The sequence below is a fragment of the Acinetobacter sp. V91_7 genome (assembly GCF_031799075.1).
Lineage (GTDB): Bacteria > Pseudomonadota > Gammaproteobacteria > Pseudomonadales > Moraxellaceae > Acinetobacter > Acinetobacter calcoaceticus.
On sequence record NZ_JAVQNT010000040.1, the window covers coordinates 1 to 115,343 of the forward strand.

The window sequence follows — 115,343 nt, forward strand, 5'->3', positions numbered from 1 at the left end:
GAGCAACGGATTGAAAATCCGTGTGTCCCCAGTTCGATCCTGGGTCTCGCCACCATATTCGAAAAAGCCTCATACATAACGTATGAGGCTTTTTTCATGCCTATTGTTTTATCTGAACAAATCATTTTCTTACTTGTGGGTAAAATGAGATTTATCCACAAGCACTGTCACTTATCCCCAAGTTCTGATTATTTTTCTTATTATGTCAAAGCTATAACAAGTAAGGGCCTAATCATGTGAACTATCGCTAATTAGACGTTTCCCTAAACATACCGCTTCTACTTCGTCATAGCCGAGCTGTTCATAAAAATTCAGTACATTTAGGTTATCTTTACGCACCAATAATTGTAGTTTTGGGCAGCCCCGAGCAATCAGTCGCTTTTCAAGCTGCTGAACGAGCGCTGTAGCTATTCCTAAGCGTTGTTGGTGGGGGTGAACAGCCAAATAATTAATCCAGCCTCTATGGCCGTCGTAGCCGCCCATAAGCGTGCCAATGAGTTGCTCATCTTTAATAGCAACCAAAAATAAATCATCTTGTTGTGAGACTTTTCTGAAAATATCGGTTTCAGGATTATTCCAAGGACGAGTCAGGCCGCAGCTTTCCCATAAAATAACGACATCTTCCAGATCCGCATTTGTAAATTGACGAATAATAAACATATGGATTTCTACTTTTTGTTTTGATGTGCTGAAAAGATAAAATAAAAATTGGGGCTTGAGCAGTATTTTATGAAAAATTTAAACAAATAAAAAAGCACCCTGGTAGGAGTGCTTGAATTAAACCAGTTATTTAAGCTGATTTTGCAACTGGTGCTGCTTGAAGCATTTGACCTGTTTCTTCGAAGTTTGCATGCCAAGACAATGCTTCACGAAGTAAATGAGGCGTATGTCCACCTTTAGCACATGCGCGATCAAAGTAATCATTTAATGCATCACGGTAAAGTGGATGTACACAATTGTCGATAACAACGCGAGCACGTTCACGAGGTGCTAAACCGCGTAAGTCTGCTAAACCTTGCTCTGTCACTAAAATATCAACATCGTGTTCACTGTGGTCAACGTGGCTCACCATTGGCACGATAGAAGAGATATCGCCACCTTTAGCAATTGATTTGGTCACAAAGATCGCCAAGTGAGCATTACGAGCAAAGTCACCTGAACCACCAATACCGTTCATCATTTTAGTACCGCAAACGTGAGTCGAGTTCACGTTACCGTAAATATCAAACTCAAGTGCAGTGTTAATGCCGATAATACCTAAACGGCGAACCAGTTCAGGGTGGTTAGAGATTTCTTGTGGACGAAGTACTAATTTGTCTTTGTAAGCTTCGATATTGCCAAAAACTTTCTCGCCACATTTTGCAGAAAGTGTAATTGAGCTACCAGAAGCAAATTTCATTTTGCCTGCATCAATTAATTCAAAAGTACAGTCTTGTAATACTTCTGAGTACATGATGAGGTCTTCAAAGTCAGAATCTTTTAAGCCTGTTAATACAGCATTGGCAATAGAACCGATACCTGCTTGTAATGGGCCAAGGCTTTTTGGTAAGCGACCTTCAGCAACTTCTTTGTTAAAGAAAGCGATCAGGTGGTTTGCAATGCCTTGAGTTTCATCATCTGGCGGAGTTACTGTTGATGGTGAGTCATGCGTATCGTTAAATACAATACCAACAATCTTTGCCGGATCGATTTGGATTGCTGATGTACCAATGCGCTCATCCACTTTTGTTAATGGAATTGGAGTACGTGTTGGACGATAAGTTGGAATGTAGATGTCGTGCAAACCTTCAAAGCTTTCGCTTAAAGATGTGTTGATTTCAACAATAACTTTCTCGGCAAAAATAGCAAAACTTGCAGAGTTACCAACAGAAGTCGTTGGAATAATGCCGCCATCTTCAGTAATTGCAATTGCTTCAATCACTGCAACATCCGGACGTTTAAGCTGTTGGTTACGCATTTGCTCAACAGTTTCAGACAAATGTTGGTCAATAAACATAACTTCGCCATTGTTAATGGCACGACGTAAGGTATTGTCCACTTGGAATGGCATACGACGAGATAAAACACCTGCTTCCGTGAGTTGTTTGTCTAAGTCGTTACCTAAGCTGGCACCCGTAATTAACGTGATTTTTAACGGATTTTTCTTTGCAAGTTCTACAAGTGCTTGTGGAACAGCTTTAGCTTCACCAGCACGAGTAAAACCACTCATACCTACGGTCATTCCATCTTCGATGAATTGTGCAGCTTGTTCAGCACTGATGACCTTGTCATGAAGAGAAGCTAGGCGAATACGACTTAAAGACATTGGACATCCTCAGAATTGTCAAAACATAGGGGATTTTAGCTATGAAAAATTGAAAAGTGCATAGGTGTTAGGCTAAGGTCTAATTTTGTAAATAAATGGTGGTATAAAATATATTTATAGTTTTTATTTTATTGATTTTTAATTATTTTATTTGTCTTTAAAATGAGGCTTTTAATAACTAACTGGTTAAATTAAAAGCGCTCACTCAAAGTTTGTTTTATTTTTTCTAATGGATTGATCGAGCTATTTTCTTCAGTGCTTGGTTTCGGGGTAGGTAAAGAAATAATAACTTCTAAACCGCCTTGTTCATGGTTATGAATTTGAATTTCACCATGATGAATATCAACAATACGTTTGACAATCGCAAGGCCAAGACCGCTTCCTTGAACTGTTCTTGCCGAGTTTCCTCTAACAAAAGGTTGCATTAACTCTTCTATTTGATCTGCTGGAATACCTTCACCATGATCGGCAACAGTAATTAAAATATGTTCATTTTCAACTTTTGCACTGAGTTCTATCGGTTCGGCACCATAGCGTTTTGCATTGTTAATCAGGTTGGCAATAAGTCGCTTTAAAGAAAGACTACGTGCCGGAATAATTGGCACATCCTGCATCTCGAAGTGAATATCAAGTGGCTTAAACTGGATAACAAGTTCTTGCAAAAGCATATTGATATTGGTGTCTTTCAATTCTTCATCAGAACCATCACGCATATAGGAAATGAACTGATTAAGAATCGCATCCATATCATCTACGTCATAGACCAGACCTTCACGTAAAAACTCATCAGGTAACATTTCCGCCGTTAAGCGAATACGTGTAAGAGGAGTCCTTAGATCATGTGAAATGCCGGCCAGCATAATACGTCGTTCACGCTCAGTTTGGTCAAGCGTATAAACCATGCGGTTAAAGGCTTGATTCACCTGACGAATTTCTAAGGGACCGTGATTGGTATCTAAGTAAGGTGCCGTTCCAGCTTTACTATATTCATTGGCAGCATTTTGCAAACGACGTAAAGGGCGGTTCATCTGCCTAACTAAAATCAGAATAATAATAGCTGAAAGTAATGGAACACCAACGATCCAACCAATTAATAGCTCAGGGCTATAATTGGCATAGGTTTTTAAAGGCTCACGGACCCAGTTCCCGTGCATTTCAGGTGTTTGAATCCAGATGCGTGGGCTAGGCTTAAACTGGAAGTAAACCGTAACATCCTTCGTCCCAATCTCATTTGCCAGTTTTTGTTCGATCTGATTGGTAAAAAACTCAGCAATAACTTTATCGCGGACGCTTGGGTATTCTTTCGGGTTGGTAACGTATTCAATACCAACGCGATTACGTAACCACGTATCAACATCAACTTCGTTGTCACGATGAAAAATTCGTATATCTGGATTGTTAACGAGTTCAAGTTCAACTGCTAAATAACGGGCATGTTGTTGAATTTCAGGTAAATAAAGAGTGCGCCAAAAGAACCATAACGACATAAATAAGCTAAAAAATACCACCAGCAGTACCAGAATGGTGGTACGCATGGCAGCAGAGCGTGGCTTAATTTTGTCGAGAAAACGTTCCCACCGAGTTCGTTTCCGTTCAGAGTAGGTGGCGTAGTCAGTAAAGTTTTGTGGCGCGATTGGTTCTAAACTCACTCTATCTTATCTCAGCTTATTCCGCACCATCTGGAACAAATACATAACCCACGCCCCATACAGTTTGGATATAACGTGCACGTGCAGGATTATCTTCAATTAAACGACGTAGACGAGATACTTGAACGTCAATTGAACGTTCCATTGCACCCCATTCACGACCACGAGCCAAATTCATGAGTTTGTCGCGCGTTAATGGTTCACGTGGGTGTTGTACCAATGCTTTTAATACTGCAAATTCGCCAGTCGTTAAGGTAACGATTTGTCCTTCGCGTGTCAGCGTGCGGGTAGACAAATCTAAAGACCATGGTCCAAAGCTCACAACTTCAACTTGTTGGCTTGGAGCACCTGGAACTTCACGAACTTGGCGACGCAATACAGCACGGATACGGGCTAAAAGTTCATTTGGATTAAATGGTTTTGGTAAGTAATCGTCTGCACCAGCTTCCAGACCTGCAATACGGTCTGAATCGCTACCACGCGCTGTTAACATGATAATAGGCGTATCAATATTTGATTGGCGTAAACGACGGCAAATACTCAAACCATCTTCAACTGGCAACATAAAGTCGAGTACGATAAGTGAAAATAACTCACGTTGTAATAAACGGTCCATTTGCGAAGCATCGTGGGCAGTTTTTACAACAAAGCCTTTATCTTCCAAAAAACGTTGCAAGAGGGTACGTAAACGCACATCGTCATCGACCACTAAAATACGTTCGACACGATCCGTTTCGTTGTGTACGGTTTCAGGATGTTCAGCAGGTACAACTAAACTCATGATGTACTCCCTTTTAAAGTCATAATTTATATATTATTGGGTCGGTCAGGCTTATTGCCAGCAAGCCCTCAGTATAATGCTGATGTTCTCGTTAAGACTATGTATCAATTTGCTCAAAATTACAATTTTCAAGGTGGTTTGAAACCAAAAAACAACATCTTAAGCCCATAATTTAGCAAAGACTGATCTAAAAAAACAAATACTTAAATATTTGATAAATTTTTAATAATTTATTAGTAATAACTAATTGTTTCAAATAAGTTATTTTAGGTAAACTAACTTGGTTGTTATAAAGCTTTTAATTGTTGAAGTAAGCAGATGGTTGGGTTGGTTAAAAGATTGGACGAATAAAACCTTGTTGAATCGCTATGTTTTTAGCTTTTGAGGAATGTATCAATATGATCATTTTCTCATAATTTATAATAAAATTTTGTCACTTTCATGACATAAGGCCTACGTTTATATTTTATAAAGATTAAAAAACAGAGCTCAGACTCAACTTTTTCATACTTGAACTCCTGTTTTTATGTGCTCTAGTAGTCGTAAAAACTATAAATATTCAGAGTCAATACAAAAAAACGTTTTGAATACGCAAACAAGTGTGGATTTTATGGGCTTGGTCTTTATAATCAGTGCTTTTAAACTTTATCCTTGTGGGATCAAACACGATGACTGACTTAGTTCAGCAGTTGGCAAGTGAGCTTGCCGTACGTCCAAACCAAGTAGAAGCTGCCATCCGCTTAATTGATGAAGGTGCCAGTGTTCCATTTATTGCCCGTTACCGTAAAGAAGTAACACAAGGTTTAGATGATACGCAGTTACGCCAATTAGATACTCGTTTAGCGTATTTACGTGATTTATATGAGCGCCGTGAAAAGGTTATTCAGTCATTGCAAGAACAGAATAAATTGAGTGATGACTTGTTGGCGCGGGTGAATGCAGCCGAAACAAAAAATGCTTTAGAAGAAATTTATGCACCGTATCGCCCTAAGCGTACAAGTAAATCTTTTAAAGCAAAAGAAGCAGGTTTAGGACCAATTGCTGAAAAAATTATTGCAGAACAAGTTGACCCGACAGAAGCATTAGCTGGTTTTAGTCACGAAGACTACCCAGATGTTGAAAGTCAGTTAGATGCGATTCAGCACATTCTGATTGATGACTGGGCGCAAAATATTTCACTTACTACAGAATTAAAAACAACTTTTGCAAAAAGTGCGGTTTTAAAAAGTGCGGTTGCATCTGAAGAAAAGAAAGAAGTTGGTAAAAAGTTCCGTGATTACTTTGAATTCTCTGAAGGTCTAAACAAATTACCTTCTCATCGTTTATTGGCGATGTTACGTGGTCGTCAAGAAAACGTATTAGGTTTGAAAGTAGATGGTGAAGATGATGCACCATTGGCGCGTATTGAAACTGAATACAACCTTGAGCAAATTCAACCTCAAGCACGTCAGGATTTCTTAAAGCAAACTGCAAAATTATTCTGGTTAGGTAAGATTCGTCCTCAAATCGAACATTCATTGCTGACAGAAAAACGTCTTACTGCCGAAGCAGAGGCAATGCAGGTATTTGCTGAAAATCTTCGTCATTTATTATTGTCAGCGCCAGCTGGCAGCCGTACGACTTTGGGTGTTGACCCTGGTATTCGTACAGGTGTGAAACTTGCAGTGATCAGCGATGCTGGTGATGTACTTGCTCACAGCACGATTTATCCATTTGCTCCAAAAGAAGACAAAGAAGGCTCAATCGCTGAACTTGCACGCCTATGCCGTGAATATAATGTAGAGCTCATTGCAATTGGTAATGGTACAGCTAGCCGTGAAACAGAAGCTGTTGTTGCTGAAATGATGGCTGCGAATACTGATCTGAATTTAACACGAATCACTGTAAGTGAAGCGGGTGCATCTGTTTACTCTGCAAGTGAACTTGCATCGGCAGAACTTCCAGAACTTGACGTTTCAATTCGTGGTGCAGTTTCTATTGCTCGCCGTTTACAAGATCCACTTGCTGAACTTGTTAAGATTGATCCGAAATCAATCGGTGTGGGCCAATATCAACACGATGTGAACCAGACTGGTTTGGCAAAAACACTTGATGCAGTGGTAGAAGACTGTGTGAATGCTGTAGGCGTTGATGTAAATACCGCTTCACCAGCAATCTTGGCTTATATCGCAGGTTTAAACAAAGCAATTGCTCAACAAATTGTTGAATACCGCAAAGAGCATGGTCGTTTTGACAACCGTCAAGCGTTGAAAAGCGTACCACGTTTAGGTGAGCGTACTTTTGAGCAGGCAGCTGGTTTCTTACGTATTCAAAATGGTTCTGAACCTTTAGATGCTTCTTCAGTTCACCCTGAAAGTTATGGCCTTGTTGAGAAAATTGTTGCAGCAAAAGCAACAACTGTTAAAGACATCATTGGTAATACTGAAATCATTCGCCAAGTAAAAGCTGATGAATTTGTTGATGACAAATTTGGTTTACCAACAATTCAAGACGTTTTAGCTGAACTTGAAAAACCGGGTCGTGACCCACGTCCAGAGTTCCGTACTGCTAAATTCCGTGAAGATATTACTGAAGTTGGTCAATTGACAGAAGGTATGCAACTTGAAGGTGTGATTACTAATGTCACAAACTTTGGTGCCTTTGTTGATATTGGTGTACATCAGGATGGTTTAGTTCATATTTCTGAATTAGCAAATGAATTTGTATCTGATCCGCATAAAGTTGTAAAACCGGGCCAGATTGTACAAGTGCGTGTTATGCAGGTTGATGTTGAACGTAACCGCGTGAACTTAAGTATGCGTGCTGAAGGTTCTACACCTGTTAAAGCGCCGCGTCCACCACGTCGTGAGCAAAATACAGAACAGCATTTTGAGCGTAAACCTCAAGGTAAACGTCCTCAACCGCGTAAAGATCAAGCTGAACGCCCTCAGCGTAGCAAGCAAGATAAACCACAAGAACAAAAGATTGGCGGTTTAGGTGCATTGTTACTACAAGCAGGGATTAAAGGCTCTAAATAAGAGTTTTTAATTGTTAAAAAGGCCTCCAATCGGAGGCTTTTTTTATGGGTTAAAATATATTTTTTAAAAGTTTTTTATGGGGAATTAATAAAAAATCGCAGACATGAACATGAGGTGAATCTTAAGATCAACAAAACGCTGTTAAATACTCAAACAAATATACAACGTTATAGCATAACTCAACTTTAATCATATTCAGTTGTCCGACAACATCAACATTGCCTTGAAGCACTTACTCACTTTCAGGCTGTAATAGTACAACTTTGCTTATTTCTTTTTATTATAAATGGTTGTTTTATGTCGGTTTTAAACCTGAAAAATAGATTTCATTTAAAAGACCTCCTGTCCGGAGTTGTCGTATTCCTCGTGGCATTGCCCCTATGTTTGGGTATCGCTTTAGCCTCAGGTGCTCCCATCATCTCTGGTATTATTGCAGGTATTGTTGGCGGCATTATTGTGGGTCTACTGAGTGGTTCTCACATTAGCGTTGCAGGCCCAGCGGCGGGGCTGACTGCCGTAATTCTTGTACAGTTAGAACAACTAGGCGGCAATTATGCCGCCTTTTTATTATGTATTATTTTTGCTGGTGTCCTTCAAATTCTATTTGGATTATTCAAGTTAGGTTTTTTTGCCAACTTTATTCCAAATAATGTCATTTTGGGTTTACTGGCGGCCATTGGTGTCATCCTTATTGCGACACAATTACCTTATCTGTTCGGACTTTCTGATTTTTCATGGAAACAGGTTTGGACTTCAACGCCAGACGCATTCCTTCAACGTTTTGATGGAGGAGCAGCACTCATTGGTTTGCTCAGTTTATTCTTAATTTTAGCGTGGGATAGCAGCCCACTCAAAAAACTAGCTTTACCTTCTGCTCTGATTGCAGTTGTGTTGGCAGCGGTTTTAAATTTTATTTTGGTGAGTATTGGCTCCCTCTGGGCAGTGCACGTTGATAACCTCATTCAATTGCCGAATATATTGCAAGCGCCCGAAGAAGTATTAATTTTCCCTGATTTTAGCTATTTAGCTGAGCCTATGATTTACACAGGAGCAATTACGCTTGCTGTCGTTGCATCGTTAGAAACATTATTGAATCTGGAAGCGGCAGATAAAATCGACCCTCAAAAACGCTCTTCTCCTCCTAACCGTGAACTCTGGGCACAAGGTACGGGTAACATTATTTCGGGCTTAATTGGTGGAATGCCTGTGACCTCCGTCATTGTACGTAGTTCGGTGAATGCAAATACAGGGGCGCGTAGTAAATGCTCTACCATTATTCATGGCGTATTATTGCTACTGGCAGTTTTGTTCTTCGTGCCATTAATGAACATGATTCCTCTGTCTGCGTTGGCTGCAATCTTAATCGTGACAGGCTTTAAGCTTACTCACCCAAGATTATTTAAACAGCTTTATCAAAAAGGCTGGAAACAGTTTTTACCTTTTATTATTACCTTAGTTGCAATTTTGCTGACTGATCTTTTAATGGGAATTTTAATTGGTCTATTTACCAGCAGTGCTTTTATTCTCTATGGCAATTTTAATAAGGGTATTCGCGTTTATAGAGAGAAGCGTTTACATGGTGTAGTTACTCGTATTGAACTTCCGTCACAAGTAACCTTTCTAAATCGTTCTGCGCTTATTTCTGCATTGGAACATGTACATAAACATCAACAACTCATTATTGATGCAACACAATGTGATTCGATTGATCCTGATATTTATCAGGTTATTCAAGATTATCAAAGTGAAACTGCTATTAAACGTCAGGTAAATCTTAAACTGGTTGGGTTCAAACAACACTATCAAGATGTTGATGATGCTGTACTTGATATTGATATTAGTACAAGGGATTTACAACAAAAACTGAGTCCACAGCAAGTCGTGAATTTGCTTAAAGAAGGTAATGAACGTTTTGTAAGAAATGAACGCCTTCAACGCGATATTTATCGTCAAATCCGAGTTACTGCAGATGAAGGGCAACATCCGATCGCAGCAGTCCTTGGTTGTATGGACTCACGTGCACCCACTGAAATGATTTTTGATGTGGGTATTGGTGATCTGTTTAGCTTACGAATCGCAGGTAATATTGCTGGGCAAAAGGTATTAGGCTCGCTTGAGTTTGCTTGTCAGGCTAAAGGCTCTAAAGTGATTGTAGTCTTAGGGCATACCGATTGCGGTGCGGTGACGAGCGCATGTCAATTACGCTTAGAGCATAAGCAAGTGGCTGATGTGAAGGAAATGCCACATATTCAATATGTGCTTGGGCCGTTAATGCATTCGGTTGATAGTGTATATGACATTATGCAGCCACGTGATCTAAGTAAAGCCTTTATCAATCAGGTGACTGCCATGAATGTTCACTACAACATTCAATACATCATTAACCAGAGTAACGTCTTAAAAGATATGGTTGAGCGAGGTGAGATTGCAGTTGTGGGTGCAATTTATGATGTAAAAACAGGGCATGTTCAGTTTCTTGACTGATAAATTCTTTAATAAAAAAGCGCCTTAAACAAGGCGCTTTTTTATTCATTATGCTATTAACTCAAAATTACCAGTGTTCACCTGGGAAAATTCGTGCATATGCTTTTTGTGCCCAGTTCAGTTTTTCAGTTTTTTCACCTTTTGCAGCATCAGAGCTTGGGAATAAACGGAAACCAATCGACATGAACATATTGTTGATGCCTGGTGCAACAGAATAAGTCATTGAAGCTAAACGGCCCAAGTTGGTTGCCATACGCTTTGGACGTTTCACAATAGCATAAGCAATTAAGTCAGCAGCCTGCTCAGGTGAAAGTGTTGGTACATATTTATAAATTTTGGTTGGTGCAATCATTGGAGTGCGAACCAACGGCATATAGATTGAAGTAATCGCGATTTTATGTGCATGAACTTCGGCTGATAGGCAGCGACTAAATGCATCAAGAGCAGCTTTAGATGCCACATAGGCAGAGAAGCGAGTTGCGTTTGCTAACACACCAATCGAGCTAATATTAATAATTTGCCCATCTTTACGCTGAATCATATGAGGCAAGATATTAAGGACTAAACGTACTGCACCAAAATAATTTAACTGCATTGTGCGTTCAAAGTCATGGAAACGATCGTAAGACTCATGTACGGCACGGCGAATAGAACGACCAGCGTTATTAATTAAAATATCGATGTGATCAACAGTTGCTAAAATTTCTTTAGATACTTGATCAATCGTATCCATATCGTTGAGATCACATGGGAAAATTGATGCCTTACCACCACGACTTTCGATATCTGCTTTCACTTCTTCCAAAGTTTCTTCAGTACGTGCAACTAGTAAGACATGAGCACCCGCATCAGCAAGTTTGTTTGAAATCGTTAATCCGATTCCACTCGAGGCGCCTGTCACTAAAATGACTTTATCTTGTACCTTTTCCTGGAACAGAGCTTCTAATTTTTTATTCACAGCATTTTACCTAAGTAGGGGCAGGGACTATTTATTCCGGTATGTAATTTTTATTTTTTACAACCGTAGGTTCATCCAGATGAACTCATAAATATTGTCACTTATCTTAATAGATGTTTAAAAATTGTCTAGTCAGTAAATATATGAAATTTAACAATTTATTTAGAGTAAAAACTCTAAATTAGTATCTTAATCCAGTAATTGTTTTTAATCCTATCATGAGCAGAAAATAAAAAAGCCTCTGTTTCCAGAGGCTTGTTAGGTAGTTCAAAAGTTATACAGCTGAAAGTGCTTGTTCTAAATCGGCGATTAAGTCATCGATATGCTCAATACCAATCGAAAGACGGACCATATCTTCACTTACGCCAGCAGCTTTAAGTTCTTGTTCGTTGAGCTGGCGATGAGTTGTCGTTGCAGGGTGGCAAGCTAAACTTTTTGCATCGCCAATATTTACGAGACGAGTAAACAGTTGTAGTGCATCGATGAAACGAGTACCACCTTCGCGGCCATCTTGAACACCAAAAGACAAAATTGCAGAAGGCTTACCTTTTACATATTTTTGAGCCAGTTGGTGCTGCGGGTGATCTTTTAGGCCTGCATAATTCACCCATTTTACTTTTGGATGATTTTGCAAATATTCCGCAATTTTTTGCGCATTTTCAGCATGGCGTTCCATCCTTAAATTTAGAGTCTCTAGACCCTGTAAAATTAAGAACACACTTAAAGGGCTAATTGCTGCACCTGTATTGCGTAATGGAGCTACACGTGCGCGGGCAATATAAGCTGCTTCACCTAATGCTTCGACATAATTAACCCCGTGATAACTTGGGTCAGGCGTGTTGAGGACTTTAAAGCGTTCCGGATATTTACCCCAAGGGAATTTACCGCTATCTACAATCGCACCACCAATGCTATTGCCATGACCACCGATATATTTGGTGAGAGAATGGATGACAATATCAGCACCATATTCAAAAGGTTTTAATAAAGCAGGGGTGGCAACGGTATTGTCTACAACGACTGGAACACCATATTCATGGGCAATTTTAGCAATGGCCTCTAGATCAATAATATTTCCGAGTGGGTTGCCAATCGACTCAACAAAAACAAGCTTGGTTTTATCATCAATTAAGTTACGTAAGCTTTCAGGCTTTTGGTAATCAAAAAAACGAACTTCGATACCTTGTTTCGGTAAGGTGTGGGCAAATAAGTTATAGGTTCCACCATACAATGTTGAGACAGAAGCAATATTGTCTCCTACTTCTGTAATGGTCTGAATGGCATAAGTAATTGCGGCCATACCAGAAGCCAATGCTAAAGCACCAATTCCACCTTCAAGCGCGGCAAGACGCTGTTCAAGCACAGAGGTCGTTGGGTTCATAATACGGGTATAAATATTACCTTGAACCTTTAAATCAAAGAGGTCAGCGCCGTGCTGGGTATTATCAAATGCATAAGATGTGGTTTGATAAATAGGGACTGCAACAGCTTTTGTGGTCGCCTCTGGTGAATAGCCTGCATGAATGGCTAAGGTTTCATCTTTATAAGTCATTATTACTTCATCTTCGTGAGTTAAATATTGAGCGAGTCTAGCCTAAAATTCATCTTGAAAATTGCAGAAATTCTGGTTTGTTTTCTAATTTTAGGAATAAAGATAGAAAAATATACGCTGAAACCTTGTATAAATCTTATACATAAACATTTTGCAACTTATTGAAAAAGAAAATTGTTTGATAAATCCGTACGATGGAAATCATAACTTCAAGTCAAAGAGGTTTTCAGCGTATAATACGCGCGATTATTTATCGCTTATTGCGATGTACTGGTTTTTCAATTGAGGAGTCCTGCGTGGCCCAATATATTTATACGATGAACCGAGTGTCTAAGATGGTTCCGCCAAAGCGCGAAATCTTAAAAGACATCTCTTTATCATTTTTCCCGGGTGCCAAAATTGGTGTGCTCGGTTTGAACGGTGCAGGTAAATCTACCTTGCTTCGTATTATGGCTGGCGTAGATAAAGATTTCTCTGGTGAGGCTCGTGCACAACCTGGAATTAAAATCGGCTATTTAGAGCAAGAACCACCGCTAGATCCGACTAAAGACGTTCGTGGTAACGTTGAAGATGGCGTGCGTGAAGCTTTAGATGCATTAGAACGTCTTGATCAAGTTTTTGCAGAATATGCAGATCCAGATGCAGATTTTGATGCACTTGCAAAAGAGCAGGAAAAATTAGAATCAATTATCCATGCTTGGGATGCACATAACCTAAACAACCAGCTTGAAATTGCTGCGGATGCTTTGAATCTTCCAGCTTGGGATGCAGACGTATCATTACTTTCAGGTGGTGAGCGCCGTCGTGTTGCACTTTGCCGTTTATTACTTTCTAAGCCAGATATGTTACTTCTGGACGAACCGACGAACCATTTGGATGCAGAATCTGTAACTTGGTTAGAACGTTTCTTGAAAGATTTCCCCGGCACTATCGTTGCGATTACGCATGACCGTTATTTCTTGGATAACGTGGCTGAGTGGATTCTTGAACTTGACCGTGGTATGGGTATTCCTTATCAAGGTAACTATTCTTCTTGGTTAGAACAAAAGAATGCTCGTTTAGAGCAGGAAAATAAACAAGAAGAATCTTTTGCTAAAGCATTGAAAAAAGAACTTGAATGGGTTCGTTCAAATGCTAAAGGTCAGCAAAAGAAAAACAAAGCGCGTATGGAACGTTTTGAAGAGCTTAACTCTAAAGAATTCCAGCAACGTAATGAAACATCTGAAATCTATATTCCACCTGGCCCACGTTTGGGTAACAAAGTTGTGGAAGTGGAAGGCATCAGTAAGTCATTTGACGGTCGCTTGTTGTACGAAAACTTAACGTTTACCGTACCTCCAACAGCGATTGTTGGTATCGTTGGTCCAAACGGTGCAGGTAAAACGACTTTATTCCGTATGATGACCGGCGAACAGCAACCTGATACAGGTACTGTGACCTTAGGTGAGTCAGTTAAAGTTGCTTATGTTGGTCAGATCCGTGACACTCTAGATAATAATAAAACTGTTTGGGAAGAAGTTTCTGGCGGTTTAGATATCTTAAAAATCGGTGATTACGAAATCGCATCACGTGCTTATATCGGCCGTTTTAACTTTAAAGGTCAAGATCAGCAAAAACGTGTAGGTGAATTGTCTGGTGGTGAGCGTAACCGTTTACAACTTGCGAAGATCTTACAGTTAGGTGCAAACGTAATCTTGCTGGATGAACCATCAAACGACTTGGATATTGAAACTTTACGTGCGCTTGAGGATGCAATTCTTGTATTCCCAGGTACGGTAATGGTGGTATCGCATGATCGTTGGTTCCTTGACCGTATTGCGACACACATCTTGTCATTTGAAAATGAACAGCCAGAATTCTACGCAGGTAACTATGCTGAATATGAAGCATATCGCCAGTCACGTTTAGGTGATGACGCTGTTCAAAAACGTACGAAGTACAAAAAAATTAGCGGTTAATTACTGCTAAATTTAAAAACCAGCCTAAGGGCTGGTTTTTTTTGTTTTATGAGAAAGCGAGTTTACTAAATGCTTCTTGTAGGCAACGTTCAGCATCAGGGTGACCTTGACTTGCTGCTTTTTGTAGCCATTTTTCAGCTTCACGATAATTTTTATCTAATCCAAATTGACCATTTAGATAACCAATACCAAGTTTAAAAGAGGCATCAGAGCTACCTCGTAAAGCTGCTCGTAAGTAACACCACATAGCATTTCGATCATTCGGGGTTACGTCTAACCAGTTTTGCATACGCTCATGATCTTGCTCTGCAAGTTCTTCAAAACGTAAGCCTTGTTCAATTTCATCAACCGCTTGCGAATGCATATCGGGAAGTAAGTGTTCAAAAGCAAACAAGTGATTAAGCCCATGCTTGATTGATTTCATATTCATGATAGTCTCCCTTGTTCCTCAATTTGATTGAATTGACTCACACTTTTAAGCTAGTCCCTTATATTGAAATATTATGTTTTTTTTTGTAAATGTGATATAGCGCATTTGGATGAAAAATAATGAAGTTTTGGCTTACATAAAAGTTACACGTGTTTTTATGCCAGCTGGAATTAGCTTGTTATATTCTCTAAAAAACTAGGTTTTAGAAACTAGAAAATAATCTTTATTTGAGATATTCGTTTTTTATTTTCTTTATAAAATCTTATTAGAATTTATAAATATCAAACAAAAGAAATTTTTTTAAACAAAACCAGCCTAAGGGCTGGTTTTGTTTTAGGAATCTCAGTGCTTTATTTATTAAAGTCACCATGTAAATCTGCCCATATTAAAGAGGGTGCAAAGACAATTACATCAAAGGTCATTGCTAAAGGGTACAAAACCTTGCGAGTAGCACGCTTGAATGGATGTTTCTTAGTTGTTTCAATTTTTTCCTGTAATTCCACCACGTATGGAGTTGCTAGTTTTTGTTGAATATCTTTTAGGTCTTTAGATTCATAAAGCTGGCCTTTGAAAAAAATATTAATATAGGGATATGGGGTATTTTGTTGAGCTTGGAGCATGGCAAAATTCTGTTTAAAACCCAAGTCCTTTAACATATCTTTTTGTTTTTCATTTAGATTTCCCATGCGTGTATTATAGCGAACTTGTATTACTCCGTGAAAATGATTTGGATCATCCATAGTGAGCACAAGTGGAGAGGGGATATTAAGCGTTCTTTCGGTAGCCGGAATGGTTTTAATAATTTTTAGAAACTCTGCGCTACCATCAGTCATTAAATAATTATAGTCTTGACCTATAAATACTAATCCTTGTTCTTGCTGATTTTTAACTGCCTGCCCTAGGGCAATAATTTGATCTGTTTTTAAAGTATTCGTCTGAACTTGTGTTGTTTCATCGGGCAAGGCTGATGATAGCATTGACGTTGCACAGCCAGTTAAGCCAAGGCAAATTGTTAATATAGATGCAGAAAAAAGCTTGTACATAATGATTACTCAATAATAAGTTATTTTTGTCTCGCCTAACGTGAGATAAGTTCTAAATTAAAAGGTGGGGATTCGTGATTGGAGGTTTTGTAATTTTATTACATGCCTAGTGCCTGTTATAGTGGCTTTGTTCAACTTTTTAGCTTAATGGTGCGCTTTTGCCACGTTCCGCAATTTTTATGTCCATCTTGTTTAGTTTGCTCATATTCCAGAGTTTATGGAATGTGGCAGCGGCATTTTGTGCGCATGAAAATCAGGAAAAAGCATTGCATCATTTCGGGCATCATGCGGCTTTGAATGTATATCAATCTTCACATCAAGCTCATACTGAACAGAACGATGCCGGAAACACCTCTCATAAAGCTCCTTTAAATTTGCAAGATCACCATGATCATTTGCCTTCATGTTTTCATGTTGTGATGATTGAAGTTGCAAAACAAGCTGAAGCACCTGTAGTCTATGTGCAGGAACTCTCACAAATTTATCACTGGTCTAATTCTTACCAGTCACCCCATCTTACTGCTTTAAAACCCCCTCCTGTTTTAACCCCGCTATAGGTGGGGTAGCTAAAATAAGCCCACCGCATCTCTTATTTATTGCGGGGCAAAAACATGTCTTCTATTTTTTCAACTCGAGTGAGTTCTACTTATCACTTAGAGAGTAACGTTAAGATAACGTTAAAAAAAGTTTTAACGATTTCAAGCCTGTCTATTGCCATGCTATTGGCTGGGCAAGCAGTGATGGCTCAGTCTGATATTCAACAAGAACGCTATATTCAAAAAGCAGCGTTTACTTTTGAGCAAGCGTTAGAACAGGTACAAAACTATCAAAATCAGCAAGGTGTTTGGCAAGCACAGCAGCAAATGGCTGAGGCTAATTTAAAGCAAAGTCGTTTATGGGCAAATCCAAGTCTTTCCATTGAGCAAACAGGTTTCCAGAGTGATCAAGAAAAAGAACTCGCGATTGGAATCTCTCAGCCTTTAGATATTTTTGGGCAGCGTAAGGCTGCACAAAATTTGGCAAAAGTAGAAATATCAAAAATTGATTTGGCTGAGCAGCGTTATCAAGCTGAACTTGGATTAATCGTTAAATATTTTTGGTCGCAAGTGGCTTTGCTTGAGCTTGAAAAGTCTCTCATTGGCGAGCAGCTATTCGTCAGCCAAGAAAATTTACTAGCATCGGAAAAACGTTATCAGGCAGGCAGTATTGCTCAAGTTGATGTAGACCGAGTGCGTATGTCTCACTTGGAGAATCAGCGTTTATATCAACAAGTCGATTTAAAACTCCAAGTTGCGAAACAGCAATTGGTGAATTTATGGGGTGGTGGTTCAAGTCAGTTTCAGCTATTCCAAAGTCCAAACCAATTATGGGCGCTGGCAGCGAATGTAGAACCAAACCAAGATTCACAAAATAATTTATTGGAGCGCTCTTTCCAGTTAGATTCTCTTGCACAGCAAGCCAATATTAAACAGCTTAAAGCAAAAGCAAGACCACAACCTACCGTAACTTTGGGTGTTAATAACACTCGCTCTCCAGAACAGAGTACAGATAACCAAATTCGTTTAGGTGTGGAAATTCCTTTAAATCTTTTTAATCGCCAGCAATACGGAATCAAGATTGCTCAGGCCAAACAAGAGCTATCTCAACGTCAGCAAAGCTTTTATCGACAGCAAAATCAGGTTGATATTGAAACCCTAATGTCAGAGTTAAAAGGTTTACGTATCCAGTTTAAACAACTGAATGATCAGCAAGTTCCGCTTGCGGCTCAAGTCCAACAAAAAACATTACAAGGTTTCCGTTTGGGTAAGTTCGCCGTTACCGATGTTCAGCAAGCGACCATGCTATTGCAAGACGTGCGCTTACGTAAAGTCGAGCTATTAAAACAGGCTTGGCAAAACTCAATTGAAATTCAAAGTTTGCGTCTCGGTCTAGAGGCGGAACAAATCATGGCGAAAGATGCCTTAATGCAATTGAATCAACGTGCTTGGCAACAAAGCCAATCATTCCCAACTCAGGCAGGAGAATAAAAATGTCGGTAAATTTAAAGAAAAATTCTCAATGGCTTTGGGTGGGAGTGATTGCAGCAGTCACTGCAATATTAATCGGTTTGCTCGTTTTAAATTCAAAAAATAGACCTGCCTCTTCTGAAGCCTCAGAAGAGCATGAGCATGCTGAAGAAGAGGGTGAAGAACATCATGACGAGGGTGAAAAACCATTGATGCTCACTGCTCAACAAATGCAGGAACAAAATTTAAAAATTGAACAGGCTGAATTAGGTGAAGTTGCTCAGCTTCAAACTTATCCAGCCAAACTGGTTGTAAATACTGACCGTCAAGCCCATGTCTCACCAAGTTTTAGTGGTCGTGTCGAAGCAGTCTATGTTGAATTGGGACAACAAGTTAAAAAGGGTCAGGCTCTCGCAAGCTTATTGGTTCCAGATCTAGTCGATCAACAAGCTAATTTGCAAATTGCACAGTCTAATCTTGATTTAACGCGTCAGGACTATGAACGTGAACGTAGCTTATGGTCTCAGGGAATTTCTGCTAAACAAGATTATCAAAGAGTTTATAACGCTTACCAGCAAGCCCAAATTCAAGTTAAAGCAGCTCGCTCGCGCTTAAGTGCATTTGGTGCGGGTTCAGGTTCAGGAGGACGCTACACCTTAACAGCGCCAATTGCAGGCATGGTGAGTAATAAAGATATTGTGGTAGGTGAAAACGTACAGTTAGCAGATCAGCTTTTTATTATTAATCAGCTTGATCAGTTATGGCTGGAGTTTATTTTACCAAGTACCGTGAATATCAATGTGCAGCCAAACCAGCAAATTGAATTTAAATCTTTGCAAACTGGGAATGTATTTACTGCACAGGTTCAAAGCTTAACAACAGAGGCTGATGCTCAAACAGGGCGTTTACAAGTCCGTGCAAAGGTCTTAGCAAATAATAGTGAATTACGTCCAAATCTAATGGTTAACGTTGAGCTAAATTCAGGTTCAACGCAAAAAGTAACACGTGTAAAAGCACAAGCGATCCAACAAGTCGAAGATAAAGACGTTATCTTTACTCCAAAAATGGTCAAAACAGGCTTTGAGTTTGAACCTGTCACGGTACAGTTGGGGCAACGTTCTAAAGATGGTCAGTGGGTCGAAGTTGTAAAAGGTATTAATCCAAGCCAGCGCTATGTTGCAGAAGGCAGCTTCTTGCTGAAATCCGAACTGGAAAAAGGAGAGGCGGAGCATGGACATTAATAAACCCGAACTGCCCAAACCCGAAGGACTATTTGACAGAGTTATTCAGTTTGCCATTCAAAATGCTATTTGGGTCATGCTATTTGTGCTGACGTGGATTGGAGTCGGAATCTGGAGTTATCAAAAGCTTCCTATTGATGCGGTTCCAGACATTACCAATGCTCAGGTGCAGATTAATACCCAAGCAAATGGATATACCGCTTTAGAGGTCGAACAGCGGATTACCTATCCTATTGAAAATGCGATGGCCGGAATTCCTAATCTGGAACAGACTCGCTCTATTTCCCGTTATGGACTTTCCCAAGTCACCATTATTTTTAAAGATGGAACAGATATTTATTGGGCAAGACAACTGATTAACCAGCGTTTACAAGAGGCGGACGGACAACTACCTGAATCAGTTGATCCAGTTATGTCTCCTGTTTCAACAGGATTAGGTGAGATTTACCAATGGGTCGTGAAAGCAAAATCTGGTGCTAAAAAAGCTGATGGTACAGCCTATACAGCCATGGATTTACGCGAAATTCAGGACTGGATTGTGCGTCCTCAATTGCAGCGAGTGAAAGGCGTAGCCGAAATTAACAGTATTGGTGGCTACAATAAAACCTATATTGTTTCTCCTGATTTAAAACGTTTGCAGCAGCTGCAAATTTCAATTAATGAATTTCAAACTGCTTTGCAAGAAAATAATGAAAATCGCGGTGCAGGTTTTATTGAAGAGAATGGCGAGCAGCTCACTGTTCGTGTTCCGGGCATGTTAAGTAATGTTGAGGATATTCAAAACATTACTGTTAGCACCAAAAATGGTTTGCCAATTCGTGTGGCAGATGTGGCGAATGTCTCTATTGGGCATGATTTAAGAACAGGCGCTGCAACTTACAATGGTGAAGAGACTGTTCTTGGCATAGCCATGATGATGATGGGGGAGAACAGCCGTACCGTTGCTCAGGCGGTTGATGCCAAAATTAAGGAAATCCAATCTACCTTACCTAAAGGTGTAGAAATCGAAACGGTTTATGACCGGACGAGTTTGGTAAACAAAGCAATTGCAACAGTACAGAAGAACCTCGTAGAAGGGGCGATTTTGGTTATTGTGATTTTGTTTATTTTCTTGGGAAATTTCCGAGCAGCTTTAATTACTGCCTGTGTTATCCCACTTTCGATGTTATTTACCCTTACGGGAATGGCTGAGCAAAACATTAGTGCCAACCTGATGAGCCTTGGAGCGCTTGATTTCGGGATTATTGTAGATGGTGCGGTTGTTATTGTAGAGAACTGTATTCGACGTCTAGCAGAAGCACAGCATGCTTTACATCGACCACTTACACGCACTGAGCGATTCAAAGAAGTTTTCCTTGCAGCAAAACAGGCCCGACGACCGCTTATTTTTGGGCAAATGATTATTTTAGTGGTCTATTTACCTATTTTTGCCTTATCTGGCGTTGAAGCCAAAATGTTTCATCCAATGGCTATGACCGTGGTTATGGCGTTATTGGGTGCAATGATTCTTTCTGTGACATTTGTACCTGCGGCAGTTGCTCTTTTTGTTACGGGTGAAGTGAAAGAAAAAGAAACACGTTGGATGCTGCTTTTAAAGCAGAAATATCGAGATATTCTCGATCAGGCTTATCAACTTAAGATTGTGGTTCTTAGTTTTGCATTAAGTATTTTAGTGCTCACAGGTGTTTTAGCGACCCAAATGGGCAGTGAATTTGCTCCCCAGTTAAGTGAAGGTGACTTCGCCTTACAGCAAATGCGTTCACCTAGTACAGGGCTCGAGCAGTCTCTTCGAATGCAAGAAAATACCGAAAAGCTCATTTTGAAAAACTTTCCAGAGGTAAAAGCTGTTTTTGCGCGAACAGGGACAGCTGAGGTTGCAACTGACGTGATGCCACCTAATATCTCTGATGCAGTCATTTTACTTAAACCTCATGATCAATGGCCAAACTCTAAAGAAACGCTAGATGAACTACGTTCGCGTATGCAGGCTTTCTTGGCGACATTACCGGGCAATAACAGCGAGTTCTCTCAACCGATTGAGCTGCGTTTTAATGAGCTGATTTCAGGCATTCGTAGCGATATTGGCGTCAAGATTTTTGGCGATGATATGCAAGTGCTTAATGAGCAGGCTCAGACATTGGCCCAAAAGATACAGACGATTTCTGGTGCTACAGCGGTTAAGGTAGAACAAACGAGCGGTTTGCCTGTGCTAAGTATTGAAATTAATCGTCCTTTGGCTGCGCAATATGGATTATCTGCCAAAGCCATTCAAGATATTGTGGCAGCAAGTGTCGGTGGACAAAATGTAGGGCAGATTTTACAAGGCGATAGACGATTCGATTTTGAAATTCGTTTAGAGGATCAGCAACGTACCATTCAAAACTTAGCCCAACTTCCGATTCAATTACCAAATGGTGGTCTAATCCAGCTTCAAGATGTGGCTAAAGTTGAACGTACCTCAGGCTTAAATCAGGTAGGACGTGAAAATGGTAAGCGCCGTGTCATTATTACCGCTAACGTAGAAGGCCGTGATTTAGGATCATTTGTTCAAGAGCTAAGAACAACGCTCGCAAAAGAACAACTACCAGCAGGGTATTGGTTGGAATATGGAGGTCAGTTTGAAAATCTAGCTTCAGCTGCTGCACGAATGAAAATTGTTGTTCCATTGGCGCTTGCTATGATTTTCATTTTATTGATGGCTGTATTCCATAACATTAAAGAAAGTCTGTTGGTGTTTAGCGGCGTTCCGTTTGCTTTGTCGGGTGGCATTATCGCGCTTTGGCTGAGGGATATTCCACTTTCAATGTCGGCGGGTGTCGGTTTTATTGCCTTATCGGGTGTTGCTGTTTTGAATGGTCTGGTGATGCTGAGTTTTATTAAAGAGCTTAGAGAAAAGTTTGATATTCAAACTGCAACTTGGAATGGGGCGATCTTACGCTTAAGACCCGTACTCATGACGGCTTGTGTTGCCTCGCTTGGTTTTATTCCAATGGCTTTGGCAACAGGAACTGGTGCAGAAGTGCAACGACCTTTGGCAACGGTTGTTATTGGTGGCATTATTTCATCTACGATATTAACTTTGGTTTTATTACCAGTTATTTATCGATGGATGAATGAAAGTAAGGCGAAAAGCGCTGAGCATTCATAATGTCATCGATTTGAGATATCTTTTTTGATTACAGAATCTAAGTCAAAAAAGTGTTTGAAAGAGGTAAAAATAATGATGCATTCATTGTTACTTTTACCTCACCATAAAGATAAATAATAAGGAGTCCGCAAAATGGGTGGACATGGTCATGATCATAGTCATGCTGTAGTGACTGAAGGTAATGCTAAAAAATTAACAATTGCCTTAGCTCTTACTACAACGTTTTTAATTGTTGAGGTGATTGCGGGTTTAATCACGCAAAGTTTGGCATTGCTCTCAGATGCGGCGCACATGTTTACAGATGCCGCTGCTTTAGCCATTGCTTTGGTTGCTATTCAAATTTCAAAACGTCCCGCTGATAATAAGCGTACTTTTGGCTATCAGCGCTTTGAAATTTTGGCTGCTTTATTTAATGCGCTCATGCTTTTTGTAGTGGCAGTTTATATTTTATATGAGGCCTATATCCGGTTCTCTAAGCCACCTGAAATCCAAAGCGTGGGTATGCTTATTGTGGCAACGGTTGGCTTAGTAATTAACCTCATTTCAATGAAAATTTTAATGTCGGGCGCTAACTCTAGTCTAAATGTTAAAGGTGCTTATCTAGAGGTCTTAAGCGATGCATTGGGTTCGGTAGGAGTGATCATCGCGGCAATAATGATTTATTTCACCAACTGGTACTGGATTGACACGCTTATTGCCGTACTCATTGGCTTTTGGGTATTACCAAGAACATGGATTTTGCTTAAACAGAGCATTAATATTTTGCTCGAAGGTGTGCCAGAAGAAGTGGATATTGAGAAATTACGTACAGATCTACTTTCTTTAAATGGCGTTGAAAGTATTCATCAACTTAAAGTATGGGCAATTACGTCTAAAAATATTCATTTAACGGTGCATTTATTTGCGCCAGAAGCAGAGCGTACAAGGCTTTATAATGAAGCAGTTGAAATGCTATCTCATGAACATGGGATTGCAGAGGTTACTTTGCAAATTGAAGATGACGAGGAGATTAACTGTCAGCACACTGCCCAGCATGCTCCCCATGAACATGCTGACGAAGCACATTCACATCAGCATTAAACTGATGTGAATAATTGATTAGATTTCCCACTCGTTATTGCAGTCACGGCATTTCCAATGTTTTTGTGACTGCATAAATGCTTGCATAGACAGTTTAAAGTCTGGTAAATCACGCCAGAACATAAAACCTGCCCCTACAGTCACAACAAAAACAACTACTGTTGCAATTTGAAGAGAGCTGCTTGCACCATTGCCAAAAATCCACATAAAAATGCTAATAATAACCAAGAGTAAAAGCATAAAAATTGCAGGAATTAAGATAGCAAGGCTTTTAGGAACTGCTGGTTTTGCGCTGTTAATGCCTTGGCTTACAGGCATAATTTTAACACTTTGACATTGAGGGCAACGGTATTGCATAGGAACTCCACATTTAGTTTGAATCTATTCTAACGGAAATGTCGAAAAAGAAAAAAATTTGTAAGATATAGATGAAGTGCTTTGAGCTAGCAAAAAATTAATTTTGAATAAACAAAGAAATACAAAAAGCAGATGATTTATGCGTACACATAAAAAATAAAATAATATTGTAGAGCATGCTAATCTACAGAAAAATGAAGTGTGATTAGCACTATAAATGAGCTTAAATACTCATAAATAGGATGTGAAATAAATATAAAAAGGAGAGAGGGACTTGGGTCAACAAGATGACAATGAGTCGAAGCCTACAACCACAGCATCGGCTGTAGATACCCCCGATACCGCAAAACAGTCATTATCTCGTCGATTACTGCATAAGACATTGCAACATGCCCAAGATGCGGTCGGGTTCGCTAGTGATACGACACGTAATATTGCAGGGGTCGCGGATGCTGCATTAGATGCGCTCGACCAAGTGACCACTCACACCAGACGTGGAGTTGTCGGAATGACAAATCTGGCAGCAGGTACTGTACGAGATATGGTGTCTGAAACCAGTGAAACTGCACGTCAAGTCGCGTTGATCATGGCACGTACATTTTTGGGGAAGAGTACCTTAACGCTGTATTTACCGGAAATGCTATTAAATAATCAAATTCGTAAGCGCATCGACCGTTCTGAAATTGATGATATTAAAATCAAGTGTGGCAATGATAGTTTCCAAGTCGAGATCGATGGGCATTACCATCGTTTCATGTATCGTTTAAGTTTAGATTTTAAAGTATTGGAATGTCGTATTGGGCAGGAAAAATTTTTGCGCCTACGTCAAATGGATGAGAGCCTCGATGTTCAGATCCGCCATGGGGGGACGTTATCAAACTGGGCTGTGCGCCGTATTGGTCGAGTTGGTTTTGAAGTCGTAAATATGTTACCGATTCCATCACTCATTAATCACTTGATTGGTGATATTCCTGGTATCCAGCGCGATGGTCACCGTATGTGGTTTATTGACCTAGAGCAAGCAGGATTTATTGACTTTATTAATAACCGTTCATGGATGGTTGAAAAGCTTCTGAGTTTAACTGATTTTAGTATTTTACCGGGTTTGAATATTTTGAGAGAAAGCCGAGAGTTGGTCCAGCAATTGGTAGATCAATTTGAAATTAGAGGACTACGGGTACAATCGGGTCGCCTTGAAGTGCAAGTGGGCATTGCGAGCTAATGGGGCATATGAAAAGCTAATCATTGATTGATTTTTCATTTTTAAGGCAAGAAAAAAGCCACTGACATTATGCAGTGGCTTTTTAGAATTTGGCGTCCCTACGGGGATTCGAACCCCGGTTACCGCCGTGAAAGGGCGATGTCCTAGGCCTCTAGACGATAGGGACTTATATGAGGCATACATCTGAAAAAATTACTGGCGTCCCTACGGGGATTCGAACCCCGGTTACCGCCGTGAAAGGGCGATGTCCTAGGCCTCTAGACGATAGGGACGTTTCAGAGGTGGGCGTATATTAGGTCGATTTAATAAAAGTGTCAAATAGTTTTCTGAATAAATATTAAAAAAAGCTATCAAGCGCTTAAAAATAACTCAAATTGTAGAAAATATATACATTTAGCCTTCTTTTTTCTGAAAAGGTTCAATAATTGCCTTTATCACGGAGGGATGTTGTAAATATCCTAAAATCTCATGTGGCTGGTTGGCGAAGGTAAAAATTTTCTGATTAATAATAGGCGGATCAAAGTTAAAAGGAGCCTCAGATAGTGGAAATGCAGTCAGAAAATCATCTTGAGAATAAAAATTAAACCATTCACCGTGAATACAGGGTGGTCTGGCAATTGGGCTCGGGAGCTTACTTTGAATGACGCGAAAAGATAAAGGGGACGCTAAAGTTATAAATCGTTTAACTGAAAATTGATAAGATGGGTCTGAAAATAGCCGATAGGCAATGACTGAGCCGAGAGAGTGCGCAACGACAATATAATCATCATCTTCTCGCATTTTCTTTAAAATTCGCTCATTCACTTCTTGCATAAATTCAGGATTAGATAAGTACATATAAGTTTCAATCAGAAACTGCTGTATCAAACTCTCATGCAATTTTGGAAAGTTGTTTAAAAGAACAACCAATTCTTTGAGTACTCGATCCTTTACGAGCTGAGAAGTCAGATAGAGTCGTTCTGAAAAGCTTTTTTCAGCTTGATCCGTTGATGGCGACAATAAGGGAATAAATGGAGTGTGTTCTTTAGCTGGAGGATTGTTGCGATGTAATTGAATGGGTAAATAATTATTTAAAAAAGACTTAGGTAATAAAGTATTAGGATTTAATTGATTGCTTAATTGATATTTAGTCATCAGATCGCCATAAAATGGCATATGAATATGAAGATCGCGCACGTTAACTTTGCAAGGCATCTGTTTTAGACCGAGCTTAAATACTTTTAACCAATGCTCTTTCAAGCGATGTGCTGTGTAATTCTGTTGATTCATCCCGTGGATAAATATAATTTTCATTCTATACAAGGAATTGTTTTTAATATAAATTTTAATCTACAACGGTATGTTATATAAAACCAGTATGCAGACAAAAAAAAGTGTAGCTTTTTGCTACACTTTCATTGAATAAGAGTGGTTTAGACTTTATTGCGGTAAAAAATAAAATAGCTGACATAACATAAAGCTGTAAAAATAAGGCAGCCTACGAAACCAGCACGCATTTCAGGGTCTGCTGCCATACTTAAACACGTAATAAAGCAGAAAATAAAACCTAAAATTGGGACGATAGGAAATAATGGAGCAGCATATTGTAAGTCTTTAACTGTATGGCCAGATTTGTACCATTGGCGACGGAAATTAAATTGACTTAAACAAATGCTCATCCAGACAATAACCATAGTAAATGCTGCAACACCAAGCAGATTTTTAAAAATAGTCTCTGGGGCAAATTGCTCTGATAACAAGCCTGGAATTGCTCCAAACATTGTTACAACTAAGGCAACAATAGGTGTTCCACTTTTTGAGAGCGTAGCAAATACGCTAGGTAATAATTTTTGTTCTGACAGTGACCACATCATACGTGAAGCGGCATAAAGTCCTGAGTTTGCTGCCGAAAGCAGAGCTGTAATAATTACAAACCGAATAATGTCATCTGCATAGGGAATGCCAATATAATTAAATACGGTAACGAAAGGACTACTACTTACGCTTTCACTGCCTAAACCTGCAAGCTGGAAGGGAAGCAAAGCACTAATAACAATAATGGTTCCGACAAAGAAAATAAGAAGGCGCCAAATCGCAGCGTTAATTGCTTTGGGTACATTCTGAGCCGGATCTTTGGTTTCACCTGCTGCTACGCCAATTAATTCAGTGCCTGAGAAAGCAAAGTTAACAATTAGCATGGTGGTAAAAATAGGAATTAAACCGTGTGGGAACCAGCCTTGAGCTGTAAGATTGCTAAATAGCGGTGCAGTTTGGCTACCATGAAAAGGAATTAAACCAAAAATTGCTAATAGGCCGAGCACAATAAAAGCAATAACGGTAATGACTTTAATAAGAGCTAGCCAAAACTCAGACTCAGCAAAAATGCGGGTTGAACTAATATTTAAACCAAAAATAGTGATTGCAAAAACAATTGTCCAGATCCACATTGAAATATGTGGGAACCATTCCTGCATGAGTAATGCTGCGGCTGTGAATTCAGTTCCAAGCGTTGCAGTCCAGGTCAGCCAGTACATCCAAGAAATCATATAGCCTGTACTAGGACTAATATATTTTTTGGCATAGGCACCAAAAGAGCCAGAAACAGGCATGTGTACAGCAAGCTCTCCTAGGCAAAGCATGACCATATAAGCGATCGCGCCACCAAGAATATAGGCAATAATTGCGCCAATAGCTCCAGTTTGTGAAATGACTTCCCCTGAACCTAAAAATAAACCAGTTCCGATTGCCCCGCCTAGTGATAGCATAACAAGATGGCGAGTATTCATGGCTCTTTTTAAAGGTGCAGTACTGTTCTGATGCTGATGAGCATCTAGTTGATTGTCAGATGGCTGCATATTACACATTGAGAGAATTAAGAAAGACGCTATTTTAGATAAAATAGACAAATGTGCAATCTAGAAAGAGATAAAGAATAAACAGTAAGGTGACGATAGAGTCTTTTAATAATTTTTAAAGCAGAATATGGCGTCCCTACGGGGATTCGAACCCCGGTTACCGCCGTGAAAGGGCGATGTCCTAGGCCTCTAGACGATAGGGACTTGATGAGGCAAACACAAAGGAGCGTGGTGGAGTCAAGCGGGATCGAACCGCTGACCTCTACAATGCCATTGTAGCGCTCTACCAACTGAGCTATGACCCCAGTTTGTGTGAGCGCAATATTAGGTTGAATGCACTCACACGTCAACTAAAAAATGAATTAAACTTCGCTAGTTGCTTCATTTTTCGGCAATTTTAAGCTCTCATTGAGTTTTTCCCAATTTTTAACTTCTTTCTTGCTTGGTCCACCCACAATTTCTAAAGCGCGACGTAAACGAGCGAAAGTTAAATCAGGTCCAAGAGTGACCATTGACTGCATTACAGGTGTTGAGCTGGTTGAACCTGCAATTGCGATAAAGAACGCTGGCATGAAATCGCGTAATTTAATATCCATCTGGTTCGCAAGATCCATTAGGGTTTGGCTAACAGTGTCATTATTCCAAGTAAACTGGCCTTCAAGACGCCAAATTGCAAATTGCAGACTTTGACGAACCTGTTCATAGGTCAATTTTTTACTTTCAAACATTTCAGCGGTAATTTGTGGCATATGGTTAAAATAGAAACCAGCCCAATTTACAGCTTCTGAAAGTAAATTAATACGTGGTTGAATGGCAGCAGCGATATCTTCTAAAGTGCTACGATCACTCTTCCAAGTTAATAAACGGTCTAACAGTTGGCCAGGGGTTAAACCTTTGATCCATTGACCGTTAAGCCAGTTCAATTTTTCAACATCAAAAATTGGTCCGCCGAGTGATACACGTTGAATATCAAAGTTATCCATCATGTCTTGTAGCGTGAACACTTCTTTTTCGTCCGGCATTGACCAACCCATACGGCCTAAATAGTTTAGCAAGGCTTCTGGTAATACACCGATATCGCGGTAGTAGTTAATTGATGTCGGGTTTTTACGTTTAGATAATTTTGATTTATCTGGATTACGCAATAATGGCATGTGGCAGAGCGTTGGCATTTCCCAGCCAAAATATTGGTAAAGCAACTGATGTTTCGGTGCAGATGGAAGCCATTCTTCACCACGCAATACATGAGTGATTTCCATTAAATGGTCATCAACGACATTGGCCAAATGATAAGTTGGTAATCCATCATTTTTAAGAAGAACTTGCATGTCGACTTGCGCCCAAGGAATTTCAACTTCTCCGCGTAATAAGTCATTAAACTTACAAATACCTTCTTCAGGTACTTTCATACGGATGACATGTGGTTCGCCCGCTTCCAAGCGACGTGTCACTTCTTCTTGAGAAAGTTTTAACCCACGACCGTCATATTTTGGTGTTTCACCACGTGCTTGTTGTTCTGCACGCATCTGGTCTAGTTCTTCAGCTGTAGCAAAACAATAAAAAGCATGACCTTTTTCAACAAGTTCTAATGCGTATTGCTTATAAATTCCCATACGTTCAGATTGACGATACGGTGCATGAGGCCCCCCCACATCTGGACCTTCAGACCAATTTAGGCCTAACCAACGCAATGAATCCAAAATCATTTTTTCAGACTCTGGTGTAGAGCGAAGTTGGTCTGTATCTTCAATCCTTAAAATAAATTCTCCGCCATGTTGTTTCGCAAAACACATATTAAATAAGGCGATGTAGGCGGTGCCGACATGAGGAAAACCAGTAGGGGAAGGTGCAATACGAGTACGAACTTTCATAGGTAATAGGTCAAAATAAAAATTGAAACTATTATAACGAAAAAGCCCAGTATTCTGACGTTTTATTTAACATCAGACTGGGCTAAAACTGAAACGAAGAGGGGATGTTTCAGATTTTAAGAAGCATGCGGCTGAAAGATTGCCTGAACAAAACGTGAAAAACGTTCATGCTGAGCAGCGAGAAAATTTTGAGTCGGTGTAACGCGAATAGTATTGAGTACTTTAAGCTCATCATCTGTAGAAGGTAATACAATAGGATTGCGTTTCTGTTGATCTAAAGCTTTTTCAATAAGCGAAGTCTGCTTATCTGCCCCAGTTTTGTTTGGAGTATCTTTAAGTACTGCTGCTGCAGAAAACTGTGATGCCAAACCCAGCACCAAACTTAAGCTTAACGCTTTTCCATAATGAATTTTCATTATTAATCATCCCCTCTGTTCATTACATTTCATCTATTTTTTGAGTTTAACGAAATGTAAAATTACGGTAATGCTACGATTTAAACATAAATCTTAATAAAAAAGTGGAACTGTGTCACACTTTTTACAAAAATTATCTATATTTTGATCTGGTCGACCCAAATGTAGGCCATATGTATCCTTTGCGCTTCATTATTTAACAAATTAATGTGTAGATAAAGTGAAGGCCCTCATTAAGTTGTAAGAATAATTACAAAACTTTTCAAAAATGAAATAACTTAGACATCTTAATCTATATATTTTAAAGAGATTAATAAAAAATATATTAATATAAGTAATTGATTGTAAATTATAAAATTAAAAATATAGTAAAACTAAAACCAATGATGGATTTTGTAAATGAAAAAAATATCAATAATGGCTGTAGCTGTGTATTTGGGAATGGCGGTAACAGCAGCTCAAGCCGCTACCTCTTTTTTAAACGTTTCTTATGATCCGACCCGAGAGTTTTATCAAGAATATAATCAGGCTTTTGGTAAGTTCTGGAAACAACGCACAGGGCAGGATGTTGAATTTAAACAGTCACATGGTGGATCTGGTAAACAAGCTCGGGCGGTGGCTACGGGTTTAGAAGCTGATGTTGTAACGTTAGCGTTAGCTAATGATATTGATGAGATTGTGAAAGCAGGCTTTATCCAGCCGAATTGGCAAAAAGAATTTCCGAATAATTCTGCGCCTTATACTTCTACTGTTGTATTTCTAGTACGAAAAGGCAATCCTAAAAATATACGTGACTGGAATGATCTAACAAAACCAGGTGTTGAAATTATCACCCCTAACCCTAAAACAGGTGGCGCACCTCGTTGGATTTATTTGTCTGCGTGGGGTTATGCCTTAAAACAACCGGGTGGTAATGATGCTAAAGCTCGTGAGTTAGTTAAAAAGCTTTATCACAATGTAAAAGTACTTGATTCGGGAGCACGCGGTTCGCTAACAACATTTGCCGAACGTGGCATTGGTGATGTTTTATTATCTTGGGAAAACGAAGCTTTATTGGCAACGAAAGGACCTGATAAAGACAAATATGAAATTGTTTACCCATCAATTTCAATTTTGGCAGAGCCATCAGTCGCAATTGTAGATAAAACCGTTGATAAAGATGGGAATCGAACTTTAGCAAAAGGCTATTTGAACTTTTTATATTCACCTTTAGGGCAGGAGTTGGCTGCTAAACATTATTTCCGACCACGTAATGCTCAAGTGGCAGCAAAATATGCAGCACAATTCCCAAAAATTAAATTATTTACCATTAATGATGTGTTTGGTGGCTGGGCGAAAGCTCAGAAAACTCACTTTGCTAATGGAGCTGTCTTTGATCAAATTTATGATGGGAAGCAGTAAATAAAATTACCTAAAAACAGTAGTTCAAAAAGAAAATTTAAAAGATAAATATTCATAAAGAAAGCAAGCAAACTTAAAAAGGTTAGCTTGCTTTCTTTTTTTGCTTAAAAAATGCTAACAAAACGGTTTTATCTATGAAAAATTAATATTTTCCTACAAAAAGCAGTTTGGTGTTGGTCATAAACAAGGTGATAATGTGCAGTTACATTTTTACGCAATGATTTAACACCTATGTCGCATATTTCTGTCTTACTTTTTGAGACCGTTGAGAGCTTATTGGCAGATCGCACAACAGGGGTGTATATCGATGCAACCTTCGGAAGAGGCGGGCATACACGTTTATTGCTCTCCAAACTTGATGAAAATGCACGAGTGTATGCATTTGATAAAGACCCTCAAGCATTGGAAGTTGCTGCTGCTTTGGCACAAGAAGATCCAAGATTTACCATCATTCATGCCAGTTTTGCTGATATCAAAGAGAAGATGCAGGAAATTGGCGTGATGAGTGTTGATGGAATTATGGCTGACTTAGGGGTTTCATCTCCTCAACTTGATCAGGCTGAGCGTGGTTTTAGCTTTATGCAAGATGGTCCGTTGGACATGCGAATGGATAATTCTAAGGGTTTAACTGCGGCTGAGTGGTTACTTAAAATTGAAGAAGAACAATTAGCAAATATTATTTATCAATATGGTGAAGAGCGTTATAGTCGACGTATTGCTAAAGCCATTAAACTAGCTGGAAAACTAGAAACGACCGCTCAATTGGCGGAAGTTGTTAAAACCGCTCATCCAAAATGGGAAAAACATAAGCATCCAGCGACACGTGCATTTCAGGCCATTCGAATTGCTATTAATAAAGAGCTAGAAGATATTGAACTGTTTTTGCCGCAAGCTGTAGACTTACTAAAACCAGAAGGACGTTTGTCTGTTATTAGTTTCCATTCTCTTGAAGACCGACTGATTAAGCAGTTTATTCAAAAAGAATCTACGTTAGCAGAAGATTTCGGTTGGGGAATGCCTGAGCAGCGGGTAGATACAAGAAGATTAAAGAAAATTTCACGGGTTCGTGCGAGTGAAGAAGAAGTAAAAGCGAACCCTCGTTCACGTAGTGCATGGCTTCGGGTTGCTGAACGCTTGGAAGAAAAAGGCGCGTAATGAAAAGCAGTGATGAAATCGCAACCACAGAAAACAAAGTGGTGAAAAAAGTTGTTGTGTATACAGTATTGGTGGCGCTTGTTTTTATAAGTGCCATGATGGTGGTATTTCAAGTATTTGAATATCGTCATGATTATAGAGAGCTTAGCTCTTATATGCGTGAACGTGATGATCTCAATGCTGAATGGGGGCGTTTGCTCATTGAGCAACAAACCTTTGGTGCAACAGCACAGATTGGTACGCGTGCTGTAACTCAGCTACGGATGTTTTCTCCACCGGCTGCAGAAACGGTGGTAATTTCTTTACCAATGACCTCAGAGCAAAATAAGTAAGGCCTTGCTGTATGGTAGATAAGCGAACAAAACAAACACGGAAAAAACAGCAGTCTATTTCGGAAAAACCAACTCTTGCATTTGATATGTGGCGGTTTTATCTGCTCTGGGCAGTGGTGCTGCTCTGTTTTGTTGTTTTAATTGCACGTGCATTTTATGTACAAGTAATTAATAAGGATTTTTTACAAAACAAGGCCAATGCCAATATTTTGCGTACTGAGCGTGTGGAAGCCATGCGTGGCGTGATTAGTGATCGCCACGGGGTGCCTTTGGCAATTAGTACACCAATCATGAAAATCGTAATGGATCCACGTGATTATTTCGATACGAAGCACTTATATGATCAAATTACAGAAGAATTAAAGAAAGATCCGAATAATCGTAAATTAAAAAGACAATTACCCGATAAAAATTTGAATCTTGATGAGTTGGCGGATGTTGTTGGTTTAGACCGTGCTGATCTTAAAAAACAGATGAATGCACGACCGCGTTCTCGTTATCTGGTTTTGAAGAAAGAAATACCGCCGCAACAGGCAGACCTCATTACGAAGGGTAACTTTCAAGGGGTATATGCCGAGAAAACGTATAAGCGTTATTATCCTCAACCACAGCCAAATGCCCAGATTATTGGTTTAACCAACAGTGAAGGCCAAGGGATTGAAGGCTTGGAAATGCAGCTCAATAAACAGCTGTCGGGTGTGGATGGTGAGCAAAAAATTATTCGTGATAAGCGCGGAAACCGTCTAAAAGTTTCAGAGGTTATTCGTGAGGGTGAACCGGGCGAAAACATCACTTTAAGTATTGACTCCCGTTTGCAGTACATTATGTACCGTGAATTAACAGCTGCTGGTGTTGCAAATAACGCTCGTTCGGCAACAGCTATTGCTGTAGATGTTAAAACTGGCGAAATTTTGGCAATGACCAGTTGGCCGTCATATAACCCAAATGACAAAAACGGTTTATCTAATAAAGATGCCATGCGTAACCGCGGTGCGATTGATATGTTCGAACCAGGTTCAACCATGAAGCCATTTACTGTTTCTGCGGCACTGGAAACTGGACAATATACGCCAAATACGATTGTAAACACTTCTCCGGGTTCAATGCGTTTAGGTTGGCATACAATTCGTGATACTCATAATTATGGCGCATTAACTGTAAGTGGCGTAATTATCAAGTCTTCAAACGTGGGTTCTGCAAAAATTGCATTGTCGCTTCCAAAGCAAACATTGCCGAGCTTCTTTAATCGCGCTGGCTTTGGTAAACGTTCGGCTGTGAAGTTCCCGGGTGAAAGCTCAGGTTTGGTGCTACCGGCAAGTAAATTAAATTCTTCCCAAATTGGTACCATGGCTTATGGTTATGGTCTAAATGCGACTATTCTCCAGTTGGCGCAAGGCTATGCAATGCTTGCAAATCATGGCGAGAAAATGCCTTTAAGCCTACATAAGTTAGATCAGGCACCTAAAGGTGAACAAGTTCTAGCTCCAAAAATTGCCGATCAGGTTTTGCTTATGCTAGAGCAGGTGACGATGCCTGGTGGTACTGCAAAACAAGCTAATATTCCGGGTTATCGCGTGGGTGGTAAAACTGGTACGGCGCATAAACTTCGTGCAGACCGTAAAGGTTATTCAAATAATGAATACCGTGCTTTATTTGCTGGTGTAGCTCCAATTAGTGACCCGCGTTTAGCAGTTATTGTTGTAGTTGAAAACCCGCAAGGCCGTTATTACGGTGGTTTGGTTGCTGCCCCTGTTTTTGCACGCATTATGCAAGAATCATTGCGCTTAATGAACGTACCGCTTGATAAGCCCCTTGATACTCCAGAAAACCCTATTCGCAGGTAAGCTATGTCTGTTTCTTTTCAAGAAATTAATCCAGTCGAGATTGATGCACAGTGGTCTAAGCAGCCTTTTCATGGCTTTAGTTTAGACAGCCGTAAGGTTGAGTCAGGCCAAATCTTTATCGCCTTGACCAGTTATAGCCAACCTGAAAAAACGCGTATATTTGCTGAGTCAGCTTTAGCCAATGGTGCACTTGCTATCATTAGCGAGACTGAGTTGGGTTTGGAAAATGAGTGGGTATGTCCTGATGTGCGTCAACGTATGGGTGAATGGCAACAGCGTTATTTGCAGCAGATAGATCCAGTTGCACCAGCACGTATTGTTGCAGTGACAGGCACAAATGGTAAAACAACAATTTCACGTCTAATTGCTGAGTTAATTAGTTCGCAACAACAGCAATGTGCAGTGATGGGTACAACAGGTAATGGTATTTTGCCAGACTTAAAGCCATCAACGCATACCACACTTGATGCTTTACAATTACAAAATGCATTACATGACTATGCTAAACAAGGTGCAACTTTTGCGTCTTTGGAAGCAAGCTCACATGGTTTGGAGCAGGGCCGTTTAAATGGTTGTGCTATTGAAATTGCCGTTTATAGCAATTTGAGCCGTGATCATCTGGATTATCATGGCACTTTAGAGGCTTATGCTGAAGCTAAGGCTCTTTTATTCCGCTTCAGCTCTTTAAAAGTGGCTGTTATTAATCGGGATGATGAGTATGCTGCTCTAATGATAAATGCAGCAAAACAAAATCCTGCTCAGCCAAAGATTCTGACGTATTCGCTTACTCAAAATACAGCAGATTATTATATTAGTGACCTAAGTTACAGTTTGGCAGGGGCGACTTTTAATTTAGTCAGCCAGCAAGGTTCTTTTGCTGTTCAAAGTCCATTATTGGGACATTTCAATGTCGAAAACTTGATTGCAGCACTTATTGCTGCTGAGCAAGCAGGTTTTGATTTAGAAGCATTAGTCGCTTTTGTCCCTCAATTGATTGGTGCGCCGGGACGGATGCAGGTCATTCGTGATGGTGAGCGTTTATTTGTTGTGGATTATGCGCATACGCCAGATGCTTTGATTCAGGTGCTTAAAACTCTAAAACGTCATGTATCTAATCAGCTTTGGGCGGTATTCGGATGTGGTGGAGATCGTGACCGTGGGAAACGTCCACTAATGACTCAAGCGGCTTTAGATGGCGCAAATCCGATTATTTTGACTTCAGATAACCCAAGAACTGAAGACCCTGAACAAATTTTTGCTGACATGAAGCAAGGAATCGATTTTTCAGGGCACCGTATGCATGAAATTCATGACCGCCGTGAAGCAATTAAATTTGTTGCACAGCAGGCTCAGGCTGGTGATATTGTTGTTATTGCTGGTAAAGGTCATGAAAACTATCAAGAAATTAATGGTGTGCGTCACTGGTTCGATGATGTTGTTGAAGTTCAATCAGCGATTGCTGCGCAACACCATACTGTAGACGCTGCTTACCCTGCACAATAGGACAAATTATGCATACTTCAACCACCAGTACCGTGCCTTTGGAACCGTGGACAGCTCAGCAATTACAACAGGCAACACAGGGCTACTGGCATAAAGACCAGATCCCTCAAACTGAAATTAAACGTATTTTGACGGACTCACGTCATGCGGAAACTGGGGATGTTTTTTTAGCACTTAAGGGTGAACGTTTTGATGCGCACGACTTTGTAGCTCAGGTTGCAGCGAATGGTTGTCAAATCGCAATTGTTGAACGCCCTTTAGATGTAGATATTGCCCAACTAGTTGTTGCCGACACTCGCTTGGCTCTCGGGCAACTTGGCGCTTATCGCCGTGAGCAAAATACACAACTAAAAGTGATTGCTTTAACAGGTAGTAGCGGTAAAACCACAGCTAAAGAAATGTTGGGAAGTATATTATCGCGCTTAGCACCGACACTAATCACCCGTGGTAATTTAAATAATGACCTTGGTGTACCAATGATGCTGTTAGAGCTTCGCAAGGAACATCAATATGCGGTGATGGAGTTGGGTGCAAGTCATCAGGGTGAAATTGATTATACTTCTAAGTTGGTTCAGCCTCATGTTGCGGGCATTTTAAATATTGGGACAGCTCATTTGGGTGAATTTGGTGGGCGTGAAGGTATTTGCCGCGCTAAATCAGAAATTTATCGTCATATTTTACCAAATGGCGTTGCAATCGTTCCACAACAAGATGACTTTACGGCTGAAATTCATAAAGCTGCGCAAGCACATCGCATTTCTACATTTGGTGTAGGGGGCGACATTTATGCAACAGATATTGATTTATTGCCTCAATCAACAAATTTTACCCTACATACGCCGCAAGGGATGAGTGCCGTTAAACTCCCTTTTGCAGGTGAGCATAATGTGCAAAATGCAACTGCGGCTGTAGCCTTTGCTTTGGCGCTTGGTATTGGACTTGAAGATATTGTTCAAGGCTTAGAGCAAGCTCAGGGTGCTAAAGGTCGTCTAAACTTTATTCAAAAATCTCCTTACTTATTTATTGATGATACTTACAACGCCAATCCAAATTCTATGCGTGCTGCTGCGCAAGTATTGTTGCAGCAACAAGGCATAAAAGTGATGGTAATGGGTGATATTGGTGAGTTGGGAGATAGCAGTTGGCAAGAGCATCATGATTTAGGTCATGATCTCGCTCAGCTTCCTTTAGATCATATTATTGCAGTTGGGCAGTTTGCTTCAGCCGCTCTCGAGGGTGCAGACTCTCATTCCAATAAAGTGAAAGCATTTCAGACACAAGCTGAGGCGCTTCCATTTCTAATCAATCTAATCCAAACACATCAACCCCAGTCCATGAGTTTCCTGTTTAAAGGTTCTCGCTTTACTCATATGGAAACGTTGATGGCTGATTTGATGGAGAAACTTTAAATGCTGTTATGGTTGTTTGAACAACTTGCGGGCTATCACAGTTCGTTTCAGGTCGTTCGTTATTTAACATTACGTTCTTTACTCAGTGTATTAACGTCCCTGACCATTGGTTTGGTCCTCGGACCGATCATGATTCGTAAATTACAAGCGTTAAAATACGGTCAGGCAGTAAGTTCATTTGCTCCTGAAAATCATGCTAAAAAGATGGGTACACCAACGATGGGCGGGATTTTAATTCTGCTTTCAATTGGGATTAGTACTTTACTCTGGGCTGATTTATCTAACCCTTATGTCTGGATTGTGCTTGGTGTAATGGTTGTGTTCGGTGCTGTAGGTTGGGCAGACGACTGGATTAAAATTCGCTATAAAGACAATGCAGGTTTACCTGCACGTAAGAAGTTTTTCTGGACTTCTGTTGCATCCCTTGGTGCTGGTATTGCGTTATATTTAATCGCAACTCAACAGTCCAATGCAGACCATACTGCAAATATGCTGGATTTATTGATTCCTTTCTTTAAGAATCTTTCAATTCCACTCTCAATTGTTCCTTTAGGCTTGGCATTTATTGTATTTACCTATCTGGTGATTAATGGTGCTTCTAATGCAGTTAACTTAACCGATGGTTTAGATGGCTTGGCGATCATGCCTGTTGTAATGGTGGCTACGGGCTTAGGTGTATTTGCTTACTTGTCTGGTGACATCCGTTTTGCTAACTATTTACATATTCCATATGTGAAATATACCTCTGAGCTTGTTGTGATCTGCTCTGCCATGATTGGCGCAGGTTTAGCATTTCTTTGGTATAACGCGCACCCTGCCCAAATCTTTATGGGTGATGTTGGCGCTTTAGCTTTAGGCGCGATGCTTGGAACAATTGCTGTCATGGTACGCCAAGAAATCGTATTTGCGATTATGGGTGGTGTGTTTGTAATGGAGGCAGTATCTGTCTTCTTGCAAATTGGATCGCTGCGAATGCGTAATAAACGCGTATTCTTAATGGCGCCGTTGCATCATCACTATGAAAAGCAGGGCTGGAAAGAAACCCAAGTTGTGATTCGTTTTTGGATTATTACAATTATATTAGTAGTTTTAGGTCTAATGACTTTAAAATTGCGATAGATCTTATTTTAGTGTCAATATAAAGCCAGTTCTACTGGCTTTTTTTATTGGAGAGATGAATGACAAAAGTTGCTGGTCTAGACCAATTATCTGTAATTAATCAAAAAGTGGTTGGTGAGGGTGAGGTGTTACCTCAGGTCGTACTTAAAGATGGAAGCCAGGTACAAACAGGAACTGTCGCTACAATGTTGCATAATATTGAATTATATAATGCAGGGCAAAGAGGACAGATTGAAGAGGAATTAAAGATCGCAATTCCAACTTTAGTCAAGGTTGGTCTGTTTGATTTATTTCAAGTAGATGAATGGATTAACGGAACAAATGCGGGGCGTACATTTGTGGGAATGCAGGCAAAGACTTATTTACAGCAAAAAGAACAAGAGAATAATTAAAAGTGACTAAGCAAATTTTAATGTGTCCTGTGTGCCGTCAATCTCTGGATTTAAATGAAAAAACTTGGCGATGTGGACAAGGGCATAGTTATGATGTCGCTAAACAAGGTTATGTTAATTTACATGTTGTGCAACATAAACACAGTAAAAACCCCGGAGATACGCCAGAGTCAGTCGATGCGAGACGAGCTTTTTTACAAGGCGGTTATTACCAACCCTTACAACATGCTGTAGTGGCTTTATTAAAACAACTTGATGTAAAAACCGTACTTGATATTGGTTGTGGTGAAGGCTATTACACAAGTGCCATGCAGCAAGTGGTTGAGCAGTGTGTTGGTGTTGATATTGCAAAAAATGCGGTGCAGCGTGCAGCAAAGCTCAATAATGAGGTGACTTGGGTCGTGGGAACTGGTGCGACTTTACCTGTACTCGATCAAAGCATGGATGCATGTACCAGTTTGTTTAGCCCAATTCCACAAGCAGAAATTGCGCGTGTTCTAAAAGATGATGGCTATTTAATTGTTGTCACGCCTGCCTCTGAACATTTATATGCAATGCGTGAAGCTTTATTTGAACAGGTTAACCCTCACACGCCAGAAAAGTTTGTAGAGCAGTTGCAAGATTTGTTTGAACTCAAGCAAGAGCAAATTATTGATGCCCCTTTTGTGCTGGATCAGCAGTCCTTAAAAAATCTAATTGCTATGACGCCTTATGCTTATAAAGCTTCTCCCGAGCGTCGTTTGCAGTTAGAGCAGCAGCCGCAATTAGAAGTAACGGCCTCTTTTCAAATTTATGTCTTTCAGAAGCGTAATAAAGAAGCTAGCTAATAGACTATTTTTAAAGCCCAAAAAAAGCCATCTAACGATGGCTTTTTTATTATTTATTCAATCTGATTAATCAGATTTTCTAGTTCATCTTTTTCTCGCTTAGGCGCGGGTTCCTGTGAAGGTTTCATAGCAGGAGGCGCAGCTTTTGACGGAATAACAATTTCTTCACCAGGTAAATCGGCAAAGTCATTATTATTGTTGAGCTTCGGTTGCGGTGGTGCTGGGCGATATAGTGGACGAGCCAATGGTGGAGCCGCGCGATAGGTTTTCTTATCGCTAACTTCTACTACTGCTTGATTTTTGTCACGTGAAATAGGTGCTTGAGCATCTTTGTCGAGGCGAACCCAAGCTGATGGTGTACCTTGCAATGCTTGACCCATAAAGTTAATCCAGATCGGTAATGCAGCAATACCACCATACTCACGACGACCTAGTGTCGTCGGTTGGTCAAATCCAACCCACGTCACAGTAACTAACTTGCCGTTGAAGCCAGCAAACCATGCATCTTTTGCATCGTTGGTTGTACCTGTTTTACCGCCTAAGTCATTACGACCAATTTTAAGCGCGGCACGGCCTGTACCATGTTCAATAACGTCTCGTAAAATATTAGCCATGTCATAAGCAGAACTTGATTTTAAAATACGCTGTGCCTGACGATATTCACTGTTTGCTTTATCAGTCTGTTTAAGATTAAGTTGCTTAGCTGCCTTTTCTTTCTGCTCTACATCTTTATTAGTAACTTCAATCACTTCATCGTCTGTTGTCGTAGCTTTCTGCTCGTTATCAGTTGTGTCAGGTGCGTTAATACATGGAATACATGCATACTCTGGCTTAGCTTCATAAATCACTTTACCGTATGCATCTTCAATACGTTGAATAAAGTGCGGTTGAATGCGGTAGCCGCCATTGGCAAAAGTCGAATATCCCGTTGCCATTTGAATTGGTAAAACTTGAGGCGTACCTAAGGCAATGGTGTAGTTACGTGGAATTTGATCTTCTTGTAAACCAAAATCCATAAATAACTGTCGAGTACGTTCAATACCGACTGTCTGTAAAAGACGTACAGATACGGTGTTACGAGATAAATACAACGCACGGCGTAATGGAATCATCCCTAAATAACGACCGTCTGAGTTTCTCGGTGTCCACTTACCAATCGTGATAGGACTATCATTAACCATACTGTACGGTGTCATACCGCGTTCTAGTGCCAACGCATAAACAAAAGGTTTAATCGTCGAACCTGGTTGGCGCCAGCCTTGCAAAGCACGGTTAAATTTCGATTGATAGAAGTTATAACCACCTACAATTGCTTCAATTGAACCATCATTCGGGTTAATCGCAATAAGTTGACCTTGAACTTTTGGAACCTGAACTAAAGACCATGCTGTTTTTGCATCATTTGGACGTAAGCGAACGATATCTTTAACTTGAACAATTTGAGATGCACGGGAAGGAGCACCACCTACACTATTCGCATTGCGATAGGGGCGGGCCCATGACATACCTGACCACTGTACAGTAACCGTTGTACCATCTTGCATTAATGCTTCAAAAGAGCTGCTATTTACCTTAGTAACTTGTGCAGGGTAGGTGTTAGCATATGCTCTAAATTCACTTAATGGTTTGTCGTGTGCTTCAGCACCGCGCCAGCCATGACGACGGTCATAAGCTTCAAGACCATCTTGCACAGATTTCTCTGCAACCGCTTGGCGTTTAGCATTGATGGTTGTATAGACTTTATAGCCAGAATCAATTGCTTGTTCGCCAAAATGCTTTACGAGTTCTGAACGAACCATTTCACCTGCATAAGGGTGAATATTATTTAGATCTCGATTGGGCATGTTGAGGTTGATCGGTTCAGCTACAGCTTTTTGATATTCTGCTTGAGAGATATAACCCAGCTGTAACATACGACCTAAAATCCAGTTACGTCTTTCAAGTGCACGCTCTGGATTAACCACAGGGTTGTATTTAGAAGGCGCTTTTGGTAAACCTGCGATCATTGCCATTTGAGCAATGCTGAGTTCATTAATACTTTTGTTGTAATAAATTTTGGCTGCTGCTGCGATACCGTAAGCATTTTTTCCTAAGAAGATTTTATTCACATAGAGACTGAGAATTTCTTCTTTGGATAAATTTTGCTCAATTTTTCGAGCCAAAAAGATCTCGGTTATTTTGCGTTTTAATGTTCTTTCTGGACTCAAATAATAGTTCTTTGCAACCTGCATAGTGATGGTTGAACCACCAGTTTGCACATCAGAGCCAGTCACACTTTCACTTAAAGCACGCCCTAAACCCTTAAAACTGATCCCGCTATGTTCAAAGAAAGAAGAGTCTTCTGCTGCTAAAAATGCATGAATAAAAGCAGGAGGAATTTGTTTGTATTCAACCGGAATAGACAGCTTACCACCATACTCGGCAATCAGTTGATTATCTGATGTGTAGACCTGTAGTGGTTTTAAAAGCGGAGCTTTTTTTAGTGAACTCATTTCTGGGAGCGATGGGGCGATATAGAGATACATGCCATAAAAGCCCATCGGAAGTGAGACTAAGATAATAATAATGATCAAAAAAATTGGACGCACGAAGCCCAAACTGGATAGCTTTTTCATGATAAGTAAGCTTTAATAAGATCGAATACAAACTAATTGTGGTCAGTATAGCCTTTAGACATGCGGATTGTTAGATGAGATATTGTATCCGTGTAAAAATAAAGACCTAGATTATTGGTTTGTAATTTTTTTTGGGGATAAAAAAATAATAGGACAATAGTGTGCTCAGGTTATATCGTAAACCGAATAAGGGGTTAATGGGTGTCGATATTAGTTCGACTTCTGTTAAGTTGTTAGAGCTCTCTGTTAAGAACGGTAAATATTTGGTGGAAAGCTATGCTTTGATGCCTTTACCCGAGAACAGTGTAGTTGAAAAAAATATCTTGAATCCAGAGGCAGTTGCAGAAGCTTTGGAACGGGCGATGAATTTAGCAAATCCCCAAACCAGTAACGCTGCAATTGCTGTTCCAACATCGACGGTTATTCATAAAACCATCGAAATGGATGCAGATATGAATGATGATGAACGAGAAGTTCAGATTCGATTAGATGCGGAGCAGTATATACCGTTCCCTTTGGATGAAGTGAGCCTTGATTTTGAGGTTTTACCAGATCGACTGCCTAATCCAAACCGCGTGAATGTACTTTTAGTTGCAACAAGAACAGAAAATGTTGAAACACGAGTAGAAGTACTGGAACTGGTGGACTTAACTCCTAAGCTTGCTGATGTAGAAAGTTATGCTGTCGAGCGTGCTTTTAGTGTATTTGCTGATAGCTTGCCAATGGGTGCAAATACCATTGGGATTTTAGATATCGGCCATACCATGACCACATTATCGGTTATGCAAAGTGGCAAAATCATTTATACCCGTGAACAAGTCTTTGGTGGTAAACAGCTTACTTTGGAAATTCAAAGCCGTTATGGTTTGTCTTTAGAAGAAGCGGGACGGGCTAAAAAAGAGCGCTCTTTACCAGATGATTATGATATTGAAGTCTTAGAGCCATTTCTTGATGCTGTCGTGCAGCAAGCAGCTAGATCTCTACAATTTTTCTTCTCTTCATCACAATTCAATGAAATTGACCATATTTTACTAGCAGGTGGGAATGCCAATATTCCTGGGCTTGCCAAATTGTTGCAGCAAAAGCTCGGTTACCGAGTCACTATTGCCAATCCATTTTTACAAATGGGTTTTTCTCCTCAAGTCGACGTTCAAAAAATTGAAAATGATGCTTCTTCGTTAATGGTGGCATGTGGCTTGGCTTTAAGGAGTTTTGATTAATGGCAACAATTAATTTACTCCCTTGGCGTGATGGGCTTAGGGAGCAGCGAAAAAAACAATTTATTATTTTTTGTTTTGGGGTAGTTGTTCTTGGGATCACCACTGTATTTTCTGGGTGGTTTTATTTGAATCAAAAATTAAATGACCAAGAACAAGCTAATCAACTCATCACCAGTACAAACCAGAGTCTAGATCAACAACTTAAAACCTTAAATGGTCTGCAAGAACAGCGTGACGCTATTATCGAGCGTATGAAACTTATTCAGGGATTACAAAGTCAGCGCCCTGTTGTCGTTCGTTTGGTAGATGAATTGGTACGTGTTACTCCTGCTGCAATGTATTTGACTAAATTTAGTCGAACTGGAGATAAATTTACCATTGAAGGTAAAGCGGAAAGTCCAAATACGGTTGCGGAGTTATTACGTAACCTCGAAGCATCACCATGGTATCGCAACGCTTTTATGAACTCTTTCTTGGCGACTGAAGAGAAAAAAGATAAGACTGCGAGTTCGCTGCTTCCTCGAGTGGAAGATAGCTATGGCAGTTTTATTGTGACTGTTGATTTGGGCGAAATGGGGGTGACTACAACAGATGATACCGCCAATACGACTGTAAGTACGGATAAGGGGGCGGTTAAATGAGTCCGGATGAACTTCATGAGTTGTCGCTAGAGCAAGCTCCATCTAAGAAAAAAAAGATCACCTTAGAAAAATTTCTTCAGCAATTTAACACACTAGATATGAACAGTTATGGTAGCTGGCCATTATCTGTGAAAATTACTTGTTGGATTTTTATTTTCTTTGCTGTGTTGGCTTTGGGATATTTTGTTGTTATTCAGCCAAAGCTACAAGCAATTGATAATGCACAGGCACAAGAAAGTAATTTGTTGAATGAGTTTCGAGAAAAAGATTCAAAATTGCGTAACTTGCAGCAATATCAGCTTCAACTTCAAGAGATGCAAGCAAACTTTAATCAGCAGTTAGAGCAACTGCCAAAAGAAACCGAAATTCCAAGTTTGGTTGAAGATATTAACTTAACTGGGGTGAATTCTGGCCTGAAGTTTAAAAATATCCGTTTAGAAGATGAAGTGAAGCAAGAAATTTTTATTGAACAGCCTATTACGATGGAAGCAACCGGCGATTATCACGCTTTTGGTGCTTTTGTCAGTAGTATTGCGGCATTACCACGTATTGTGACAATGCATGACTTTGTTGTAGAAGCTGCACCTGTTAAAGATAGTAAGTCAGATATTCCTGTGCTTAATTATTCTATTAAAGCAAAAACTTATCGCTATATGGGCGCCGTAGAAAATGCTGAACATCCGGAAAACAACGCTTCGGCTTCAGTAGCACCTGTTTCCTCTACTGCTAATACACAGTCGAAATAGGAGCATTACAATGAAACTTAAGCAAATTTCTTTTTCTATTTTGGCATGTTTAGTTTTAGTCGGATGTGACTCGAGAATCGACGCTGTAAATCAGCAAATGGCAGATATACGTAACCAGCCACCACAGCCGATAGATCCAGCACCTGTTTTCACACCTGTACCACAATTTAATTATGCGGCTCATCAGCTAAAGAGTCCATTTTTACCAAGCTCACTTGCTGCTGAGCTCAAAATTATGGCAGGAAAACGGGTATATCCGAATTTCTCACGTGCACCTCAGCCTCTAGAAAGTTATGCATTAGAATCCTTAAACATGAAAGGAAGCATACGTAATAACCGTGGGCAAGTACTGGCTCTTATCCAATCACCTGATCAGCAAATTGAGCGAGTGCAGGTGGGGAACTATATCGGGATGAATCAAGGGCGTATTACCCATATTGGTCCAACTCAGATTGATCTGGTAGAAATTGTCCCCGATGGGCGTGAAGGCTATGTGGAGAGACCAAGAACCTTAGTGTTAATTGGACCCGCACCCTAAAATTTAGGGAATAACAAAGAAAAAGTATTTTTAAAGATTATTTAATTGGGGATGGTCAGACAATGAATCACGTATTCCGTCAGTTTTCTATGGGGGCTGTAGCCATTGCAGTTATGCAGGTTGCATCTGCACAGGTCAGCATGACCAATATTGTACCGACACAAATTGCAGGTCAGGGTACAGAAATTAGAGTTATGTTTAATGGTTTACCGCCGCAACCACAGGCATATCAACTTGAAAATCCTTCGCGTTTGATTTTGGATTTTAATAAAGCTCAGCAGACTTTAACACAGTCAAAAGTGGCGATTGGTACCAATGAAGCGAGCTCGGTCGATGTAAGTTCTGACGATCAGCGCTCACGTTTAACTGTAAATTTAAAAGAGGCGGGTGCATTTACAACGCGTATAGAAGGCAATACTTTTATTTTAAAGATTAATTCAGCTCAAGCGGCTATTAAACCTTTATCAACAAATACGATCCAACCCCAGGGTGTTTCAAATGTTGGTTTTCAGCGTGGTAGTCAAGGTGAAGGGTTAATTGTTATTGATTTATTGGGAAGTAATACCCCTGTTGATGTGCAACAACAAGGCAGTAAAGTTGTAGTGAGAACACTAGGCTCTAAAATTCCCGCCCATTTAGCTAAACGTTTAAATGTGAACGATTTTGCGACCCCTGTTTCTACCATCGAATCTTATAACGAAAAAGGCAATGGCGTTATTACGATCCAATCTACTGGTAGCTATGAATATATGGCTTATCAGGCAGAAAATAAACTCACCATTAGCTTAAAGCGCCCGCAGGACAAAAACGTAACTTCTTTATATAAGACGCCTAATTACTCTGGTAATAAGCTTTCTCTTGATTTCCAAGATATTGAAGTTCGTAGGGTTCTACAGTTACTTGCCGATTTTACGGGCATTAATATGGTGGCCGCCGATAGTGTTCAGGGTAATATTACTTTGCGCTTGAAAGATGTTCCGTGGGATCAGGCACTTGATATTATTTTAAAAACTAAAAATCTGGATAAACGCAGAAATGGTAACGTTATTTGGATTGCACCTGTTGCAGAGTTGATTAAGGCTGAAGAGGAAGAAGCTAAGGCTGTTGCTCAAAGTGTCAAACTTGCACCCTTACAAACTGAGTATATTCAACTTAAATATGCGCAAGCTCAGGATATTATGGGTTTAATTACTCAAGGCTCAAATAATAGTAATGGTTTACAACGGACTTCTGCTGGCGGAACATCAACTTCTACTAACTTAAATACGGGTGTTGATAGTTTAGGCAATAATGTTGGGAGTTTGTTGAGTCCACGTGGAACAATTACTCAAGATGATCGCACCAATACCTTAATTATTAATGATACAGCACAGTCGATTGATCAAATTCGTAAAATGATTGATTTGTTGGATGTGCAAGTCAAACAGGTCATGGTTGAGGCGCGAATTGTAAGAGCATCTACTTCATTTACCAAGGAGCTTGGCGTTAAGTGGGGAATATTATCTCAAGGAGTGAACAGTAATAACAGTTTGTTGGTGGGGGGGAGTGATACGACGCTTTGGAATTTAAGAGAACCAGATGATGAAGGTAAATACACGATTGAACGGCCAGATAATTTAAACGTTGATTTGGGTGTTACCTCAGCTGGAGCCAGTAGCATAGCTTTTAGCTTAATTAGTATGTCTGATTTTATGTTGGATTTAGAGCTATCAGCATTGCAGGCAGATGGCTATGGTGAGGTTATTTCAACACCAAAAGTCATGACTGCAGATAAACAACGAGCTAGAGTGGCAACAGGTCAGCAAGTTCCATATCAAACTACAACTAATTCTGCTTCTGGTTCAACTGCCACAACTTCTTTTAAAGATGCGCTGTTAAGTTTAGATGTTACGCCAAGTATTACACCTGATGGTAAAATTCAAATGAAATTGGATATTTCAAAAGACTCGGTTGCCGATAGTGCGCCTAATGGCGAGTTAATTTTGAATAAAAATCAGATTAACACCAATGTATTGGTGAATAATGGGGAAACCGTTATTTTAGGTGGAGTATTTGAACAGGCAACTTCTAATTCACAAACCAAAGTTCCTTTCTTGGGAGACCTCCCTGTAGTTGGCCGTTTATTTAGAAAAGATGTGAAATCTGATGATAAACAAGAGTTACTGATTTTCGTTACGCCACGAATTGTTAATGACACTTTAGTGAGAAATCATTAATATATTTTTCAATGAAAGCAATTGAAATAGGTGGCGCCTTGCCAAGCAAAGCGTTTGAAACCCTGCCAAATATTTATTTGGTAGGGCCCATGGGGGCAGGAAAAACAACCGTTGGACGCCATTTAGCCGAACTATTGGGGCGTGAATTTTTAGATAGTGATCATGAAATTGAGCGCAAAACGGGTGCTACTATTCCTTGGATTTTCGAAAAAGAAGGGGAAATTGGATTTCGTACTCGTGAAACCATTGTTTTGAATGAGTTGACTTCCCGTAATGCCTTGGTATTAGCAACTGGGGGCGGTGCCATCACTCAAGCGCCAAACCGTGAGTTTTTAAAGCAGCGTGGTATTGTTGTTTACCTCTACACTCCTGTGGAACTTCAATTACAACGAACGTATCGCGATAAAAACAGACCTCTATTACAAGTTGAAAACCCTGAACAAAAATTGCGTGATTTGTTAAAAACACGTGATCCTTTATATCGTGAAGTTGCTCATTATACGATTGAAACCAATCAGGGTGCTGCTCGTGATCTTGCTCAAAAGATTTTGCAACTTATTTTGTCTAACACGCTAATATAGCCAAACTTACTTGTGGTTTTATAAATTCATGCAAACTTTACATGTTGAATTAGGCGAACGCCGTTACCCTATTTTTATTGGCAGTCAACTTGACCCTAAACAGTTGCTTGAGCCTTATATTCATGGTCAACAGGTCATGATCGTGAGTAACGAAACGGTCGCTCCTTTATATTTGTCTCATTATCAAGAAGCGTTAAAAAGTTTGGGTAAAACTATAGCTACTTGTATTTTGCCTGATGGTGAAAAATATAAAGATATTCAACATTTAAATTTAATTTTTGATGCATTGCTCGAAGCTGGTTTTAACCGAGATTGTACGGTTTTAGCTTTAGGCGGTGGTGTTATTGGTGATATGGCTGGCTTTGCCTCAGCATGTTTCCAGCGTGGTGTATATTTTGTTCAGGTTCCGACCACACTTCTTTCACAGGTTGATTCAAGTGTGGGTGGTAAAACTGGAATTAACCATCCACTGGGTAAGAACATGCTTGGTGCATTTCAGCAGCCTCAAGTTGTTTTGGCTGATATGGCTCAACTCAACACTTTACCAGATCGAGAGTTGTCTGCTGGATTGTCGGAAGTCATTAAGTATGCCTTGTTAGGTGATGCCGATTTTTTAGTTTGGTTAGAACAAAATATGGATGGGTTAGTTGGTCGAGATGCTAATCTTTTAGCTGAAGCTGTTTATCGTTCATGCGCCCATAAAGCTCGTATTGTTGCAAATGATGAAAAAGAGCAAGGCGAGCGTGCTTTACTCAACTTAGGTCATACGTTTGGTCATGCTATAGAATCTTACCTTGGTTATGGTACTTGGTTGCATGGCGAAGCAGTTGCTACCGGCATGGTCATGGCAGCTGATTTATCACAGCGTTTAGGGTGGATTTCGAGCGATGATGTAGAGCGTACAAAAAAAATTATTCAACGCGCTAATTTGCCGATATCATGTCCAAAAATTCCATTGGATGAATTCCTTGGATATATGGCACATGATAAAAAAGTCCTCAATGGTCAATTACGTTTAGTGTTGTTAAAGCAACTTGGACAAGCGGTAATTACTAAAGACTTTGATGTTGAACTCATGAAACAAGCTATTTTGGCAAATCAACACGGATAATAAATTAAGGTAACACATGACTGTATCACGTACACTTTGGCAGAATGTTCAACAATATATCTGGTTGGTGGGTGGTATCGTCTGCTTGTTTCTGGCTTTTATTTTCTGGGTAATGACTGATAGTAAGAAGCTTGTCGAAGTTGAAAAAGCAGCCGATTCAGACGCACCAGTGCAAATTCAGCCAGAAAAAGTGGCAACAACGGCTAACTTGGGGGCTTTAGCTGATGAAGTTAGGCCTCTTGATTTAACGACTCGGACGGTTGTATCTGGTCAACATGAGGCAGAGTTCCGCGGTACAAAGTTTATTAACGAAAACAAGAAACAATGGACGCTTGAGCTGTTCCGTGCATCTGACGAAGATATTATTAAAAACTTTTTAAAGAATCGTTCGGACCGAAATAAATTTATCTACTTCCGCTTAAGTGGAGAAAAGCAATCTGAACAATATGTTTTGACATATGGCGTATTTAAACGTTCTGAAGATGCAATTCAGCAGTTAACACAACTGAATCTTAATTTGCCTGAATCAATTAAGCCGCAACCTCAACAATTTTCGACTTATGTGCCACTGGTCAATGATTTGGGTGCGGATGAAATGAAAGGTGGGATTAGCCAAACTTATGAAGTGCGGTTACGCCCAGCTGCGTTGCCAAAAATTGATGAGTCTTTGCTTATGGGCGCAGGTGTAAATAGCGCTATAAATACGCAACCTAAAGTGGCTGCTCCATCAACGAACTCTACAACTCGGACAACCATTATTCGTCGAGATGCAGAGGGAAATGTTGTAGATGTACACCAGTCTAATTCTGCTGTTGATACTGCTAAAAAGGCTCAACAAAATCGTGCAATTGAAGTTCCTCCAAAAAATGCAACAAATGAGGGCACAAGAGGGAACTAACGGTAAGAATAATTTGCACAAATATAGTGCAATAATAAGAAATACATATACTCTTTGATCAAGTGTGGTGCATATTTGGTCATTTATTAAAATGATAGCCTGAATAAAACTGATCTATTTTTAATAAATATAAACACTTAAGTTTCAAAAACCATGTTGGCATAGTTTTTGCTTTATTCTTGTGCTTATTAATGTACTGCTAACTATTTTGGCGCTCTAAAGAGTGAAGTCTATGCAGAGTCGTGGGGTCGAACTGCTTTAAAAGAGTGCGAAATAAGTCAAAACATTTTTCTAGCAAAAACCAGTGTACGCATTTATGGAACAGCGTATATTGGCTTATCAGCCCAAAATTTTTTTTTGCGAAACATTGAGCTAACTATCGTCCGTAGGCAATATCGCAGAAATAAGTTGTTTGTTTGACGCTCGAAAGAGCCTTATTGAAAGAAGGGTACGCTATGCACATGCCATCGCCTAATACTGTAGCTCCCGCTCAAGGTTTATATCAACCTGATGAGTTTAAGGATAACTGTGGTTTTGGACTGATTGCCCATATGAAGGGTGAATCAAGTCATCATCTTGTAGAAACCGCGATTCACAGTTTAAGTTGCATGACGCACCGTGGTGGTATTGCCGCAGATGGCAAGACGGGAGATGGGTGCGGCTTATTATTGGCGATGCCAAAGCAATTTTTTCGTGATGAAGCAAAAAAGCTGAGTGATATTACACTGAGCGAAGTTTTTGCTGTGGGTACGGTATTTCTAAATATTGATCCGGCATTAGCGCAACATTCTAAAAATATTTTAAATAAAGAAATTGAAGCAGAAGGATTACGCGTACTGGCTTGGCGCGTTGTGCCTACAAATAACGATGCACTAGGTGAAATTGCACTTCAATCTTTACCTGCTTTTGAACAGGTTATTGTGAACTGTCCAATGGGTGTAACCGAAGTTGAGTTCAACCGTAAGCTATTTTTGGCGCGTCGCCGTGCGGAACAACAATTACAAAAAGATCCGTTATTCTATGTGACTACGCTTTGTTCGACAGTGATCACTTATAAAGGCTTAATGATGCCTGCTGCGATTGCTGAGTTCTATACAGACTTGGCAGACGAACGTTTAAAATCACACATCGTCGTGTTCCATCAACGTTTCTCGACCAACACTTTACCACGTTGGCCGTTGGCTCAGCCTTTCCGTTATCTTGCTCATAATGGTGAAATTAACACCATTACAGCAAACCGTAACTGGTCATTAGCACGTACTCCTAAATTTGAAAATCCATTGTTGCCGGGCTTAACTGAACTTAACCCGATGGTGAACCGTACTGGTTCAGACTCATCAAGCTTAGATAATATGCTTGAGATATTGGTCGGCGGCGGTATGGATTTATTCCGTGCGTTACGTATGCTCGTACCACCAGCTTGGCAAAACGTAGAAACTTTAGATGCGGACTTACGCGCATTCTATGAGTTTAACTCTAAGCACATGGAAGCTTGGGATGGTCCTGCGGGCTTGGTAATTCAAGATGGTCGTCATGCCATCTGTATGCTTGACCGTAATGGTTTACGTCCTGCACGTTGGGTAATTACTAAAAATGATTACATTACCTTAGCATCAGAAATTGGTGTTTGGGGTTATGAACCTGAAGATGTGGTTTCTAAAGGTCGTGTTGGACCAGGACAAATTTTGGTAGTTGATACCTTAACAGGCAAAGTACTTGATACAAAAGATGTAAATACTCATCTTAAAAACATGCGTCCGTACCGTGAATGGTTGCGTGATCATGCAATTCGCTTAAAGGCTAATCCTGAACTTGAAGAACAATTAGTTGATCAAGGTTTAACTGGCGATGCTTTAAAAGCAGCTCAAAAAATGTTTATGGTGACATTTGAAGAGCGTGACCAGTTATTGCGTCCAATTGCTGAAAGTGGTCAGGAAGCAGTAGGTTCTATGGGTGATGATACGCCAATGGCTGTATTGTCTCGTCAAGTACGTCATGTGACTGATTATTTCCGTCAACAATTTGCACAGGTGACTAACCCTCCAATCGATCCATTACGTGAATCGATTGTAATGTCCCTTGAGACGTGTCTAGGTCGTGAGCAAAATGTATTTGAGCAAGGTCCAGAGCACGCAGATCGAATCATTATTTCGAGCCCTGTTCTGTCTAACTCAAAAATGCAGCAAATCCGTAGTATTGATCGTGCAGGCTATGAGTCTGTTGACATCAATTTGAACTATGCTGAAGAAGAAGGTTTGCAAGCTGCGATTACACGTATTTGTGAAGAAGCGGCACAAGCAGTTCGTGATGGTAAAACTTTAATTGTTTTAACTGATAAAAATATTCGCCAAGGTTTCTTGCCTGCAAATGCAGCACTTGCAACAGGTGCGGTACACCATTACCTCATTAAAACTGGTTTACGTACTGATGCTAACATCATGGTTGAAACTGGTTTTGCACGTGATCCGCACCAATTTGCGGTATTACTTGGTTTCGGTGCAACCGCAGTTTACCCATACCTAGCATATGACGTGATCAATGATTTGATTGCTAAAGGTGAGCTTTTAGGTGATCCAATCCATGCGCAAGCGAACTTCCGTAAAGGGATTGAGAAAGGCCTATTAAAAGTTCTTTCAAAAATGGGTATCTCTACAGTTGCATCGTATCGTGGCGGTCAGCTTTTTGAAGCAGTGGGTTTATCGTCTGAAGTTGTAGACCAGTGTTTCTTGGGTGTTCCAAGTCGTATTCAGGGTGCAACATTTGCTGACCTTGAAAAAGACCAGAAAAAATTAGCAGCTACAGCATGGTCAAATCGCAAACCGATTGATCAGGGTGGTTTGCTCAAATTCGTGTTTGATAAAGAGTACCACGCGTTCAACCCAGATGTGATTAACTCATTACATACGGCTGTTCGCTCTGGTAAGTATGAAGACTTTAAAGTATATGCTGAGTTGGTTAACAACCGTCCGGTTGCAACCATTCGTGACTTATTCAAGTTAAAAACAACGAATTCGATTCCAGTTGACCAAGTAGAGTCAGTTGCAGATATCTTGCCTCGTTTTGACTCGGCAGGTATGTCTTTAGGTGCTCTTTCTCCAGAAGCACATGAAGCAATTGCAATTGCGATGAATACAATTGGTGGCCGTTCAAACTCTGGTGAGGGTGGTGAAGATCCTGTTCGCTACGGCACAATTCGTAACTCTAAAATCAAACAGATCGCATCTGGTCGTTTTGGTGTAACACCTGCGTACCTAACTTCTGCTGAAGTATTGCAAATTAAAGTTGCTCAAGGTGCAAAACCAGGTGAAGGCGGTCAGTTACCAGGTGGTAAAGTAAATGGCTTAATTGCACGTTTACGTTACTCTGTACCAGGTGTAACGCTGATTTCACCTCCACCCCATCACGATATTTACTCAATTGAAGATTTGTCTCAGTTAATTTTTGACTTGAAACAAGTTAACCCGAAAGCAATGGTGTCAGTAAAACTGGTATCTGAACCGGGTGTGGGTACAATTGCCGCAGGTGTTGCTAAGGCATATGCAGACTTCATTACCATTTCTGGTTATGACGGTGGTACAGCAGCATCTCCACTTTCATCAATTCACCATGCGGGTTCTCCATGGGAATTAGGTCTCAGTGAGGCGCATCAAGCACTTCGCGTGAATGACTTACGTGGCAAAGTACGCGTACAAACTGATGGTGGTTTAAAAACAGGTCTTGATGTCATCAAGGCAGCAATTTTAGGTGCTGAGAGCTTTGGTTTTGGTTCAACACCAATGATTGCTTTAGGTTGTAAATATTTACGTATTTGTCACTTGAACAACTGTGCAACCGGTGTTGCAACTCAACAAGACCACTTACGTCAAGAGCACTATATTGGCGAGCCAGAAATGCTGATCAATTTCTTCCACTTTATTGCGGAAGAGACTCGTGAATGGTTAGCAGCATTAGGTGTTTCTTCATTGAAAGACTTAATTGGTCGTGTTGATTTACTTGAAGTATTACCGGGTGAAACTGAAAAACATGCTCACCTTGATTTAAGTGCATTGTTAACATCTCATCCATCTGCTGACGGTAAAGCACAGTACTGTGAAGTACAAGGTAATGCACCATTTGATAAAGGTGTATTGGCTGAGAAAATGGTTGAAGAAATGCTTCCTGCAATTGAATCAAGTGCAGGCGGTCAGTTTAACTTCAAAGTTGTGAACTGTGACCGTTCGATCGGTGCTCGTGTGTCAGGTGAAATTGCTCGTCGCTACGGCAACTTAGGCATGGAAGTGCATCCTGTTGTAATGAACTTAACTGGTACTGCTGGTCAGTCGCTTGGTGTATGGAACGCTGGTGGTTTACACATCCGTCTTGAAGGTGATGCAAACGACTATGTGGGTAAAGGTATGGCAGGTGGTCGTATCTCAATCTTCCCACCACAAGGTTCGCCTTTCCAAACACAAAACACAGCAATTATTGGTAATACCTGTTTGTATGGTGCAACTGGCGGTAAGCTTTTTGCAGCGGGTACAGCGGGTGAGCGTTTTGCAGTTCGTAACTCTGGTGCATTTGCTGTAATTGAAGGTGCTGGTGATCACTGCTGTGAATATATGACAGGTGGTGTTGTGACTGTACTTGGTAAAGTAGGCCATAACTTTGGTGCAGGCATGACTGGTGGTTTTGCTTATGTACTTGACCTTGATAATGATTTTGTAGATTACTACAACCACGAATTGATTGATTTAAATCGTATTTCAACAGAATCTATGGAAGATCATAAAGAGTTCTTGTTGCGTATTATCGATGAGCATATCAAAGAAACAGGTAGTGCTTGGGCTTATAAAATCCGCAATGAGTTCGATTTCTACAGCCGTAAATTCTGGCTTGTGAAACCAAAGGCTGCTAATTTGCAAACGCTTTTGAAAACAACACAAGCTGATCCACAATAATTCCACGACTGCAACGACATAGGCAGGTGCGGGCAACAGTGAAATCCGCGCCTACCCACGGAGAGAGACATGGCAGAACGCCTAAATAATGACTTTCAATTTCTGGATGTAGCACGCCAAGATCCAGAGAAAAAAGATATTACTGTCCGCAAAGCAGAATTTGTGGAAATTTATAAACCTTTTACATCGGAAACTGTCGCTAATCAGACTCACCGTTGTTTAGGTTGTGGTAACCCATATTGCGAATGGAAATGTCCTGTACATAACTACATTCCAAACTGGTTAAAACTCATTGCTGAAGGCCAAATTTTCCAAGCTGCTGAGCTTTGCCATCAAACCAACACATTACCTGAGGTATGTGGACGCGTATGTCCACAAGACCGTTTATGTGAAGGTGCTTGTACCTTAAATGATGGTTTTGGTGCAGTGACTATTGGTAATGCTGAAAAATATATTAACGACACAGCCTTCGCTTTAGGCTGGCGTCCAGATATGTCAGGCGTGAAATGGACTGACAAAAAAGTTGCAATCATTGGTGCCGGTCCGGCAGGCCTAGGTTGCGCGGATATTTTAGCTCGTGGTGGTGTTAAGCCAGTTGTATTCGACAAGCGTCCTGAAATTGGTGGCTTACTTACATTCGGTATTCCAGAATTTAAAATGGAAAAAGATGTAATGAAACGCCGTCGTGAAATTTTCACCGGTATGGGCATCGAATTCCGCTTAAATACTGAAATTGGTACAGATGTCACCATTGATGAATTACTTGCAGAATATGATGCTGTATTCATGGGTATGGGAACTTATACTTACATGAAGGGTGGCTTCCCCGGTGAAGATCTTGCGGGTGTTTATGATGCACTTGATTTCTTGATCTCTAATGTAAATCGTTGCCAAGGTTGGGAAAAAGACCCAAGTGAGTACATTAGCTTAGATGGTAAAAAAGTGATTGTACTTGGTGGCGGCGACACTGCGATGGACTGTAACCGTACTTCATTACGTCAAGGCGCTCATGATGTAACGTGTGCATACCGTCGTGATGAAAGCAACATGCCAGGATCTGCGCGTGAAGTAAAAAATGCCTATGAAGAAGGTGTGAAATTCTTGTTCAATCGTCAACCGATCGAAATCGTAGGCGAAAATGGCAAAGTGACAGGCGTTAAAGTGGTGACGACTCAAATGGGTGAACCAGATAGTCGTGGTCGTCGTAGCCCTGAACCAGTTCCAGGTTCTGAAGAAGTATTACCAGCTGATGCGGTTTTACTTGCATTCGGTTTCCGCCCAAGCCCAGCTGACTGGTTTGGTAACGCGAATATTAATCTTGATGGTTCAGGCCGTGTTGTGGCAGCTGAAAAGCAAGAGTTCAAATTCCAGACTTCGAACCCGAAAATCTTTGCTGGTGGCGATATGGTCCGTGGTTCAGACCTTGTTGTGACTGCGATTTGGGAAGGCCGCCAAGCTGCTGAAGGAATCTTAGATTACCTCGGTGTTTAATCTAAAAATCATTTTTAAAGTTTTTAATAAAGCCTGCTTGATGCAGGCTTTATTTTTACCGCTAGTCACTTTGACATTTTTGGCAAATATAATAAGCTTTTTTGCCCTTTTTAGCCTTCCAAGCTCGCGACATACTCAAAGCTTCCTTCTTCAATACAATAGGTGTTGAATATGAACATCGCAGGTATGACGGCAGAAAAATCATATTTAAATCGTCGAAAAGCGTTGGGTATTACTGTGCGTCGCCTTGAATTTAATCCTAAGGCGATCAAGCGGCACTATTTTGCGAATTCTCCTCTTATGTCTCACTTTTTAACTGCACTATCTTCAACGTTTCCTGTAGGAGAGCAGTTTTTTGTAAATAGCGTGCGCAATGTACGTGATAAGGTTTCCGATCCACAATTACAGGCTCAAATTGCCGCTTTTATTGGACAAGAGGCAATGCATTCTAAAGCTCATGATGAGTTTAATGAAGCTTGGCGGCGTGATGATTATAATCTGGACAGCTTTCAAAACTGGCTAAATCAGCGTGATAAATATTTAAGAACGATTCCTCCTAAACTGCAATTGGCCCTTACATGTGCTTTTGAGCATTTTACTGCTCTACTTGGAGGATATGTTTTACAGCACCCAGAGCTATTAAAAACGTTAGATCAAGATGCACTAAAACTTTGGGTATGGCATGCGATTGAAGAAATTGAGCACCGTTCAGTGGCGTTCGATGTCTATCAGCATGTGTATGGGGATGATCGTATTCGTCGCTTACTCATGCGTAGTGTTACCACAGGATTTGCCAGTATCGCTTTTTATGGAACAACCCGCTTATTTTGGCAAGATAAATGGAATAGCTTACCTAAAATCGGAGGTAATTTATTTGGTTTATATTTGCTGGTTAAAATGCTTGTTCAGCTCATGCCGGAATATTTCGCATATTACAAAAAAGATTTCCATCCAAGTCAAAAGGATTATGGTCGTATGGTCGATTATTGGAAAAGTTCTTTGGCAGATGAATATCAAATGGCAAGTTTTCAACAAGAAAAAGACCAACTATTAAGTTAATAAATAACCGGATTGAAAAATCCGGTTTTTAAATCAATAAAATAAAAGCAACACAATAATGCCAAAATCATCATACAATCTAGGAAAGAGGTTAAAAATATAAAGAAAAACTTGAGGATAATGTGACGATGAAAACATTTAAACAACTCGCGATCGCGACGACACTTGCCAGTACCTTATTGTTTTCAGGGTGTGGCTATAACACTTTACAAGTAAAAGATGAAGCCGTAACGGCAGCTTGGTCTGAAGTTCAAAACCAGTACCAACGTCGATCAGATTTAGTACCAAACCTTGTGAATGTTGTAAAAGGCTATGCTAAGCATGAAGAACAAGTATTAACCGAGGTTACACAGGCACGTTCGAATGTTGCTGGTTTGAAGGTTGATAAAGAAGTTCTAGAAGACCCAGCTTTACTTGAAAAATACCAACAGGCTCAAAGTCAATTAACAGGGGCTTTATCTCGTCTGATTGCTGTTTCTGAAAATTATCCAGATTTAAAAGCCAATACCCAATTCCAAGAACTTCAAGTTCAACTTGAAGGAACAGAAAACCGTATTGCTGTAGCTCGTAATCGTTATATTACAACAGTGCAAGACTACAACGGATATGTACGCCAGTTCCCGCAAGCAGTGACTGCAAAAGTAATTGGTATGCATCCAAAAGCCAATTTCTCTGCCGAAGCATCTGCACAGCAGGTACCAAAAGTTTCTTTTGATTAATTTTAAGAATCAAAGGAGTGCTGCATGAGAAATAATATATTGCTTCAGCTTAAGCAAATTAAGGTATTTGTTATTACCTTAATTTTGCTCTGTTGCGGTGTTCTTTTTCAGAATGCAGCATGGAGTGAAACTAATATAGCAACTGCTACTGATGAAACTGACACCATTGTAGCGGGCAAAATTATTCAGAAGCAGCAGGCTCAAGCTTCCGCTTCTCAAAGTGAGCAGTCTGCTTCTGGCGTAGCTCCCCAAGCGCAAGTCACCAACGACATGGCAGATGGTGAATCGATTCGTGGTTTGCCAACCTTAAATCAGCCTGTTATTGATCAAGCAAATATATTAAGCGAGGCAGAGAAGCAGCAGCTCGACCAAAAAATTCTAAGTTTATATCAACAAGGCAAAGCACAAATCGGTATTGTTATTGTTCCTACAACAGGACAAGAAGATATCTTTGATTATGCATTGCGTGTAGGTGAAAAATGGCAACTTGGTTCAGCGAAGCGCGATAATGGATTGCTCATTGCGGTTGCGGTAAATGACCGCCGTATACAAATTTTAACCGGATATGGCTTAGAGGGCGTATTACCAGATATTGTCTCGAGTCGAATTATTAGAAACCAAATCACACCCTATTTTAAACAAGCCCAATATGCGCAAGGTTTAAATGCAGGCGTTGATGAAATCGGAAGAATTCTTAATCTTGATCCAGAAGTCGCTCAGCAAGTTGCTCAAGATTTAAAAGAACGCCAACACCAAGCCGCAGAAGAGCAACAAGCCAAACAAACAACCCTCACAATGGCTCTATTTATTCTTGTTGCGGGAATTGTAGGGTCATTTATTGTAGGACGACCTCTTAGCGCATCTACTGCTGGTGTTGCTGCTGCGGTAGCAGGTTTTGTAAATGGTGCTGGCTTAGTCACTAGCTTATTACTTGGTTTTGGAATCTTCTTTTTATTAATTACCTCAATTGCCCAGCTTATTTTACAGGTTATTCTGAGTGGCTCCGGTGGTGGTGGACGTGGAGGAGGCTTCGGCGGTGGAGGCGGAGGCTATGGAGGCGGTGGAGGTCGTTTTGGCGGTGGAGGTGCATCAGGCTCATGGTAACAACATCAGAAACAACACAAATTATTACTCAGCCAAAAATTGAGGAATCTGTAGAGCCAAGCCTAAAACGTTGGTTTAAACATCTATGCTATTTTCCGGCCACTAGCCGTTATTTTTCAAAACAAGATAAGCAGACGATTGCTGATGCGGTACAACAAGCAGAACATGGACATGTTGGCGAAATACAGGTTGTAATAGAAGGCCATATTCCATGTTCACAAGCCTATAGACAAAACACACGTTTAAGGGCACAGCAGTTATTTGCAGAATTAGGGGTCTGGGATACCGCATTAAACAGTGGCGTACTACTTTATTTGAACCTATGTGAACGTACAGTAGAAATTATATTTGACCGCGGTATTAGAAATGCCACTAATGATCAAGTCTGGCAACAGATTTGTGATTCTATCGTGCAACAACTTAAACAAAAGCAATATCAGCAAGCTGTAGTGATTGGTGTTCATCAAATTGGAGAGGTAATGTCACGTTTTTATGATGAAAACATGCAAGATCAATCCAATGAATTGGGAAATGCCCCGATTATCATTAATTAAATTATTTTCTAAAATTCTTATATCTCATATTTTTCTAATTTTTTATTTTTAAAAGGTGACTGACAAAAAATGTCACCTATTTATTTATTTTTAAAGAGAATTTGTTCACAAAAACAAATATAAAATTTGATAAGTTTGGTTTACTTTTTTTGATGTGTGATGTGTTGTAGTGAAAAGATATATGACAATTTTTGTCAGTTATTTACAGTGATTTTATATTTAGAAAATTTAAGAATTAATATAAGTTTTTGTTTTATAAATAAAATAAAAGTTGGCATGGTTTCTGCATTATAGTTGATAGCTAAAAAAGCTTATATAAAAACATACATACAATCTTTGGGGAAAAAGGCTATGAATGCACAAAAAGGTTTTACATTAATTGAACTTATGATCGTTGTTGCGATTATCGGGATTTTGGCGGCAATTGCGATTCCTGCTTATCAGGATTATATAGTTCGTTCTAAAGTGACAGAAGGTTTAAATTTAGCATCTTCTTATAAAACTGTAATTGCAGAGAATGCCGGAAATGGAGCCTCTAGTTTAATTTTAGGAGTTCCTAATTTTAGTGCAACTGAAAATGTTGAGTCTATTACATCAGATGCAACAACTGGTAAAATTGACATTAAATATACAGCTAAAGCAAAAGCTTTAACTTTAACTTTAACTCCATTTGATGGTAAAGAGGGTGGTACGGCGCTTAAAGCGGGTACTGTACCAACAAATCAAATTACTTGGGTTTGTAAAGTTGATAAGGCTGACAATGCTAAATATGTTCCTGCAAACTGCCGTGGTTCGTAATTAACCTGATTATTAAAGAGAGGTTGCTACCTCTCTTTTTTTATTGAAGAAAATAAAAATGTTAAAAAATAATATACTATTCCTATTAATAGGCATTTATCTTATTGCAGCCTTATTGGGGTATCAAATTGAATGGTCAGTTTTCCAATATGATGAGCTTCGGCTACTACAGTTTCCTTTAGCGATATATGCTTTATTAATTTTAATTTTCACAAAAAAAATAGAATACTCGATCTTTACTCAAATTATTTTTTCCTTTATCGGTATATTAATTTCTATACAGGTAACCAATTATAATATTTTTCAGTTTCAAGAACTTTGGTCGGCGATAGCATTATTATTCATATTGTCTGCTTCAATATATACATTAAAGAATATAGAAAACATAAAACATGGTATTGCATTAATCATCTTTTCTGCATTTATTCCTTGTTTATTTATTTGCATTTCTATCACTAATTTTATTCTATGTAAACAATGGATTGACTGGCAATTTAACTCTGGCACAATTCGAATCTATGACAGCGTCATAGTGCCCATTTTCTTTTTCCTGATTTTTTTGAGAAATAAGCAGTATCCTTATATTTATTACTTTTATCCGGTAGCCGTGTTCTTTTTTACCTTGGCATGGTTGTTTGATGGTGCAAGGTCAGCGTTACTAGCAATAATGACTGGTTTATTTTATTTATTTATTTTTTCTAAGCAAAATCGAAATCTGATTCTACAAGCTATTGGGTATATGCTATTCGCATTTCTGGTTCACAAGGCAGTGGTTTATCTTGCAGATAAAAACACTATGACGGTATTACGTACAGGAACATCTTTACGTTCAGAAATGTGGAGGTTTGTATTTGAACAATGGAAAGCAACACCATGGTCTGGAGTTGGGGGAGGTTATCTGGCGAAGATCCAATATGGTTATGGACATCATATGCATAACCTATATTTAAGATTGATTTTTGAGTGGGGAATTGTCGGGGTTATATTTTTAGTTTGGATAATTTATCAAGTTGTTAGGTTGTTCATAGATAAGGGTGTTTTACCTATTGCAAAAGCTGGTGTAGCTGCGGTTTTAATTGATGCGATGTTTTCGGGAAGTATGGTCTATCCCGCTTCACAAATTGCTTGTGTATTATTTATCTCATTTGCTGTTTCTCAGCGGCAACAGTCTAAAGAATATTTTAAATATTCTTATGGAGTTACAAAAATACTTATTAGCTTATGGGGAGCTTTATTCTTATACATTACAATAATGTATTTAGGACAAGATCTAACTTGCTGGGGGTGTACGAGTTATGTCGGACGGATGGCACCAAATTTTTGGGAGTATGGTAGTACACAGCACTTGATACCAGCTTCACAAATTCCTTAATTTTTTATAGTAAATTTTATTAAGCCTTTTCATTGAGACTTCATACATTCTTTTTTAGGCTTCCATGTATAATTCTCTCAAATTTTGATCTTTAACCTATCGCTATGCAAGTATTCTTCCTATTCCTCGCTGCAACCCTGTTGGGCTTTGCATGGTTGTCTCCATTTCACTATAGCCCTTGGGTTATGTTCTCAAGTGAAGTGAGTGCTTTTGGGGCTGGATTATGCGTATTAGCCGCTCTGATTCAGCAAAATATTAAAATTCCTAGAGCACAACTATTGTTGCTGCCATTTACTTTAATTCCAATAGTGCAGTGGGGTTTTGGTTTAGTTTTTGATTTGAGCACAGCCTTATTGAGTTCATTTTACTTGCTTGGTTTTTGGTTTATGGTCTTGGCAGGTTACAACCTATCTTTAGAGCAACAAAAGCGAGATCAAATCTTTTCTGGTTTTAGCTTACTTGTAATGATTGTATCCGTTGCCACTAGCTTCATTGCAATTTGCCAGTGGTTAGATATTGAGTCACATTTTGTTCATATGCTTCATCTGATCGGTAACCGTCCTTATGGTAACTTTGGTCAACCTAATAATATGGCAACTTTCTTAATTGTTGGGTTGTTAGGGTGTTTGTATTTATATGAAAAGAACAAAGTAACAATCTGGTTGTTATTGCCTTCAGCACTGATTATTCTGTTCACAATTGCATTGAGTCAATCACGTACATCATGGGTTGTTTTTCCATTTTTGCTCATCTATTGGGTAATTAAGCAGTTTAGAAAGCAAAAAAGATTTGGATTTATTCAGGGTCTTTTATGGTGCGTTGGTTTCTTTGTTATTGCAGGTATAATTCTACCCTTCGCAACAAGCCTAATTGAAGCATGGTCAAGCGCAGATGTAACTGAAGCAAGTACTTTGGTAGAGCGAGCAAGCTCAGGATATTTACGATTTAATATCTGGTCACAAATGTTGCTTGCAGTCCAGCAGCACCCTTGGTTGGGGTATGGCTGGAATCAAACCAGTGTAGCGCAAATGACGGTTTACCATGCTTTTCCGACAGGAGAGTGGACCACCAGTGCCCATAACGTACTACTCGATTTGATTATCTGGAATGGTATTGTTTTAGGTACTGTAATCATTGCCTATTTTGCATGTTGGTTCCTTTGGTTAAATCAACAGGCTAAAGATACCATTTCGATTATAGCGATTATGATGGTGTGTACAGTGCTTATTCATGCCATGTTGGAGTTCCCACAGCGCTACGCTTATTTCTTACTTACCTGCGGTTTCTTGCTTGGTATTGTTCAGGCACAGACTCCAGTAATCAAAGGCATCGTGCTTAATAAGCAAATTTTTCGCTTAATATGGGTAGTCAGTTTACTGCTTATTATTGCGATTTTACGTGATTACAATGTCTATGTTCTGAATAGTGATTTGCTTTTCAGTAATAAGCGTCCAAATGCAGAGTTCATGGGAAGCCGTAACATTCTTGTTTTAACACAGTTTGATAAACGTTTAAAATGGATTGAACTTAATCCCCAAATTATACTATCTGAGGCTGATTTAGTTGAGTGGGAAAATTTTGTAAAGAATAAACCTACTCCATATAACTTACGCAAATATGTAAAATTGCTGGCTTATAACGGAAAAGTAGAGCAAGCACAGCAGCAAATATTTATTTTACAGCACCTGTATAAGCAAAAAATAACGCTACCAGAGTTATTAAAAGAAAAGTAATAAAAAAATCCCCTTGTACTCAAGGGGATTTTTTTATGAGAAATTACATTTGACTCTGGATGTAATTTTCAATGCCAACGTTGCCGATAAGGTCAATCTGAGTATCTAACCAGTCCCAATATTCTTCTTCTTTCTCTAAAATTTCTTGAACGAGATCACGAGTTACATAGTCTTGCTCAGTTTCAGCTAAAGCTACTGCTTGCTGAATCGCCTCTATATTTTCTTTCACTTTACGAATGTCACAGTGTAGGACTTCTTCGGTGTGCTGACCAATGTAAAGTTTACCTAAATGCTGAAGATTAGGCAGGCCTTCCAAAAACAAAATACGTTCAATAATTTTGTCTGCATGCTTCATTTGACGAATTGATTCTTTATATTCGGCAGAACCTAGCTGTTCAATTCCCCAATCATTAAACATGCGTGAATGTAAAAAGTATTGATTAATTGCAGTTAAATGATGATACAGCACTTGGTTAAGCTGATTAATGACATCACGATTGCCTTTCATTGTAGCTACTCCAAAACAATTTCTGCCTTAATCCAATTAAGGCAATCTATAAAACCATTTTAGTGAACAATCATGGATATGGCGAGTAGTTTATGGAACAGCAAATGAAAATCGCAATCAAAAACAACACAATATTAGTACAGGAAAGTTTTCTGCCAAAAAAAACCGCTTGAATGAGGAACTATTAACGTTCCGCAAAAAGCGGTGGAGGAGCTAATAAATACGGTTAAATGTTTATAATTCTTTTACGCAGCTACGGAAATACGAGCAGCGATTTCTGATAATTCTTCACTAATAATAGCACGTGCTTCTGGTGCACAGCGTCCACAGCAAGTACCGAGATCAAGCAAGTCGCGAATTTCGCGATAGCTTTCAGCGCCATTTTCAACAGCGTCTTTAATATCTTGATCGGTAATGCCACGACACAAGCAAACGTACATGGGAGTGATCCCCAAATATAAATGCGATAATTGATATTATTGATAATTATTATCGTTTGTCAATGAAATTCATTTAAAATCTCATTTATTATTATTGGGATTTTGGATAAAAAAATACCACCTGAGCGGAAATCTGAGTGGTGTTCAGATTTTACGCAAGGGTGGTACCTAATTTAGAGCTAAATATTTTTTAATTTCGAGTGTTTAATATTTTGTATCTTATTGATTGATAATAACAATACCATCCATCTCTACTAATGCACTTTTAGGTAGACTAGCTACACCTAATGCTGCACGGGCAGGATACGGTTGAGCAAAATATTCACCCATAATTTGGTTTACAAGTTGGAAATTTGATAAATCCGTTAGGAAAATATTAAGTTTGGCAATGTCTGCAAGTGAACCACCAGCAGCTTCACAAACCGCTTTTAAATTATCAAATACACGGCGAATTTGAGCTTCGATACCTTCTACAAGTTCCATACTGTATGGGTCTAAACCAATCTGCCCTGATAGATATAGCGTATTGTCTACTAAAATAGCTTGAGAGTATGTGCCGATAGCAGCAGGGGCATTTTCAGTATGAATCACTTGGCGGGACATTTGGTTCTCCTTGATTAAATCTCTTTCCATCATAATCGATGATAGGTTTGGACAAAAGTATCATCGATTTAATTGATTAAGTGGATTTGGAAAGTTTGATTTTGTTAAAGAAACATAAACCTGACCAATAGCTCTTGTAAAGACTAGCTTACTTTTGAAACTTCCATTTGGGGATTAGCAGCATCCAAACGTTCAATACGCGGGAAACCATAATGCATACGTAAGTCACGGATGACTTTTGCAATATGTTTACGGTTGTTAACTACAATATTAACAAAAGTTCTTTGCTCATTTGAATGAACCATCTCTACCCCAGCATTATTTTTACGACATTGATAGATCAGGTCTGATATCTGTTCATCATTCATTGCCATATCTATAGCGAGGTAGGCGGTAAAACGTACATCATCTACATCATCTGCTTTCCATTGAAGCGGCATAATATTCTCAGGATGTAGATGTTGTTCATGTAGCAAGTTATGGCAGCGGATGCGATGCACAATTAACCCACGACGTGTTAAGTGCCCCTGAATTGGGTCACCTAAAACTGGATTGCAGCAATGCGCATATTTAACGTCGATACCTTCAGTACTCTGAATAAGTCGATCTGAGTTTTCTACTTGAGGGTGTTTGTCATGAGCAAATAGGTGATTAGCCACAAGTTGAGGAAGTAAGTCACCAACCGCAATTTGTTCAAACAAAGTATTTTTGTTATCGATGTGACGCCACTGCAGTAAATCTAACCAGTCAGCATCAGAGAGATCACTGATCGAACGATTGAAAAGTTTTAATGCACGGGAAAGTGCTTGCTCACCGACAAGACGCTGTTCTTCTATTTCTTGATCTTTAAGAACATGTTGTAAAGCACGACGGGCTTTTTGCGTATTAATAAAGCTTAACCAGTCTGGATTTGGTGTTGCTAAAACATCCGTAATAACTTCGATGACCTGACCGCTAATTAACGGTGTAGATAATGGTTTAATCTCACCATCCACTTTTGCACCAACTGCATGGTTACCTAAAAATAAACTTGCTGAATAAGCAAAATCAACTACGGTAGCACCTTGTGGTAATTCATGGAGTTGACCATGTGGTGTGTAAACCCAAATTTTTTCTTGATGTAAGTAATCTAGTAAATCATTGAAAGTTGTTTTTGCACATTCTCCATCGATAAGCGTATTCAGGTTTTGCATAGAGGCCTGAATGGCTGAGCGACAAGTTTGTGGTGCATTTTCACCGAGCACTACCCCAAAGCGGGCAGCTTTACGCATAAGCTCGGTTTGAATAGTCAGAGATAGTGTGGTTTTTTCGCCTTTAAGTTTAATCAGTAAAGATTGATTGCCACCAGGTAGTGGACGACGGATATGGTCTTGATATTGGATGACTTGGAAATTTTCTCTTAAAGCATCAACTAGGCGGTCACAGTCGGCAATTGTTTGTAAAACAATTTCAAAAGCATGGCTATGGGTAAGCTCTTGTAAATCCATCTCATTTTTAACGAAATGGCGTAATAATTCGATATTGTTATTTTTCTTTTTAATGCGGCCTTGAATATGATAGTTGTGGAGAAGTTCAGCGAGGTTTTGTTCCCAAATACTTTGATATTTACATCGCTCTGGTTTGGTTTGACGTAGTGCATTTTGCACGTTATCAAACATATCAAGATCAAGATTTTGATAACAAAGATTTTCTAGATTATCGCCCATTTCGTTCATGCCGACTAATCTTGCCATTGGCACAAAGATATCAAGAGTTTCTTGAGCAATACGGGCGCGTTTATCTGGACGTAAAGCACCTAGAGTTGTCATATTATGATAGCGATCGGCTAATTTAATAATAATGACACGTGGGTCCTGTAGGGTCGCTTGCAAGATTTTTCGGAATGAGGCGGCCTTGTTATATTCTTTATCACTTGACTGGCTAAGTTTGGTTACACCGTCAACCAGCTCGGCAACTGTCAGACCGAACTTTTCAGTAATATCTTCTTTTGTATATTGAGTGTCTTCAATAACATCATGCAAAAGTGCTGCCATTAAAGTTTCAGCATCTAAACGCATGTTCGCAAGAATACAGCTGACAGCAATTGGATGCAGAATGTAGGGTTCACCACTTTTACGTGTAATGCCAGTATGCGCTAGATCGGCAAAATCACAGGCAGCAAGCACTTTCTCGACCTCACTTACCGATAAGTAAGGGTCGATAATCAATTTAAGCTGTTGCTTGGCTTGGCTGACCTCTTCGCCTGGCATAAATCACCCTTTTTCCTAATGCTGAGAAACTAAATCTATCTACTTCTTAATGAAAAGCATATTGCGGAACTTGTCAATTTTTTCATTTGAAAAAGTGTATTTTTTTTTCAATGAAAATAATTGCTTTTTTCAATATCTTTAAATTCAAGACAAAGCCAAATAAAAAACCACCGCAGAAAAACGATGGTTTTTTTATGAAACAGAATTAATTAGAAAGAAAAACCTTCTAAATTCAAGCTGTTTGTAGAAAGAGCAAGATCAAGACTAGAAGTTTGATAATCTTGTTCACGTTGTTTAAGAATTTCTTTCGTAACGTGTCCTGCCGCGATTTCGCGCAAAGAAACTACAGTCGGTTTGTCGTTATCCCATTCTACAGTTGGCTCCATGCCTTGACGTGCCAATTGACGAGCACGTTTACTTGCAACGAGCACAAGCTCAAAACGGTTGTCTACATGATCTAAACAATCTTCAACGGTGACGCGTGCCATAAAAGTTCTCGTTTTGGAATGGTGAATTTGAACAGACTAAACAGTATAAAAGGCTTTCGATCCAGACTCAAGTTATTCCTGTTTTGGTTGAGGAGTAATCAAGTCTTGAATTAATGTTTGATGACGTTTTGCTTGCTGGGATAACACTAAACGGTTTGCTGTAATCACAGCTTCAAGCTCATGTAAGGCTTTATTAAAATCATCATTAATAATGATGTAATCAAAGTTCGTGTAATGCTGCATATCTTCAACTGCACAGCTTAAACGATGTTCAATGACGTCAACTGAGTCAGTACCGCGATTAGATAAACGCTGACGTAAGTCAAACTGTGTTGGCGGTAAAATAAATATTTGCTTGGATTCAGGAAAAAGTTTGCGTACTTGCTCTGCACCTTGCCAATCAATTTCAAGTAGAACATCGTGCCCTTGAGCTAACTGTTGTTTTACAGTTGCTTGAGAAGTGCCATAGTAATTACCAAATACTTCAGCGTATTCGATAAAGCCTTCATGGTTTACTTGGTCTAGAAAGTCATCTTTTGTAGTGAAGTGATAGTGAACACCATCTAACTCACCAGGACGTTGACCTCGGGTAGTATGCGAGACTGAAACATGTAAATTGCTTACACGGTCAAGCAGGGCTTTCACCAAAGATGTTTTGCCTGTTCCTGATGCAGCAGAAACGACAAACAATAGACCCGACATGATATTTTTCCTGATATGATAAAATATCTTCGCTATTGTAGTGTACCGTGCGTTTAAACTGAATAGTTTTAATTGCAAAAATTCAAGAGAAATTCCCCTGTTTTATTAATTTTGAGGCTGTTATGGAAATTGTGTTAGCTAATCCGCGTGGTTTTTGTGCCGGTGTTGATCGAGCCATAGCAATCGTCAATCGGGCTTTAGAATGTTTTAATCCTCCTATTTATGTGCGTCATGAAGTTGTACACAATAAATTTGTGGTAGATGACTTACGTCAAAGAGGGGCAGTTTTTGTTGATGAACTAGATCAGGTTCCGGATGACTCAATTGTAATTTTTAGTGCACACGGTGTTTCAAAAGCTGTTCAGCAAGAAGCGGAGCGCCGAGGTTTAAAAGTATTTGATGCGACTTGCCCTTTGGTTACCAAAGTTCATATTGAAGTGACTAAATATGCGCGTGAAGGTACTGAAGCAATTTTAATTGGTCATGAAGGGCACCCAGAAGTTGAAGGAACAATGGGTCAATATGACAAATTAAAAGGTGGTGACATTTATCTGGTTGAAGATGAAGCGGATGTTGCAGCACTTGCAGTAAGACATCCTGAAAAACTTGCATTTGTAACTCAAACAACTTTATCAATTGATGATACGGCCAAAGTTATTGATGCTTTACGTGCAAAATTTCCTCATATTCAAGGGCCACGTAAAGACGATATTTGCTACGCAACTCAAAACAGACAGGATGCTGTACGTGACTTGGCCGAACAGTGTGATGTTGTATTGGTCGTAGGTTCACCTAACTCATCAAATTCAAATCGTTTACGCGAGCTTGCAGAGCGTATGGGCAAAGCAGCTTACCTTGTAGATAATGCTGATCAGTTAGAACAGTCATGGTTCAATGATACTTGCAAAATTGGTGTGACAGCGGGTGCTTCAGCACCGGAAATTCTAATTAAGCAAGTGATTCAACGTTTACAAGACTGGGGAGCGCAAGCACCTAAAGAATTAGATGGACGTGAAGAGAACATAACCTTTAGTCTTCCTAAAGAATTACGCATTCACGTGACTCAAGCATAAAGTGTGACTTATTTAACATACTGATTTTAAAATAGTAAAACAGATAATTGTTGATGTGACGATTATCTGTTTTTTTATACCCTTTATCTGCTTTGTATTTGTTTTGTAAATCTAAACCGTAAAATTTAAATAATAAATAAAAATTTTTAAGTTTATTTGGGGTTTCTGGGGATGAGGGGAATTATTCCGCAAGACGGGTTCACCTTGGTTGAGCTCATGGTAACGATTGCAGTAATGGCTATTATTGCGATGATGGCTGCGCCGTCTATGTCGAATTTATTAGAAAGCAAACGACTAGATGGAAATCAACGAGATCTAATCAATACTTTGTCTGAAGCAAAGAGCCAAGCCATACTTGGTCGACAAGACGTTTCTATTAATCTGAATTCAACAGCCTCAAATACACCAACTTCTTTGAATTGGAAAATTGCTTCCAACAACACTCTTGAGCTCAAAAATATAGCTGCTGATGGTACGCAAAGTTCATTAACAGCGACGACTTTAACTTTTAATGCGAATGGGGTGATAACCAATATCACCCAAGACACACTTTTATCTATTTGTAATTCAAAAATAAATAAAAAGAAAATTCTTATTTTGACAAAGCTTGGCACATTAATTTTTAAAGCTGAGGAGACATGTTGATGCGAAGCTCTAAGCAAAAAGCTCAAGCTGGGGTTGGTTTATTAGAAGTGTTGGTCGCTTTAATTTTACTTGCAATAGGAATTTTAGGATATGTTGCTTTGCAAGTTCGGGCTATGGATGCTTCTTCAGAAGCATTAAGTAAGTCTCAAGCTATTATGATTATGAGAGGATTAGCGGAAAATATTCGCGTAAATAGTTCTCAAGCTAGTCAATATCCTGCATTTGTCCGTAGTTATAGTAATTATTTATCTACCACCACGGCCCCTACATTATGCTTCAACACAGCCTGTACACCTTCTCAGCTTGCCCAATTTGATGCATATCAAGCAGCAAGAAATGCTGATCAACTTGGCATGAAAATCACAATGACAAATTGCCCTGGGGTTACAAGCACAATGACCCAGCAGAGGCAATGTCTGTTTGTTTTTTGGGGAAAAACCTCTCCAGTAATTACAACAAATGAAGGAGTCACTAGCGCGGATGTGTCGAGCTGTATGAGTACAAATGGCGTTTATGTCAATAATTCGAATTGTTTAATGATGGAGGCATATTAATGGCTCACTCATTTGTACCGTGGAAGCAACGAGGCTTTACATTAATTGAGCTTATGGTCGCATTAGCTTTAGGCCTAATTTTAGTAGCCGCGGCGACTCAATTATTTATTGGTGGACTTCTATCCAGCCGTCTACAAAAAGCAAATGCTGAAATACAAGATAGCGGTATTTTTGGTTTGGAATATATCGCACGTGATATACGTCTTCTAAATTATGGAAATGTGACCAACCCAATATTAACTGATACCACACCTTGGGGAGGTATTGTATTAACCGGTTCAACAGCAACTAACAATAACAACGTCAATTTTGTCCCTAATGTTGGAGCGAATACTTATATTGCTGACACATTATTAAGTCGTGGTGCAGGGGATACGGTAAGTACCGTTAGTAATCACTGGAAAGGCCTTTCAAATATACAGAATAGTTCAAACGCTGCTGTGCAAAGTGATCAGCTGAATATTCAATTTATTGCTCCTACTAATATGACCAATTGCGAAGGTGTGAATGTACTTGCAGGGGATTTAATTGTAGAGCGTTATTTTTTACGTCTGGATAGTAATGGTAGTTCCCAGCAAGATTATGCACTTGCATGTGATGCAAATACTCCCTCTACTGTAGCCACAGCTCAACCGACCACTATTGCTGGGTTGGGCGACGCTGGTCAAATTGTATTGCCGCGTATTGACCATTTCCATGTGTTGTTTGGTGCAAAAAATGCGGCTGGCAATTTTGCTTATTATACTATTCCCCAATATCGCGCTGCTGCACAGGCTGCCCGAGATGTTACACCATCAGTGATGCCGCCACGAATTCTTTCAATACAAATATCTGTATTAGCGCGCTCTACTAATAATGCCCAAAACAAAGCCATAGATCCCGCGCAGTCTTTTCTTATGCTAGATCAAACCGTGCATGCTTCTGATAATACAACTCGATTCTTACGCCGCACTTATAACGTAACAATTGCTCTACGCAATGCGATGGGGGAGAGTCTATGACCCATTTAATTCATAAAAGTAGATCTAAGGAAAAAGGGGCAACTCTTATTGTTGTGCTTATTATTTTATTGGTTGTTATTTCTGTAGGTGTTTTAGCAATAAGAGTAGCTATTGTTTCTTTAAAAGTTGCTACTAATAGCCAAGTTAGCCAATTAAATTTTCAATCATCTGACACACCTTTAGAACTCATTGTGCAGATGAATCCTACCACCTTAACTAATATTACTAATGTGATTGGTGCCGCGCTCAAAGAGCACGAAAGTAACCCTGGCGCAGAATACAACTTTTGTTATAAGCCTATTTCTACATCAACAAATTTTGCTCAGACCAGAGGTGCAAGTTTACTTCGAGCAGGAAGTGCTAATAATGCAGTCGTCGAAGATGGGGGAGTGGCAGGTTTTTGTGATTTAACAAGTGACTATGGAAGTAATCGCCAAGCGGTGGTTACACAAGTTGCCGTAAGTATTCCAACAGATGCTGCAAGTGATATTCCAGGTTCAAATTTACCACGGGGAACAAACACCTCTGAAGGTACACAACTACCTAAAAGCATGCTGTCTGCACAACGTATTCGAGTGATTACAACTGCTTTTTTGCCAGTCTATGCATCTACCTCTATAGAAACTTTACAAAGAGATTGCTTAAGCACGAGTTCGGCAAAAATTAGCGACAATTTTGATACTGCATTAACGGCTAAGCAAACATTGGCGGAGTGTTTGGCTAATCATAACGTGCCTTTTAGTACTCAAGTTCAAGAATTTAACTATACCAATAAGCTCACTCAAATTACGGCACCAGGTTCATAACGGGGAATATCGTGAAACTAAAATTGAAGAATTTTAAGCCAAATAATTTATGGTATGCCATCTGTTCGAGTTCGGTTGCTTTTACATGGCTAATCACAAGCTCCGTTGTGCAGGCGAGTGATTTACAAATTTATGCATCGCCTACAGCAGGTAAAAAAACGATTGTGATGATGTTAGATACCTCCGGGAGTATGACATCTAATAGTTATAACGAAAATCGCTTGGCTATGCTTAAAAATGGTATGAATGCTTTTTTAGCCAGCAATAATCCTGTTTTAAATGATACTCGTGTGGGCTTAGGTAATTTCTCTGCAAATGGTGATAGTCGAAGTGGGCAAATTTTGGTGGCTGCTGCTCCTTTAGGAGATGCAAGTACTTTAAATACGGTGGGGTCTCAGCGCTATAAATTAAAACAGGCAGTTGCAAATTTATCTGCTGGTGGGTCAACACCTTCAGCACATGCTTATGCAGAAGCTGCTGCTTATTTGATGGGTACAACGACATATTCAGAAACGGATTATGTTATTCGTAAAGAAAGCTATATCAAACGAGTAAGGCGATCCGATAATAAAACTGAATACTCATCTTGCACCAATTCTTCACAAATTGATATTAATACTTTAAGTCAAGCATGCCGTTCTAATGGCTGGAGTAGTTGGACCACGTTCAATCCTGGAGTAAATACATTAACAGATTATGAGACTTCATCTGATCGGTATTATGATTATACTTATTACTACACCACCTTTAATTACGCTACAGCAAACGCAGATAGTGGTATCCCAAAATCAAAATCAAACGATACAGCCAGCAACCCGAATATTGTTGTAGATAGAAATGCCTCTAATTTAAATGCTATTTACCAATCTCCTTTGCCAGCGGTGGCCAATCGCCAGAGTTGTGATGGGCAAGGTATCTACTTTTTATCAGATGGAGAGCCGAACAATACAACAAATACACGTTCAGCAACTGTAATGTCGACAGCCCTAGGCAGCACTTTGGGAGCAAATTTTACTTGTTCTGGAGGTTTGTCTAACACGACAGCAGAGTCTGGTTGGGCTTGTATGGGGGAATTTGCAAAAAGATTATTTGATAAAACAAAAAACCCAGCTGGAGTTTCTATTCAAACAGCATTTGTCGGTTTTGGTAGTGACTTTTCTAGTTTAAGTTCTTCTGATGTAAAGAATGCCTGTCGTTTAAGTTCGAGAACCCAATCTGAGCGAAAAGGAGATGATGCGTGTTCACCGAATCAGACCACAAATGCGGTCGCTGCGCCTGGTTATGGAAATGGTGGTTTTTTCCCTACCCAAAGTGCGCAAGGGGTAACGAGTAGTGTTATTACATTTATTAATAATTTAGATAAAGTCCCTTTAGAGCCTTTAACAACAGGTGCAATCTCTGTTCCGTATGATGCGTTAAATCCAAAAAATTTACAGGAATATGGTTATTTACGTGCTTTTGAGCCTAACCCCGCCAATACGTATTTAACATGGAGAGGAAATCTAAAGAAATATCATGTTGTTTTATCAGGAACAAATGCTGGGGCTTTTGAGGCTAATACGGGGGGATTAGTCTACAACGCAAGTGGAGCATTTAGAACGGGTACGAAGGATTACTGGAATAGTTCTAATTATAACGATGGGGGTAAAGTCTTTTTAGGTGGTTCATATGCAAAAGTTCCTGTACCAATTGTGGGGCAAAATGAAACACGTGATGAAGAAGGAAATATCACAAAATATTATTACGCAGTACAAAGTAAAATCCGCAACTTATTTACTGATGTTTCCGCCGTTGCAGCGGATGGTAGCTTAACGAAAATATCGACTTCTGGAACTAATTTGCTAAAAATTCCCGCTGCCCCACTAGAAGGAACTAATCCTTTTGATAGTGTTGCTAATACAGCAAGTTATGTTTTAGGAAAATTTGATGCCTCAACTGGACAAGATATTTTAAAAGCTTTCCCGATTAGCTTGAAATTGAAAATATTAAATTATCTAGGTTATTCAACTGATATTGGTGCGGCCACTTTACCTTCCTCCTTGGTTACATCGAATGAACCGTATTTATCTATGGGCGGCAGTATTCACTCTTTACCAGTACAGCTTACCTATAATGGAACATTAGATGAAAATGGGAATTTAACATCTGCTCGAGAGCAATCCATTCTCTATGGAACGATGGAAGGCGGTTTACATATTGTTGATGCTTCAACTGGTGTGGAACAAATGGCTTTCGTTCCTGCCGATATATTAAATGATCCCGTTGCATCAAAAGCTTTAGTTGTTGGCCAAAGTGATGCCTCAGCTCCTGCTCACGGTATGGATGGGGCTTGGGTATCTGACCCTGCATATAGTATTACTACCACAGGAAGTGGTAGTGCTGCAGTTTCGAAAGTGACTGCAAAGCAAATGAATATTTATGGTGGCATGCGAATGGGTGGCAGCAGTTATTATGGCTTAAATGTCTTAAATCCTGCTTCACCTAAGCTTCTCTTTAGAGTAGGAGTAGACCAAACTGATTATAGTCGTATGGGGCAGAGTTGGTCTAAACCTGTACTGGCAAATATTCGTTACAACGGGTCTATCAAACGAGTGATGATCGTTGGTGGTGGCTATGACCAATGTTATGAAAAACCAAATATTACCTTGAGCGACTCTTGCTTTACGAATGGAAAAGCAAAAGGAAATGCTGTTTATATTATTGATGCCAAAACTGGGGAGCGCTTATGGTGGACTAGTGACACAGGCTCTAATATTGATAACTCTAATATGAAGCATAGTATTGTTAGTCGTATTAGTACATTAGATCGAGACGCTGATGGTTTAGTAGACCATTTATATTTCGGTGATTTAGGCGGACAAGTCTTCCGTATCGATCTTAATAATAACCAGACAAAAACGAATTCGACTTATAGTAGCTTTGGTATTCGAGTTGTTCGATTAGCCAATTTAGCAACGAATGATTCCACTTATGATAGCTCGAACGATTATACAGGTGGGAATGCGCCGCGTTTTTATGAACCTCCTACAGTTACCATACATGATTATGGCATCCGCACTTTTATTACTGTAGGTATTGCTTCAGGTGACCGTAGTACCCCATTGGATGTTTATCCGCTTACAGGGCGTGAAGGTATGTCACCTAGCACAGCATTAAGCGGACGTCCTGTAAATAATGTCTATGGAATTATCGACAAAGACTTTATTAAAAAGAATCTAATGTCTTTAACTGATAGCCAACTTGAAACAAAAGATATTACTCGATCGGCTCTTAGAAAAAATCCACAAATTTTACGATCTGGAGAAACACGAGTAGCACAAATTTTCTTTCCAAATACGGGGACGGGCCAAGGTGGTTGGTATCGTTCACTTTCTAGTACGAGCGGTGGTACAGAGAAAGCCAATAATAGTTTCCGTATTAAAGGTGGACTAAAAGCTTTTGAAGAGCCAATGGCAATTACGGGGACTTTAATTGTGCCTGTTTATGACCCGCAGGGAACAGGCATTGTGGCGGCAGACCCATGTTTACCACGTGTGGTAGGTGAAACGGATCAGCAGACTTACTGTTTACCATTTGGAGCCTGTCTTAATTCTGATGGATCCATTGATCAGAATAAAGAAGATCCTAGCGGGTTTCAAACACAAACAGGTGGTAACTGCCCAGCAGGAGTTTCTGAATGTAATAAAAACGTCATTGGCTCAGGTATTCGTAGCGTGACATTTGTACCAACTGAGGATAACCCACCAGCTACAAATAGTTGTGGGAAGTTAAAATTGTCTGGTAATGAGCAAGGAACTGGACAGTGGCAATGTACCAGTCATTTAGTTCCTACGCGTTGGTATGAGCGTTATCGCTAAGGGATGACTTATGAATAAATACTATATTCTGCGGTTTAATCAGGGTGTTACCTTGATTGAACTCATGGTTGTCATAGTGATTGTCGCTATTTTTGCCTCGATTGCTATCCCTTCATATCAAAGTTATAACCGTAGAGCGACTGCCTCTGCTGCTAAAGGTGAAATTCTAAAATTGGCAGAACAATTGGAACGGCATAAATCCAAGAATTTTACCTATAGAGGATTTACCACCACATCTGTAACGTTGCCACGGGGTGGTTATACGATTGAAATTAGTGATGACACAACAGCAGGAAATTTATTGACGAATGGTGCTGCAAATGGGCAGACATGGGTCATTAAAGCGACAACTACAGATTCAAAAAATTTTAATTTTATTGCTAAAAATTCAGGTTTGCGTTGCCAAAGTTTAACAGCTACGGCTGTTGATAATGACTGTGGTGGAACAGTCACTTGCAATGTATGTGAAACAAATAGTGAGAATTGGCAATGAAGAATGGTTTTACCTTAATAGAACTTATGATTGTAGTAGCGATAATTGCAATTTTAGCAGCTATAGCTACACCTTCATATTTGCAATATTTACGTAAAGGACATCGTACAGCTGTTCAATCTGAAATGATGAATATTGCCCAAACATTAGAATCAGAAAAAATAGTTCACAATCGTTACCCATCGAATGCGACTATTACATCGATTTATGGTTCTAGTGTAAGTCCTCAACAAGGCCAGGCCTTATATAAATTGGCTTTTGCTAACATAACTGATTCAAGTTGGGTATTAACAGCTACACCTATTTCTACTACTTCTCAGGCCAGTGATGGGATCATTTGTCTTAATGATCAAGGGCAAAAGTTTTGGGAAAAAGCTGCAACTGATTGTGCGTTATCTGCTACATCAAATTGGCTACAGTAGTTTTAAATTCAAAACTGCGGATAACTCAAAATTTAATCTTTCTTTCATGGTGAAAATCACGTAGAATGTTGCCCTCTATGAAAGGGGTTTGAAGTGTTGCCGATGGTCGGCGCAGGGATAATCCGTAAGAATTATAAGGCTTTTATCATGGTTGTTATTCGTTTAGCACGTGGCGGCGCAAAAAAACGTCCATTCTATCAAATCGTTGTGACTGATAGCCGCAATGCACGTGATGGTCGTTTCATCGAGCGTATCGGTTTCTTTAACCCGACTGCACAAGGTCAAGCAGAAAAACTTCGTTTAGATGCAGACCGTTTTGCTCATTGGGTTTCTCAAGGTGCTCAACCTTCTGAACGTGTTGCTTCTTTAGCTGCTCAAGCTAAAAAAGCTACTGCATAATTTTTTTGTAGTAGGTAACCCATGACATCAACAAAGAATGTTCCCGAAGATCGTATTCAGATTGGACAGTTACGTTCAGCTTATGGATTGAATGGGTGGCTCTGGGTGTATTCAAATACAGAACCCATGAGCAATATGTTTGACTACCTGCCTTGGTACATTGAGACCAAGGCCGGTTGGCAAACAATAGATGTAAAACGTTGGAAACCACATGGCAAAGGTCTAGTTGTTGCTTTGAAAGGTGTGAGTGATCGCACTGGAGCAGAAAACTTGGTTGGCGCTAATATCTGGGTTGCTAAGTCTCAACTGCCAAAAGCAGATGTAGATGAGTACTATTGGTCAGATTTAAAAGGCTTAACAGTGTTAGGTCTGGATGATGAAGAACAGGAAGTAAACTTAGGTAAAATTCATGAGTTGTTTGAAACTGGAGCCAATGATGTGATGGTGGTGCATGCTACCCCAGACAGTATTGATTCAGAAGAACGCATGATTCCTTGGCATAAAGATGTAGTACAACGTGTTGATCTTGAAGCTGGTCGTATTTACGTCAATTGGGGCGTAGATTATTAATCCTTTTAGGATTAATACAGCAGGAAAATAGAGGAGTCTGTGATGTTTTTTGCAGTCATTACGCTTTTTCCTGAAATGTTTGAAGCGATTACAGCCTACGGCATCAGCGGACGTGCGGCAAAACGGGATATTGTACAAGTTACTTGTATTAATCCACGTGATTTTGCTGAGGGAAACTATAGAAGAGTGGATGAACGTCCATTTGGTGGTGGCCCTGGAATGGTGATGATGGCTGAGCCTTTGGCGAAAGCAATTAATCATGCTAAACAGCTTGCCTCACAAGCAGGATATGTTCATGTTCCTGTAGTGTATATGTCTCCACAAGGCAAAACCTTAAATGAACAGGCAGTACAGCAGTTTGTTGATTACGACGGCTTAATTGTACTGTGTGGACGTTATGAAGGGGTGGATGAACGTTTGATCCAGCAATATGTTGATCAGGAATGGTCAATTGGTGATTATGTTTTATCTGGTGGTGAACTGCCCGCTATGGTGTTACTTGACAGTATTATTCGCCGTTTGCCGAATGTAATGTCAGATGAACAGTCAGCAGTACAAGATTCTTTTGTTGATGGTCTTTTAGATTGTCCACAATATACAAAGCCAGACCATTTTGAGGGGCAGGATGTACCAGAAGTTTTAAAATCTGGACATCATGGCAATATCGAAAAATGGCGCTTTTTGCAGCGGTATCAACGAACTTTAGAACGTCGACCAGAGTTGGCTGAAAAAGTAGAGTTGAATAAGCAGCAGAAAAAGTGGCTAAAAGATGCGCAAGGGAGTGGTGGTAATTCTTAACCGCTATTCTCAGGAACGAAAGTTCTGCAAAAATACGAGAAGCAGTGCTTCGAGTTAAAGCATGATTCTATTTAATGAATAGTTTTATGTATATTCTAAGGCTCTTTATAGACATATTGTCATAAAGGGAAAGATAAACGGGTTGATATGCGCTTTAGCCTCTATCCCCAGCGGAACCTCAGACCTCTTCTGACTCCGCACATATTGGAGATTCCCACAATGAGTGGTAAACATCCTTTAGTTCAAATTATTGAAAATGCACAGTTAAAAACTGATATCCCTGCTTTTGCTCCTGGCGACACTGTTATTGTCCAAGTTAAAGTAAAAGAAGGTGAGCGTGAGCGTCTTCAGGCATTTGAAGGTGTTGTAATCGCGAAGAAAAACCGTGGTTTAAACTCTGCATTTACAGTTCGTAAAATTTCTAGCGGTGTTGGTGTTGAGCGTGTATTCCAAACTCACTCACCAGTTGTTGCTAAAATCGAAGTGAAACGTCGTGGTGACGTTCGTCGTGCTAAACTTTACTACCTCCGTGAGTTGTCTGGTAAAGCTGCACGTATTCGTGAAAAATTACCAGCTCGTAAAGCGTAAGCTTATACCGAGTAAAAAAATGCGCCTTTTGGCGCATTTTTTTGTTTGAAAATTATAGTCCTTGTAGTTTTAAACGGTTTGCATGTTGACGGTAAACCGAGACAGGATCTGAAGCAAAAATAGAACGTATTCCTAGTACTTGGTTCACTTCATCTAAATGATTCCAGTTGTAATCATCACGGATGGTTTTACCAAATTTAGCGCTGCATCGTGAAACAAGCCCATCATTATCACCAAACAGATCGACTACTAGACTACTGCCTGTAAGGGCAATATCAAATGGGTCTAGTGGATTAGTCAGAGCTTTATTTCCTGAGAAAGAATACATATAAATGCCTTTGTCTTGATATGCCCCCTCACCACAAGAAGTAGTTGGCATACCTATAGGAAATTGAGCATTAAACTGAGCTGAACCTTTAGTTGATAAGCTATGAGCACCTGCTAAAGAGTCGTGCGGATAACTTGTCGGATCTAGACCTCCTGCCCAAGTAATTGCTGCTGAAAACCAGTTTACTAAAGTTGCCACGCCTGCAAGAGGAGTACCCTCAACATTCAGGATGACATCTGCCATTGGTGATCCCTTATGAGGTGCGCCAATCGTTGTGAGTGATGCCACTTTTTCTGGCATGATACCAGCCACATAGCGAATTGTTGGCCCCCCGTGGCTATGACCGATTAAGTTGACTTTAGGTTTGCCAGTAATGGCAATAATCTCTTCAACTTGCTGTGCAAGTTGTTCTCCACGCACTTCTGTTGAGTTAAATGGTGAGACTCTTGTTGCCCAGACATTTCCTCCATTACGGGCAAGATCAGGAAGAATTTGGTACCAATAATCAAGACCAAGCGTATCTGTTCCAACTCGGCTAAAGCCTGCCATACCGTGGTTAAAAACCAGTGGATATTTTGTTTGTGCGTAAGATGAATATACGAACGAGCTTTTAACTTGTTCAGCATTTGTTGCATGGGCCGCTGAAATACTCAGTCCTGAGAGCATTGCAGCGCAGAAAAACATTAACTTCCTTTTCATTTTTTACTCACTATTTTTATTTTGTATGAAAAGCAGCTTCTTACTGCTAGTGAATGTTAGCCAGTTCCCAAAAAAGGAAAGGCTTAGTAACTAAATGGCAGTTCACCTCCCTGATCATGGACCGTTTCAAAAGTTCGAAGTCTTAGTTGTTCTTGTGATGAATTGAATTGTTGTTGACGTAACTGCTGAATCGCTTGGTTTTTGGCGCTATCACTCATGTTACTTTTAATAATTTCATCTCGACCATCGAGGTAACTGGTGACTCTTTGTTGCCAAGCATTCCGTTGTGTATCTAAAGTTTCTAATCTTTGAGTCGCCTCAGCTCCAACAAGTGCTGTACGCATTTGCCGAAGTTCTTCTGCTGAACCATCGCGTGCTTTAATTTGTTTGGTCAGTGTATGTAAATCATCAAGTTTGGAGAGTTCTTGTAGGTTGTGTTGCCAGTCTTCTGGAAGTTCTTCAAAACGCTCTTTAAGCTTTCGTGCTTTTTCAATTTCACTTAAAGAAGAGTCCTCAAGTATCTGCATTCGATCTAGCGTATAGTTCTGATAGATATCTTCGCTAGAGAAGAGTCCTTCAATTTCAGAAGTAGAAAAAAAGCGTTTTCTTATATCTTGGATCGAATTAAAAATCTTTTGAAAATAATTTTTATCTTGTTGCTTTACTGAAGGTGCTTGGATTTGGGCAAGCTGTTCACGATATTTTAAATAACGGGTCCATAAGTCCATAATCTGTGAGCGAGCTGGCTCTAGATATTGTCCTTGAATAAATTTCCCAAAGTGAATTTTGATTTGTTCTAAATCATTTTCGCCATATTGAGTAATAAAATATTCAAAGCAGTCGCGGGTTTGACTATTCACGACCAAATATTGAGAACTATCAATTTTTAACTGGCAGTTAACTTCGGTGTCTTGCTGACTTCTACTATGGTACGTATCTTCGTTTAGCGATGGATGATCTGTATGAGGAGATGATGCTAAATTTTGACCTTTATTTTCACTCATCTGAGCTGATGTGTTTTTTGAGTCAGGACTTAACCAATATACACATGCAATGAGGCTCAAAATAAAAAATCCGAGCACACACCACAATACCTTCTTCTGCATCCCTTGCATAAAGATATCTTCCTTAAGTTTTAATTTGTTGTTTTTTTACTCGATTATTAATGTGCCATAAAATAAGTGAAAAGGCACCTAAATATTGTGAAAATATCTTGCCGAATTTGCTAACATGTCGGCACTTTTTTCTAGCTTTGTGTTCCAGTAAAAATGACGACAAAAAATCAAAAAATTTCTCGTCGCCATATCAGTGGTGTATTTCTATTAAATAAACCATTAGGGCTCAGCTCAAATGCGGCTTTGCAAAAAGTGCGTTGGTTATATCGCGCTCAAAAAGCAGGTCATACTGGAGCTTTAGATCCTTTGGCGACAGGGTTGCTTCCTATTTGTTTAGGAGAGGCCACCAAGTTCTCACATTATTTGCTGGACTCAACAAAGCGCTACCAAACCACTGTTCGATTGGGGCAAACCACAACGACAGGTGATGTGGAAGGGGAGATTTTACAAGAACGCCCTGTTCCTGTTCTGAACCAAGAGCTTATTGAACAAACCTTAGAAAAATTTAGAGGTGATATTCAACAAATTCCCCCAATGTACTCTGCTTTGAAAAAAGAAGGTAGGCCGTTATATGAGCTTGCCCGACAAGGTATTGAGATTGAGCGTGAAGCACGTCCCATCACGATTTATGCCTTGGAGCTCATTGAATTTACCGAAAATAGTATCACTCTGGATGTAACTTGTTCTAAAGGAACATACATTCGTGTATTAGGTGAAGATATTGGCGAAGCACTTGGTTGTGGTGGGCATTTAACGATGCTAAACCGGACTCAAACGGGACATTTTGAGCTCATTCCAAGTTATACCATTGAATATTTAGAGAGCTTAACAGAAGAGCAAAGAGAAGCTTTGTTACTTCCAGTTTATGCTCCAGTTGGACATTTCTTAAAAATTCAGGTGCCTGAAGGGCGTGAAAAATATTTTTGCAATGGTTTAGAAAGCAATATTGAGCATTCTGCAGAAGCAGAAGTTTTGGTTTTTTCGGGTGAGCGCTGTTTAGGCTTAGCTGAGATTACCGATAAAAAACGGTTGGTACCTAAGCGTATCTTAAATTTGTAGTAGCTATAGAGTATAGAGCATGGGTATGGAATGGGATGTTATCCTGAGTTTGATCTTTTTTGCGTTTACTGCGGGAGCAATTGATGCTGCTGTGGGGGGCGGTGGACTCATCCAGATTCCCGGGATCATGAGCACTTTTCCTAACATGTCGACTGCTACGGTGATTGGTACCAATAAAGTCTCATCCATTTTTGGTACGGCATCGGCAGCTTATACATTTGCTAAAAAAGTAAAATTGCAATGGAAGCTCTTAGCAGTTATTGCCATTTGTGCTCTGATTAGCTCTTTTGCTGGAGCAGCTTGTCTATCGCTTATTCCTCAATCGGTATTACGTCCTTTCGTGTTCGTGATGTTGATTGTGATTGCCGTTTATACGCTAGTTAAAAAGAACTTCGGACAGGTTCACACTGAGCAAAAAATTACCAATAAAATGCTGATTTTAGCCGCTATAGGTAGTTTAGCGATTGGTTTTTATGACGGTATTTTTGGACCGGGAACGGGAAGTTTCTTTATCTTCTTCTTTATCCGTTTTTTACAAGTTGATTTCTTGCATGCTTCAGCTTTGTCAAAAATCGGTAACTTTATGACGAACTTAGCTGCCTTGAGTTTCCTCATTCCGACAGGTCACGCGATTTTGCATATTGGTTTAATGATGGCTGTTGCAAACGTGCTTGGTTCTGTTGTTGGGGTACGTACCGCGCTTAAATACGGTAGTGGATTTGTTCGTATTATCTTTTTAATTTTGGTGAGTATTCTGATTTGCCGTTTGGGCTATCAGATGTTTGTTACGGGTTAAATAAGATTAAAAGTATGGGCTGTCCCTAAAATGCAGTTCATACTATTATGTATCATTTAAAATTAGAAATATAAAAATCATTACAGAAGTTTACTAGAAAGAAAACTGTGTAAAAAATAGTCTCATTTTAAGCTACTTAAACATTATAAATTTCAACGTATGATAAACCTTGAAATAAAAAAGATTTTTTAGCTAAAAAATGAGGAAGAGAATGAATATTTTCGAAGCATTAAGAGAAAGCCATGAAAATCAACGAAACCTTTCTGAACAATTAGTTCAGACACATGGTTTAACCGAAGAAAGAAAAGAATTATTTGATGCATTAAAAAATGAACTTTATGCTCATTCTGTTGCCGAAGACCGTTATTTATATATCCCTTTAATGTTTGATGATGTCGGTTTAGATATTACGAGGCATGCTTTATCTGAGCACCATGAAATGGATGAGTTGGTCGAACAGCTCGAAAAAACAGATATGAGTAGTCCAAGCTGGTTAGCGACCGCCAAACAGTTGAGTGAAAAAGTCCATCACCATTTAAAAGAAGAAGAGCATAAATTTTTCCAACAGGCGGGAAAAATTCTTAAAGACAGTGAAAAAGAAACGCTTGGTAATAAATATTTAAAGGAATATAAAAAGTATAAAAAGCAGCAATAGTATTTAACTACGCTACTTTTTTAGTACTTCTTAAAGTAACCCCAATCGACGCTAGCATTACACAAGCTAAAGCCACCCATTGCAGCATGCTGATTTCTTCGTGAAGTAATAAGAAACCCGTTAATGCTGCCAATGCTGGTGCTAAACTTGTGAGGGTACCGTAAGTTAATTTATTAAGTTGTTTGAGTGCCATCAAATCAAGAGCGTATGGAATAGCAGTCGCTAAAATAGCAATAAGTAATGCTTTACCCCAGTACTGGGTTTCAAGTAATGCTGGAGCATTATGCCAGATGCCAATGGGTAGCAAGGTCAGTGCAGATAATCCAATTCCGATGGTTAAAGCATGCATACCGATATTCTGGGTCACAACTTTCTGACCAAAATAAATATAGAAGGCCCAGCAAAATCCAGCACCTAGCGCACATGCAGCACCTACATAGGAAAAGTGGTGTTGCGTTGGGTCTTGCCAAGGTACCATCAGTGCAATGCCTAACATCGCAAGTGCTACCCAAATGTAGTCACTCTTTTGTTTAATAGAGAGTAGAGCAAGACCTAGTGGGCCAATAAATTCTAAGCCAACTGCAATCCCTTGAGGTAATTTTCCAAGCGACGTATAAAATAAAATATTCATGAGACCTAAAGATGCGCAGTACATCAATAAATCACGCCATTTTAAATAGGGTAAACGTGACCAGATTTTCCATGAGCGGAACATGATAGCGACAATAACCGTTGCAAAGCTCAGCCTTAAAATTGTAACGGTCAGAGGGTCTAATATTGCAATGAGCTGCTTAGCAAATGAAGCACTAATTTGATATGAGACCATCGACAGAATCATATAGAGCACAGCAATAATGGGAAGATTCTGCATGGAAAATACCCGAGGGCCTCATCTAATATTACTTAAAATAAGAATGTTTAATTATAGCGAATACCATGTTCCAACTCGCAGGTTGAGTCGATTTAACTGACTGTTTTTTCACGTTCCTGACGTGCTTTTTGGGTAGTTATGGTACAACCGACGGAAGCTGCAATAATTGTTGCGAGTGCCAGCCATTGATTCCATAACAAATATTCACCTAAAAAGATAAAGCCAGAAAGTGCAGCAACTGCGGGTTCTAGGCTCATCAATGTTCCAAAACTTAACGGCGTTAAATTACGTAGTGCTAGCATTTCTAAAGAGAATGGTAATGCGCTGGCTAAAATTGCTAAACCAATAAAATAAAAAAGATAGGGGAGCTCTATAACTTGGCTTATTGACCCTGAAAAAAAAGTAATTGGTAGCAATACACATGCACCTACAGTCATTCCTAAACACACAGTGTGGTTACCTGAAATGCCAGAAGGTTTTTGACCAGCAATAATATAAAGCGCCCAGCATGCACCCGCACTAACCGCAAATAATACTCCGATCCAATCCAGACTATGAGCTTGATTGAAAGGGAAAAGTAAAATGAGGCCAATAATCGCGAAACTGACCCAGACAAAATCATATTTTTGGCGTGCGTGATATAAGGCTACACTTAAGGGACCAATAAATTCAAAAGCGACGGCAATACCAATGGGTAATCGCTCAATTGACAGATAAAAAAGTGCATTCATTCCGGCAAGAGCAAATCCATAAGCCAAGATCGCTTTCCAACGAACCTGACTAAAATTAATTCGCCAAATTTGGAAAATAAAGGCAAGAATCATTGCACCTAAACATAGGCGCATTGCGGAGACAGTGAGCACAGGAAAGTTCTGAAACAGAATTTTAGCTAAAGATGCACTGCTTTGTACGCTTAGCATAGCGAGAATGAGAAAGCCCAAAGCATGTAGCTGAGATTTCTGGTTCGAACTGGACATTTTATTATTTGATCGATTGGTATACTTTTCACATGATAATGTAAATGCCCATAAAAAAGCCACAGACAATGCTGTGGCTTTTAAATTTACAGTTCGTATTAGAACAATACGCGCACGCGAATTGTACCTTCAACTTCATGCAACATATCTAAAGCTTCGTGAGAAGTAGAAGCGTCAACGTCCATTACGAGGTAACCGATGTCACCTTTAGTCATGAGTGATTGACCAGAAATGTTGATACCTTGTTCAGCAAACAAGTTGTTGATTTTAGACAATACGCCCGGTACGTTTTTGTGGATGTGCAATAAACGGTGTTGGCCAGCAGTCAATGGTAACGCGATTTCTGGGAAGTTCACCGCAGAAAGCGTCATACCCTTGTCAGAGTAAGCAACAAATTTCTCTGCAACTTCTAAACCGATGTTTGCTTGCGCTTCCATGGTTGAACCGCCAACGTGAGGAGTTAAAATCACATTGTCTAAGCCACGAAGTGGAGAAACAAACTCTTCACCATTTGCTTTTGGCTCTTTAGGGAATACGTCAACCGCTGCACCAGCAATATGGCCAGACTTGATTGCATCTGCTAAATCTTCAATTACTACACATGTACCACGTGCAGCATTTAGGAAGATTGCACCTTCTTTCATTTTTGCAAATTGTGCTTTAGTGAAGAAGTTACGTGTAGATGGAACATCAGGCACATGTAAAGTCACTACATCAGCAGTCGCTAAGAGTTCGTCTAACGAACCGACTTGGCGAGCATTACCCATTGGTAATTTAGTTACTGCATCGTAATAAATCACATGCATACCTAAGCTTTCAGCAAGAACAGAAAGCTGAGAACCGATGGAACCGTAACCTACAATACCTAAAGTTTTGCCACGAGTTTCGAAAGAACCGACAGCAGACTTATCCCAACCACCACGATGACAAGCCGCCGATTTTTCAGGAACACGGCGAAGAAGAAGAATCGTTTGAGCAAGTACAAGTTCTGCAACCGAACGCGTATTTGAATACGGTGCGTTAAATACAGGAATACCACGTGCCATTGCTGCTTTAAGATCAACTTGGTTTGTTCCGATACAGAAACAGCCCACTGCGATCAATTTATTTGCAGCTTCGAAAACTTCTTCAGTCAATTGGGTACGCGAACGAATACCAATAAAGTGAGCATCTTTAACCGCTTCTTTTAGCGCTTCGCCTTCAAGAGCAGTTTTGCGATAGTCAATATTGGTGTAACCCGCAGCGTTTAAAGTATCGACTGCGTTTTGGTGAACGCCTTCTAACAAAAGGAAACGGATTTTATCTTTAGGTAGTGAAAGATGTTGGCTCATTACGGCTCCGCTACAAAGGCCAAATTTGGTGGCGGTATAATAACATAATGGGCGGTGCTATAGATATTTCGTTTGCGCCATCGTCTTATGGCAATTTTATCTATGACTAATCACTTCTATTTATGGCTTGTTGACAGTTTCAAAATGTGCTTGTCATTTTAACTTAAAAAATATTGTTGCTTTAAAGAACCATAAAAAGTCATTTATGAAGGTTAAACATGTTTTGTAGTGACAGTATCTCTATTCTGAACTTTATCGCTTGTGCGGTTACATGTAGAATATAGCTTATGGCTTTGCTCAGTTGAAAACTCTGAGAAATATTACGCCATAGTCCCACCACAGTTTACTTCTTGCTAGGTCTGCAAACGATGAATGCTCCAGTCGCTTTAACACCTGAGTTACTTACCCAATTAACGGCAATCGTCGGTGAAAACCGCATTAAAACCGATGCTGATAGTCTCGAAAACTGGGGTAAAGATCATACTAAGCATTTTAATCCGAACCCATCGGTCATCGTTTTTCCATCGACCACTGAGCAAGTTCAAGCTGTTGTGAAGCTTGCGAACCAGTTTAATATCGCAATTACCCCTTCAGGTGGCCGTACTGGTCTCTCTGCTGGTGCTGTAGCAACGAATGGTGAAATTGTCATTAGCATGGACAAAATGAACCAGATTCTTGAGTTCTTCCCAGCAGATCGTATGGTTCGAGTACAAGCTGGTGTTGTGACTGAACAATTGCAAAATTATGCTGAAGAACAAGGTATGTATTATCCGGTTGACTTTGCGTCAGCGGGTTCTAGCCAGATTGGCGGTAATATCGGAACCAACGCTGGTGGTATTAAAGTCATTAAATACGGCATGACACGTAATTGGGTGCTTGGTTTAACCGTTGTCACTGGTAAAGGTGATATTTTACGTTTAAACAAAGGCATGGTTAAAAATGCAACGGGTTATGCATTACAGCATTTGTTTATTGGTGGTGAAGGTACATTAGGTTTAGTGACTGAAGCAGAAATTAAACTTGAGCGCCAACCACAAAACTTACAAGTTTTAGTTCTAGGTGTTCCTGATTTTGACGCAGTGATGCCTGTATTACATGCGTTCCAAAAAGATATCGATTTAACGGCATTTGAGTTCTTTGGTGAGCTTGCAATGCAAAAAGTTTTAGATCATGGACATGTACAACGTCCATTTGAAACTCAATGTCCATTCTATGTATTGCTTGAGTTTGAAGCACCATATGAGCCGATTCTCGATAAAGCAATGGAAATTTTCGAGCATTGTATGGAGCAGGGTTGGGTACTTGATGGTGTAATGAGCCAGAGCCTAGACCAAGTAGAAAGCTTGTGGCGTTTACGTGAAGATATTTCTGAATCAATCGCGCCATTCACTCCATATAAAAATGATATTTCAGTATTAATTACTCACGTACCTGCATTTATTCGTGAAATTGATGCAATTGTTCAAGAGAACTATCCTGATTTTGAGATTTGCTGGTTCGGTCATATTGGTGACGGTAACTTGCACTTAAATATTTTAAAACCTGAAAACTTAACCAAAGATGAGTTCTTTGCGAAGTGTCAGGTTGTGAATAAATATGTGTTCGATACCGTTAAAAAATACGATGGTTCAATCTCTGCTGAGCATGGTGTAGGTATGACGAAAAAGCCATATTTAGAATATTCGCGTTCAGCTGAAGAAATTGAATATATGAAAGCGTTGAAGAAAGTATTTGACCCGAATGGTTTAATGAATCCGGGTAAATTATTTGATCTTTAATGCCTGATTAGATAAAAGAATCTCTATTAAAAGCGTATCGAAAGATGCGCTTTTTTTTAAACTATCATTTTTTATAAGCTTTCCAACCCGTCAAAATATGATAAATCAGCGGTAAAAGACAAAGAGCAAAGAAGCTACAAAGTCCAATGGCCCACACAGGTAAGTTACGCGGATTACCTAAAAAGAAATAGGCAAAAATAGAATAAGACAACATTGCAAACATCGCTGTTGTAGCTAACGGAAGCGTCACTCTAAAAATTAAAGTACTAGCAAAGGTTTTATAGGGTTCCATGTTCCGATTGAGGCTATAGGCAATAATCATGAGCAACACATAACCTAAAATAAACAGCATAAATGAGGCTGCTATAAACAGTAAAATAGTGCGCCAACTCTTTTCTTGCGCGGTGTGATCACCAGTTTCATAAACAACAGTAATATGTTCTCCCACTACCGGCATATCGCCAGAGCGGACTGAATTATCTAAAGTTAGAGTTCTGTTTTGATCATCTTTGAACTGAACCTGAGCGGTGTGCATGAGAGTTTGAGTTTTATATTTACGCCCATTGGAATCTGTACGTTCAGTATCAACCCATTCAGAGGTATAGTTCACTACAGTTGCATCGTAACTTGGCTTGGTTGCTAAACCGTATATTGCTTGCGAAACCCAATAACTAAAAGGGAAAAATAAAGCGCTAATACTAAAAACAACTGCAAATAAATATGCAAATTCAAACTTACTACTTTTACGATTTTTTGCTAAACGCTTGACCCAAAATTTGGTAAGCACAAATGACCAGACCATTAAAATTGCAACGACTACCAAGAAAACTTGCCCTGCATAAGTCAGTTGCATGAATGATCCTATTTGTTGGATGGAATAGAAATTAATCTTATCAAATCATAATCGCTAAGGTTGGGTGAACAGGATAAATTATTTAATCTTTAAGTGATTAGTCATCTTTAGAACTACATAGTTTCTACAGAGTAACCGACCAAGGCATAGCATCATAAAGCTATGGCTTCTGTTTTTGGTGATAAAAATGCAACGTTTATTTTTAATTTCAGCTCTCTGTGCTGGACTTTTCACTGGGTGTGCGACAACCAGTAAATTCATACCTTTTGTGGGTTCAGAAACCCCAATGCAACAAGTACTTAAATCTCAACCTGAGATTGTCAAAGAGCACAATAATACCTCAGTTCAGCAAGTGTTTAACCGTGTGGAATCACCAACTGTTTCTCGTATTACTGTCATTCAAACAGGTTTAATGGACGACTCAGTCTCTGCAATCCGAACAGAGTATGCATTTAAATTGGTTGATGAAAAGTGGCAATTGCAAAATAAGCAAAAGAGCTATCAATGCGCTAGAGGGAAAGGCTCTAGAGGGTTCCAAACACAACTTTGTTCTTAAAAATAAAAAAGACGATAAATATATCGTCTTTTTTTATGGGCTAAATTATACGCCACTTTCTAAAATTTTAATTTTCACATCAATTACATCATCTTTAACTGCTGCATGATGGGCTTGCATATGAGGTGTAGCCAAATGTGCTTCAAGATGGGCAACGCTTGCCCATTTTTCTAACATCACAATCGTGTCAGGTTCTTTTGTTTGGAAACTGGCATTTGATATGTGATCAATCAAAGGCTCGTAGCCATGGCAACCATCTTCCGCTAAAACAGTAGGAATGATTTTTTGAAATGCATCCAATACGTTTTGGCGATGCTGTCCACCCGATTTAGTATGAATTTCCGCAATAATAGTAAGCATGGATTTTTCCTTATTAGGCTGCTGCAAATACAGAATTTAAGTGGGTTTTATATTCTTCAACATAACTATCAACGTCAGGCATTTTAATCACATCATTGACAATAAAAGTCGGAAGTGTGCTCATGCCTAAGAACTGATTCGCTTTATGAAATGGTAAATAAACACCATCAACACCTACTCCATGGAAAAACTGATCTGCATCATCAAATGCTTCCATCGGGGCATTCCATGTTAATGACAACATATATTTCTTGTCATGAATTAAACCGCCTGAACCGTATTTTTTTGCGGCATCAGAGCGGCTACGACCATCGTTTGCGTAAAGTGAACCGTGACCCACAGTAAATACGTCATCAATATATTTTTTTACAGTCCATGGAGCACCCATCCACCAACCTGGCATTTGATAGATCACCACGTCAGCCCATAAGAATTTTTCAACTTCATTTTCTGCATCGTAGTTGCTATCGGCACGTGTCACTTGAACTTCATGTCCGAGTTCGGTGAGATGTGAGGTTGCCAGTGTGGTTAATGTGTCATTTAATTCACCATTTGAATGTGCAAATTGTTTGGCACCGTTAATGACTAAAATCTTACTCATGGGAGTTACTCTAATTAAATTCCTAAATTTGAAATCTACTCTACGGAATTTACTCTTATAGAAAAATGCATGAATTGGAAAAATATTCTTGATTAAAAATCAACAATTAAATAGGAATTTGAATTGTGAAATAAATTTAGATGAATAATATCAATAACTTTAATCTTATTTTACAAAGTGCTACGGAAAAAACTGTTTATGAGCTTTAGCATTAAGTTTGAGTAGGACTAAGAGATTACATATGAAAAAAATGAGTTTGCTAATTGTTTTTAGCTTAGCAATGCTAACAGCTTGTGCTCCAGCTAAAAATTCTTCTGCTCAACTAGCCGATAGCCCGATTCAAGCAGTATTACTTGATCAACCAGATCTTCTAAATGATGCAAGTAATTTGGACATTTCACAGCAAATGAATGCTGCCGATGATCCCTCGAATGCTCAAGTCACTATTTTACAGACAGATCCTAGCGAAGATGCAATAACAAAAGTTCGTACGGAATATTTATTAAAGCGAGACCAGCAAGTCTGGAAAATTGTGAATAAAAAGCAAAGTTATCAATGTACGAAAGGGCAGGAAACCCCAGATTTCCAAGTTAATCCTTGTCCTTAATGATTAATTTTTATTATAGATGTGGATAACTTTAAGGTTATTCACAATAAAAAAAGTATGGCTGTGGGTAAAAAAATAAGATTTAAACTTCTTATAATTGTCCGATTGCTGCGCAATTCAAAAAATGCTATTGTTGCGCTCGGTAATTATGCCAACTGGTAAAAATTATCAAATCTCACATCATATAATTTTTCTATTCTTAGACACCCTGTGAATACGGTGTTTCACATTCTAAACATGCACTCTCAAGGCATATAAAAACTTAATTAAAGATTGATTGACCATACTGTCATCATCATAACTACATCCTATTTTATATGTAGTTGTAGAGACATATGGCCGCTATTTTGAAGTGTACAACTCATGAAAAATATTCAAACGACAACGTTGAACCGTACAACGTTGATGTTTCCTTTGGCCTTAGTGCTATTTGAATTTGCGGTTTATATTGGTAATGACCTGATTCAGCCAGCAATGTTGGCAATTACTGAAGATTTTGGTGTAAGCGCAACTTGGGCACCGTCTTCAATGTCATTTTACCTATTAGGTGGTGCCTCGGTTGCATGGTTACTTGGGCCTTTGTCAGATCGTCTTGGGCGTAAAAAAGTACTTTTGGCTGGTGTCTTGTTTTTCGCCTTATGCTGTTTTTTAATTTTACTAACCCGACAAATGGAACACTTTCTGACATTACGCTTTTTACAAGGTATTGGTTTAAGTGTAATTTCAGCAGTGGGTTATGCTGCTATTCAAGAGAGTTTCGCTGAACGTGATGCAATTAAAGTCATGGCACTCATGGCAAATATTTCATTGCTTGCACCTTTGTTGGGACCCGTACTTGGTGCTTTCTTAATTGATTATGTGTCTTGGCACTGGGGCTTTGTAGCCATCGCTGTATTGGCATTACTCAGTTGGGTAGGTTTAAAAAAACAAATGCCAAATCAGCAGGTCAGCGTTACCAAGCAACCTTTTAGCTATCTTTTCGATGATTTTAAAAAGGTATTTAGTAATCACCGCTTTTTAGGTTTAAGCCTTGCTTTGCCTTTGGTGGGTATGCCTTTAATGCTTTGGATTGCCTTATCTCCAATTATTTTGGTAGATGAATTGAAGCTAACGAGTGTGCAATATGGTTTAGCTCAATTTCCGGTATTTCTGGGTCTAATTATCGGGAATATTGTTTTAATTAAAATTATTGATCGCTTGTCTTTAGGTAAAACGGTCATGATCGGTTTACCTATCATGCTGATTGGCACACTCATTTTAATATTAGGTGTAGTGTGGCAAACCTATTTAATTCCTTGTTTACTCACAGGCATGACATTAATTTGCTTTGGTGAAGGAATTAGTTTCTCAGTTTTGTACCGCTTTGCACTGATGGCATCTGAAGTATCAAAAGGAACTGTTGCGGCAGCAGTTTCGATGCTGCTTATGATGAGTTTCTTTGCCATGATTGAGCTGGTACGTTATCTCTATACTCAATTTCATTTGTGGGCCTTTGCATTATCTGCCTTTACATTTATTGCGCTCTGGTTTACCCAACCACGAAATGTTTTAAAGCAAGAAATGCAAGAAAGAAAGCTCCAAGGAAATGATTAAATTAAAAATACCGGAATTTATATTCCGGTATTTTTTTAACTATTCTTTTAACATTTTTTCCATTTCTTCGCGGTCTGTTTCATAGGTACAACCTAGTAATGTCATCGGACTTTTTCCGGTCATTTCTGATAAGTTGAGATTATGATAAACAGTAAAAGAATCTGCTGTTGCTGGTTCTGTCTTGACGGTGCGAACACCTCTAAAAAAAGGTAATGTTTTAAAGTCTGGATGTTGAGGTATATCAAATTTTTTCGAAAGTTGATTAACATTTGCATTTCGGAAAACGGCTACTATGCCTTGACCCGCCAAAGCAATTTCATGAGTTTTAATACCAAATAATTGAATAGGCTGAGCTGCTTTATATAAATAGATGAGCGGTTGCTCAGGATCATCAACTTTTTTAAAACCAAGTGCTGATAAATTTTCATCATATTCAGAAGCAAAATTGGTATAAGTTTCTTGATCTGATTGACACTCTATAATCTTTTTTAAATCATTTATTTCAAATGCATATGATGTGCTACTCAGCAATAAAAAAGTGGCACAAAGAAATTTATATATCTTTGGAAAGTACATTTTTATCCTCAATAAAGTGTTATAGCTATTTAATTTCTTGCTCTAAAAGTTTGTCTTTAAGCATCAGCAATTCTGGTAATGTTTCTAATAATAAACTGATTTGTTTCAAGACTAATGTATATTTCTCGGAAAGTTGTTCATGAGTGGTTAGTCCTCGAATTTCTTGCAATGTTTGCTCAATATGTGTGTTGTCGGGTAGTGACTGCCCAAGTACGCTTTGACTAAGAATTTGCTGACAACGCAGTAATAATTGTAAAACTTGTTCTTCATCAATTTTTTGTCGTTGACTGCCTAACGCTGCCACATAGCTGAGTTGACTGTGGCTATAAACTAAATAACGGAAAGCATAATGAATGAGCTCTGGATTAGGATTGGGCTCGGCACTTAAGCTTGAGATCATGTTTGATAGCTCAATTTGAGCATTATGGGCCGCACGACGAATTCGACGGTACTCTATATCTTGATTTTTGCCATATTGGTATTGCTCAACAATTACATTGAAATAGTCGAGCGTTGCTTTGCTGCTTTTCTTAATATTGTTAGGAATATTGCGAAAATTCCAATCAGGCCATATAAAACTTACCGCGAGCCATGCAATAAAACAGCCCAATAGGGTATCTATCAGGCGAGGTAAAATAATGCTGTAGCCTGCACCCTTTAAATTAAAAATTAATAGCACCATGAGGGTAGCCATAAGAGTGGCCAAAGCATATTTCTTTTGCCGTAAGTAAAAAAAGCATACTCCACAAATAATTGTAATGATGAGCTGACCTTCAATACTCGGTACAAAATATAAGATTGGTATTCCTAATAAGACACCGATTAATGTCCCAATTGTTCGGAGCTTAAGGCGGCTTTTAGTCGCAAAATAGGTAATCTGACAAACAAATAAACTGGTCAGTAAAATCCAGTAGCCATGCTGAGCAAAGGGTAATAATGAAATGGCATAGCCCGCGGCAAAAACGACTGCAATTCTGATCGCATGTCTGAACAATGCAGATTGAGGGGTAAGCTGTTGCCGAAGTTTCAAGATCAGATCTGAAAACCCTTGAATATCATCATCAAGTAAATTTAAGTGCTCTTGCCTTGTCTGGGTATTATTTTCAGGGAAGGGCTGTGCATATTGCAGTTGTTCAAACTGTTCATGCATTCCTTTTAAATTGTCAAAAATGAGTCTTAAATTTTTAACTTCAAAATTTTGTGGATGCTGTTGTATCCAGTCCTTTAAAGAACTCTCAAGGTGATTTAAGCCTGTCTGGCTTTCTTGCGAAGGCTGAGATGGCCGATTATATAAAATACATTGGGCTAAGTCCTGACAAGCTTGTGCTTGTAGACGTAGATTTTTTTGGAAACGGAAAATAAGATCACTACGGCTAAAGTTCTGTTGAATATGTTCGTAATGTAAATAATTAGAGGTGGCTTGCTCGTGAATGTCTCGCGCAAAAAAATACAGGTTTAGCCAATAGATACTTTTATTACTAACCCGTGAAGCCTTTAGCCGAGTGAGTAGGGAACTGCGTATTTGATTCAGACTTTGAGCCACTTGCGTATTTTGTAGGGATAATTCATATAAGAGCTGTTCTACATTCTCTTTATTGTCGGGATCAAACAAACGTGCTTTGGCTTGAAGTAATCCAGAAATTTCTTTAAAAATTTGTGAGAGTTTATCTTGTAAGGGAAGTGTAGGTTTAATAATAAAAAATAAAATAGAGGTGAAACCGTACCACAAAGCTCCATAGACAAAGTAGGTGGGCTGCTGATACCAATGATCATATTCTCCTAAACCAAACATGCTATAAATGGAAAGTAAAATAGTGCCAAACGAAATTGTGGCATAACGTTGTCCTAAGGCACCTAATAAAATGAAAAAAGCGCTAGAAATTGAGAGATAGAGAATAAAGAAAATTTTGTAGGGAGCGAGAAATCCAAGAATGCTGCTGACTGTAAAAAATAGCAGACAGACATAGACTAAGTTACGTAATCGAATACTTAAACGGTCATCAAAGTCGGTTAACGCTGCTGCAATTGCTCCTAAAGTCACAGGAACAATCAGCTCGTTATGACCTAGTGAAAGTAAACCTAAAGTTGTGCCTGTGAGTACAATCAGAATTTGCAGGCAATAAATTAAAATCGAGTTTGTCTTAAAACTATTAAATATCTGGGTCAAATAATTCACGGCTTTTGTTCTAAATTAGAGAATACGTGAGAAAGCAGTATGTAACTTTAAATTTTTATTACTTCAAAAATATTATTCTTTTTATCTACAAAAGTCAGTCACTTTTTAAGATTTTATTAGGCTTAAACCAAGTTATAACGGTCAATAAATTAACAAAATTGTGGATATCTTTTTAGATACCCACAATTTAATAAACAGATAAATTATTTAATTACGCCACATGCAATTCGTGCTCCGCCACCGCCGAGAGGCAGAGGAGAGTCAGAGTAATTGTCGCCACCCGCATGAATCATGATCGCTCGGCCTTGAATATCTGCAAATTTCAATCGAGGTGCGATCACAGCCGTGGTTGCAACTCCTGTATTATCGACCACTAAAGCAGGCAGATCACCTAAATGGCCAGTCGTTGGCGTACCATGATGAGGAGCTTGGTTAGGGTTGTAGTGACTACCAGCAGCTAAAGCAGCACCAGGTTTTCCATCTTTCTCAGCAGGAGCACAAGAGGCATTTTCGTGAATATGGAAACCACGAGTACCACTAGGTAAGTCAGCTAAAGCAGGGGTAATAATTAAACCTTTGTCGCTATCTTGAAAGCTAATGGTACCTATTTTTTTACCAATACCACTTGCGGTAACTTCATTTACATCAACCACTTTTTTCGTATGCATTGTGGTTAATGAGTGAGCCGTGTCGGATACAGTTTTTGTGACTGAACTACAGCCGACTGCAAAAAAAGCTGTAAGCGCAAAGACTGCGCCAATTTTATTAAAAGTCTGCATGGTTGGATGCCCTTATAAATATATATGTCTGATTATTAGATTCAAACAAAGGAAGGCTTAGCCTACAAGTTAATTTAAATAGTCACTTTGTATCTTGAAACATTTTTAAATTAAATAAGTATGTCACTCTTTATGATTGGAAGATTCATTATCAGAATCATAAATCATGGTCGTTTTAGGCATAGGTTCAGGTTCAATGGTTTCATGTAACCATTCACGCCAAATCGCCAATAAAATAGCTAAAATCACGGGTCCAATAAATAATCCCACTAACCCGAAACTCGCAATACCACCTAACACACCAAACATAATTAATAGGAATGGAATCTTAGTGGCACCGGAAATAACAAGCGGGCGAATCACATTATCTGAGCTACTAACAATCACCACACCCCATACAATTACACCAATTGCTTCCATGGTTTGTCCCTGAGAGAACAACCATAAGCCGACGCCTAAATAGGAGATTGGAGTGCCAAATGGGATTAGAGCCAATAAGAAAGTAGCAATGGTGAGTACCATTGGGTTTGGTACACCCGCTACAAAATAACTTAATCCAGCTAAAACGGCTTGAGCAATTGCAGTTAAACCCACACCGTAGACTACGGCACGAGTTGTTTCAGAAATCGTATCAAGATAGTGATGAACACGAAGGCCTATCACCATTTCTAAAGCTTTGCTCACCTGAGACAAAATTAGTTGTCCATCACGGTAAAAGAAAAAGAGGCTAAATACTGCAAAGCCAAGTTTGACAATATTTTTACTAATTTCACCGAGCAGCACACGGCCATAACTTAAATGGCTTTGTACCCAAGCTGCAATGTTCTGAATGGTACTATTAGGATCGTTATTTAACTCATTGAGTGTGCGAGAAATTTCTTTTCCAACAAAAGGAAGATCACGAATAAAATCAGGAACACTTAAATGACCCGAAAAAACCTGACGTTGTAAATCAAAATATAAGTTGCGGCCTTCGTGCTGCAAAATAAAAATAGCGCATGTAAAAGGTATGCCAACAACCAAAATGACAAGACTAATCATTAGTGTTGCATTTAAAGTATTACGGGTTTCTCCAAAAAAACGCTGAATTCTTAAATAAATAGGCCAAGTCATATAAGCAATGATGGCAGCCCAAAGAACAGGAACAATAAAGTATTTCAGGATATTAAATCCTAAAAAAATCAAAATAAAAAACAGCCCAAACAATAAAACGCGCTGTAAATTAGGAGCGTATGGATGCACGAACAATATTTCTCTAATTTTCTACGTAGAATAAAGTCATATTAACTGAAAAATAACCTGAGGCAAATTTTAAGGCCGTAATGTAAAGAACCTTATACAACTCTTTTTAGAAGCTAAAATTCACTTAAAACCACTCAGCTTTGTCTTCAACTAACTTGTTTAGAACGGGTTGCCATTGATCTTGAATACTAATAAAGTTTTTTTGTGGTTTATCAAAAACACTTAAACCCTGCATTGCTAAGCTACCATAAGCACTGCGTTCAGAAATCCATGCAACAGGTTCTTGTTCAATTTTTTCAAAAAACTGTTGAATATCTTTTGAGCTTGCACTGTTCGGTTTTACACGATTAGCAAGAAGTAAAATCTGTACTTTGCCTTTACGAATGCGTTTAATATCTTGTAAATGCTTCAAAAAGCGACGAGTACTGTCTATATCAAAAAATGAAGGCTGAAGTGGAGTAATAATGGCATGAGCTTCGCTGATGAGTTGTTCAGCGTGTTCACCTGAAAGAGCACCTGGTGCATCAATAATTAAATAGTCCAGATGTTTAGGCGCATCACCAATTGATTTTTCATGACGCCAGTCTAAGCTCTGAATCGTTGCGACGGTATCAGGGCGTTGTTTTAACCACTGTAAAGCCGATTTTTGGTTATCGGAATCTGCTAATGCTACTTTATATCCTTTTTGTGCCAATGCTGTTGCCAACGTAATGGCCGTCATGGTTTTTCCGCATCCGCCCTTCTGATTTGCAATAAGTATCGTTTTCATAAATCCAATTATTTTCAGCAGCACATTTTGTTTATGTTTTATACCTTAGCATCTTTTTATGAGAAGTAGATGACCGCATTTGACAAAAGTTTAAGCTGTTTCGTTATTTTAGATATGATTAGATCTGCAATGTTGATTTGTGCTTGTTAAGGAACGTTTATGTCTGTATGGCTTGCCATGCTAATTGGAGCGGGTATTGGTATTATTATCACTACTATTATTTTATCAAATACTCGCAATGGCCGAATTAAGGCTGAATATGAGCAATATATTGCTGAACTTGAATTGGAGCACCAACAAGCTCTGACTCAAGCACAAAAGCGAAGCGTGAATACAAGTCGTGCGGTGTTGAAAGGGAAAATGGCAGAACAATTCGCTCCAATTTTGCCAGAATTTCAGTATCTACCAAGCGATGCAAAATTCATGGGCGATCCGGTGGATTATATTATTTTTGATGGATATACCGATTTCCGAGATGGTGACGGAACGGCAGAAGACATTAATATTATTTTACTTGATGTAAAAAGTGGTGGGGCAAGGCTAACCAAAGGCCAACAGGCAATTGCACAAGCTGTGCAACAAGGCAACGTCCGTTTTGAAACTTTAAGAGTGGATTTTGAAGATTAAATTTTAATTCTGAGTGCACAAAAATAGACGAAATTAATCTGTATTGTTACTAAATTCCGATATTTTTTTCATGGCTTGCGACTACTATAAATTGAAGATCTATTTAATTTGATCTAGCAATATTCGAGGTATAAAGCGATGAAAAAACAACGTTTAATGATGGGCTTGCTGACTGCTATTAGTATGGGTTCAGCATTTGCATCGACCTCAAGTGAATATAATATTGCCCAAGGTTTGAACCCTGTTGAAAAAGACCAGTCTATTTCAGTATTACAGCCTTTTCAGGGGAATTTCAGAATCTTGGGTTCAAAAGTTTATCAAAATGATGAGCAAGCTAAGTTTTCACCTATTGACTATGCAGTAAGCTGGGGTTTGTTTGCTCAGCCTGAGATTGCACGTCATATTTCAGTAAAACAATATGACCGTTATCTAAACTGGAAAATTCCTAAATTACCTGTTCCAGCAGATCAGGCGATGCAAATGGTGTCTAACATGCACATCATTCCTGCGAACCCGCAAATCGCCCAACAGATTAAACAGGTAAAACGTGGAGATTTGGTCTATCTCAAAGGTGATCTTGTCGAAATTAAAGATAAAGATCTAGTCTGGAAATCATCGCTTACACCAACTGATACCGGTGATGGTGCTTGTGAACTATTTCGTGTGCAATCTATTCATTGGGTTGAAAAGCAAAATATATAATTTAAAAAGCCTTCATAAATATGAAGGCTTTTTATTAAGGAATGTAGTAGTACTTATTTCTGTTGCGATGCTTTCCAATATTTTAATTGGTTTTGTGCTTGTAAATAGTCTGCAAGATCATTGACCTGCTCATCTTTAGTCGCGTGTTTATCACTCAAGTGTTTTTCTTGGTTTTCCCAATATTGATAAAGTAGACCTTGAATGTAACGGCCTTGTTCAGTTTTTAAATCCAAATCTTTTAGCATGGTAAGAGAAGAGCGCACATTATCAAGCGTACGCTGTTGCTCAAACTCTGTAGTGAGGGTTCCAGCTTCATGCATTTTTGCTAATTCGCTTTCCATCTCGTCACTCATTTCTGTAAAGCGGCGGTCATAATCCTCTAGTAGCGCAATATCGTGTGCATCATCAGCAGTGACAGGGAACGTCTTAACAGGTCTTTCATTCAGTTTTTCCAAAACCTGATCGGTAGATGAGGTGGCAGAAGGTTGCTCCGTCTTAGCAGGCTCATCCGCTTTTTTACAAGCAGTAAGAAATAGGCTAGAGCAAAGCAAAGACATTAATATGATCTGAGGTGTTTTCTTCTTCATAACTTTCAACCAAACCTATTCACTAATTATTTAACGGGTAACGTACTTTTCTGAAAGTGATATGCATACGTAACATATGGAAAATCAATCTGATCTTGAGGACCTAATCCCGTAAAATCATAAACAATTTTTTCAAACTGTGCTTTGAGTTGTAATTGATCTTTTTCAGTCATTGCGGCAATAAAACTTGTTGAGAGTAATCGTTTGCTCACCACTTGTTCGACGCTACCACGTTGTGACTGTGTAAACGTTTGTAGGCTATCAAATACAAATAAATCTTGTTGTTCAAATACGATTTTCCACTTTTCACTATGATAGCGGGGTGTATCTCCTTCAAGTGGAAGTAGAAAATCAGCTAAAGCTTTGACCCAATCCGTACGCTCATCGCGTTGATTCCAAACCAGTCCTAAATGTCCTTGTGGTTTTAATATCCTATACATTTCTGTTAGGGTATCTATGTTGTCAAACCAATGAAAAGATTGCGCACAAATAATGGCATCAATTTTATGATCTGCTACAGGAATTGAATGGCTAAAAGCCTGTAATGTTTTGATATCAGGATAAACGTGTTGAAGCTGCTGTAACATCTCGCCAATTGGCTCAACTGCAATAATATCTGCATGTGTTTGTTTTAAGTAGGGTAAGAATTTGCCAGTACCCGATCCAAGATCGATAACAGTAGAGTTTTCCTGTATTTGGAGGCAATTTTGCAGCCAACTCACTATTTCTGCGGGATAATTAGGCCTAACTTGCTGATACAGTTCAGCAGCTGAGCTGAAGCCTTTTTGAGCGGCAGGATGTAAGGATTGTGTCATATTTTGCGCTTTTTAATCTGACTGGCATCTATAAAATAAGATACTCCGCAATCATAAATTGGCAAAACACCTATTTTGTTTCATTTTTGACGTTGTATGTGGGAGCAAATTTTCTTTCGGTGTGAGCATGGATAAGCAAATTATTTTTGAAGACGAACACATTAGAGCCATTTTTTTACCAGGCGATTCTAATACATTGGTTCTCTCTTTTGGCGATTTGATTACCCGAGCGAGTGGCTTATCTATCAATGCTGAAAAGTCCCTAATTAAATACCAATACAATGTTATTGGGATAATGCCAAAACAAAAATCATGGTTTCCTCAAGCGAGCATGATTGAGCTGGCGAAAACAATTTCGCCTGTTCTTCAGGGTTTTAAAAATATTGTGGGTTATGGCGGTTCGATGGGCGGCTATGCAGCAATCAAATATTCTAATTTATTGAATATGAACCGTGTGATTGCATTTGTGCCTCAATATTCAATTGATCCTGACCATGTTGAAGATCGACGCTATGCTGAGTTTTTTGATGCGGTAGCAAATAAAGACATGCAGATCCAGCTGCAAGATGTGGATGCAGCGCGTGAATACGTCATTGTTTATGACCCTTATTTTTCGATTGACCGCGAACATTACCTAAAAATAAAAGAGCTATTGCCAAACTTACATACGATTCATTTGCCATTTACTGGTCATGAAGCATTGTCAGTATTAGCAAGTTCAAGTTTATTGCATGATTTTATTGAGCATGAGTTTGACGAAATTTATTTCTATCAACAGGTTCGTAAGGTCAAAAAGCAAAGTAAATTTTATTTCCGTAATGTACTTGCACATGTTCTTTCGCATCATGATGACATGTTGTTAAAAATATTACGCCAAAATGATTTTCAGCTTGATGAGCGTTATTTTGATAACCCACTTAAACAGGCTATTACCCGTAGCCTTATGAAAGCAAAGCAGGCAACTGAGCTAGACTTTCAAAAACTGGGTATTAAGGTGCAACAAACTCAGCAAGAAGTGACTTATAAAGAAGGGTTACAGAATAGCTTTAATTCAATTTTGGTATTCAACCTCATTAATTCAAAGTTTGAGAGTTATGCTCTAGATGTTCTGTTGGCAAATAAGTCTTATTTGATTCCAATTGTGGCTGAACACACTGGTGTAGTGCACATTGAATTAAATAATGAAACTTATTTGTTAGGGATGAATGATCGTAAAGTCATTAAATTGTTCAAGAGCAAAGAGCCTTTAACATCTGACATGAGTCCGTTTGTAATCAAAAAATATTCCGACTTTTTTGCAATTAGCTATAAACAATTAAATTTATCTTGTGATGAACATGGGATGTGTGAATTTATAGAAGGTTCAATCAAGCCTACTGAACAACTGATCTCAATCACCTATTAAACCTTTCTGGTGGTTAAATAAAGCTCAAGTCTAAAGATTTGGGCTTTATTTTTTGCTTAAAAAATATTTTTTCATTAATTTATTTGTATATTAAATTCAAAGTCATTATTTAAATAAATGATGCGTTTGTTTTGTGAATATCTGGCGTATTAAATACAAGCATTATAAATTAGGTGAAAAAATACCATGCTTTAAAATAAATGATATTTGCATATGTATAAAATAAATAAATGATTGGAGGCTAATTAAAATACAACTATAACTTTAAATTTTAATAAGTATTTGTTTTTTATTTATATGTTATTTATGTGGTGATAGGTTGTTTAAAATAAGTTCACTATTCAAAGATAATTGCATATTTATTTTTTTATCCTAAAATGATTTTTTACTAAATTGTCGTTACAGTTTTTTATATGCAATCATTAAATTATCGGAATAATGATGCATCGCAACATGGAAGTTCTGCACCTTTGAAACGAGCAATGAGTACTCGACATTTGGTGATGATCTCCCTTGGCGGTGCCATAGGTACAGGTCTTTTTTTAGGTTCTGGTGATGTAATTTCGCAAGCAGGCCCAATCGGGGCAATTATTTCTTATTTTTTGGGTGGTTTAATCGCCTACACCGTAATGCTATGCCTCGGTGAACTTGCAGTTCATGTACCTGAATCGGGTTCTTTTGGAGAGTATGCCCGCCGTTATATCGGTCCAGGCACAGGATATATGATTACTTGGCTGTACTGGTTAACTTGGACGGCCACTTTGGGGACTGAGTTTACCGCCGCGGCTTTACTGGTTCAGGAGTGGTTTCCAACTACTTCGGTTTGGGCTTGGACTCTGTGTTTTGGTGCCCTAGTTTTTATTCTGAATGTGAGTTCAACTCGATTGTTTGCCGAGTCTGAATTTTGGTTAGCACTTGTCAAAGTTATCACGATTATCTGTTTTATTGGTTTAGGGTTGCTGGCAATTTTTGGTTTTATCCCTTACCAAGGGCATGAGACAGCGCCACTATTTAGTAATTTGACAGCACATGGTTGGTTCCCTCACGGTTTATTTCCAATTTTTGCAACTATGCTGATCGTTAATTTCGCATTTTCGGGTACGGAGTTAATTGGTGTGGCGGCTGGTGAGACTGAAAATCCTGCGAAGACAGTCCCAAAAGCGATTAATGCCGCCATTTGGCGTCTACTAATTTTCTTTGTTGGTACCATTGTTGTAATTACTTCGCTATTGCCATTCGAGCTTGCAGGTTTGAATGCAAACGAAGTAAGTAATAGCCCTTTTGTGACTGTGTTTAATTACATTGGTATTCCTTATGCGGAAGATATTATCCGCTTTGTAATCATTACGGCTTTACTCTCAGCTGCCAATTCTGGTTTATTTGCTGCTTCACGTATGATGTGGTCACTTTCAGTAAAAAACCAATTACCAAAAATATTTTCAAAGCTTACTCCTTCAGGAACACCGATTGTTGCCATTACTGTGACGATGTTTGGTGCAATACCTGGGTTGCTTTCAGAGCAGTTTGCCCCTGAGACGATCTTTAAAAATTTATTGGGTGTTGCAGCATTTACCATGGTGGTTGTTTGGATTGCAATTTGCGTATCTCAATTTAATTTCCGTAGACAGTGGTATAAATCTGGGAAAACTGCAAAAGATTTACGTTTTGCTGCTCCTTTATTTCCTTTGACTCCAATTGTGGGTGGTCTGTTCTGTGCTGTTACTTGTATTAGTATGGTGGTTGATCCTTCGATGCAAGTCGGCTTTATCTGTTGTATTGTTTTTATTCTTTTATGTTATGCGAGCTACTTCATTTTTTATCACAAGAAAGATGTGGTACAGAGCTAAGCGTTGTATGCTTTTACAAGCGTAGTCTAAAGGTCCCATTTGGGGCCTTTTTTATGGTCTGTAGGAAATTAAAAAGGATGGATTCTATATATTTTTTTTAAAAATGAATTTTTATTTTTAATCATGGAAACAAATGTTGTTTTATAAATTCACCATTTATCGGATTTTTATTAATATTTATTTATTATAAATATTTGATTAAGTCTATGTTTAGTCTTGTTATTTAATAAGGTGGTGTTTTTAGTTTTTTAGAATAGCAGGGTGGAATAGGATTAATATGGATTTAATGTGGAGAATAGATAATTTTTTGATGGTTTTTGAAAAGATTGAATTTTATAACCGATTGTTATTTATGATTAAAAATATTTACATTTTTTATATTTATGGAAGTTTATTTTCTATAATTTTTTTTATTAGAGTTAAGGATTTTTTAATATTTGTTGTTTTTTTATTATAAATGTCAGTTCGATTTGATTATTTTTTCTCTTCTTATTTATTTTAAAATGTTCTAAATGAGCTTGCTCTATGCTATATTTATTGGAAGATTTTATATCTATGTTGCGGCTTAATTTTAAGCAGTATGTGTGGAAATAATTAATCTGTATGATTATTGAACAAAGTTTATTTTAAAAAGACTAATGGAGGGATCTATCGATTAGTCAAAAAAATTTTATGGACTCATGGTTTTTGTAAATCATAGTTCTTTTTAACTCCCAAACGGTTATGTCACTTCTTTTGTATTCATATTTCAGCCGGCTGGTTTTAGTGGGTTGTGGCTAGTTTTTTGCTTTTATAAAACTCTCTTTATAAACAGCAATTTAGACAAAAGAAAACTTGTAAAAGATATCGGTATATAAAAGTAGATCGTACTTTTAGTACCAACAAATGGAATTTAAAAAATCTGATGCTTTAGAAGAGCAAAAGATTTAGTAAATAAACTAAGGCACTGTTATTTCAGGGTTTTAGTTGCTAAATAATAAAGATTACAGATTTATCAAATCTGAGTCTATGAAGGTATATAGGAAAAAAGATGTCAGATCTTTCATACGTAAACGAACACAGCGATGCTTGGCAAACTTACTTGGCACAAATTGACCGTGTTGCTCCGTACTTAGACCACTTAGCTGAGTTTATCGACACTTTAAAACGTCCAAAACGTGCACTTATTGTAGACGTGCCAATTGTAATGGATGACGGTTCTATTCAGCACTTTGAAGGCTACCGTGTACAACACAACTTGTCTCGTGGTCCTGGTAAAGGTGGTGTTCGTTACCATCCGAATGTTGATTTGAACGAAGTTATGGCGTTGTCTGCATGGATGACAATTAAAACTGCTGTTTTGAACTTGCCATTTGGCGGTGCAAAAGGTGGTATCCGTGTTGATCCACGTAAATTATCTAATCGTGAATTAGAGCGTTTAACTCGTCGTTATACGACTGAAATCGGTCACATTATCGGGCCTCAAAAAGATATCCCTGCTCCAGACGTTGGTACAAATGCCAATATCATGGGTTGGATGATGGATACTTATTCTACAAGCCAAGGTTACACAGTAACTGGTGTTGTAACTGGTAAGCCTGTTCACTTAGGTGGTTCTTTAGGTCGTGTAAAAGCGACTGGTCGTGGTGTATTCGTTACAGGTCGTGAAGTAGCTGCAAAAATCAACTTACCAATTGAAGGTGCGAAAGTCGCTATTCAAGGTTTTGGTAACGTAGGTAGTGAAGCTGCTTTCTTATTTGTTGAATCAAAAGCGAAAGTTACACACGTTCAAGACCATACAGGCACTATTTTCAATGCTGATGGTATTGATCTTGAAGCGTTACGTGATCACGTAAATGCAAATCAAGGTGGTGTTGGCGGCTTCGCTGGTGCGCAATCAATCGCTGATGAGGATTTCTGGACAGCAGAAGTTGACATTATTGTTCCTGCTGCATTGGAAGGTCAAATCACTGTTGATCGTGCTCAAAAACTTAAAGCTAAGTTGATTTTAGAAGGCGCAAACGGCCCGACTTATCCTAAAGCTGAAGACGTATTAGTTGAGCGTGGCATTGTTGTAGTACCTGACGTGGTATGTAACGCCGGCGGTGTAACTGTAAGTTACTTCGAATGGGTTCAAGACATGGCGAGCTACTTCTGGACCGAAGAAGAAATCAATGAGCGTTTAGACAAATTGATGGTTCAAGCTATGGATGACGTTTGGAATACAGCAAACAGCAATGCTTGTACTTTACGTACAGCAGCTTACATCTTGGCATGTGAGCGTATTTTAAAAGCTCGTAAAGAGCGTGGTATTTTCCCAGGCTAATCTGCGGAAATTACTTTTAGAAAAAGTGGTCTGAGCAAATACAAAGGATGTTATAGGGTTTATTTGTTCAGTCCCTTTTTCTGAATTATTAAAATTTAAGTGATATCGAATATATTAAATAAATACTGAGGTAAGCATGGAACAGCCAATTTCTGTAACTCGAAGCAACTTTAACGACTGGATGGTTCCAGTTTTTGCACCGGCAAATTTCATTCCTGTACGTGGTGAAGGTTCGCGTATCTGGGATCAAGAAAATAAAGAATATATCGATTTTGCAGGCGGGATTGCAGTAAACGCATTAGGTCATGCGCATCCAGTGGCAGTAAATGCTTTAACAGAACAAGCAAAAAAACTTTGGCATGTGGGCAATGGTTATACAAATGAACCTGTTCTACGCCTTGCAAAACAACTCACTGAAAATACATTTGCAGACAAAGTTTTCTTCTGTAACTCAGGTGCAGAAGCCAATGAAGCGGCACTAAAACTTGCACGTAAAGTGGGTTTAGATAGTGGTGTTGCTGGTAAAAGTGGCATTGTGGCATTTAAAAATGCTTTCCATGGTCGTACGTTATTTACCGTTTCAGCAGGCGGTCAACCTAAATATTCACAAGACTTTGCACCGCTTCCAAATGGAATTAACCATGTTGCCTTTAACGATTTAGACGCAGCAAAAGCGGTAATTAATGAGCAAACATGCGCGGTTATTGTTGAGCTGATACAAGGTGAAGGCGGCGTTATTCCGGCTGACATCGAATTTTTAAAAGGCTTACGCGCACTGTGTGATGAGTTTGGTGCCTTACTTATTTTTGATGAAGTACAAACTGGTGTCGGACGTACAGGCGCACTTTATGCCTACATGAACACTGGTGTTATTCCAGATGTTCTTACAACTGCAAAAGCACTAGGTGGTGGTTTCCCAGTCGGTGCAATGTTAACAACCGATAAGTTTGCGCCGCATTTTTCAGTTGGTACGCACGGTACGACTTATGGCGGTAATCCGTTAGCAAGTGCAGTTGCAGGTGCAGTATTCGAATTTATTAATACACCTGAAGTCCTTGAGGGTGTAAAGCATCGTCATCAGTATTTCCTTGATGCCTTGAATACTTTAAATGCTGAACATCAGATTTTTGAAGAAATTCGTGGTCAAGGTTTGCTCATTGGTTGCGTATTAAAAGCTGAGTATGCAGGAAAAGCTAAAGATATTACGACTTGGGCTGGTGAGGAAGGATTACTTGCTTTAATTGCAGGTCCGGATGTTGTTCGTTTTACTCCGTCTCTCATTATTCCTGAACAAGATATTGATGAAGGAATTGCTCGTTTAAAAAGAGCATTGGCAAAATTGGCTAAATAAAAAAAAGGAAGCTAGCCATGATGATTGTCCGTCATGCCGAGTTTCGAGACCTTGAAGATATTTATAAATTAGCAGGTAAGTCGGGTGTAGGCCTGACTTCCTTGCCACAAAATATGGATACACTTTCGGCTCGAATTTCACGTACTCGCAATACTTTAAATGGCAATGTCCATAAAAGTGAACAAGGCTATTTATTTGTTCTTGAAGATACAGAAGCTCAACGTGTTATTGGTTTAAGTGCAATTGAAGTTGCTGTAGGGCTCATGGAACCTTGGTACAACTTTCATGTTGGAACACAAGTACATGCTTCAAAAGCATTAAATGTTTATAAGTCATTACCGACCTTATTTTTAAGTAATGACAGAACAGGTAGTAGTGAACTCTGTACATTATTTTTAGATCCAGAGCGTCGTGAAAACCAAAACGGTAAATTCTTATCGAAAATCCGTTTTATGTTTATCGCTGCCTTTAAGCAATATTTCGAGAAAAAATTAATTGCTGAAATGCGTGGTTTCTCAGACGAAAATGGATGTTCTCCATTTTGGGATGCGATTGGTCACCATTTCTTTAATATGGATTTCTCAACTGCCGACTATTTGAGCGGAATTGGGCAAAAAGTATTTATTGCAGAGCTTATGCCACGTTTTCCTGTCTATGTAGATCTCTTGCCAAAAGATGCGCAAGAGGTGATTGGAAAAATGCATCCACAAACTTTGCCTGCCTATCATGTGCTTGAGTCGGAAGGTTTACGCTATCAAGGATATGTCGATATTTTTGATGCTGGCCCAACGGTTGAAGCCAATATTGATGAATTACGCGCAGTAAAAGAAAGTCAGTTATTAAACGTCAAAATTACAAGTGAAGCTGCGGTCGGTAAGACCCAATATCTCGTTGCTAATGATAATTATCATGACTATCGCGCAATGCTGATGAAGCTTGATCTTGTTGATAACACTATAAATTTAACGCATGAACAAGCTGAAAACCTCGGTGTACAAGAAGGTCATGTTGTTCGTGTGCTATCACTCAATCCAATGGAAGTATCCTGATGTCAAACTCTTTATTTATAAACGGTGTCTGGTTACAAGGCAGCGGCACAACATTTGAAAAAACAAATCCAGTTGATAACCAAACTGTCTGGTCGGGTGCTGAGGCTACTGCTACTGATGTTGAGCAAGCTTGCCAAGCAGCACGTACTGCATTTCCAGCATGGGCACGTTTACCTTTTGTAGAGCGTGTGGCGATTGTTGAAAAATTTGCAGCTTTGCTTGAAGAAAATAAAAAGCACTTAGCGGAAGTCATTAGCCAAGAAACGAGTAAACCATTTTGGGAAACGTTAACTGAAGTTCAATCAATGATTGGTAAAGTTGCTATTTCAATTCGTGCTTATCACCAGCGTACTGGTGAAAGCTCAACTGAAATGGCTGATGGTGTGGCATCTTTACGCCACCGTCCACATGGTGTGCTTGCAGTTTTCGGTCCATATAACTTTCCGGGCCATTTACCAAATGGACATATTGTTCCTGCATTACTTGCAGGCAATACCGTGGTATTTAAGCCAAGTGAATTAACGCCTTGGACTGCTGAAGAAACTGTAAAACTTTGGCAGCAAGCGGGTTTGCCTAATGGTGTAATGAACTTGGTGCAAGGTGGTCGTACTACTGGTGAAGCGTTAGCTGCTTCATATGAAATTGACGGTTTATTATTTACCGGAAGTGCGAACACAGGTTATCACCTACATAAACAAATGGCGGGTGCTCCTGAAAAAATTCTTGCGCTTGAAATGGGCGGTAATAATGCATTGATTATTGATGAAATTATCGATATTGATGCTGTGGTTAATCTTACTATTCAATCTGCCTTTGTTTCGGCGGGTCAGCGTTGTACATGTGCACGTCGCATCTTGGTAAAAAATGGTCCAGAAGGCGATGCATTTATTCAACGTTTTGTTGAGGTTGCTAAAAACTTAAAAGTTGGTCGTTGGAACGACGAACAACAACCATTTATGGGTGGCGTTATCTCGTCAGTTGCCGCATCAAACATGATGCTTGCTCAGCAAAAATTGCTTGAGCTTGGCGCAAAAAGTTTATTGCCAATGACGCGTCCGCAAGAAGACAGTTCGTTACTTACCCCAGGCATTGTTGATGTAACAGGTGTGGCAGATATTCCAGATGAAGAATATTTTGGTCCACTTACGACGATTCAACGTTATGACAACTTTGATGAAGCATTGAAAATTGCAAATGCAACTCGCTTTGGTTTGTCTGTTGGTCTGGTTTCTCCAAAACGTGAATTGTTTGATCAAGTACTTATTGAAGCGCGTGCCGGTATTGTGAACTGGAACAAGCCATTAACAGGTGCTTCAAGTGCTGCGCCATTTGGTGGTGTAGGGGCATCGGGTAACCATCGTGCGAGCGCCTTTTATGCCGCTGATTATTGTGCTTGGCCAATGGCTTCACTTGAAAGTGACAGCTTAACCTTACCAGAAAAATTATCTCCAGGGATTGTGTTGCCTTAAACACTAGGGAAAGAAAAATGAAAGGATATGAAGTAAATTTCGATGGTTTAGTGGGACCAACACATCACTACGCGGGCTTGTCGTTTGGTAATGAAGCATCGACAAAAAACCGTAATAATGCCTCTAATCCAAAATTAGCAGCTAAACAAGGCTTGCTAAAAATGAAAGCTTTAGCTGATTTGGGTATGAAGCAGGGTGTACTTGCCCCGCATGAGCGTCCACATGTTCCAATGTTACGCCGTTTGGGTTTTACAGGAGATGACATTAGTGTTGTTGCTCAAGCAATGCGTCATTCCCCTGAACTCTTATCATCTTTAAGTTCCGCTTCGCCAATGTGGACTGCAAATGCGGCAACAGTTTCACCTTCGGCAGATAGCCAAGATGAACGTGTGCATTTTACCGCAGCAAACTTAAATAATAAGTTTCACCGTTCGATTGAAGCGGAAACAACAAGCCAAGTTTTGCAAGCGATCTTTAAAAATGAACGTCATTTTGTACACCATGAAGCATTGCCGCAAGTGGCTTTGTTTGGTGATGAAGGCGCAGCAAATCACAATCGTTTAGGTGGTGATTATGCTAAGCGTGGGGTTCAAGTTTTTGTTTACGGTCAACAACATTTAAATAATGGTTTGCCGGGGCCAAAACGTTATCCTGCTCGTCAGACTCGTGAAGCAAGCGAAGCAATTGCGCGTTTGCACCGTTTGGATGATGCACATACAGTTTTTGTTCAACAAAATCCGGATGTGATTGATCAAGGCGTTTTTCATAATGATGTGATTGCGGTCAGCAACCAACAGGTTTTATTCCATCATCAACATGCATTTTTAAATCAAGATCAGGCTTTTGCTGAAATTCGTCAAAAAATGGCAAGCATCGGTGAAGATTTTATCTCCATTGAAGTTCCTGAAAATCGCGTTACCGTTGATGATGCAGTAGCAACATATTTATTTAATAGCCAGATTTTGACTCGTCCAGATGGTGGAATGACCATTGTTGTACCAGAAGAGTCTCGCCAGAATAAGGCAGTTTGGGGTTATTTGAACGATATGGTTCAGATGGGTACACCAATTGATGCTATTCAGGTTTATGACTTACGTGAAAGTATGCGTAATGGTGGTGGACCAGCATGTTTACGTTTACGCGTAGCTTTAAATGAAACCGAGTTAAATGCTGTAAATCCAAAAGTATTAATGAATGATCAATTGTTTGGCACACTCAATCAATGGGTAGATAAACATTATCGTGATCGTTTAGCTCAAGAAGATTTAGCTGATCCGCATTTATTGATGGAAAGCCGTATGGCGCTTGATGAGCTGACCAAAATTTTAGGTTTGGGTTCAGTTTATCCTTTCCAAAAATAAGGAGGAGGTGACATGCAAGATTTTCTAGCATTAACCTTACAAGGTGAGCAGCCTACAACACGTGAAGGAAAACAAGATAATTTTTCTTGGCGTTGGTTAGGTGAGGGAATTCTTGAATGTACGCCACATGCACAGTACGACAAAGCCGTCGTACTGTCAGCTGGAGTACATGGTAATGAAACAGCACCAATTGAATTGTTGTCTCATCTTTGCACAGATTTATTTGCTGGACGCTTAAACCTTGCTGTGAGGCTGTTGTTTGTATTGGGTAATCCATATGCAATGCGTCAAGGTAAACGTTATGTGCATGACGATGTGAACCGAATGTTTTGTGGTGGATATAAAACTCTGCCAGTGACTGAAGAATCAAAGCGAGCTGAGGTTTTAGAGCAAGTTGTCACGACTTTCTTTCAAGAAAGTTCAAGCCAAGCAAAGCGTTATCACTATGATTTGCACACAGCTATTCGGGCTTCTTTATTGCCTACTTTCGCTTTATTTCCTTATCAAACGCATGCTTATGATGCGAATTTGACAGCGAGTCTTGAAGCGGCCAATTTAGATGCTTTGGTATATCACAATGCGATAGGTAAAACGTTTACGCATTTTACCAGTGAGAATTTTAAAGCAGCCAGTGCAACTTTAGAGTTGGGAAAAGCTTTGCCATTTGGACAAAATGACTTGAGTCAGTTTGCGGCAATTGATGAAGTCATCCGTCATGTCGTTTCTGAGCAAGTTTTACCAGCACGCAATAAAGCGAAAATTCGAGTGTTTAAAGTATCGGACTCTTTAATTAAAAAAGATGAAGATTTTCAGATGAACTTATCAGCTGAAGCTCCGAATTTTTCGACTTTTACAAAAGGTGAAATCATTGCGACACAACCTTCTGGTAATTATGTTGTTGAACAAGATCAGGTCTGGATTTTATTTCCAAATCCAAATGTGAAGCTCGGTTTACGTGCAGGTTTAGTTTTAACTGAAATGGGCTGAATGATTGATTTTAAATAAATAAAAAAGGGCGATTAATCGCCCTTTTTTGTGCATCACGTATTAATTAGTACCGAAAAGACCTTTAATCCAAGATTTCTTTTCTGCTTTTTGTGTAGACGCTTGCGCATCTGCATTTACACTTGCATTAATTCCGACAGGAGCAACGTTAACACCAACATTTACACCAGTATTAGCATTGATTGCCGCTGGTTGAGCTGCATTTAACTTTGCCTGAGCATCCGCTTTAGTGTCTG

Annotated in this window: 100 protein-coding genes, 4 tRNA genes and 2 pseudogenes (1 of these 106 running past the window's edge); 64 read left to right on the forward strand and 42 right to left on the reverse strand. The window is 39.3% G+C overall.

Annotated features, from left to right (window positions below):
- Nucleotides 1-228: 228 nt before the first annotated feature.
- From RMB03_RS12870 to ompR, 5 genes and pseudogenes are all read right to left on the reverse strand, one after another.
- Nucleotides 229-660, reverse strand: a complete 432-nt coding sequence (locus RMB03_RS12870; RefSeq protein WP_004639785.1) for a GNAT family acetyltransferase — start codon at nt 658-660, stop codon at nt 229-231.
- 130 nt (nt 661-790) lie between these two features.
- A complete protein-coding gene (locus RMB03_RS12875) occupies nt 791-2,305 on the reverse strand; it encodes an acetyl-CoA hydrolase/transferase family protein (RefSeq protein ID WP_003653872.1) in 1,515 nt (504 codons plus the stop codon).
- 35 nt (nt 2,306-2,340) lie between these two features.
- Nucleotides 2,341-2,469 (reverse strand): annotated as a pseudogene (locus RMB03_RS12880) (hypothetical protein).
- Nucleotides 2,470-2,496: 27 nt separating this feature from the next.
- Nucleotides 2,497-3,954 (reverse strand): ATP-binding protein, encoded by a 1,458-nt coding sequence (locus RMB03_RS12885; RefSeq protein WP_311076531.1) that lies wholly within the window; start codon nt 3,952-3,954, stop codon nt 2,497-2,499.
- A gap of 16 nt (nt 3,955-3,970) precedes the next feature.
- A complete protein-coding gene (ompR, locus tag RMB03_RS12890) occupies nt 3,971-4,735 on the reverse strand; it encodes a two-component system response regulator OmpR (protein WP_000060753.1) in 765 nt (254 codons plus the stop codon).
- A 668-nt stretch (nt 4,736-5,403) separates the two neighbouring features.
- On the opposite strand from ompR, the gene RMB03_RS12895 reads away from it, so the two are divergent.
- Nucleotides 5,404-7,752, forward strand: coding sequence for a Tex family protein (locus RMB03_RS12895; RefSeq protein WP_311076532.1), 2,349 nt, complete (start codon nt 5,404-5,406; stop codon nt 7,750-7,752).
- A 297-nt stretch (nt 7,753-8,049) separates the two neighbouring features.
- Nucleotides 8,050-10,236, forward strand: coding sequence for a solute carrier family 23 protein (locus RMB03_RS12900; protein ID WP_311076533.1), 2,187 nt, complete (start codon nt 8,050-8,052; stop codon nt 10,234-10,236).
- 67 nt (nt 10,237-10,303) lie between these two features.
- Here the strand turns inward: RMB03_RS12900 and RMB03_RS12905 are convergent, their stop codons facing one another.
- A complete protein-coding gene (locus tag RMB03_RS12905; RefSeq protein ID WP_005038221.1) occupies nt 10,304-11,194 on the reverse strand; it encodes an SDR family NAD(P)-dependent oxidoreductase in 891 nt (296 codons plus the stop codon).
- Nucleotides 11,195-11,468: 274 nt separating this feature from the next.
- Nucleotides 11,469-12,746 carry an aminotransferase class V-fold PLP-dependent enzyme gene (locus RMB03_RS12910; RefSeq protein WP_311076534.1) on the reverse strand — a complete coding sequence of 426 codons (1,278 nt, stop codon included), beginning with the start codon at nt 12,744-12,746 and terminating at the stop codon, nt 11,469-11,471.
- A gap of 296 nt (nt 12,747-13,042) precedes the next feature.
- Between RMB03_RS12910 and ettA the strand changes: the two genes are divergently transcribed.
- Entirely contained in the window at nt 13,043-14,704 is a 1,662-nt protein-coding gene (ettA, locus tag RMB03_RS12915; protein ID WP_017390934.1) for an energy-dependent translational throttle protein EttA, read from the forward strand.
- Nucleotides 14,705-14,750: 46 nt separating this feature from the next.
- Here ettA and RMB03_RS12920 read toward each other — a convergent pair whose 3' ends face one another.
- Nucleotides 14,751-15,134, reverse strand: a complete 384-nt coding sequence (locus RMB03_RS12920; protein WP_005038225.1) for a tetratricopeptide repeat protein — start codon at nt 15,132-15,134, stop codon at nt 14,751-14,753.
- Between the two features lie 350 nt (nt 15,135-15,484).
- Nucleotides 15,485-16,177 (reverse strand): hypothetical protein, encoded by a 693-nt coding sequence (locus tag RMB03_RS12925; RefSeq protein WP_311076535.1) that lies wholly within the window; start codon nt 16,175-16,177, stop codon nt 15,485-15,487.
- A 158-nt stretch (nt 16,178-16,335) separates the two neighbouring features.
- On the opposite strand from RMB03_RS12925, the gene RMB03_RS12930 reads away from it, so the two are divergent.
- The 5 genes from RMB03_RS12930 (at nt 16,336) to RMB03_RS12950 (ending at nt 23,652) form a co-directional block, all read left to right on the forward strand.
- Entirely contained in the window at nt 16,336-16,734 is a 399-nt protein-coding gene (locus RMB03_RS12930) for a cation efflux protein, CzcI-like (RefSeq protein ID WP_311076536.1), read from the forward strand.
- Nucleotides 16,735-16,788: 54 nt separating this feature from the next.
- A complete protein-coding gene (locus RMB03_RS12935; RefSeq protein ID WP_311076537.1) occupies nt 16,789-18,204 on the forward strand; it encodes a TolC family protein in 1,416 nt (471 codons plus the stop codon).
- 2 nt (nt 18,205-18,206) lie between these two features.
- Nucleotides 18,207-19,424 (forward strand): efflux RND transporter periplasmic adaptor subunit, encoded by a 1,218-nt coding sequence (locus RMB03_RS12940; protein ID WP_311076538.1) that lies wholly within the window; start codon nt 18,207-18,209, stop codon nt 19,422-19,424.
- Entirely contained in the window at nt 19,414-22,572 is a 3,159-nt protein-coding gene (locus RMB03_RS12945; RefSeq protein ID WP_311076539.1) for a CusA/CzcA family heavy metal efflux RND transporter, read from the forward strand. Before RMB03_RS12940 ends, RMB03_RS12945 begins: the two co-directional genes overlap by 11 nt.
- Nucleotides 22,573-22,704: 132 nt before the next feature.
- Complete coding sequence (locus RMB03_RS12950; protein ID WP_045126044.1) at nt 22,705-23,652, forward strand: cation diffusion facilitator family transporter; 948 nt, start codon at nt 22,705-22,707, stop codon at nt 23,650-23,652.
- A gap of 18 nt (nt 23,653-23,670) precedes the next feature.
- Here RMB03_RS12950 and RMB03_RS12955 read toward each other — a convergent pair whose 3' ends face one another.
- Nucleotides 23,671-24,009 carry a membrane protein gene (locus tag RMB03_RS12955; protein WP_003653848.1) on the reverse strand — a complete coding sequence of 113 codons (339 nt, stop codon included), beginning with the start codon at nt 24,007-24,009 and terminating at the stop codon, nt 23,671-23,673.
- A 274-nt stretch (nt 24,010-24,283) separates the two neighbouring features.
- Between RMB03_RS12955 and RMB03_RS12960 the strand changes: the two genes are divergently transcribed.
- Nucleotides 24,284-25,231: a hypothetical protein gene (locus RMB03_RS12960; RefSeq protein ID WP_004639756.1), complete on the forward strand. Its 948-nt coding sequence runs from the start codon at nt 24,284-24,286 to the stop codon at nt 25,229-25,231.
- Nucleotides 25,232-25,321: 90 nt separating this feature from the next.
- On the opposite strand, the gene RMB03_RS12965 is transcribed toward RMB03_RS12960, so the two are convergent.
- The 8 genes from RMB03_RS12965 to RMB03_RS13000 all read right to left on the reverse strand — a co-directional run bounded on the left by RMB03_RS12965 (nt 25,322) and on the right by RMB03_RS13000 (nt 30,352).
- Nucleotides 25,322-25,397: transfer RNA gene (locus tag RMB03_RS12965), tRNA-Glu, on the reverse strand.
- Between the two features lie 30 nt (nt 25,398-25,427).
- Nucleotides 25,428-25,503: transfer RNA gene (locus RMB03_RS12970), tRNA-Glu, on the reverse strand.
- Nucleotides 25,504-25,624: 121 nt separating this feature from the next.
- On the reverse strand, nt 25,625-26,524 hold the full coding sequence (locus RMB03_RS12975; protein WP_311076540.1) for a hypothetical protein: 900 nt from the start codon (nt 26,522-26,524) through the stop codon (nt 25,625-25,627).
- Nucleotides 26,525-26,643: 119 nt separating this feature from the next.
- Nucleotides 26,644-28,065, reverse strand: coding sequence for an amino acid permease (locus RMB03_RS12980; RefSeq protein ID WP_311076541.1), 1,422 nt, complete (start codon nt 28,063-28,065; stop codon nt 26,644-26,646).
- A gap of 128 nt (nt 28,066-28,193) precedes the next feature.
- Nucleotides 28,194-28,269 (reverse strand) — tRNA-Glu (locus RMB03_RS12985).
- 25 nt (nt 28,270-28,294) lie between these two features.
- Nucleotides 28,295-28,370: transfer RNA gene (locus tag RMB03_RS12990), tRNA-Ala, on the reverse strand.
- A gap of 57 nt (nt 28,371-28,427) precedes the next feature.
- Entirely contained in the window at nt 28,428-29,936 is a 1,509-nt protein-coding gene (gltX, locus tag RMB03_RS12995) for a glutamate--tRNA ligase (protein WP_311076542.1), read from the reverse strand.
- A 116-nt stretch (nt 29,937-30,052) separates the two neighbouring features.
- The gene (locus RMB03_RS13000; RefSeq protein ID WP_311076543.1) at nt 30,053-30,352 is read right to left on the reverse strand and encodes a DUF4179 domain-containing protein; all 300 of its coding nucleotides are present in this window, start codon (nt 30,350-30,352) and stop codon (nt 30,053-30,055) included.
- 399 nt (nt 30,353-30,751) lie between these two features.
- Here RMB03_RS13000 and RMB03_RS13005 point away from each other — a divergent pair, with 399 nt between their 5' ends.
- The 9 genes from RMB03_RS13005 to RMB03_RS13045 all read left to right on the forward strand — a co-directional run bounded on the left by RMB03_RS13005 (nt 30,752) and on the right by RMB03_RS13045 (nt 40,334).
- The gene (locus RMB03_RS13005) at nt 30,752-31,753 is read left to right on the forward strand and encodes a sulfate ABC transporter substrate-binding protein (protein ID WP_056482418.1); all 1,002 of its coding nucleotides are present in this window, start codon (nt 30,752-30,754) and stop codon (nt 31,751-31,753) included.
- A 231-nt stretch (nt 31,754-31,984) separates the two neighbouring features.
- Nucleotides 31,985-32,908, forward strand: a complete 924-nt coding sequence (rsmH, locus tag RMB03_RS13010; RefSeq protein WP_005038252.1) for a 16S rRNA (cytosine(1402)-N(4))-methyltransferase RsmH — start codon at nt 31,985-31,987, stop codon at nt 32,906-32,908.
- Entirely contained in the window at nt 32,908-33,240 is a 333-nt protein-coding gene (ftsL, locus tag RMB03_RS13015) for a cell division protein FtsL (RefSeq protein ID WP_004789835.1), read from the forward strand. The genes rsmH and ftsL overlap by 1 nt, the downstream gene beginning before the upstream one ends.
- 11 nt (nt 33,241-33,251) lie before the next feature.
- Nucleotides 33,252-35,084: a penicillin-binding protein PBP3 gene (gene ftsI / locus RMB03_RS13020; protein ID WP_005038254.1), complete on the forward strand. Its 1,833-nt coding sequence runs from the start codon at nt 33,252-33,254 to the stop codon at nt 35,082-35,084.
- A 3-nt stretch (nt 35,085-35,087) separates the two neighbouring features.
- Nucleotides 35,088-36,587: a UDP-N-acetylmuramoyl-L-alanyl-D-glutamate--2,6-diaminopimelate ligase gene (locus tag RMB03_RS13025; RefSeq protein WP_311076544.1), complete on the forward strand. Its 1,500-nt coding sequence runs from the start codon at nt 35,088-35,090 to the stop codon at nt 36,585-36,587.
- 8 nt (nt 36,588-36,595) lie between these two features.
- The gene (gene murF, locus RMB03_RS13030) at nt 36,596-37,996 is read left to right on the forward strand and encodes a UDP-N-acetylmuramoyl-tripeptide--D-alanyl-D-alanine ligase (protein WP_311076545.1); all 1,401 of its coding nucleotides are present in this window, start codon (nt 36,596-36,598) and stop codon (nt 37,994-37,996) included.
- Nucleotides 37,997-39,115, forward strand: a complete 1,119-nt coding sequence (mraY, locus tag RMB03_RS13035) for a phospho-N-acetylmuramoyl-pentapeptide-transferase (protein ID WP_202743359.1) — start codon at nt 37,997-37,999, stop codon at nt 39,113-39,115. It abuts the gene before it with no gap.
- Between the two features lie 59 nt (nt 39,116-39,174).
- Nucleotides 39,175-39,507 (forward strand): hypothetical protein, encoded by a 333-nt coding sequence (locus RMB03_RS13040; protein WP_003653820.1) that lies wholly within the window; start codon nt 39,175-39,177, stop codon nt 39,505-39,507.
- A 2-nt stretch (nt 39,508-39,509) separates the two neighbouring features.
- On the forward strand, nt 39,510-40,334 hold the full coding sequence (locus RMB03_RS13045) for a putative RNA methyltransferase (RefSeq protein ID WP_311076546.1): 825 nt from the start codon (nt 39,510-39,512) through the stop codon (nt 40,332-40,334).
- Nucleotides 40,335-40,387: 53 nt separating this feature from the next.
- Here RMB03_RS13045 and ponA read toward each other — a convergent pair whose 3' ends face one another.
- Nucleotides 40,388-42,949, reverse strand: coding sequence for a penicillin-binding protein PBP1a (gene ponA, locus RMB03_RS13050; protein ID WP_311076547.1), 2,562 nt, complete (start codon nt 42,947-42,949; stop codon nt 40,388-40,390).
- Between the two features lie 161 nt (nt 42,950-43,110).
- Here ponA and RMB03_RS13055 point away from each other — a divergent pair, with 161 nt between their 5' ends.
- The 17 genes from RMB03_RS13055 to RMB03_RS13135 all read left to right on the forward strand — a co-directional run bounded on the left by RMB03_RS13055 (nt 43,111) and on the right by RMB03_RS13135 (nt 64,667).
- Nucleotides 43,111-44,169 carry a pilus assembly protein PilM gene (locus tag RMB03_RS13055; RefSeq protein ID WP_311076548.1) on the forward strand — a complete coding sequence of 353 codons (1,059 nt, stop codon included), beginning with the start codon at nt 43,111-43,113 and terminating at the stop codon, nt 44,167-44,169.
- Entirely contained in the window at nt 44,169-44,810 is a 642-nt protein-coding gene (locus tag RMB03_RS13060; protein ID WP_205468439.1) for a PilN domain-containing protein, read from the forward strand. Before RMB03_RS13055 ends, RMB03_RS13060 begins: the two co-directional genes overlap by 1 nt.
- Entirely contained in the window at nt 44,807-45,556 is a 750-nt protein-coding gene (locus tag RMB03_RS13065) for a type 4a pilus biogenesis protein PilO (RefSeq protein WP_005038271.1), read from the forward strand. The genes RMB03_RS13060 and RMB03_RS13065 overlap by 4 nt, the downstream gene beginning before the upstream one ends.
- 10 nt (nt 45,557-45,566) lie before the next feature.
- A complete protein-coding gene (locus RMB03_RS13070) occupies nt 45,567-46,094 on the forward strand; it encodes a pilus assembly protein PilP (protein WP_003653811.1) in 528 nt (175 codons plus the stop codon).
- A 62-nt stretch (nt 46,095-46,156) separates the two neighbouring features.
- Entirely contained in the window at nt 46,157-48,310 is a 2,154-nt protein-coding gene (gene pilQ / locus RMB03_RS13075) for a type IV pilus secretin PilQ family protein (protein WP_205468440.1), read from the forward strand.
- Between the two features lie 11 nt (nt 48,311-48,321).
- The gene (gene aroK / locus RMB03_RS13080) at nt 48,322-48,891 is read left to right on the forward strand and encodes a shikimate kinase AroK (protein ID WP_003653807.1); all 570 of its coding nucleotides are present in this window, start codon (nt 48,322-48,324) and stop codon (nt 48,889-48,891) included.
- A gap of 28 nt (nt 48,892-48,919) precedes the next feature.
- A complete protein-coding gene (gene aroB / locus RMB03_RS13085) occupies nt 48,920-50,002 on the forward strand; it encodes a 3-dehydroquinate synthase (protein ID WP_003653806.1) in 1,083 nt (360 codons plus the stop codon).
- 16 nt (nt 50,003-50,018) lie between these two features.
- Nucleotides 50,019-50,900 carry a hypothetical protein gene (locus RMB03_RS13090; protein WP_311076549.1) on the forward strand — a complete coding sequence of 294 codons (882 nt, stop codon included), beginning with the start codon at nt 50,019-50,021 and terminating at the stop codon, nt 50,898-50,900.
- Nucleotides 50,901-51,361: 461 nt separating this feature from the next.
- On the forward strand, nt 51,362-55,837 hold the full coding sequence (gene gltB, locus RMB03_RS13095; RefSeq protein WP_171058514.1) for a glutamate synthase large subunit: 4,476 nt from the start codon (nt 51,362-51,364) through the stop codon (nt 55,835-55,837).
- A 69-nt stretch (nt 55,838-55,906) separates the two neighbouring features.
- The gene (locus tag RMB03_RS13100; RefSeq protein WP_056482450.1) at nt 55,907-57,328 is read left to right on the forward strand and encodes an FAD-dependent oxidoreductase; all 1,422 of its coding nucleotides are present in this window, start codon (nt 55,907-55,909) and stop codon (nt 57,326-57,328) included.
- Nucleotides 57,329-57,499: 171 nt separating this feature from the next.
- Complete coding sequence (locus RMB03_RS13105; RefSeq protein WP_035358234.1) at nt 57,500-58,387, forward strand: metal-dependent hydrolase; 888 nt, start codon at nt 57,500-57,502, stop codon at nt 58,385-58,387.
- A gap of 128 nt (nt 58,388-58,515) precedes the next feature.
- Nucleotides 58,516-59,106: a LemA family protein gene (locus RMB03_RS13110; RefSeq protein WP_311076550.1), complete on the forward strand. Its 591-nt coding sequence runs from the start codon at nt 58,516-58,518 to the stop codon at nt 59,104-59,106.
- A 24-nt stretch (nt 59,107-59,130) separates the two neighbouring features.
- Nucleotides 59,131-60,210, forward strand: coding sequence for a TPM domain-containing protein (locus RMB03_RS13115; RefSeq protein WP_311076551.1), 1,080 nt, complete (start codon nt 59,131-59,133; stop codon nt 60,208-60,210).
- The gene (locus RMB03_RS13120) at nt 60,204-60,764 is read left to right on the forward strand and encodes a TPM domain-containing protein (protein WP_311076552.1); all 561 of its coding nucleotides are present in this window, start codon (nt 60,204-60,206) and stop codon (nt 60,762-60,764) included. Before RMB03_RS13115 ends, RMB03_RS13120 begins: the two co-directional genes overlap by 7 nt.
- 351 nt (nt 60,765-61,115) lie before the next feature.
- Nucleotides 61,116-61,562, forward strand: a complete 447-nt coding sequence (locus RMB03_RS13125) for a pilin (protein WP_311076553.1) — start codon at nt 61,116-61,118, stop codon at nt 61,560-61,562.
- Between the two features lie 58 nt (nt 61,563-61,620).
- Nucleotides 61,621-62,934 (forward strand): O-antigen ligase family protein, encoded by a 1,314-nt coding sequence (locus tag RMB03_RS13130; RefSeq protein ID WP_311076554.1) that lies wholly within the window; start codon nt 61,621-61,623, stop codon nt 62,932-62,934.
- A 104-nt stretch (nt 62,935-63,038) separates the two neighbouring features.
- On the forward strand, nt 63,039-64,667 hold the full coding sequence (locus RMB03_RS13135) for a Wzy polymerase domain-containing protein (protein ID WP_311076555.1): 1,629 nt from the start codon (nt 63,039-63,041) through the stop codon (nt 64,665-64,667).
- A gap of 43 nt (nt 64,668-64,710) precedes the next feature.
- On the opposite strand, the gene bfr is transcribed toward RMB03_RS13135, so the two are convergent.
- From bfr to gmk, 7 genes and pseudogenes are all read right to left on the reverse strand, one after another.
- Nucleotides 64,711-65,175 (reverse strand): bacterioferritin, encoded by a 465-nt coding sequence (gene bfr / locus RMB03_RS13140; protein WP_005038304.1) that lies wholly within the window; start codon nt 65,173-65,175, stop codon nt 64,711-64,713.
- Nucleotides 65,176-65,420: 245 nt separating this feature from the next.
- Nucleotides 65,421-65,615 (reverse strand): bacterioferritin-associated ferredoxin, encoded by a 195-nt coding sequence (locus RMB03_RS13145; protein ID WP_004639703.1) that lies wholly within the window; start codon nt 65,613-65,615, stop codon nt 65,421-65,423.
- A gap of 219 nt (nt 65,616-65,834) precedes the next feature.
- Nucleotides 65,835-66,218, reverse strand: coding sequence for a RidA family protein (locus RMB03_RS13150; protein ID WP_311076556.1), 384 nt, complete (start codon nt 66,216-66,218; stop codon nt 65,835-65,837).
- A gap of 143 nt (nt 66,219-66,361) precedes the next feature.
- On the reverse strand, nt 66,362-68,467 hold the full coding sequence (locus RMB03_RS13155) for an HD domain-containing protein (protein ID WP_309951696.1): 2,106 nt from the start codon (nt 68,465-68,467) through the stop codon (nt 66,362-66,364).
- Between the two features lie 39 nt (nt 68,468-68,506).
- Nucleotides 68,507-68,596, reverse strand: a pseudogene (locus RMB03_RS13160) (hypothetical protein); the annotation flags it as partial.
- Nucleotides 68,597-68,676: 80 nt separating this feature from the next.
- Nucleotides 68,677-68,955, reverse strand: coding sequence for a DNA-directed RNA polymerase subunit omega (gene rpoZ, locus RMB03_RS13165; RefSeq protein ID WP_002116990.1), 279 nt, complete (start codon nt 68,953-68,955; stop codon nt 68,677-68,679).
- A gap of 72 nt (nt 68,956-69,027) precedes the next feature.
- Nucleotides 69,028-69,657 (reverse strand): guanylate kinase, encoded by a 630-nt coding sequence (gmk, locus tag RMB03_RS13170; RefSeq protein WP_003653783.1) that lies wholly within the window; start codon nt 69,655-69,657, stop codon nt 69,028-69,030.
- A 122-nt stretch (nt 69,658-69,779) separates the two neighbouring features.
- On the opposite strand from gmk, the gene ispH reads away from it, so the two are divergent.
- From ispH to rplS, 12 genes are all read left to right on the forward strand, one after another.
- The gene (gene ispH, locus RMB03_RS13175; RefSeq protein WP_003653781.1) at nt 69,780-70,730 is read left to right on the forward strand and encodes a 4-hydroxy-3-methylbut-2-enyl diphosphate reductase; all 951 of its coding nucleotides are present in this window, start codon (nt 69,780-69,782) and stop codon (nt 70,728-70,730) included.
- Between the two features lie 171 nt (nt 70,731-70,901).
- Nucleotides 70,902-71,375, forward strand: coding sequence for a Tfp pilus assembly protein FimT/FimU (locus tag RMB03_RS13180; RefSeq protein ID WP_003653780.1), 474 nt, complete (start codon nt 70,902-70,904; stop codon nt 71,373-71,375).
- Nucleotides 71,369-71,929: a type IV pilus modification protein PilV gene (pilV, locus tag RMB03_RS13185; protein WP_311076557.1), complete on the forward strand. Its 561-nt coding sequence runs from the start codon at nt 71,369-71,371 to the stop codon at nt 71,927-71,929. Before RMB03_RS13180 ends, pilV begins: the two co-directional genes overlap by 7 nt.
- Entirely contained in the window at nt 71,929-72,930 is a 1,002-nt protein-coding gene (locus RMB03_RS13190) for a PilW family protein (protein WP_311076558.1), read from the forward strand. The genes pilV and RMB03_RS13190 overlap by 1 nt, the downstream gene beginning before the upstream one ends.
- The gene (locus tag RMB03_RS13195) at nt 72,927-73,736 is read left to right on the forward strand and encodes a PilX N-terminal domain-containing pilus assembly protein (protein WP_205468452.1); all 810 of its coding nucleotides are present in this window, start codon (nt 72,927-72,929) and stop codon (nt 73,734-73,736) included. Before RMB03_RS13190 ends, RMB03_RS13195 begins: the two co-directional genes overlap by 4 nt.
- Nucleotides 73,737-73,747: 11 nt before the next feature.
- Nucleotides 73,748-77,593, forward strand: coding sequence for a PilC/PilY family type IV pilus protein (locus tag RMB03_RS13200; protein WP_311076559.1), 3,846 nt, complete (start codon nt 73,748-73,750; stop codon nt 77,591-77,593).
- Nucleotides 77,594-77,603: 10 nt separating this feature from the next.
- Nucleotides 77,604-78,086, forward strand: a complete 483-nt coding sequence (locus RMB03_RS13205; RefSeq protein WP_209831817.1) for a type IV pilin protein — start codon at nt 77,604-77,606, stop codon at nt 78,084-78,086.
- A complete protein-coding gene (locus RMB03_RS13210; RefSeq protein WP_311076560.1) occupies nt 78,083-78,508 on the forward strand; it encodes a type IV pilin protein in 426 nt (141 codons plus the stop codon). Before RMB03_RS13205 ends, RMB03_RS13210 begins: the two co-directional genes overlap by 4 nt.
- 147 nt (nt 78,509-78,655) lie before the next feature.
- Nucleotides 78,656-78,907, forward strand: coding sequence for a 30S ribosomal protein S16 (gene rpsP / locus RMB03_RS13215; RefSeq protein ID WP_000260334.1), 252 nt, complete (start codon nt 78,656-78,658; stop codon nt 78,905-78,907).
- 21 nt (nt 78,908-78,928) lie between these two features.
- Nucleotides 78,929-79,477 (forward strand): ribosome maturation factor RimM, encoded by a 549-nt coding sequence (rimM, locus tag RMB03_RS13220; RefSeq protein ID WP_311076561.1) that lies wholly within the window; start codon nt 78,929-78,931, stop codon nt 79,475-79,477.
- Between the two features lie 42 nt (nt 79,478-79,519).
- Nucleotides 79,520-80,275, forward strand: coding sequence for a tRNA (guanosine(37)-N1)-methyltransferase TrmD (trmD, locus tag RMB03_RS13225; protein WP_311076562.1), 756 nt, complete (start codon nt 79,520-79,522; stop codon nt 80,273-80,275).
- Between the two features lie 219 nt (nt 80,276-80,494).
- Nucleotides 80,495-80,863 (forward strand): 50S ribosomal protein L19, encoded by a 369-nt coding sequence (rplS, locus tag RMB03_RS13230; protein ID WP_231762436.1) that lies wholly within the window; start codon nt 80,495-80,497, stop codon nt 80,861-80,863.
- A gap of 52 nt (nt 80,864-80,915) precedes the next feature.
- Here the strand turns inward: rplS and RMB03_RS13235 are convergent, their stop codons facing one another.
- Together RMB03_RS13235 and RMB03_RS13240 are read right to left on the reverse strand one after the other, a co-directional pair.
- Entirely contained in the window at nt 80,916-81,857 is a 942-nt protein-coding gene (locus tag RMB03_RS13235) for a triacylglycerol lipase (protein ID WP_311076593.1), read from the reverse strand.
- A gap of 116 nt (nt 81,858-81,973) precedes the next feature.
- Complete coding sequence (locus RMB03_RS13240) at nt 81,974-83,005, reverse strand: lipase secretion chaperone (protein WP_311076563.1); 1,032 nt, start codon at nt 83,003-83,005, stop codon at nt 81,974-81,976.
- A gap of 153 nt (nt 83,006-83,158) precedes the next feature.
- Between RMB03_RS13240 and truB the strand changes: the two genes are divergently transcribed.
- The 3 genes from truB to RMB03_RS13255 all read left to right on the forward strand — a co-directional run bounded on the left by truB (nt 83,159) and on the right by RMB03_RS13255 (nt 85,515).
- Nucleotides 83,159-84,064: a tRNA pseudouridine(55) synthase TruB gene (gene truB, locus RMB03_RS13245; RefSeq protein ID WP_311076564.1), complete on the forward strand. Its 906-nt coding sequence runs from the start codon at nt 83,159-83,161 to the stop codon at nt 84,062-84,064.
- A 19-nt stretch (nt 84,065-84,083) separates the two neighbouring features.
- Nucleotides 84,084-84,860: a TSUP family transporter gene (locus RMB03_RS13250; RefSeq protein ID WP_005301047.1), complete on the forward strand. Its 777-nt coding sequence runs from the start codon at nt 84,084-84,086 to the stop codon at nt 84,858-84,860.
- A gap of 211 nt (nt 84,861-85,071) precedes the next feature.
- Nucleotides 85,072-85,515 (forward strand): hemerythrin domain-containing protein, encoded by a 444-nt coding sequence (locus tag RMB03_RS13255; RefSeq protein ID WP_003653765.1) that lies wholly within the window; start codon nt 85,072-85,074, stop codon nt 85,513-85,515.
- A gap of 7 nt (nt 85,516-85,522) precedes the next feature.
- Here the strand turns inward: RMB03_RS13255 and RMB03_RS13260 are convergent, their stop codons facing one another.
- From RMB03_RS13260 to serA, 3 genes are all read right to left on the reverse strand, one after another.
- Entirely contained in the window at nt 85,523-86,386 is an 864-nt protein-coding gene (locus tag RMB03_RS13260) for a DMT family transporter (protein ID WP_003653764.1), read from the reverse strand.
- Nucleotides 86,387-86,478: 92 nt separating this feature from the next.
- Complete coding sequence (locus tag RMB03_RS13265; protein WP_311076565.1) at nt 86,479-87,363, reverse strand: EamA family transporter; 885 nt, start codon at nt 87,361-87,363, stop codon at nt 86,479-86,481.
- A gap of 98 nt (nt 87,364-87,461) precedes the next feature.
- Entirely contained in the window at nt 87,462-88,694 is a 1,233-nt protein-coding gene (serA, locus tag RMB03_RS13270; protein ID WP_311076566.1) for a phosphoglycerate dehydrogenase, read from the reverse strand.
- Nucleotides 88,695-89,062: 368 nt separating this feature from the next.
- Between serA and RMB03_RS13275 the strand changes: the two genes are divergently transcribed.
- Nucleotides 89,063-90,472, forward strand: coding sequence for an FAD-binding oxidoreductase (locus tag RMB03_RS13275; RefSeq protein WP_004639662.1), 1,410 nt, complete (start codon nt 89,063-89,065; stop codon nt 90,470-90,472).
- Nucleotides 90,473-90,536: 64 nt separating this feature from the next.
- Here the strand turns inward: RMB03_RS13275 and RMB03_RS13280 are convergent, their stop codons facing one another.
- Nucleotides 90,537-91,325, reverse strand: coding sequence for a xanthine permease (locus RMB03_RS13280; RefSeq protein WP_311076567.1), 789 nt, complete (start codon nt 91,323-91,325; stop codon nt 90,537-90,539).
- A 187-nt stretch (nt 91,326-91,512) separates the two neighbouring features.
- On the opposite strand from RMB03_RS13280, the gene RMB03_RS13285 reads away from it, so the two are divergent.
- Nucleotides 91,513-91,881: a hypothetical protein gene (locus tag RMB03_RS13285; RefSeq protein ID WP_004639658.1), complete on the forward strand. Its 369-nt coding sequence runs from the start codon at nt 91,513-91,515 to the stop codon at nt 91,879-91,881.
- A gap of 45 nt (nt 91,882-91,926) precedes the next feature.
- Here the strand turns inward: RMB03_RS13285 and RMB03_RS13290 are convergent, their stop codons facing one another.
- Nucleotides 91,927-92,241 (reverse strand): putative quinol monooxygenase, encoded by a 315-nt coding sequence (locus tag RMB03_RS13290; protein WP_045433311.1) that lies wholly within the window; start codon nt 92,239-92,241, stop codon nt 91,927-91,929.
- 13 nt (nt 92,242-92,254) lie between these two features.
- Nucleotides 92,255-92,842 carry an NAD(P)H-dependent oxidoreductase gene (locus RMB03_RS13295; protein ID WP_005038353.1) on the reverse strand — a complete coding sequence of 196 codons (588 nt, stop codon included), beginning with the start codon at nt 92,840-92,842 and terminating at the stop codon, nt 92,255-92,257.
- Between the two features lie 241 nt (nt 92,843-93,083).
- Here RMB03_RS13295 and RMB03_RS13300 point away from each other — a divergent pair, with 241 nt between their 5' ends.
- Nucleotides 93,084-93,449: a hypothetical protein gene (locus tag RMB03_RS13300; RefSeq protein WP_311076568.1), complete on the forward strand. Its 366-nt coding sequence runs from the start codon at nt 93,084-93,086 to the stop codon at nt 93,447-93,449.
- Between the two features lie 363 nt (nt 93,450-93,812).
- On the forward strand, nt 93,813-95,042 hold the full coding sequence (locus tag RMB03_RS13305) for an MFS transporter (protein WP_311076569.1): 1,230 nt from the start codon (nt 93,813-93,815) through the stop codon (nt 95,040-95,042).
- Nucleotides 95,043-95,081: 39 nt separating this feature from the next.
- On the opposite strand, the gene RMB03_RS13310 is transcribed toward RMB03_RS13305, so the two are convergent.
- The 5 genes from RMB03_RS13310 to RMB03_RS13330 form a co-directional block, all read right to left on the reverse strand.
- Complete coding sequence (locus RMB03_RS13310; protein WP_311076570.1) at nt 95,082-95,618, reverse strand: hypothetical protein; 537 nt, start codon at nt 95,616-95,618, stop codon at nt 95,082-95,084.
- Nucleotides 95,619-95,643: 25 nt separating this feature from the next.
- Nucleotides 95,644-97,794 (reverse strand): YccS family putative transporter, encoded by a 2,151-nt coding sequence (gene yccS, locus RMB03_RS13315; protein WP_311076571.1) that lies wholly within the window; start codon nt 97,792-97,794, stop codon nt 95,644-95,646.
- Between the two features lie 203 nt (nt 97,795-97,997).
- A complete protein-coding gene (gene sodC / locus RMB03_RS13320) occupies nt 97,998-98,573 on the reverse strand; it encodes a superoxide dismutase family protein (protein WP_003653747.1) in 576 nt (191 codons plus the stop codon).
- A 123-nt stretch (nt 98,574-98,696) separates the two neighbouring features.
- The gene (locus RMB03_RS13325; protein ID WP_005038369.1) at nt 98,697-99,815 is read right to left on the reverse strand and encodes an AI-2E family transporter; all 1,119 of its coding nucleotides are present in this window, start codon (nt 99,813-99,815) and stop codon (nt 98,697-98,699) included.
- 124 nt (nt 99,816-99,939) lie between these two features.
- Entirely contained in the window at nt 99,940-100,584 is a 645-nt protein-coding gene (locus RMB03_RS13330) for a ParA family protein (protein ID WP_017390979.1), read from the reverse strand.
- 159 nt (nt 100,585-100,743) lie between these two features.
- Here RMB03_RS13330 and RMB03_RS13335 point away from each other — a divergent pair, with 159 nt between their 5' ends.
- Both RMB03_RS13335 and RMB03_RS13340 read left to right on the forward strand, forming a co-directional pair.
- Complete coding sequence (locus RMB03_RS13335; protein WP_004639641.1) at nt 100,744-101,211, forward strand: Holliday junction resolvase-like protein; 468 nt, start codon at nt 100,744-100,746, stop codon at nt 101,209-101,211.
- Between the two features lie 138 nt (nt 101,212-101,349).
- Nucleotides 101,350-101,913, forward strand: coding sequence for a hypothetical protein (locus RMB03_RS13340; protein WP_311076572.1), 564 nt, complete (start codon nt 101,350-101,352; stop codon nt 101,911-101,913).
- A gap of 53 nt (nt 101,914-101,966) precedes the next feature.
- Here RMB03_RS13340 and RMB03_RS13345 read toward each other — a convergent pair whose 3' ends face one another.
- Both RMB03_RS13345 and RMB03_RS13350 read right to left on the reverse strand, forming a co-directional pair.
- Nucleotides 101,967-102,500 (reverse strand): hypothetical protein, encoded by a 534-nt coding sequence (locus RMB03_RS13345; protein WP_311076573.1) that lies wholly within the window; start codon nt 102,498-102,500, stop codon nt 101,967-101,969.
- Nucleotides 102,501-102,526: 26 nt separating this feature from the next.
- Nucleotides 102,527-103,315, reverse strand: a complete 789-nt coding sequence (locus RMB03_RS13350) for a class I SAM-dependent methyltransferase (protein WP_311076574.1) — start codon at nt 103,313-103,315, stop codon at nt 102,527-102,529.
- Nucleotides 103,316-103,442: 127 nt separating this feature from the next.
- On the opposite strand from RMB03_RS13350, the gene RMB03_RS13355 reads away from it, so the two are divergent.
- From RMB03_RS13355 to astE, 8 genes are all read left to right on the forward strand, one after another.
- The gene (locus RMB03_RS13355; protein ID WP_311076575.1) at nt 103,443-104,720 is read left to right on the forward strand and encodes a hypothetical protein; all 1,278 of its coding nucleotides are present in this window, start codon (nt 103,443-103,445) and stop codon (nt 104,718-104,720) included.
- 413 nt (nt 104,721-105,133) lie between these two features.
- A complete protein-coding gene (locus tag RMB03_RS13360) occupies nt 105,134-106,567 on the forward strand; it encodes an amino acid permease (protein ID WP_132070414.1) in 1,434 nt (477 codons plus the stop codon).
- Nucleotides 106,568-107,597: 1,030 nt separating this feature from the next.
- The gene (locus RMB03_RS13365) at nt 107,598-108,872 is read left to right on the forward strand and encodes a Glu/Leu/Phe/Val dehydrogenase (RefSeq protein WP_132070412.1); all 1,275 of its coding nucleotides are present in this window, start codon (nt 107,598-107,600) and stop codon (nt 108,870-108,872) included.
- Between the two features lie 136 nt (nt 108,873-109,008).
- Complete coding sequence (locus RMB03_RS13370) at nt 109,009-110,223, forward strand: aspartate aminotransferase family protein (RefSeq protein ID WP_311076576.1); 1,215 nt, start codon at nt 109,009-109,011, stop codon at nt 110,221-110,223.
- 17 nt (nt 110,224-110,240) lie between these two features.
- A complete protein-coding gene (astA, locus tag RMB03_RS13375; protein ID WP_003653733.1) occupies nt 110,241-111,272 on the forward strand; it encodes an arginine N-succinyltransferase in 1,032 nt (343 codons plus the stop codon).
- Nucleotides 111,272-112,741, forward strand: coding sequence for a succinylglutamate-semialdehyde dehydrogenase (astD, locus tag RMB03_RS13380; RefSeq protein ID WP_311076577.1), 1,470 nt, complete (start codon nt 111,272-111,274; stop codon nt 112,739-112,741). Before astA ends, astD begins: the two co-directional genes overlap by 1 nt.
- Before the next feature lie 17 nt (nt 112,742-112,758).
- Nucleotides 112,759-114,102: an N-succinylarginine dihydrolase gene (gene astB / locus RMB03_RS13385; protein ID WP_003653731.1), complete on the forward strand. Its 1,344-nt coding sequence runs from the start codon at nt 112,759-112,761 to the stop codon at nt 114,100-114,102.
- Between the two features lie 12 nt (nt 114,103-114,114).
- Nucleotides 114,115-115,089 carry a succinylglutamate desuccinylase gene (astE, locus tag RMB03_RS13390; RefSeq protein ID WP_005038396.1) on the forward strand — a complete coding sequence of 325 codons (975 nt, stop codon included), beginning with the start codon at nt 114,115-114,117 and terminating at the stop codon, nt 115,087-115,089.
- A gap of 60 nt (nt 115,090-115,149) precedes the next feature.
- On the opposite strand, the gene RMB03_RS13395 is transcribed toward astE, so the two are convergent.
- Nucleotides 115,150-115,343, reverse strand: partial view of a hypothetical protein gene (locus RMB03_RS13395; RefSeq protein WP_005038398.1) — the 3' portion only. The gene runs 631 nt beyond the window's last position; 194 of the gene's 825 nt are visible here — the last part of the coding sequence; its start codon lies off the right edge, out of view; its stop codon occupies nt 115,150-115,152.

Coding starts and splice junctions, on each gene's coding strand:
- astD (WP_311076577.1), top strand. CDS start 111,272: ATGTCAAACTCTTTATTTATAAACGGTGTCTGGTTACAAGGCAGCGGC.
- RMB03_RS13190 (WP_311076558.1), top strand. CDS start 71,929: ATGGCTCACTCATTTGTACCGTGGAAGCAACGAGGCTTTACATTAATT.
- RMB03_RS13070 (WP_003653811.1), top strand. CDS start 45,567: ATGAAACTTAAGCAAATTTCTTTTTCTATTTTGGCATGTTTAGTTTTA.
- astE (WP_005038396.1), top strand. CDS start 114,115: ATGCAAGATTTTCTAGCATTAACCTTACAAGGTGAGCAGCCTACAACA.
- RMB03_RS13275 (WP_004639662.1), top strand. CDS start 89,063: ATGAATGCTCCAGTCGCTTTAACACCTGAGTTACTTACCCAATTAACG.
- gltX (WP_311076542.1), bottom strand. CDS start 29,936: ATGAAAGTTCGTACTCGTATTGCACCTTCCCCTACTGGTTTTCCTCAT.
- sodC (WP_003653747.1), bottom strand. CDS start 98,573: ATGCAGACTTTTAATAAAATTGGCGCAGTCTTTGCGCTTACAGCTTTT.
- astB (WP_003653731.1), top strand. CDS start 112,759: ATGAAAGGATATGAAGTAAATTTCGATGGTTTAGTGGGACCAACACAT.
- gltB (WP_171058514.1), top strand. CDS start 51,362: ATGCCATCGCCTAATACTGTAGCTCCCGCTCAAGGTTTATATCAACCT.
- aroB (WP_003653806.1), top strand. CDS start 48,920: ATGCAAACTTTACATGTTGAATTAGGCGAACGCCGTTACCCTATTTTT.
- ispH (WP_003653781.1), top strand. CDS start 69,780: ATGGAAATTGTGTTAGCTAATCCGCGTGGTTTTTGTGCCGGTGTTGAT.
- rsmH (WP_005038252.1), top strand. CDS start 31,985: ATGTCGCATATTTCTGTCTTACTTTTTGAGACCGTTGAGAGCTTATTG.
- RMB03_RS13210 (WP_311076560.1), top strand. CDS start 78,083: ATGAAGAATGGTTTTACCTTAATAGAACTTATGATTGTAGTAGCGATA.
- RMB03_RS13260 (WP_003653764.1), bottom strand. CDS start 86,386: ATGCAGAATCTTCCCATTATTGCTGTGCTCTATATGATTCTGTCGATG.
- RMB03_RS13365 (WP_132070412.1), top strand. CDS start 107,598: ATGTCAGATCTTTCATACGTAAACGAACACAGCGATGCTTGGCAAACT.
- RMB03_RS12875 (WP_003653872.1), bottom strand. CDS start 2,305: ATGTCTTTAAGTCGTATTCGCCTAGCTTCTCTTCATGACAAGGTCATC.
- RMB03_RS13130 (WP_311076554.1), top strand. CDS start 61,621: ATGTTAAAAAATAATATACTATTCCTATTAATAGGCATTTATCTTATT.
- RMB03_RS13205 (WP_209831817.1), top strand. CDS start 77,604: ATGAATAAATACTATATTCTGCGGTTTAATCAGGGTGTTACCTTGATT.
- RMB03_RS13000 (WP_311076543.1), bottom strand. CDS start 30,352: ATGAAAATTCATTATGGAAAAGCGTTAAGCTTAAGTTTGGTGCTGGGT.
- rpsP (WP_000260334.1), top strand. CDS start 78,656: ATGGTTGTTATTCGTTTAGCACGTGGCGGCGCAAAAAAACGTCCATTC.
- RMB03_RS13145 (WP_004639703.1), bottom strand. CDS start 65,615: ATGTACGTTTGCTTGTGTCGTGGCATTACCGATCAAGATATTAAAGAC.
- RMB03_RS13335 (WP_004639641.1), top strand. CDS start 100,744: ATGTCTGTATGGCTTGCCATGCTAATTGGAGCGGGTATTGGTATTATT.
- RMB03_RS12870 (WP_004639785.1), bottom strand. CDS start 660: ATGTTTATTATTCGTCAATTTACAAATGCGGATCTGGAAGATGTCGTT.
- RMB03_RS13005 (WP_056482418.1), top strand. CDS start 30,752: ATGAAAAAAATATCAATAATGGCTGTAGCTGTGTATTTGGGAATGGCG.
- RMB03_RS13060 (WP_205468439.1), top strand. CDS start 44,169: ATGGCAACAATTAATTTACTCCCTTGGCGTGATGGGCTTAGGGAGCAG.
- rplS (WP_231762436.1), top strand. CDS start 80,495: ATGAGTGGTAAACATCCTTTAGTTCAAATTATTGAAAATGCACAGTTA.
- serA (WP_311076566.1), bottom strand. CDS start 88,694: ATGAGCCAACATCTTTCACTACCTAAAGATAAAATCCGTTTCCTTTTG.
- RMB03_RS12920 (WP_005038225.1), bottom strand. CDS start 15,134: ATGAATATGAAATCAATCAAGCATGGGCTTAATCACTTGTTTGCTTTT.
- ompR (WP_000060753.1), bottom strand. CDS start 4,735: ATGAGTTTAGTTGTACCTGCTGAACATCCTGAAACCGTACACAACGAA.
- ftsI (WP_005038254.1), top strand. CDS start 33,252: ATGGTAGATAAGCGAACAAAACAAACACGGAAAAAACAGCAGTCTATT.
- RMB03_RS13255 (WP_003653765.1), top strand. CDS start 85,072: ATGAATATTTTCGAAGCATTAAGAGAAAGCCATGAAAATCAACGAAAC.
- RMB03_RS13290 (WP_045433311.1), bottom strand. CDS start 92,241: ATGCTTACTATTATTGCGGAAATTCATACTAAATCGGGTGGACAGCAT.
- RMB03_RS13350 (WP_311076574.1), bottom strand. CDS start 103,315: ATGACACAATCCTTACATCCTGCCGCTCAAAAAGGCTTCAGCTCAGCT.
- trmD (WP_311076562.1), top strand. CDS start 79,520: ATGTTTTTTGCAGTCATTACGCTTTTTCCTGAAATGTTTGAAGCGATT.
- RMB03_RS13155 (WP_309951696.1), bottom strand. CDS start 68,467: ATGCCAGGCGAAGAGGTCAGCCAAGCCAAGCAACAGCTTAAATTGATT.
- RMB03_RS13125 (WP_311076553.1), top strand. CDS start 61,116: ATGAATGCACAAAAAGGTTTTACATTAATTGAACTTATGATCGTTGTT.
- RMB03_RS13180 (WP_003653780.1), top strand. CDS start 70,902: ATGAGGGGAATTATTCCGCAAGACGGGTTCACCTTGGTTGAGCTCATG.
- RMB03_RS12955 (WP_003653848.1), bottom strand. CDS start 24,009: ATGCAATACCGTTGCCCTCAATGTCAAAGTGTTAAAATTATGCCTGTA.
- RMB03_RS13370 (WP_311076576.1), top strand. CDS start 109,009: ATGGAACAGCCAATTTCTGTAACTCGAAGCAACTTTAACGACTGGATG.
- rpoZ (WP_002116990.1), bottom strand. CDS start 68,955: ATGGCACGCGTCACCGTTGAAGATTGTTTAGATCATGTAGACAACCGT.
- RMB03_RS13240 (WP_311076563.1), bottom strand. CDS start 83,005: ATGCAAGGGATGCAGAAGAAGGTATTGTGGTGTGTGCTCGGATTTTTT.
- pilQ (WP_205468440.1), top strand. CDS start 46,157: ATGAATCACGTATTCCGTCAGTTTTCTATGGGGGCTGTAGCCATTGCA.
- RMB03_RS13340 (WP_311076572.1), top strand. CDS start 101,350: ATGAAAAAACAACGTTTAATGATGGGCTTGCTGACTGCTATTAGTATG.
- RMB03_RS12975 (WP_311076540.1), bottom strand. CDS start 26,524: ATGAAAATTATATTTATCCACGGGATGAATCAACAGAATTACACAGCA.
- RMB03_RS13115 (WP_311076551.1), top strand. CDS start 59,131: ATGAGAAATAATATATTGCTTCAGCTTAAGCAAATTAAGGTATTTGTT.
- RMB03_RS12950 (WP_045126044.1), top strand. CDS start 22,705: ATGGGTGGACATGGTCATGATCATAGTCATGCTGTAGTGACTGAAGGT.
- RMB03_RS13040 (WP_003653820.1), top strand. CDS start 39,175: ATGACAAAAGTTGCTGGTCTAGACCAATTATCTGTAATTAATCAAAAA.
- RMB03_RS13065 (WP_005038271.1), top strand. CDS start 44,807: ATGAGTCCGGATGAACTTCATGAGTTGTCGCTAGAGCAAGCTCCATCT.
- RMB03_RS12925 (WP_311076535.1), bottom strand. CDS start 16,177: ATGTACAAGCTTTTTTCTGCATCTATATTAACAATTTGCCTTGGCTTA.
- RMB03_RS13355 (WP_311076575.1), top strand. CDS start 103,443: ATGGATAAGCAAATTATTTTTGAAGACGAACACATTAGAGCCATTTTT.
- RMB03_RS13280 (WP_311076567.1), bottom strand. CDS start 91,325: ATGCAACTGACTTATGCAGGGCAAGTTTTCTTGGTAGTCGTTGCAATT.
- RMB03_RS12940 (WP_311076538.1), top strand. CDS start 18,207: ATGTCGGTAAATTTAAAGAAAAATTCTCAATGGCTTTGGGTGGGAGTG.
- bfr (WP_005038304.1), bottom strand. CDS start 65,175: ATGAAAGGCAATCGTGATGTCATTAATCAGCTTAACCAAGTGCTGTAT.
- RMB03_RS13345 (WP_311076573.1), bottom strand. CDS start 102,500: ATGAAGAAGAAAACACCTCAGATCATATTAATGTCTTTGCTTTGCTCT.
- RMB03_RS12900 (WP_311076533.1), top strand. CDS start 8,050: ATGTCGGTTTTAAACCTGAAAAATAGATTTCATTTAAAAGACCTCCTG.
- RMB03_RS13300 (WP_311076568.1), top strand. CDS start 93,084: ATGAAAAAAATGAGTTTGCTAATTGTTTTTAGCTTAGCAATGCTAACA.
- RMB03_RS13195 (WP_205468452.1), top strand. CDS start 72,927: ATGACCCATTTAATTCATAAAAGTAGATCTAAGGAAAAAGGGGCAACT.
- mraY (WP_202743359.1), top strand. CDS start 37,997: ATGCTGTTATGGTTGTTTGAACAACTTGCGGGCTATCACAGTTCGTTT.
- truB (WP_311076564.1), top strand. CDS start 83,159: ATGACGACAAAAAATCAAAAAATTTCTCGTCGCCATATCAGTGGTGTA.
- pilV (WP_311076557.1), top strand. CDS start 71,369: ATGTTGATGCGAAGCTCTAAGCAAAAAGCTCAAGCTGGGGTTGGTTTA.
- RMB03_RS13285 (WP_004639658.1), top strand. CDS start 91,513: ATGCAACGTTTATTTTTAATTTCAGCTCTCTGTGCTGGACTTTTCACT.
- aroK (WP_003653807.1), top strand. CDS start 48,322: ATGAAAGCAATTGAAATAGGTGGCGCCTTGCCAAGCAAAGCGTTTGAA.
- RMB03_RS13250 (WP_005301047.1), top strand. CDS start 84,084: ATGGGTATGGAATGGGATGTTATCCTGAGTTTGATCTTTTTTGCGTTT.
- ponA (WP_311076547.1), bottom strand. CDS start 42,949: ATGAAAAAGCTATCCAGTTTGGGCTTCGTGCGTCCAATTTTTTTGATC.
- rimM (WP_311076561.1), top strand. CDS start 78,929: ATGACATCAACAAAGAATGTTCCCGAAGATCGTATTCAGATTGGACAG.
- ftsL (WP_004789835.1), top strand. CDS start 32,908: ATGAAAAGCAGTGATGAAATCGCAACCACAGAAAACAAAGTGGTGAAA.
- RMB03_RS13090 (WP_311076549.1), top strand. CDS start 50,019: ATGACTGTATCACGTACACTTTGGCAGAATGTTCAACAATATATCTGG.
- RMB03_RS13330 (WP_017390979.1), bottom strand. CDS start 100,584: ATGAAAACGATACTTATTGCAAATCAGAAGGGCGGATGCGGAAAAACC.
- gmk (WP_003653783.1), bottom strand. CDS start 69,657: ATGTCGGGTCTATTGTTTGTCGTTTCTGCTGCATCAGGAACAGGCAAA.
- RMB03_RS13120 (WP_311076552.1), top strand. CDS start 60,204: ATGGTAACAACATCAGAAACAACACAAATTATTACTCAGCCAAAAATT.
- RMB03_RS13105 (WP_035358234.1), top strand. CDS start 57,500: ATGAACATCGCAGGTATGACGGCAGAAAAATCATATTTAAATCGTCGA.
- RMB03_RS13265 (WP_311076565.1), bottom strand. CDS start 87,363: ATGTCCAGTTCGAACCAGAAATCTCAGCTACATGCTTTGGGCTTTCTC.
- RMB03_RS13295 (WP_005038353.1), bottom strand. CDS start 92,842: ATGAGTAAGATTTTAGTCATTAACGGTGCCAAACAATTTGCACATTCA.
- RMB03_RS13235 (WP_311076593.1), bottom strand. CDS start 81,857: ATGCTCTCAGGACTGAGTATTTCAGCGGCCCATGCAACAAATGCTGAA.
- RMB03_RS12895 (WP_311076532.1), top strand. CDS start 5,404: ATGACTGACTTAGTTCAGCAGTTGGCAAGTGAGCTTGCCGTACGTCCA.
- murF (WP_311076545.1), top strand. CDS start 36,596: ATGCATACTTCAACCACCAGTACCGTGCCTTTGGAACCGTGGACAGCT.
- RMB03_RS13150 (WP_311076556.1), bottom strand. CDS start 66,218: ATGTCCCGCCAAGTGATTCATACTGAAAATGCCCCTGCTGCTATCGGC.
- RMB03_RS12910 (WP_311076534.1), bottom strand. CDS start 12,746: ATGACTTATAAAGATGAAACCTTAGCCATTCATGCAGGCTATTCACCA.
- RMB03_RS12935 (WP_311076537.1), top strand. CDS start 16,789: ATGTCTTCTATTTTTTCAACTCGAGTGAGTTCTACTTATCACTTAGAG.
- astA (WP_003653733.1), top strand. CDS start 110,241: ATGATGATTGTCCGTCATGCCGAGTTTCGAGACCTTGAAGATATTTAT.
- RMB03_RS13025 (WP_311076544.1), top strand. CDS start 35,088: ATGTCTGTTTCTTTTCAAGAAATTAATCCAGTCGAGATTGATGCACAG.
- RMB03_RS13100 (WP_056482450.1), top strand. CDS start 55,907: ATGGCAGAACGCCTAAATAATGACTTTCAATTTCTGGATGTAGCACGC.
- RMB03_RS12945 (WP_311076539.1), top strand. CDS start 19,414: ATGGACATTAATAAACCCGAACTGCCCAAACCCGAAGGACTATTTGAC.
- RMB03_RS12980 (WP_311076541.1), bottom strand. CDS start 28,065: ATGCAGCCATCTGACAATCAACTAGATGCTCATCAGCATCAGAACAGT.
- RMB03_RS13310 (WP_311076570.1), bottom strand. CDS start 95,618: ATGTACTTTCCAAAGATATATAAATTTCTTTGTGCCACTTTTTTATTG.
- RMB03_RS13305 (WP_311076569.1), top strand. CDS start 93,813: ATGAAAAATATTCAAACGACAACGTTGAACCGTACAACGTTGATGTTT.
- RMB03_RS13110 (WP_311076550.1), top strand. CDS start 58,516: ATGAAAACATTTAAACAACTCGCGATCGCGACGACACTTGCCAGTACC.
- RMB03_RS13135 (WP_311076555.1), top strand. CDS start 63,039: ATGCAAGTATTCTTCCTATTCCTCGCTGCAACCCTGTTGGGCTTTGCA.
- RMB03_RS13360 (WP_132070414.1), top strand. CDS start 105,134: ATGCAATCATTAAATTATCGGAATAATGATGCATCGCAACATGGAAGT.